This is a genomic window from Lentzea sp. CC55 (genome assembly GCF_021056325.1).
In the GTDB taxonomy this organism is placed as follows: Bacteria; Actinomycetota; Actinomycetes; order Mycobacteriales; family Pseudonocardiaceae; genus Lentzea; species Lentzea jiangxiensis.
In genome coordinates this window covers 454,798-570,140 of sequence record NZ_JAJCXE010000056.1, presented here as the reverse complement: position 1 = coordinate 570,140, position 115,343 = coordinate 454,798, and the positions used below count along the sequence as shown (strand labels likewise).

The window sequence follows — 115,343 nt, the reverse complement described above, 5'->3', positions numbered from 1 at the left end:
CCAGGGCCCCAAGGGCGGTGGCCTGTCCCGCACCGCGATCCTCACCCAGCTCGACGAGAGCCTGCGCCGCCTCGGCACCGACCACGTCGACCTCTACCAGGTGCACCGGTTCGACCCGGACGTCACCGTCGAGGAGACGATGTCCGCGCTGCACGACGTGGTGCGCGCCGGCAAAGCCCGCTACATCGGCGCCTGCTCCATGTCCGCGTGGCAGTTCGCCGAGATGCAACACGCGGCGGACCTCCACGGCTGGACGAGGTTCGTGTCCATGCAGAACCAGTACAACCTCCTGCAACGCGAGGAGGAACGGGAGATGCTGCCCTTCTGCCGCCACCAGGGCGTCGGTGTCATCCCCTGGAGCCCACTCGCCCGGGGACGGCTCGCGCGGGCCTCCGACACCGAGACGACGCGCAGCCGTGTCGACGAGTCCGCCCGGCGCCTCTACGACGCGACGGCGACGGCCGACGAGGCCATCATCGACGCCGTCGCCGCGGTCGCGGAGTCCCGCGGGGTCGCTCGCGCCCAGGTGGCCCTGGCGTGGGTGGCGCGGCAGCCCGGTATCACCGCGCCGATCCTGGGGGTGACGAAGCCGCACCACCTCACCGACGCCGTCGCCGCCCTCGACCTCGAACTGACCCCCGCGGAACAGGTCCAGCTCACCGAGCACTACACCCCGCGCCTCCCCACCGGTATCAACCGTTCGCGCACGGGCGCGGCGCCCGCGACACCTTCCTGAGTCCGGCACGGCGCCGATTCTCGGCGAGGTACCCGGCCGATGAGCCGGAGCGGACCAGGCGACCCCGGCAAGGGAAGGGACGCCTGGACCGCGGTTCCCCTCGATCAGGGGCCGGTGCGCTGAACCGGCCTGCTCGCCCGGCGACCACCTCGCGCCGCGGCGCTAAGCCGGTCCCAGGCTCCTGACGTGACCGGCAGGATCGTCCCCGGTCGGGACCAGGGCGATGATCGGTGTCGACAGGCCGTTGTCCACATAGGACTGGATCCGATCGCGGCAGACCTCCGGCGCTCCGTGCACGACGAGGTCGTCGACCACCTCGTCGGGGATCAGCTCCAGCGCCTCGCGCCTGTCACCGCGGCTCCAGGCGTCGTGCATCGGCCTGAGCGCCTCACCGCGGCCGAGCCAGTCCTGGAACGCGGCATAGGCCGGAACGGTCAGGTAGCTCGCGACGAGCCGTCGGCCGAGCCGGCGCGCCAGCGCCCTGTCAGCGGTGGGACAGACGAAGATTCGTGCGGACAGCTCGACTCCGTGACCGATCTCCTCCCGTATCCGGCGCACGTCACCGGGAGCGAGCCAGTTGGTTATCGCACCGTCGGCCTCCTTCGCGGCCAACCGCAGCATTTCCGGCCGCAGGGCGGCCAACGCGATCGGCGGCACCGGGTCGACCGGGTTCTCCAGGCGGAAACCGGTGACCGAGAACGTCTCGTACGTCTCGGTCACCTTCTCGCCGCCCAACGCGGACCGCAGGAACAGCAGCGTGTCCCGGACCCTGCGGAGAGGGGTGGTGAACTCCGCGGCGTTCCACTCCTGCACGATCACCTTCGACGACGCGCCGATGCCCAGGACGAAACGGCCGGGGGCCAGCCCCGCGACGGTGGCCGCGTTCATCGCCAGGAGCGCCGGGCCGCGGGTGTACACGGACGCCACCGCGGTGCCCAGCCGCAGCTGCTCAGCCCATTGCGAAGCCAGCACCAGCGGCGTGAAGGCGTCGGTGCCCGCCTTCTCGGAGGTCCACACATCGGTGTACCCGAGGTCCGGGAGTTCCTCGACGATCCTCCGGTGCAGTGCGAGAGGCATCCCGGGCAAAGGAATGGTGACACCCCACCGGCTCATGTGCTCACCTCGGATTCCGCCGCCGGCCCGTCCGAACGCCCGGCGTCCTCAGGACCCCGCGGCGCGTTCACTCGCCCGCGGCCGCCAGATCGGGTACAGCGACGGACCGCCCTGCAAGGTGATCGCCTCACCCAGCCGCACCTGCCCGAGCCGCTCGTACAGCGCCAGGTTGCGAAGGCAGCTGGCTTCGCCGTACACGCCGGCGTCCGCACCGTCGGCGAGGGCGAACTGGGCCTTCTTCAGCTTGGTCCCGAGCCCCTGCCCCTGCCGCTCCGGAACTGTGGAGAGAAACGTGCCGTAGAGGTGCGGCGGTGCGTTTCGCGGGTGGTTGTCGTTGAGCAGGTTCATGAACGCCACCGCCCGCTCGGCCTGGTCGCCCAGCAGTTCCTCCAGCCGGCCGATGAGTTCGGCGTGCTCCTCCGCGCTGGGCAGGACGGACGGCGGGTAGAACAGCGAGACGGCGCCGAAGTCCTCGACCTGCAGGGCGAGGCCGCCACCGGCGAACGTCGACTCCACGACCACCGTGAAGAACCGCCTGTTGCACTCCGCGCGTCGTTCGGGGTCGGGGAAGATCCAGGAGAACACGGGGTCGTCGTGGAAGGCCCGGGTGTAGACGTCGACCAGGCGGGCGGTCCCGTCCTCGTGAACCTCTTCGATCATCGGCACGGTGCTCGGTCCTCTCGGTTCGGGACAAGGGGTCGGGATGGCCATCACTTCACCGGAGGTGTCCGGTGCGCCGCCGCGTGTCGTGCGATCTCGGCGTGGGTGGCCCACCAGACCCCGGTGTGGGCGGCGATGTGCGCCAGCAACTCGTCGAGCACCTTGACGCGTGACCGGTGCCCGATGATGTGCGGGTGGAGCGCGAGGGTGAACAGGCCACCTTCGGCGTGGGCCGCGTCGAACTCGTCCTGCCAGACGCGCAGCACCTCACGCGGCGCCAGGACCTGCTTTCCCAGGGCGTCGTCGGGGAAGTAGGGGGCGTCGTCCCGGATCCAGGACACCGGGACCTCGGTCACCCCGGTCCCCTCACCCCGGTGCACGAGCTCGTAGGGCTGGTCGTCGGCCATCAGGGACGAGTCGTACTCGAGCCCGAGCTCCCTGATGATCGGCAGCGTGTGCACCGTGAAGTCCCAGTACGGAGTGCGCAGACCCACCGGCCGGACACCGGTCGCGGCCTCCAGCGCGTCCGCGCTGCGCAGAGCGAGCTCCCGCTCCTCGCTCGCGGTCAGCTCACCGCACTTCTCGTGGATCCAGCCGTGCAACCCGATCTCGTGCCCGTCAGCTCGTACCGCGGCGAGCCCCGCGGGGTCGAGCATGGTGGAGACGACGGGGTAGAAGAACGTCGCGGGTGCGGAATGCCGGCGAAGTGTCTCCAGAACGCGCGGCAGGCCGACACGCGCACCGTACTGGCCTTGCGACAGGAGCCCGGGCCCCGTCTCGCCACGGGAGAGGGGCAGCGTCTCGTTGTCGACGTCGACCGAGATCGCGACGGCCACTCTCGCGTTCTGCGGCCAGTTCTCCGGGGTCAGCCGGACACCGGCCTCCACCTCACCGACCGCGGATCGCCATTGCCACTCCGACCACTCCCAAGGTGAAGAACTCGCATTCGGCAAGTTTCAGAACCCTTCTCGCTCGAGCGGCACGGTGTCGGTGACGGAAACCTCACCGCCGGCAGGCGCCGGCCGCTCCTGGATCGGTGCGATGACCTTCCGACCGGATGCAAACGACGCTATCCAGCTGTGCGGCAGCCGGGCTGTGGAAGCCCACAGTCCTGTCGCCGGGCCAGGGCGCACGCGGTCACCGCCACCAGGAAGATCCACGTCCACCCGCGGTTGCGGCATCAAAGGTCCCGTACCGGAACTGGAGGGACGGCCCACCCGCCGCGGGAGAACAGAGCAGATCGCCATGCCGGACACTGCGGTTGTCCACAGCACGGATCCGCCGCTGTTGTGATCACATCGGCCGGCCGTCCGGCGCGTCATTCCACTTCGGACGCTTGAGGCCGCACCACCTCAGGCCGGGGTCAGCGGTTCCACCGCACCCGGCGAAGTGCGGAGCCACTCGAGAACCGGCCGGAATGCCGATGTCGCGAGTGGACTTTCGGCTGCTGATCACACCTGAACGGCCTGCAAGGCTTCGAATTCCGGTGGGCAGCTCGCTTCGGCTCCGGCTGAAGACCCGGTCACCGGGCCTGCGGCACGACCACTCCGTCGTGCCGCAGGCGACTTCCCTCACTGCCGGACGTGGTCCACCCGGGTCCCGTCCGACGCCACCGACTTGATCATTCCCTCGCGGTCACGAGCTCAACGCGCCGCTGCCGTGGCGAGGTAGCTGCTCAGAGCCGCCGGTGTGGGGTGGGTCCAGAGGATGCCCGCGGGCAGCTCGACCCCGGTGCCCTGCTGCAGCTTGCCCCGGATGGCGATGCCCATGACCGAGTCCAGGCCGATGTCCGAGAACGGCCGTTCGGGTTCGATCCGGTTCTCCGCCACACCGGTCTCGGCCGCCACCACGCTCCGGATCACGGCCATCGCCGCGTCGAGCACCTCGTCCGCGGGCAGATCGCGCAGGAGGGTGATCGACTCCGCCGCCGAGCCCTCACGCGATCCGCCGTTCTGGGGATCGCGGACGTGTTCGAACAGCGCGCGACGTCCTCCCGGCGGCGGCGTGGTCGGCCTGACCACCAGCGCGTAGCCGTCATCCGTGGTGTGCAGGCAGTTCCAGACCCGCAGCGCCTCGGACGGGGTGATGTCACCGAAGCCCTGGGCCTCCATGCTCTGCATTCCGTCGGCGCTGAGCTTGCCCATGCCGGTGTCGCGCCAGACCGTCCAGGCGATCGAGGTGGTGTTGCCGCCTCGGTGCCGGCGGTGTGCCGCCAGGCCGTCCAGGAACGAGTTGGCCGCGGCGTAGGCGGTGCAACCGGGCAGCACGACCAGCGGTGCGGTGGAGGAGAACAGCACCATCTCGTCGATGCTTCCCGGCGGGAAGAGCTCGTGCAGCACCAACGCGCCCAGCACCTTGGCGTGCAGCGTTTCCCGGATCGACTCCTCGTCCAGGTCGTCCACCAGGCGGCCGTGCACGGCTCCGGCCGTGTGGACCACGCCTCGGATGGGCGGCATGCGCAGGAAGTCGGGTGTCAGCATCGCTCGTGCGGCGTCGGCGTCGGTCACGTCGAGGGCGAGCGGGAGAACGTTCACCCCCTGGCTCTCGAGCTCCTCGACGACGCCGATGGCGCGCCGGGTCGCGTCGTCGTGCTGCTCGGTCCAGGTGGACCGCGGCGGCAGTCCCCGTCGGCTCGTCAGGACCAGCCGGCGGGCGCCCCGTGAGGAGAGGTGCCGCGCCGCCTCCAGCCCGAGTGCTCCCAGACCGCCGGTGACCACGTAGGTGGCGTCGGGTCGCAGGGGCACCGGCGGGGTCTGGCCGCGGTCCGGGCGGGGGACGACGCGACCGGCGAGCAGTGCACCGTTCCGGACGACCAGCCAGTCCTCGGCGGGGGGATCGTTCAGGACTCGCGCCACCAGCTCGAACGCGGCGTCGTCGTCACCTTCCTCCAGGTCGAGCACGCCACCGCGCAGCTCCGGGTGTTCGGAGGCGATCACCCGTGCGGCTCCCCACAGGGGCCGGTGCGTGAGACCGGAGGGGGTGTCGCAGGCCAGGGCTTCCTGGGTGAGGACCCACAACCTCGTCCCCGGCCGGTCAGCCGCGGCAGCGGCCTGGGTCACGTCGGCGAGATCGGTCAGGTGGCGGACGGTGGCGTCGTACTCGTGTCCCGGTCCGGAGTACGGGGCCAGGTACACGACGTGATGCGGCCGGTCGCCCACGGGCAGGGAGATGTCCTGTGCGGCTTTGACGAGCGTGCACGGCAGGCCGGCCCGCACGAGGTGCTCCGCGAGCCGTTCCGCGGTGACCGAGGGTTCGGGCGAGACCAGGGTGACCGCGGCCGCGGGTGCCTCGACGGCCGGGACCTCCAGCGGCTGCCAGGAAAGCCCGTGCAGGAACGTCCTCGGGTCGGCGATCAACGTCTGGTCCGCGTCGAGAACGCCGAACCGGAGGCCGGTGACCCTGGCGGAGGACTGCCCGTCGGTCCCCTGCAGGTCCAGGTCGATGGTGTCGGTGGTGCCGCCGCGCAGACGTGCGACCAGGTGGACCGAGGACGGAGCGGGACCGGTCCACTCGACCGACTCGATGGAAGCGGGCATGCGGTAGATGCCCTGCCGGGCCAGCGGAAGCGAGGACAGCGTGGTGGCGGCGTCGAGGACCACCGCCCAGTGGGACGCACGGCCGGGCGTCGACACGGTCGCGTGCACCACGTCGTCGTCGTGCCGCAGGTGGTCCACCTGCCAGTCGAAGGCCAGTCCCGACACCCCCAGCGGCCGGAGCAGCTCGAGCACCTCGTCGGCGCCGGCGGGGAGCATCGGCAGCACCGGGTCTCCGACCACCTCGGCCGAGTCCGCGTGTGCCGTGCCCTCACCGCCGCCGCGAGCGGAGGTGTGCGTGGTCCAGGACGTCTCTTCGGACGCCTCCTGCAGGCGGGAGGAGAGCACCGCCCTGCCGTCCTGGCGGACGACCTGGACGGCGCGGTTCTGCTCGGCAGGCAGAGGTGTGCGCAGGACGATGTCGCGGAGGTGACGCGGCTTGTCCGCGTCACCGGTGATCGCGTCGGCGAGCGTGCACAACAGCACGGCGGCGGGAACGATGTCCACGCCGTGCACGGTGTGCGGGGCGTCGTACGGCCTGTTCTCGGGCGACAGGGTCGTCTGCCACACGGCCGATGGCGGCACGGTGGCAGTCGTCAGCCGGGAACCGAGCAGGGAGAAGGACTCCGGGTCGTGACCTCCCGTCCCCCGGTCCACGGGAGCCTCGGGAAGCCAGTACCGGCTGTGCTGCCACGCCGTGCGCGGCAGCGCGACCGCTGCCGACCGGGGCCAGTGGGCTCGCCAGTCGACGCGGACTCCGGCGCTGTGCAGCCTGCCCAGCTGTTCGGTGAGCTCCGGGAGCGCCGGTCGCGCGCGACGCAGCGAATGCGCCGCGGTGACCGCCGGGACCGACAGCGACTCCGCGATCTGGGCGATGTTGTGGACGACGACGGGGTGCGGTGCGATCTCCAGGAAGTGGCGGTGTCCATCGTGGACCGCGGCTTCCACGCCCGCCGCGAACCGCACGGGGCGCCTGAGGTTCTGCTGCCAGTAGGCGGCATCCCGTGGCGCGTCGGACCGCGGGTCGTCCAGGATCGTGCCGTACAGCCGCAACGACGCCGGGCCGATCGACAGCCCGTGCACGGCGGCGCCGAGGTCGTCGACGAGCTCGTCCATGTGCGAGCTGTGGAAAGCGACGTCGGAGGCCACGCGGCGCACCACGCGGCCCTCGCCGGCCAGCACGGTCGCGTACTCCTCCACCGCGGCCACGTCGCCCGCCAGCACGGACCAGCCGCGGGCCGGTTCGATCGCCGCCGTCAGGCCGGACTTGCCCGCGAGACGTTCCTCCAGCTCGTCGAACGGCACGTCGAGCAGGACCATGGCACCGCGTCCCGCCACGGTGTCGAGCAGCGCCGCGCGGCGGCAGGCGAACCGGGCGGCGTCTTCCGCGCTCCACACGCCCGCGGTCACCGCCGCGGCGATCTCGCCCATCGAGTGACCGAGTGCCGCCACCGGTTCGACGCCCCAGGACCGCCACACCTCGGCGAGGCCCAGGTGCATGGCGAAGAGCGTCGCCTGGATGCGGTCCGTGCGCGTGCAGTCCCCTTCGTCGATCTCGGTGATCAGCGAGTACCCGGCCTCCTCGCGGAAGACCGGGTCGAGCCGCTCGCACAGGGCCGCGAACGGCTTGCTCGAGCGGAGCAACTCGTGTCCCATGCCCGCCCACTGGGAACCGTGCCCGGAGAAGACGAACACCGGTCCGGCGGCCTCCTCGGTCGCCCGGCCGTGCACCACCCCCGGCACCTTCTCCGTCGCGGACCACGCCCGGAGGCGGTCGACCGCCTCGGCGCGATCGGTGGCGACCACGGCGGTCCGCCACGGCAGGTGCGACCTGTGCAGCGCCAGCGTGGCCGCCACCGCGTCGACGTCCTGCTCCCCCGTCTCCAGCGCGTCCGCGAGCCTGGACGCCGTCGGCGCGAGCGCCTCCTGGGTGGCGGCGGACAGGACGAGCAGGGACGGGGCGTCGGTGGCGTCCCGCTCCTCGTGCGGTTCCAGCGGGTCGCCCTCTGCCAGGCAGACGTGCGCGATGGTGCCCCCGTAGCCGAAGCTGGACACCCCGGCGATCTTCGGCTTTCCGGCGACCTCTGGCCAGGCGGTCGGCTCGGCCACCACCTTGACCGACCGCTCCGCCTCGACCGCGGGATTGACACCGTCCCGCGCGCCCACCGTGGGCGGCAGGACACCGGCACGCATGGCCAGCACCGTCTTGATGATGCCGACCACCCCGGCGCCCGCCTCGAGGTGCCCCACGTTGCCCTTCACCGACCCGATGAGCAGGGGCGAGTCCGGCGCCCGGCCGGCACCGAGGACGGAGGCGGCCGCGGCCACCTCCGTCGGATCACCGAGAGGGGTACCGGTGCCGTGCGCTTCCAGGTAGTCCACAGCGGACGGATCGATGCCGGCCCCGGCGTACATGGATCGGAGCATTTCCTGCTGTGCGACGCCGTTGGGCGCCATGATCCCGTTGGTGCGGCCGTCCTGCCGGACCGCGCTCGCGCGAACGACGGCCAGGACGTTGTTGCCGTCGCGCCGGGCGTGGTCCAGCCTCTTGAGCACCACGACGCCGGCGCCCTCGCCTCGCCCGTACCCGTTGGCCGAGGCCGCGAACGGCTTGCTCCTGCCGTCGGCCGACAACGCTCCCGACGCCCCCAGTGACAGGGTCTGCGCGGGTGCGGCGATCAGGTTCACCCCGCCCGCGATCACGACGTCGCACTCCCCGGACAGCAGCGCCTGCCGTCCGAAGTGGATCGCCGCGAGCGAGGACGAGCACGCGGAGTCCAGCGCCAGGCTGGGACCGCGCAGGTCGAGGAAGTACGAAACCCGGTTCGCGACGGCGCAGTAGGCGCCGCCGATGCTGCTCCACGGACCGATCCGCTCGGGGTCGTTCAGCAGCATCTGCCCGTACTCACCACCGCCGACGCCGATCAGCACGGCGGAGTTGCTGCCGGCGAGCGACAGAGGCGGGATCCCGGCGTGTTCGAGCGCTTCCCACACCACTTCCAGCACCAGGCGCTGTTGCGGGTCCATCAGAACCGCTTCTCTGGGTGTGACCCCGAAGAACTCGGCATCGAAGCTCGCCGCGTCCTCCAAGTAGGCGGCACGGCTGACGGCTCGGTTCACCGCGGCGGCGGCCGCGGGACCGTGTGCCGGGTACGACGACCACCGATCGCGGGGAAGGTCCCCGACCTCACTGCGTGCCGCGATCAAACCGGCCCAGAAGTCCGCCGGTTCGCAGATGCCACCGGCCAGCCTCATGCCCAGACCCACGACGGCGACATCGTTGCCGGGGTTGCCAACGTTCAAACGCGTCATTTCTACCTCACAGATTTCGGTCAGGCCGCCTGCATGTCACAAGATCTCCCAGCCAGCTCCAGGAGCCGGCCGCAGCGGATGCGGCCGGGCGGTGATGACGAGCGCGGAGCCCACCGGCGCGACGACATCAGTCGCCGGGCCGGTGGGAGCCGTGCACCCGGTTCGGGCCGGGTGCCGTGGCGGCCCCGATCGCGGTGATCGGGGCCGTCACCGCTCAGCTGGTGTCGCCGACGTCGAACGTCTCGCAGCCGGAGATCCGGATGAGGACCCGGCCGTCCGCGTTCACCGCCTCTTCGACGTTCGCGTCGTCGACGTGGATGAGCAGGATGCCGTCCGGGTGGGACTTGCTCACCGCCGCGTCGCTGCCCGTCGTGAAGAACTCGATGCGGTCGATGAAGCGGGGCACCGCGACCAGGTGGACGCCGTTGCCGTCGGTGCGCAGCAACCGGGTCCGGGCCAGTGCGTCCAGCATCACCGTGGGAACCGGTGGGTTCTCCAGGAGCGCGTGGTCGGCTTCGGTCGTGGGCGGCACCAGCACCCAGCGGGAGCTGGTGCCGTCCGGACCTTCCCTGCCGTCGGTGCTCGCCTGGTAGACCCCGCGCAGGACGACGGCGCTGTCATCGCGGTAGTACGGGTCCTCCGACGGCCGGTCGGTGACGACGTTCCTGGCGAGCGGGGGAACCGGAAGGGCACCCAGCACCACGTCGCACGCGAAGTGCTGGCGGTCCGCGCGCAGCACCCGGCCACGCCGGTCCACCACGTCGCTGGTGATCCGGACGTGCACGCGGTCGGGGCCGTCCGGCCGCGCCGTCACCCGGTACGGGTTGCCCGGCCCGGCTTTCGGCGCGACGAACGCCGAGAACCGCAGGTTCTCCAGGGTGCGGACGGGCAGGCCGGGCACCACCGCGGTCGCCGCTTCGGCCGCGATGGTGGCCAGACCGGTGCCGTGCATGGTCGGTTTGCCGTTCACCGTGTGGTCGACCAGGAAACCCGCGGTGCGCTCGCCGAGGTCCAGCAGCCACTGGGTGGTGCCGCGCGTGATGCGGTGCGGCGTGCCGAGCATCCACCGGGTGCGTTCCGGCACCGGGTGCACGAAACCGGGGAACTGCTCGCCGAACGTCGCGCGTTCCTTCGCGTTGAGGAACGCCACCAGCGGCTGCGCCACCGACGGCGTGCTCAGCTCGGCGGCCAGGTGCCGGACGCCCTCGGACGGGGCGAGCGGAGCCATGATCCCGGCTCGTTCGTTGTTGCCCTGCATGAGTTCCGACCCGCCCATGCCGATCTCCGCCCAGATGGGCCAGATCAGCGTGCGCTCGTCCGCACCGCGCACCAGTGCCGCCTGGCGGGCCGCGCCGTGGAGGAAGTCGTTGCCGGGCGCGTAGTCGGTCTCGCCGGGCAGGCCCACGAGTCCGGCCACCGAGCCGAAGTTGCACCACTGGGCGGGCTGGGCGGTGCCGAACGCCGCCTTGAGGTTGCGGTACCCGTCGACCTTGACCCCGCGGATGTTCCGCAGCCCGTCGACCGTCAGCCGGGAGATGTCGCCGCCGTTGTGCAGCCCGGCCCCGTGCACGAGCAGGTCGACGTTCGGGGTGACCTGCCGGATCGTCTCGACGGCCGAGCGGACGGCCTCGGCGTCGGTGAGGTCGCAGCTCAGGTAGTCGACCGCGTCCTCGCCGCAGAGCGCGCGCAGTTCCCGCAGGTTCCGCTGCGATTCACGGGCGTTGAGCAGGCGGTCGAACCGGGCCATGACCTCTCGCACCGAGGCACCGGGGGTGCGGGCGCGTTCGGCCTTGAGGAACTCCGCCCGCAGACCCGGGAGCTGCTCGTCACCCGCGTGCAGCAGGTCCTCCGGCACGTCCTGCAGTCGCGAGGAGCCCAGCAGCCACAACCGCAACGGCGTCCGGGAGGCGAGCTCCTTGGCGCAGGCCGCCGTGATCCCCCGCGCGCCGCCGGTGACCACGACCACCGATCCCGGCCGCAGCGGCGACACGTTCGAGGTCAGGTCGAGCGGTGCGGGCACCAGCTTGGTGCGCAGCCGCACACCGTCGTGGTGGATCACCGCCGGGTAGCCGCGGTAGCCGGCCAGTTCCCGGTTCAGGGTGTCCCAGCCGCCGGTCTCCGAGCTGATCACCACGGCCAGCCGCGCCCCGCGGAGGTCCCAGGCGAGGCTGCTGACGATGCCGGTGAACAGCCCGGCGGAGGCGTGCGGGACACCGCTGCGCAGCTCGTCGACGAGGTGCACGCCGAGCGAGCCACCGGCGTCGATCCGGTCGCGGCAGGACTTCGCCGCGAGGAACAGCGCTTCGTGCGCGCGGAGGGTCCCCTCCGGAACGGCCTCGCCGGGCGCCGACCCGCCGGTGGAGGCGAAGAGGCGGACGTGGCTGAACCGGCCCGCGCCCGTCGCGGCGTCGGGGAACTGGGCTTCGACCGGTGCGGTCTCGTCCAGCACGTGGACGTGGGCACCGGACTCGCGCACCTGTGCGGGCACCGACTCCTCGCAGCCGGGCTGCACGACGACGAGCCAGTCCGGACCGGGAGCGGTGGTCCACTCGGCGTCGGAAGCGGGTTCCTCGACGTAGGTGCAGACGTAGCGCTCGTTGCGCGGCGCCGACCGGGTGGGCCGGTGTGGTGTCAGCACGATCCCGGGTGCCGAAGTGCCGGCAGCGATCACGTGGGGCTTCTCCCCCAGCCGGGCGAGCTCGCCGATGAGGTCGCACGCGCCGTTGGCGCCGAGGTAGTCCAGCGGCCGTGGGGCTCGGGCTCCGGCGCCGCCGGTGGCGACCGAGACCTGGCAGAGCACGGGCCACCCGGCCGCCGCCGCGGTGCTCTCCCGTGCCAAGGCGAACAGGAAGGCGCCTTCGCCGAGAGGGCCGCGACCGAGCAGGGTGCGCAGTTCGTCGGTGCTGTTGCCGTTCAGGCTGAGCACGAGCGCCAGGTCCAGCGCTCCGCCGCGGAGGTGCCGCACCGCCGTCTGCACCGCGTGCGCGGTGGCGTCCGGTCCGGCGTCGGCGAGCTGCACCGCGCCGTTGAGGTTGTAGCGGTTGGCGATGCGCGAAGCGATGACGTTGCCCATCAGACCGGGCTGGGTGTCCGGGGTGGACTCGGGGGCTCCTGCCCTCACCACGCGACCGGCGGCTTGCGCGGCCTGTGTGAACTCGCCCGCGTCGAGCTCACCCGGCGCCACGGCGAGCAGGTCGTCGGCGTAGCAGCGCAGCGCCGACTGGTACCAGGACAGGGTCGGTCCGTAGTGCGCGGCGATGACGCCGGTGGTCTCCTCGCGACCCTCCCACAGCTGCCCGTGTTCGGCCAGGAAGCGCTCGGCCACGTCCAGCGCCATCAGCTGGGTGCGGTCGATGGCGTCCGACACCGCGGCGGGCAGCCTGCTCACCTTCCACTCCGGCGCCGGGTAGGGCATCGGGAAACCGGCGTTGTCAGCGGGCGCACGCCCCTCGCTCAGGCGCGCCGCGACGTCGGCCGAGGCCGGTGCGCCCGGCAGGTGGGCGCTCCACGCGACCAGGACGATGCGCTCGTCCTTCGCCGCCGGCCGCGCGGCAGGGGCGGACTCGCCCGGACCGGGCTCGTCAGCCAGCAGCAGGTGCCCGTTGGTCCCGCCGAACCCGAACCCGGAGACGCCGACCAGGCGCGGTCCGGCGGGCAGCGGCGTGTCCCGCGTGGGGACGGTGACGTGTTCCGCGGTCGCCGCCGCGCCGGGTTGTGGCCGCTGCGCGGGGATCACACCGTGGCGCAGGGCGAGCAGCGCGTGGATCACCGACACCGCGCCCGCGGCCCACCCCGTGTGCCCGATCAAGGACTTGTTGCTGGTGCACAACACCTCCCGGCCGTCCGCCGACCGGTTCAGCGCGGTCAGCTCGACCTCGTCGCCCGCCCTGGTGCCCGTACCGTGCCCGACCACCCAGACCGGTGCGCGCTCCTGCCCGTACCCGGCGCGTGCGATCGCCAGTTCCTGCCCGCGGCGGTTGGGGGCGGCGATGGCCTTGCCCCGGCCGTCGGCCGCGGCACCGAACCCCGCCAGCACACCGAGCACCTGCTGGCCGTCGCGCCGGGCGTCACCCAGCCGTCGCAGTGCCACGACCGCCGCACCGTCGGAGAAGAGCGTGCCGTCCGCGGAACCGTCGAACGCGTTGACCGCTCCCCGGCGGCTGAGGCCGCCGAGCTTGCTGAACAGCACGTTGAACCGCGGGGTGACCATGAAGTAGCCCCCGCACAGCGCCAGGTCGGTGCTGCCCTCCTGGAGAGCGGCCACGCCCAGGTCGATGGCGTAGAGCGACGAGGAGCACGCGGTGTCCACGATCGTCACGGGCGTGGTGTCCGGCAGCAGGCCTCGCACCGCGTTGCGGACGACCCCGTCCGGCAGGTGGTTCTCGGGGCTGCCCGCGGCCAGCCGGTACCGCTCCCGCAGCAGGGAGCGCAGCCGTTCCGCGTCCGGGCCCGCGGGCGTCGGCCAGGCCTCGGCGAGCATGCGGGCGTACCCCTCGACCACCATCGCCTGCTCGAAGTGCTGATCGCCGTCGGAGCAGGCACCGATGAACAGCGAGGAGCGGGACGACGAACCGTCCGGCAACGCCTGCCCGAGGGCGTGGCGCAGCCAGGACGACGAGAGGCTGGCGTCGGGAGCGACGTCCTCGTGCCGTCCCATCCGGACGAATCCCGCGGTGCGCGCATAGGTGCGGTCGCGGTCGCCCGGATCGGCGGCCCAGAAGGTGTCGAGCGGGTAGCGGTCCCCCGGTTCGCTGAACGCGGGCTCGCCGGCGCGCAGCAGTTCCCAGAACTGCTCGGGCGACTCCGCGCCGGGAACGACCAGTCCCATCCCGACCACGGCGATGGCACCGTCGTCCTCCGCAGGCCCCGAAGTGGGTTCCGCCGCCCGGTCGGAGGTGCGGGCGGGCGCGCTGTCCGAGGTGCGGGCGGGCGCGCTGTCCGAGGTGCGGGCGGGCGCGCTGTCCGAGGTGTGGGCGGGTGCGCGGTGAACCGGCGCGTCCGACGTGCCGGGCTCGACGACGTCCGCGACGGGCCGCGGGGCGTCGCCCCACGTGCCGCCGGCGCGGATCAGCGCACCGCCCAGCCGGATCCCGCCGTCGTTGACGACGTTCTCCCCCGTGATCCACGACGCTTCCGGCGAGGCGAGGAAGGCGACGAGCTTCGCGTGTTCCTCGACCGTGCCCAGGCGGCCGAGCGGGGTGCCCGCGACCGTTGCCTCCAGGACCTCTTCGCTGCGGGGGAACAACTCCACGGTCTTGCTGACGAGCATTCCCGCAGACGCCATGTTCACCCGGATGCCGTGCGGCCCGAACTCCACGGCCAGGTACTTCGTCAGCTGCTCGAGGGCGCCCTTGCACACCGCCACGCAGCTGTAGTTGTCGATGACGACGCTGGTGCCGATCGAACCGAGGTTCACGATCGCGCCGCCGCGGTCCTTCATGAGCGGGAAGGCGGCACGGCAACACCGGCGCGGGCCGTGCACGTTGGTGTCGATCGCCCTTTCCCAGTCGCGGTCGGTCAGCACGTGACCGGGCTCGAACACCCCGCGCGCGGCGTTGTTGACGAGCACGTCGAGCCGCCCGTGCCGACGCGCGACGTCGGCGAACATCTCCTCGACCGCGTCCTGCTTGGCCACGCTCGCCCGCAGGTGCTCCGCGGAACCGCCTTCCGCGAGGATGTCCGCCACGGTCTGCCGCGCGGCGTCGATGTCGTGGAACCAGTTCACGATCACATGGCCGCCACCTCGGGCCAGCTCGCGCGCGATGGCCCGGCCCTGCCCCTTGGATCCTCCCGTCACCAGGCAGATCCGGTCGGCGAAAGCACCGGTACGGGGACTGTTCACGCCTTCACCCGGCCAGCCCCGAGCTGGGTGAGCAGCTCGGCGATCGACTCCAGGGTGGTGTAGTCGGTGATCCGGATGTCGGCCTCGGGGAGGTCGTACTTCTGGCGGGCCCGCTGGAGCAGCTCGGTCTGCCGGATGGAGTCGATGCCCAGGTCCGCCTCGAGTTCGATCTCGGCCTCGAACACTTCCTCCGGATAGCCGACGGCGGAGGCGTAGAGGGTGCGCAGCTCGTCCACCAAGCCCGGCACGTCCGCGCCTCCGGACGGCGCGGGTTCAGCGGGCGCGGGTTCAGCGGGCGCGGGTTCAGCGGGCGCGGGTGCTGTCGCGGGGACGGCAGCGGCGGGCACGGCGACCTGCTGCGTGCCCGATCGGGCAGGTTCGACCGGCGCCGCGTCCGTTCGGGCGCTCGCGACCGGCGACCCGTTCGACCCGGCGCTCGCGACCGGAGACGCGCCCGACCCGGCCTGCGTCACCGGCGATCCGTTCGAGCCGGCCTGCGTCGCCGGCGAACCGGCCTCGGGGCTGGAGGACACGGCGAATGCGCCGCGCAGTTCGTCGAGGGTCCGGCGCTGCCGCAACGGTGCCGCGGTCTGCACGCCGGGCAGGCACGCGCTCACGAGGTCGGTCAGGGCGGCACGCGCACCGCACTCGAGGAAGTGGGTGTACCCGTCACCCCGCACCGACACCAGAGCCGGCAGGAAGCCGACCTCCCGTTCGAGGTGGCTGGTCAGGATCTCGCGGCTGTCCTGCTCGGTCTCGACGTAACGGCCCAGCACCGGCGAGTACATCGGCACCCGCGGGGCCCGCACCCGGACCTCGGCCACCTCCGCCTCGAACAACCGGTTCGCCGCCGCCAGCAGCCGGTTGTGGAACGGGTACGGGACGCGCAGGCGCGTCGCCTCGATCCCGAGCACGCCGGCCAGGGCGGTCAGCCGGTCCAGCGACTCGTGCGGACCGGAGACCACGACCTGGTCGTACCCGTTGTGGGCCGCGACGGCCAGGCCGCGGTCAGCCAGTGAGCCGACGACGGCGTTCGCCCGCTGACGTCCGACGCGCAGCGCGACCATTCCGCCCTCGGCGTCGGGCGAAGCGCGCAGCGCGCGGTCACGCGCGATCACGAGCCGGACCCCGTCCGCCAGGCTGAGCGCTCCCGCGGCGGTCAGCGCGGCGAACTCGCCGAAGCTGTGGCCGATCACGAGACCCGGTGTGACGCCGGCGAGCTCGCGGGCCAGGTCCAGGACCGCCAGTTCGGTGGCGAAGATGGCCAGGCTCAGCGCGGGGACGTCACTGGCCAGCAGCACGTCCAGGGTCGGCGCGTCCGCGCTCTCCAGCAGCGTGGAGATCGTGGGGCCGCCGTACCGCAGCGAGATCGCGTCCACCTGACCGGCGACAGCCGGCAGTGGACGGTCGGCGCACACACGCGAAAGGCCACCGGGCAGGTACCCGCCCTGTCCGGGGAACAGGAAGACCGGCTCGGAAGACGACGAAGAAGGCACGATGAGATCCCTTTTGGTGGAGCGGAGAACGGATTTCGGAGCACCGCGGAGGGGACGGGGCCGGCTTCGGGCGAGGCCGGAGGACCGCTCGGCCGACAGAATGTCAGCGGTGCGCGTGCCGCCACGAGCACGCGTTCCGGCTGGCGGATCGGTCCACTTCTCGCCGTCTGCGCCGAGTACTCTCACCGCAGGCTGCCGCCGGTTCAGGCGAGAACACCGGCGGAAGTCCCGACGACCGGAACGCACCTGCCGGAAAAACAGTGATCACTGTCCGTCATCGCCAATCTGTTCTCGTCGTCTCCGACCTCCGCATGCCACCGTTCACGGCGCCGGAGGATTCGGCCTGCCCTGCCGATCCACCTCGATGTTCGTTGCACAGGAGGAACTCTTCAGGTCGTTTCGATGAATTTCTCCGCATCGACCAGCCCGATCCAGAGGCCGCACGTCGCCGAAATCCTCGACGACCTCAGGCTCCCGCCTCCGCGCGACCGTGCTGCGGCGTCATCGCCGCGAACGACATTTCATCCGGTGCGACGAAATGGTGAGGACGGAGCGACCTGCGACCTTCCACCGCACCCACTGGACGACACCGACCGCACCACCCGGCGGAACAGCCGAGGACACCGCGAGTCGTCCGCCGGCGGATCTTCAAAGGTCCGATCACCCTCCGGCTGGGAACGCAAACGAGGCTAGACAGCTCGCCGTCGAGCGGACTGCGGAAGTCCGCAGTCCGCTCGACGGACTCCACTGTCGCGACGATCACTCCCCGGCTGTGGAATGCTCACCAGCGACAACGCCATCGCGCCGCCCTCGCCGGAAGGCGAACCGCCAGCTCACCCACCACGGAGGAGTGACGTAGATCGCCGATCGTCGAACAAGACACTACGGTTGTCCGCAGCGCAGACCCGCCACTTGGGTGATCCCACTCCCCGATCGCCTGATGCCGCGACCGATCAGCCGACCCTGCTGACGATGCGCACCGTCGTTCATGGATCAGAAATCGGAGCATCGTTTGTACGGCCCCATTCAATCCTGTTTGCGCGGACCCGTGCGGCGACGTTTGTACGGGCCCGTGCGACATAGTTGGTATGGACCCGTGCGACTCCATGCCCGGTTTTTGCCCGGTCGAGATATTTTGCGGCGTGGTGTGACAAATCTCGACGTCACTCGCGCCCGGGTACGACGTTGTCGACGCCCCGAGCGAACACGAACGGTTCTCACCTGCGGATTCATCGACAACAAGTCTTTTGCCGCAACTGGGTGAACAACTTGACCGGACGGGTATCCGTAACGTGGAATCAATAGGAGCCCAATAAGCCGAGTTGAGACACAACCACCCGAATGGCTTAGTTACAACTACGGAGCGCACAAATGGTCGCCCACGCATACCAACATCCGGGCAGCAGTGCCGATCTCGTTGGTCGCGGTGCGGAGTTGCAACGGATCGTCGATGCTCTCGAATCAGCGAAGGGCGCGATACCCGTCACGATCCTGGTGGAGGGCACGCCCGGCGTCGGCAAAACCGCCCTCCTGGACGCGGCGTGCGATCTGGCCCACGAGCGCGGGTTCGTGGTGTGCCGGGCGAAACCATCACCGATGGAGGGGGAAACGCCCTTCGCGGTCGTCCAGCAGCTCTTCGGCCACCTGCGCGAGGAAGCGACTCCCTGCGGGCACGCCGAAGCCGCACCGCACGGGTACGACCTGATCGCCGGGCACCTCACCGCCGAGGTGGACGACCTGGAGGAGTCGCAGGTCAACCGGGCGGTCCAGGACATCTACCGCTTCGTGGCCGAGTTCGCACAGTGCGCACCGCTCTGCCTGATCATCGACGACGTGCAGTGGACGGACGTGCAGTCGTTGCGCTGGCTGAACTACCTCGTCCACCGCGTCGTCCGGCTCCCGATCGCGATCCTGCTGACCCGCACGCCCGGTCTCCGGCCGACCGATCCACTGCTGATCGCGGAGCTGGAGCTCTACACCGAACGCATGAGGGTCGAGGTTTTCACCGCCCAGCAGCTCACGCAGCTCACCGAGCAGGTGCTCGGCCGCACACCGGACGAGAAGTTCACCCAGTCCTTCCTCGACGCCACCGGCGGCTGCCCCACGGTGACGCGGCACATCCTGGGTCTGATGCGGGAAAAATCGGTACCGCCGGACGAGGACGCCGTGAGCAACCTGCTCCGCCCCGAATCCGAGAAGCTCGGCCACTCGATGCTCGCGCGGCTCAACCGCCAGGCACCCGACCTCGTCGAGATCGCCAAGGTGATCGCGGTCGTGGAGCCCGACGACCTGGACCTGCTGAACGCTGTCATGGGCGTCGGCACCGAGGAGGTCGCCGATCGGGTGCGGCAGCTGGAAGGGATGGGGGTGCTCACCCCGGAGGGCAAGCTGACGTTCACGCACTCGGTGATCAGGAACACGATCGACAGCGCGGTCGGCTACTGGGAGCGCGAGGAGATGCACGCCAAGGCCGCGCGGTTCCTGCACCACACGCGAGCCCCCGCTCTCCTGCTGGCACGCCACGTCCTGCAAACGCCCACCCGGTTGGGCGTCTGGGCGGTGGAAGCGCTGCGCGCCGCCGCCAACACCGTGATCGCCGAGGGCGATGCCCGCTTCGGCGCGAAGCTCCTCACCAGGGCCCTCGCCGAGAACCTCTCCACCGCCGAGAGGAGGAGTCTGCTGCTGCAGCTCGGTCTCGCCGAGGTCTACTTCGACCCGCGGATGGCCGTGGTGCACATCCAGGAGGGGATGACAGGGCTGGACGACCCGGAGACGGTGCTGACGGTCGCCTGCCGACTCTCCCAGATCTTCTACTTCGACGGCGCGTACGACGACGCGAGCGAGGTGCTGCGCCGGACCATCGCCGAGATCGGCCCGGAAATCCCGGCGGCCGTCGACATGTTGCGGCTGCTGGAGAGGGTCACCGTGCCGTCCCGGGACCCGGAAGCCTGGCAGGTGGACTTCCGCCAGTTCGACGAGCAGGAGTGGCGCCGCGGTGACGCGCGCGGCCGCGCGCTCGCGGGTCTGGTCGCCGAAGACTCGAGCAGCCGGGGCGTCGACCTGCCCACGTGCCGGAAGGCGGCGCTCGCGGCGCTGTCCGGTGGTGCGACCTCCATCCTGCAACAGCCGCAGCTGATGGTCGGAGTGCTGAACTCCCTGCTGCGCGCCGACGAGGTGGACCTCGTGATGCGGTACTGCGACGAGATCCTGGACGAGGCCCGCCGGGAGGGGCTGACGCTGATCACGCTGCTCGGCCACGTCCTCCGGTCGCGGGCGCACCACCACCGCGGGTCCTTCGCGGAGGCGGTCGCGGACGCGGAGCTCGCGTTGTCCGCAGCGAAAACGGCGAAGCTGCCCGAGGACCACTTCGGACAGGTCTACGCCATCGACGCCCAGGTCCGCACTCTGCTGGCGCTGGGCGACGTCAGCGCGGCGGAGAACGCGCTCATGCCGTTCCACAGGACCAGGGAGCTGCCGCACACCTGGCACCACACCGTGCTCCTGCACGCCAGGGGCGCGGTGCGCATGGAGCTCGGCGACAACGGAGGAGCGCTCGCCGACCAGCTCGAGTGCGGCGAGCGGTTCCAGGCGTGGGGCCGGCCCAGCCCGACGCTGCGCCCCTGGCGGTCCTACGCGGCGCTGGCGCACCTCCGGCTCGGACAACCGAAGCCCGCTCTCGACCTGGCGCTGGAGGAGCTGAAACTGGCACGGGAGTGGGGTGCGCCGAGCGTGATCGGCCGTGCGCTGCTGACCGTGGGCATCGTGACCGGCGGCGCCGCCACCACCCCGTGGCTGACGGAGGCCGACTCGGTGCTGCGCCGGTCTCCCGCGCGGATGCTGCACGCACAGGTACTGCTGGAGCTCGCCGCGGCCCGGTGGGAGAAGGGACAGCACGACGCCGCCCGGCAACACCTGGAGGAAGCGAGGAAGATCGGCGAGGAGTGCGGCGTCGTCGTGGAGCCCGGAGAACGGCTCGCCGGCCTGACCTCCGCAGGCACACCGCGCACACCGGTCCCGCACTCCTCCGAACCGACGAACGTCCCGCCACCCGTCTCCCGGCTCAGCGTGCTCGCGCTGACGCCGCACGAGTACCGCGTCGCCACCTTGGTGGTCGAAGGGGACTCGAACGACGAGATCGCGCACAAGCTGAGCGTCTCGCGCCGCACCGTCGAGTTCCACCTCACGAACATCTACCGCAAGCTCGGCGTGCGCCGCCGGACCCAGCTGTCCTCCGCGCTGGCGGGCTTCGTCCCGCGGAGGTGACGCCTCCGCGGGACGGCACATCGGGCACTGCGCTCCCCCGTGGTGCCCGAGACGTGCCACGACGAACCCGACCTGTGCGTCACACCGTCCACGCAGGTCCTGTCCCTTGTGGACAGCAGCACACCGGTCAGGCTCCTGCGGCTGCGTCTTCGCCGCAGAGTTCGCGCCGCACGAGGTCCGCGATGGTCCTCCAGTGGTCCACCGGGAAGAAGTGGCCCCCGGGAAGCTTCTCCACGGCGAAAGACCCGGTGGTGTGCCGCGCCCATCCGCTCGCGTCCGGCAGTGGCACGATCGGGTCGTCGGTGCCGGCCAGAACGGTGATCGGCGCGGTGATCGACGCGGAAGGGTCGCACGTGTAGGTCTCGATCGCCCGGTAGTCGTTGCGCACGACGGGAAGCACCATCGCGCGGAGTTCGGCGTTGCTCAGCACGCCCGGTTCGACGCCACCCAGCGACTCGATCACCCTGACCATGTCGTCGTCGGACATGAGGTGCACCCCCGCGTTGCGCTGCAGGTGCGGCGCCGCCCGGCCGGACGCGAAGAAGTGTGAGACGGGGACGGAGGCGGCCTGCAGCCGTCGCGCGACCTCGAACGCCACCACGGCGCCCATGCTGTGCCCGAAGAGCGCCAGCGGCCGGTCCTTGTCCAGCACCGCGAACACCTCGTCCGCCAGCACGTGCAGGTCGTCGATCGGCTGGTCGCGGAGGCGGTCCAGCCGGCCCGGGTACTGGACCGCGGACAGCTGGACCTCGCCGGCGAGGTCCATGCGGAGCCTGGTGAACCACCCGGCGGAGCCGCCCGCGTACGGGAAGCACACCAGTTGCGGAGCTTCTTCGGACGTGGCGCGGAACTTCCTCACCCAGCGGCCGCCTTGGGCGACGTTCGCCATGATCTCCCTCTTCCGATCTTTGTTGCCGTGAAGCCGAACCGTCGTCGGCGCCGAGCCGGTTGAGCTCGGGGAGGGGCCCGGACCGCGCGGTGGCGCGGTCCGGGCACCCGATCAGCCGCCGAGCAGGCGGCCCAGGTCGTCCTCCGGGGTCAGGTAGCTGCCGGACAACGCGTCCGCCTCACCGGCCACCAGCCGCACGAGCATCTCCGAGGAGTCCTCGGGCGTGGTGAACCGGCCGCTGTCGCGCTGGTCGGCCATCCACGCACCGACGTCGTCGACGTGGCGGTCGCCGGTCTTCCCGGCCTCCAGCTGCCTGCGGGTCAGGCCGAGGTCGATCAGGCCGGGGTGGTAGTTGAGCACCGACACCCCGGTGCCCGCCAGCTCCGGCGCGAGGTTCTCACCGAGCTTGATGGCGGCGGCCTTGGACACCGAGTAGCCGGAGACGTTGGGCCAGCGGTGCTTTCCGGCCGAGCTCACGATGTTGATCACTCGTCCGCGTCCGCGCTCCACCATGCCCGGCAACGCCGCCCGGCAGGCGCGCATGGTTCCGCGCACGTTCACCTCCATCGCCTGCCACCAGTGGTCCTCGTCGACCTCCCACAGGGGCCCGGCCGGACCGCCGACACCGGCGTTGTTGATCAGCACGTCGACCGAGCCGAACTCCTGCTCCGCCCGCTCGACGGCGCGGGTCAGCGCCGTGCCGTCGGTGACGTCGGCCACCAGCGCCAGAGAAGGTGCGCCGATGGAGCCCGCCAGCTCGTCGAGCGCGGCTTGGTCGCGTCCGGTCAGGACCAGGTTCGCCCCGGCCTCGGCGAGCTCCCTGGCGAAGAGCCGCCCGAGACCGCCCGTCGCACCGGTCAGCAGCACCGTCGTCCCGGCCAGCGAAGGCCTCCCCACCTCGTGCGGTCGCTCCGCCTCCTGTGCGCCGCCGAGGTGGATCCGCAGGTACTTCGCGAGGGCACCCGGCGTGGAGTGGTCGAAGATCGCCGTGGGCGGCACCGACTGCCCCGTGGCTTTCTCGATGCTGTTGCGCAGCTCCAGCACCGTGAGCGAGTCGAACCCGATTTCGAAGAAGCCGCGGTCGGCCTCCACCTCGCCCGCGCTCGCGAAGCCGAGCACCTGGGACACCAGCCCGCAGACCAGGTCGCGCAGGAAGGCCTCCTGGGCACCTTCGTCCTTGCCCGCCAGTTCGCCCCTGATGGACGGCACGGGCGCCGATTCCACCGCCGGACGCGACTTCACGTGCTCGCGCAGCAGCGGGGTCAGCGGCGCCGACTCGCTGTCGACGAGCTGACGGGTGTCCAGCCCGATCGGGGCGAGCATCGGCTCCTTCGAGCGCAACGCGACGTCGAACGTGGCCAGCGCGTCCTCCGTGGACAGGGGCTTGAGCCCGAGCCGGGCGAGCCGGCGCAGGTCCGCCTCGTCGAGGTGACCGGACAACTCGCTGCGCTCGGCCCACAGTCCCCACGCCAGCGACAGCGCGTGCTGCCCGGCGTTGTGCCTGCGCCGTGCGATGGCGTCGATGCAGGCGTTGGCGGCGGCGTAGTTGGCCTGACCGGCCGTGCCCCACCAGGCGGCAGCGGAGGAGCAGACGACGAACCAGGTGAGGTCCGCGTCCCTCGTGAGCTCGTCGAGGTGCGTCACGGCGTCCACCTTGGCCGGCAGAACGGCCTCCAGCGCCTCCGCGGTGAGCGACTGAACCGTCGCGTCCCGCGAGGTTCCGGCGGCGTGGATCACGCCGGCCAGCGGCCGGTCCGACGGGATCCGCGCGAGGACCCCGGCCAGTTGCTCGCGATCTGCCGCGTCACAGGCCTCCACGGTGACGGAGGCGCCGAGCTCACGCAGTTCCGCGGACAGCCGGGCCATGCCGGGTGCGTCTGCTCCTCGGCGGCTCAGCAGGACCACGTCCCGAACCCCGTGCTCGCGCACGGCGTGCCGGGTCAGCGCGGAGCCGACGACTCCGCCCGCACCGGTCACGAGCAACGAACCACCACGCCACTCGGGGGTGGACGCCCCGGCGGGTCCGGCACCGGCGAGCCTCGGCACGCGGACCTGCCCGCCGCGCACAGCGAGCTGCGGCTCGTCCGCGCCGACCAGGTCCCGCCAGGCCTTGTCCGACGCGGCGCTGCCGTCGAGGTCGATCAGCTGCAGCGTGCCGGGGTGCTCGGTCTGCGCGGAGCGCACCAGACCCCACACCGCCGCCGCGACCGGGTCGCCGTCCACCGCACCCTGGGTGAGCACGGCCAGCCGGGCACCGGGCTCGTGGTCCCGCTCCAGCCAGCCGCGCACGGAAGCCAGTGCCGCGTCCAGCGCGGTCCGGACGCGCCGCGGCAGTGGCACCGCGGGGTCACCGTTGCCGACGGTCAGCGTGAGGTGCCCGGTTCCTCGTGGCCCGGACAGCTTCTCCGGCGCCTTCCAGTCGATGCGGAACAGGGTCTCCTGCGCCTGTGCGGCACCGATCACCTGCAACTGCTCACGTACCACCGGCCGCGCGACGAGTTCGTCGGCGGAGAGGACCGGCATGCCCACGTTGTCCCAGGCGGTGATGCCGAACGAGTCCTGCCCCACGCTCCGCAGGCGAACCCGCAGCGACGAGGCACCGGGTCCGTGCACCTCCACCCCCGCCCAGGAGAACGGCAGGCGCAGCGCGTCCGCCGCCAGCGGGTGCAACGCCGAGTCCAGCAGCGCGGGGTGGACCAGGTAGTCGCCGGCTTCGTCCCGCACCGCCGCGGGCAGGGTCACCTCGGCGAAGACGTCGTCGCCGCGACGCCAGGCCCTGCGGACGCCCTGGAAGTCGGGTCCGTAGTCCAGACCGTCCTCGGCGAGGCGGGAGTAGAGCCCGTCGAGGTCGACCGGCTCCGCGTTCGCGGGCGGCCATTCGGTCAGGTTCTCCCCCGAACCGGGCACGCCCGGAACGAGGCGACCGGTGGCGTGCGCGGTCCACGGCGCGTCGGCCGAGGTCCGCGAGTGCAGTGCGAGGGCACGGCTGCCGTCACCCTGCGGCGCGGACACCTCCACCTGGACGTCCAGGGTGCCTTCAGCCGAGAGCACCACCGCGGACCGGAAGAGCAGTTCCGCCACCCGCGGGCAGCCGACCTGCTCACCGGCCTTGGCGGCCATCTCCAGCAGGGCCGTGCCGGGCACCACCGCGGCACCACCGACGCGGTGGCCACCGGCCCAGGCGGGACGCGCGGTGGACAGCTGTCCGATGAGGACGGTGGTGTCGCTGCCGGCCAGGGACATCGAGGCGGTCAGCAACGGGTGCCCGACCGCGTCGAGGCCGGTACCCGTGACGCCTCGGGTGGCACGCGGGGTGTCGAGCCAGAAGCGCTGCCGCTGGAAGGCGTAGGTGGGCAACTCGACGTGCGGCAGCGTGACCTCGCCCAGGACCGCCGGCCAGTCGACGGAGGTGCCGCGGACGAACAGCTTCGCGACGGTGTCCAGCAGTGCTCGTGTCTCCACGCGGTCCTTGCGCAGCAGCGGCAGCGTCACGGCCGACGAGGACAGGCTCGCCGACGCCGACGCCGAGAGCACGCTGTCGGGGCCCAGCTCCACGAAGGTCTTGACGCCACCGGCTTCGAGCACGCGCACGGCGTCCTCGAACCTCACCGACTCGCGCACGTGGCGGACCCAGTACTCCGCGGTGGTGAAGTCGCCCGCGCCGGCGGCCTGGCCGGTCAGCGTCGACACCATCGGGATGCTCGGCGCCGAGAACTCGATGCGGGACACGACGTCGCGGAACCGCTTCAGCATCGGCCCCATCAGCGGCGAGTGGAACGCGTGGCTGACCCGCAGGGCCTTCGTGCGGTGGCCGCGTGACCGCAGCCGCTCGGCGATCGCCTGCACTCCGGCGGCGGCGCCGGACAGGACCACGGCCCTGGGACCGTTGACCGCGGCGATCCCGACTTCGTGCTCACGACCGACGAGCAGGTCGGTCACCTCGGCGGCGGCAGCCTCCACGGCGACCATGACCCCGCCTTCCGGCAGTGCGCCCATCAGCCTGCCGCGAGCGGCGACGAGCGTCGCGGCGTCGCGCAACGACATGACGCCGGCCACGTGGGCCGCGGCGATCTCGCCGATGGAGTGCCCGGCCACGCGGTCCGGTCGCACTCCCCACGCCTCCAGCAGGCGGAACAGCGAGACCTCGAGCGCGAACAGCGCGGGCTGCGCGTGCTCGGTCCGGTCCAGGCTGTCACCGGTGAAGACCAGGTCGCGCAGGCTGACGCCGAGCAGCGGGTCGAGCACCTCGGCCGCTTCGTCGAACGCGGCCGCGAAGGGCGGGTACGCCTCGTACAGCTCCCGTCCCATGCCGGCGCGCTGGCTGCCCTGACCGGCGAACAGGAAGGCGGTCCCGCCCGCGTGCTTCTCGGCCGCGACCACCAGGTTCGGCGCGTCGTCGCCGTGTGCGGCGGCGGTGAGGCCCGCCAGCAGCGAGTCACGATCGCCACCGAGGACGACGGCACGCTGGTCGAAGCGCGACCGCCTCATGAGGGCCGCCGCGACCGCGCGGTCGTCGTGGCCGGGCTCCCGGTCGAGGAAGTCCGCCAGCTTGGCCGCCTGCGCCCGCAGCGCCGCCGGGGTCCTGGCGCTGAGCACCCACGGCGTGATCGCCCCTGCCCGCGGCTCAGCCGCCGGGACGGCCGCTTCCGCCGGGCTTTCGAGGATGACGTGCGCGTTCGTGCCACTGATGCCGAACGACGACACCGCGGCTCGACGGGTTCCTTCCGGCCACGGCCGCGCCTCGGTCAGCAGCTCGACCGATCCGGCGGTCCAGTCCGCGTGCGGCGAGGGCTTGCTCACGTGGAGGGTCTTCGGCAGGACACCGTGCCGCATCGCCATGATCATTTTGATGATCCCGCCGACGCCCGCGGCGGCCTGGGTGTGGCCGGTGTTCGACTTCAGCGAACCAAGCCACAGCGGCCGGTCGCGGTTCTGGCCGTAGGTGCGGAGCACGGCCTGTGCCTCGATCGGGTCGCCCAGGGGCGTTCCTGTGCCGTGCGCCTCGACGACGTCGACGTCGGACGCGGTCAGCCGCGCGTCGGCCAGGGCTTGCTCGATGAGCCGGCGCTGAGCGGAGCCGCTCGGCGCGGTGAGGCCGTTGGAGGCGCCGTCGGAGTTGACCGCGCTGCCGCGGACCACCGCGAGCACCCGGTGCCCGTTGCGCCGTGCGTCGGAGAGCCGCTCCACCACGAGCATGCCCGCGCCTTCGGCCCAGCTGGTCCCGCTCGCGTCCGCGGAGAACGACCGGCAGCGCCCGTCTGCGGCGAGTGCGCGCTGGCGGCTGAACTCGACGAAGGTGACCGGGGTGGACATCACCGCCACACCGCCGACCAGCGCCATGGAGCACTCGCCGGTGCGCAGCGCCTGCGTGGCCAGGTGCAGGGCCACCAGGGAGGACGAACACGCGGTGTCGACCGACATCGTGGGCCCCTGCAGGCCGAAGACGTAGGAGATGCGGCCGGACGCGACGCTGCCGTGGCTGCCGACGGTCAGCATCCCCTCCATGCCGTCCGGGATGTCGCGGACGTCGCCGACGCGGGTGGAGTAGTCGTGGAACATCACGCCGGCGTAGACGCCGGTGCGGGATCCCTTCAGCGACAGCGGATCGATGCCGGCGTTCTCCAGCGCCTCCCACGAGGTCTCCAGCAGCAGCCGCTGCTGCGGGTCGGTGGCCAGCGCCTCGCGGGGCGCGATGCCGAAGAACGAGGCGTCGAAGTCGGCGGCGTCGTGCAGGAAACCACCTTCACGGGCGTAGCTGGTGCCGCGGTGGGCGGGATCGTCGTGGAAGAGGGTGTCGAGGTCCCAGCCGCGGTTGTCCGGGAACGCCGTGATCGCGTCGGTACCGGTGGCGACCAGGTCCCACAGCTCCTGCGGTGAGCTGACCCCGCCGGGGAAGCGGGCCGCCATGCCGACGATCACGACCGGGTCGTCCCCGGCCGCTCCGGGTTCCGGGTCGGGTTCGGCCGGCTGGATCACGTGGGTCACAGTGGTGTCCTTCTCGATCGAAAGTTCTTCCACGAGGTGGTCAATCACTTCCAGTGGGCTGGGCCGGTCGAACAGCAGGGTCGGCGACAGGCGCAGACCGGTCGCCTCGCGGAGGCGGTTGCGCAGTTCCAGTGCGGTCAGCGAGTCCATTCCCAGCGCGGAGAACGGCTGTCCGACCTGGTCGTCGCGCAGCCGGGCGTGGCCCAGCGCGGCCGCGGCGCTGGTGAGCACCAGCCGGGTCAGCTCTGCCCGCAGCTCGTCGCCGGTCAGTTCACCGAGGTCCGCGGAGGGCTCCGGTTCCGCCGCGGCGGGCTCGGTCACGACCGGCGTGCGGACGAGGTCGGCCAGCAGCGGCACGGGCTGTCCGGTGACGGACCGGAGGTCCAGGCGGACGGGCGCCAGCACCGGCTCGGTCGAGCGCAACGCACCGCCGAACGCCGCGACGGCGTCCGCTGTGGACAGTGGTGCGATTCCCACCCTGGCCATCCGCTGGAGGTCGGCGTCACCGAGGTGCCCGGAGAGGTCGCTGCGCTCCTCCCACAGCCCCCACGCCAGTGCCAGTGCCGGAAGCCCCGCGGCGGCACGCTCGCGGACCATCGCGTCGACGCACGCGTTCGCGGCGGCGTAGTTGGCCTGCCCCGCGGTGCCCCACCACCCGGCGATCGAGGAGCAGACGACGAACCAGTCCAGGTCCAGTCCCCTGGTCAGCTCGTCCAGGTGGCTGACGGCGTCCACCTTGGACGCCAGGACGGCCTCGACGCCTTCGGTGGTGAGCTTTTCGACGACCGTGTCGGCCACCGCTCCCGCCGCGTGGACGATGCCGCGCAGGTTCGGAACTCGCGCCAGCAGCTCGGCCACCTGCGTGCGTTCACCCACGTCACAAGCCTCGACCGTGACAGCGACACCCATTGCGCGCAACCGCTCGGCCAGCTGCGCGACACCGGCGGCCCGCTCGCCGCGACGGCTCACCAGGACCACCTCGCCGACCCCGTGGGTGGTCACGGCGTGCATCGTCAGGGCGGAACCGACGACGCCGCCGGCACCGGTGACGAGCAGCGATCCCCCGTTCCACCTGACGTCGGAGGCGGCGTGGGCGACGGTGTGGCGTGCGAGGCGTGGCACCAGCACGGCGCCGTCCCGCACGGCGATCCGCGGTTCCGCCGCACCGGCCAGGGAGGGCACCAGTGCGTTGGAGGCGGCACTGCCGTCGACCTCGATCAGCTGGAAGCGGCCGGGGTGCTCTGCCTGTGCGGAGCGCACAAGTCCTTGCACCGCAGCGCCGACCGGGTCGGAACCGGTGACGATGCTGAGGCAACCGCTCTGCTCGCCGGACAGCCAGTCCTGCACGGTGGTCAGCGCCCAGGCCAGGCCCTCGCGCACCCGGCGCGGCAGCGGACCTGCGGGCTGGACCGGCAGCCGCCGCGTGGTGCCCCGCGTGGAAGACACGACGGTCGTGGGACGCCATTCGACGCGGTACAACGAGTCCGCTGCCACGGCGTCGCGCAGCTGGGCGTCGGACACCGGCCGCAGCACCACCGAGTCGGCGTCGACGACGGGCGTGCCGTCGGCGTCCCAGGCGGACAGTCGCACGGTGTCGGGCCCGAGCCCGGTCAGCCGGGCCCGCAACACCGACGCGCCGGCCGTGCGGAGGTGAACACCTGTCCAGGAGAACGGCAGCCTGGCCGTTCCCCCGTCGGGCAACAGCTCGCCGGCGGCCAGCGGCTGCAGGACCGCGTCCAGGAGCGCCGGGTGCAGCAGGTGGCCGTCGCTCTTCGTCCCGGGCAGCTGCACCTCGGCGAAGAGTTCGCCGTCGCCGCGCCACAGGCGCCGCACGCCCTGGAAGGCAGGGCCGTACCGCAGGTTCCGCTCGGCCAGCCCGGAGTAGAACGCGTCCAGCTCCACCGGTTCGCAGCCGACCGGCGGCCACTGCACCGCGGCGGCCGCGGGACCGGTCGCACCGTCGACCTGACCGGTGACGTGGGTGGTCCACTCCCCCTGGCCCGCGGCGCGCGACACGACCTTCAGAGCACCGTTCGCCGACACGTGGACCTGGACGTCCAGGGCGTCGCCGGTGGGGACGACCATCGGCGCGGTCAGCAGCAGCTCGGTGACGGCGGGCCGGCCGGTCTGCTCACCGGCGCGGACGGCGAGCTCGAGCAGCGCCGTCCCGGGAACGACCACGGCGCCGCCGACCCGGTGGTCGGCGAGCCACGGCAGCCCTGCTTCGTCGAGCCGGCCGGTCAGCACCGTGGTGCCGTCGACGGACAGCGCCGCCTTCAGCACCGGGTGCGCGACCGCGTCGAGTCCGGCGGAGGCGAGGTCCGCGGTCTTCGCGACCGGGTCGAGCCAGAACCGCTCGTGCTGGAACGGGTAGGTGGGCAGCTCCGCGCGGCGGGCGCCGGTGCCCGCGAAGAACGCGGGCCAGTCGACGGCGACGCCGGCGGTGTGCAGCCGGGCCAGCGCGAGCACCAGTGCGTCGTTCTCCGGCTCGCCCTCGCGCAGGGCGGACAGGACGAGCTGGTCGGTGCCGGGCAGGCAGTCCCGCGCCACCGCCGCGAGCACGCCGTCCGGGCCGAGCTCGACCAGGCGGGTCACGCCCTGCTCACGCAGGTACCGCACACCGTCGTGGAACAGCACCGCGTCGTGGACGTGCCGGACCCAGTGCTCGGGCGAGCGGAGCTGCTCGGCCGTCGCGAGGGTGCCGGTCAGGGTGGACACCAGCGGGATCACCGGTGCCGCGTAGGTGATCCGCTCCGCGACGCGGCGGAACTCCACCGGTCCCGTGCCGCAGGCCGACCGGCCGCGCGCGGCGATGAGCTCCGCCGCTCCGGCCAGGGTCAGCACACCGGCGACGTGCGCGGCCGTGATCTCACCGACCGAGTGGCCGGTGACGTAGTCCGGCTCGACGCCCCACGACCGCACGAGGCGGTACAACGCGACCTCGAGGGCGAACAGCGCGGGCTCGGCGTACTCGGTCCGGTCCAGCACAGCGGCGTCCTCGCCCCACACGACCTCGCGCAGTGGCTTGGCCAGGTGCCGGTCGAACTCGTCGGCCACCTCGTCCAGGGCAGCGGCGAAGACCGGGTAGGTGGTGTAGAGCTCGCGCCCCATGCCCGGGCGCTGGGCGCCCGCGCCGGTGAACAGGAAGGCCACCGGCTCACCGGTCCGGGCGAGGTCACGGGCACCGCGACCGTCGCACAGCTCGCGCAGCCCGGCCGCGTCGGTGGCGAGGACCGCGGCGCGGTGGTCGAAGCCGCTGCGACCGGTGGCCAGGGAGAAGGCGACGTCGGCCGGGTCGAGCTCGGGGTGCTCGGCGAGGTGGTCCCGCAGCCTCCTGGCCTGCGCGGTCAACGCCTGCGGCGTCTTGGCGCCCAGCAGGAACGGGACCTGCCGCTGGTGCCGCTCCGGTTCGTCCGGTCGTGGCAGGTGCTCGAGGACGACGTGCGCGTTGGTGCCGCTGATGCCGAACGACGAGACCGCCGCCCGGCGGGGGCCTTCCGGCCACGGCCGCGCTCCGGTCAGCAGCTCGACGGCCCCGGCAGCCCAGTCGACGTGCGGCGAGGGTTCGTCGACGTGCAGGGTCTTCGGCAGGACGCCGTGCCGCATCGCCATGACCATCTTGATCACGCCCGCGACGCCGGCCGCGGCCTGGGTGTGGCCGAGGTTGGACTTGAGCGAGCCGAGCCACAGCGGGCGGTCGCGGTCCTGGCCGTAGGTCGCGATGATCGCCTCGGCCTCGATCGGGTCGCCGAGAGAAGTCCCCGTGCCGTGCGCCTCGACCACGTCCACATCGGACACCGACAGACCGGCGTCGGTCAGGGCCCTGCGGATGACCCGCTGCTGCGAGGGTCCGTTCGGCGCGGACAGGCCGTTGGAGGCGCCGTCCTGGTTGACCGCGGTTCCCCGGATGACGGCCTGAACGGTGTGGCCGAGGCGCACCGCGTCGGACAGCCGCTCCACCACGAGCACACCGACGCCCTCCGACCAGCCCGTGCCGTCCGCGTCGGCGGAGAACGCCTTGCAGCGGCCGTCCCGCGCGAGGCCGCGCTGGCGGCTGAACTCGGCGAACATGCCGGGTGTGCTCATCACGGTCACGCCACCGGCGAGGGCGAGGGAGCACTCCCCGCGCCGCAGCGCCTCGACGGCGAGGTTCAGCGCGACCAGCGACGAGGAACAGGCCGTGTCGATCGACAGGGCGGGGCCTTCGAGGCCGAGGACGTAGGCGATCCGGCCGGAGACGACGCTTCCGGCGACACCGGTGAGGAGGTGTCCGGCCACGGCGTCCGGGCTTTCGTGCAGCCTGGTGCCGTAGTCACCGGCCATGGCTCCGACGAAGACCCCGGAGTCGGTGCCGCGCAGGAGCTCCGGGTCGATCCCCGCCTGTTCGAGCGCCTCCCAGGAGACTTCGAGCAGCAGTCGCTGCTGCGGGTCCATGGCGAGCGCTTCCCGCGGTGAGACACCGAAGAACTCGGCGTCGAAGTCCGGGGCGTCGTGCAGGAATCCACCCGTGCGGGCGACCTCGGTGCTTCCCGCGAACAGGTCGCGAACGTCCCAGCCGCGGTCGGACGGGTACGGCCCGATGGCGTCGGCCTCCGCGGCCACGAACCGCCAGAGGTCCTCCGGTGAACGGATGTCGCCGGGGAACCGGCAACCCATGCCCACGATGACGATCGGGTCGTCTTCGGGCTCCTGCCCGGTCTCGGTGACCTGTTCCCCGGTGGCGACGACGGCGGGAGCCTGCCGGGCGCCGGTGGGGAGGAGCCGGTCGATCTCCGCCGCGAGGGCCTTCGGGGTCGGGAAGTCGAACGCGACACCGGCGGGCAGGCGCAGCGACGCGGCCGCGTTGATCCGGTTGCGCAGCTCGACGGCCATGACGGAGTCGAAACCCAGTCCCTTGAACGACTGCCGGACGCCGACCTCGTCCGGAGCGGTGCGCAGCACGGCGGCGGCATGGGCTCGGACGAGGTCGATCCCGCGCAGCACCGGTCCCGTTCCGACCGCTGCCTCGTTCGTGTCGCCGATCCAGAACCGCTGCCGCTGGAAGGGGTAGGTCGGCAGGTCGGCGGCACGAACCCGCGTGCGCGTCGAGGGGACCACAACCGACCAGTCGACGTCCATCCCGCCTGTGAACGCCTCCGCGGCCGAAGTGAGGAAGCGGCGGAAGTCGCCCTCGTTGCGGCGCAGCGAGCCGACGACGACCGCGTCGTCGACGTCCGCGGCGGTCACCGTGTCCTCGACGGCGCCGACGAGCACGGGGTGCGAGCTGACTTCGACGAAGTGGCGGAAGCCCTCGGCCAGCAGCGCTTCGGTGGCCTCACCGAAGCGGACGGGCGCTCGCAGGTTGTGCGCCCAGTACGCGGCGTCCAGGCGGTCCGTCCAGGCGCGGTCCGCGGTGGAGAAGAACGGGGTGCTGCCCTGGCGCGGGCGGATCCCCGCGAGAGCCTCGACGATCCGTTCGCGGACGGAGTCGACGTGCGGGCTGTGCGAGGCGTAGTCCACGGCGATCAGCCGCGCCCGCGCGCCTTCCCGCTTCCACTGCTCCACCAGGGCGTCGACCGTGTCCTGGTCTCCGGAGACGACGGTCGAGCGCACGCTGTTGACCACCGCGACCTCGACGCCGGGATGGCCGGCCAGGCGCGAGCGGACCTCGTCGGCGGGCATGTCCACCGACGCCATCGCGCCGTGGCCGGCCAGCTCGGCGGCGATGATCTTGCTGCGCAGGGCGACAACGGTCGCGGCGTCGTCGAGGTCGAGCTTCCCGGAGACCACCGCGGCGGCGATCTCGCCCTGGGAGTGCCCCAGCACGGCGGCGGGCCGGACGCCCGCCGACGCCCACAGCCGGGCCAGCGACACCATCACGGCCCAGGACGCGGGCTGCACCACGTCGACGCGGTTGAGGCCGTCGCCGGTGCGCAGGACCTCCGTCAGGGACCAGTCCACGTGCGGTGCCAGCGCCTCCTCGCAGGCGGCGACGGAGTCCGCGAACACCTCGGAGACGTCGAGGAGGTCACGGCCCATCCCCGCCCACTGCGCCCCCTGTCCGGGGAAGACGAAAACGGGACCGGCGTCGGACTTCTCGCTGCGGCCCAGGACGACGCCCGCGCCGGGAACACCCTGTTCGATCCCGGCGAGACCGGAGTCGAGCTCATCGGCGGTGGCGGCGAGCACGACGGCGCGGTGGTCGAAGAGCGTGCGCCGGGTGAGCAGCGCCTGGGCGAGACCTGCGCGGTCGAGGTCCCGGCCGCGCAGGTTCCGGGCCTGGGTGCGCAGCGCATCGGGCGTCTTCGCGCTCAGCACGAACGGCAGGGTCGCCTCGGTGTGGTCCGAGGTGGCCTCCCCGTCCTTTTCGGACCTGGGCGGTCCGGAGAGGACGACGTGGCAGTTCGCCCCGCCCATGCCGAAGGAGCTGACGCCGGCCAGTCGTGGCTCGGCGTTCCAGTCCTCGGTCTCGGTCTGGACCCTGATGCCCAGCTCGTCGAAGGCGATGCCCGGGTTCGGCTCGGTGAAGTTGAGGCTGGGCGGGAGCTGTCCCCTGCTGATCGAGAGCACCGTCTTGAGCAGGCCCGCGATACCGGCCGCCCCTTCGAGGTGGCCGATGTTGGTCTTGACCGAGCCCACGCGCAGCGCGTCGGCCGGAGCGCGGCCGGCGCCGAGCACCCGGCCCAGCGCCGAGGCCTCGACCGGGTCGCCCACCCTGGTGCCGGTGCCGTGCAGCTCCACGTACCGCACCTGTTTCGGGTCGACGTCCGCGGCGCGGTAGGCCGCGCGGAGGACCTCCGCCTGCGCGGTGGCGTCCGGGGTGGTGAGACCGTCGCTCGCGCCGTCGTTGTTGACCGCGCTTCCGCGGATCACGCAGAGGACTTCGTCCTGGTCGGCCAGCGCCTTCGCGAGCGGCTTCAGCACGACCAGGCCGCCGCCCTCACCGCGCACGTACCCGTTCGCCCTGGCGTCGAAGGTGTGGCAGTACCCGTCCGGGGAGAGGCCGCCGAACTTGGCCGCGCCGACGGTGCTCTCCGGTGCGAGGTTCAGGTGCACGCCACCGGCCAGCGCGACCTCGCACTCACCGGTGCGGATGCTCTGGGCGGCGAGGTGCACCGCGACGAGCGCGGACGACTGGGCGGAGTCGACCGTGAAGCTGGGGCCCCGCAGCCCGAGGGTGTAGGAGATGCGGTTGGCGATGAGGGCGCGGCTGAGACCGGTGACCGTGTGGTGACCGATTTCCTCGATCCCCTCCCGCTGCGCGAGCGTGGCGTAGTCGGATCCGAACGCGCCCATGAACACACCGACGGCGTGCTCGCGCAGGGCAGCCGGGACCACGCCGGCGTTCTCCAGCGCTTCCCACGCCAGCTCCAGCGCGAGCCGCTGCTGCGGGTCCATGTCCGCGGCTTCGCGCGGGGAGATGCCGAAGAACGCCGCGTCGAACCGGTCGACCTCGTCGAGGTAGCCGCCCCAGCGCGAGTTCGCCCGGCCGGGCCGCGACAGGTCGGCGTCGTACAGGGCGTTCGCGTCCCACCGCGTGGCGGGGGTCTCGGTGACGGCGCTCGCACCCGTGACGAGCAGTTCCCAGAAGGCGTCCGGGCTCGCCGCCCGGGGAAGGCGGCAGGACAGGCCGATGACGGCGATTTCATCCCGCGCGGTGGCGGCGGCGTGCTCGGGCGCGTTCATGTGACTGAGTTCCTTCGATTGGCGGCGACGGCGCGCGGAGGGGCGATTCCTCGCGCTATCAGGGGTTCACCGTTGAACGCCACAGAGGTCGGATCAGGATTCGGGGTAGCGGGACCGCAGGTGCTCCAGGTAGGCGGTGGCGTCGCGGTGCTGGTGGTCCTGGGCACCGCGGCGGTGCAGGTCGAGTCCCCCGCCGGGGTGCAGGCGCAGCGTCGTGGTGGCTCGCCGGACCGGCTCCGCCCGGCTGCTGTCCGCGAGGTCCAGCACGGGCGTGCCGGGCGGGAACATCGCGAGGGCGTCGGCGGTCGAGGCCACCGGCGGGTGACCGGTGCGGTTCGCGCTGCTCACGTAGAGCAGGGGGAACGGGTCCAGCACCGGGCGCACCGGCGTCCAGCGAGCGCCGAACAGCAGCGTCCAGGCGTCCCTGGTGGCGGGCGCCAGCCAGCCGGGAACGCCGGGCGACGTCGGTACGAGCAGGGTGACGTGCTCGTCGCCGAGCAGCCGGTGGGCCAGGGCGGCCGCGGCCGGCTCGAGCGTCGTCGCCGAGATGATCTCGGCGAGGACGTCGGGGCTGTGCGCCCACACCGCGACGGCCTGGTCGACCGGTCGGCCCTTGGCGGCGTTGACCGCGGCCGGGGTGGTGGCGGTGACGACGTGCGTCAGCGGGGCGGGGTTCGGCAGCACCACCGCCTCTCCTCTGCCCAGCGCGTCTCGCACGTCTTCGAGGTCGACGATCACCGCTGTTGTCCCGCTCCGGCGCGCATCCCGTCGAGGTAGTGGGCGAACGCCTGGTCGTCCACCACGGCGTGGCCCTGCTGGTAGGCGCGGGACTTGACCCAGGCCATCGCCATGCGCGCGCCGGTGGCGTCGAGCTCGTGACCGAGGCGGCCGGCGACAGCGGTGACGACACGGGCACTGGCCAGGTGGGTGAGCACGACGCTCGGGGTGATGCCCAGCTGCTCCGGGGCGAAGGGCTGGAACAGCTCCGGGTGCACGAACGGGGTGCCGGTGGAGATCGTGCCGACACCGGTGCCCACCACCGGGGTGGTCACCCCCAGCGGGACACCGATCTCCTCGGCCACGGCCTGGGCCAGGCCGGGCAGCCGGGTCAGGTCCGGGGGCGTGCTCCACGCGTCGGCGTCCTCGCCGAGCAGCACCTTCGTCCGGTCGGCGCGGTAGGCCAGCAGGAACAGCACCTGCTCGGTCGCCACCAGACCGGAGCGCTCGGCAACGCCCAGCCACGAGGAGGACACCACCCGCGCACCGCTGCTCACGGCTTCGAGCGTGTTGGCCAGCCCCAGGCCGAGGTCGTTGTGCGCGTGCGAAGCGAGCACCACGCCTTCGGAGCGCGCGGCCGCGAACATCGCGCCCGACTCGGCGGGCAACTGGTCCCCCACGGTGTCCGCGAGGAACACCACCCCCGCTCCCGCGGCCGTCAGCTCACGGGCGGCGTCCGCGAGCAGACCGTGATCGGCACGAGACGCGTCGGCCAGGCACACGTCCACCGCGACCCCGGCACCCAGCGAGTCGCTCACGAGGGCGGCACCGGCGCGCACGGCCTCGGCTGCCCGCCGGTGCGTCATGACTTCCGCCATGGCCTCCGACGCCGGGACCACGAGCATGACCCGCGCATGCGCGATGCCGTGCACGGAAGCGATCGCCTGTCGTACGTCCGCGGCCGTCCCCCGGCAGACCGCCGCGGGACTCACCGTTCCCTCGGCCTCCACCGCGACCCGGCGCACGGCCTCGAACTCCTCCTTGCACACCGCGGGGAAACCGGCGGCGAACACGACGTGCCGAGGACCGTCCTCACCGAACATCGCCCCCTGCTCGCGCGCCAGCCACACCCGGAATTCGGGGCTCATCAAGGTCTTGCCCTGCGCCCCGTCCCGCGCCGACTCCTCCCAGAGCACGACCTTGCCGGCCAACGCCGATTCCCGCACCACATCCGGCTCAGCGATCATTGTGCACCGTTGCCAATCTGTTCTCGTCGACTCTGACGCCTGCACGCCACCGTTCCGTGGTGTTCCCCCGGCAAACTCGGTCCGTCTCCTGGTGAAGCCGATTCTGCGTGGACGTCCGCTGCGCAGAAGGAGCTGTTCACCTGGATGCGATGAATTCTCTTTGCGCCGACATCTCGATCCTGGAGCAGATCGACCGCCCGCACATCACGGAAAACCGCAACGACAAAAACATACATCGCGACCGATCTTCGGCATCATCGACGCGTACAGCGTTTCACCTGGTAGGTGACAGAACGGGCTGAGATCATCACGTACGAGCCGTCCGCCCCCTGCAGTTGCTCGGACGTGCGTTACCTTCGGCTGGCGCAGATCCAGGCTAACCAGTTCCGCATCGGCCCCACTGCGGAAGTCCGCAGTGCTGGCGGAGGTGACGCCGAGTTTTCTCACCGGAAGGTGAATGGACGTCCTCACGCCAGTCACGTGAGCGTGACGCAGAGCGCAGACCAGTTGGGTGCCGGGCCGCTCGGCCGGCACCAGCGCGCGGTCGCGGTGGCGAGGAATGCCAGCGGTGCGGATCCGCTCACGAGTGGCCGTGCACAAGGTCACGTTCTGCTGGGCGGAACCGGCGGCGGATCGGTGTTCAGCCCTGCGGAACGACGGACGACGTGCTCAACGCGCTGTCGTAGCCTCGCCCTGTGAACTGGACCGTGGACGTGCCGGTGGACGCGTTGCCAGAACTTCCACCGCTGCCTGGGCCACTGCTGCGGAAGCTGACGGACGCCCTGTCGCGTCCGGCTGCCCAGCAGCCCGAATGGCCTGACGCCGAACAGGTGCGTCGTGTGCGGACCGTGCTCGAGAGCGTGCCGCCGATCACCGTGCCCGCCGAGATCGACCGGCTGCACACGCAACTGGCGCAGGTCGCGAACGGTGAGGCGTTTCTGCTGCAGGGCGGTGACTGCGCGGAGACGTTCGCCGACAACACCGAGCCGCACATCCGCGCGAACATCCGGACCCTGCTGCAGATGGCCGTGGTGCTGACCTACGGTGCGAGCCTGCCCGTGGTGAAGGTCGGCCGCATCGCCGGCCAGTACGCCAAGCCGCGTTCGTCCAACATCGACGCGCTGGGTCTGCCGTCCTACCGCGGCGACATCATCAACTCCCTGGTCGCCACGCCCGAGGCCCGTGTTCCCGACCCGGGTCGCATGATCCGCGCCTACGCCAACGCGGGCGCGGCCATGAACCTGCTGCGGGCGCTGACCGGCGCGGGTCTGGCGGACCTGCACCGGGTGCACGACTGGAACCGCGACTTCGTGCGCACCTCACCCGCCGGCGAGCGCTACGAGGCCCTGGCCGGCGAAATCGACCGCGGCCTGAGATTCATGGCCGCCTGTGACGTGTACGACCAATCACTGCACGGCACGGAGATCTTCGCCTCGCACGAAGCGCTGCTCCTCGACTACGAACGCGCACTCTTGCGCCTCGACACCACCGGCGACGAGCCCCGCCTCTACGACCTGTCGTCCCATTTCCTGTGGATCGGTGAGCGCACCCGTCAACTCGACGGCGCGCACATCGCTTTCGCCGAGATGCTGGCGAACCCGATCGGCCTGAAGATCGGGCCGTCGACGTCGCCGGAGATGGCCGTCGAGTACGTCGAGCGCCTCGACCCGCGCAACGAACCGGGTCGTCTGACGCTCATCTCGCGCATGGGCAACCAGAAGGTGCGCGACGTGCTGCCCGCGATCGTGGAGAAGGTCGAGGCCAGCGGCCACAAGGTCATCTGGCAGTGCGACCCGATGCACGGCAACACCCACGAGTCGTCCACCGGCTACAAGACCCGGCACTTCGACCGCATCGTCGACGAGGTCCAGGGCTTCTTCGAGGTGCACCGCCGCCTCGGCACGCACCCCGGCGGCATCCACATCGAGCTCACCGGTGAGGACGTCACCGAGTGCCTCGGCGGCGCCCAGGAGATCTCCGACGACGACCTCGCCGGCCGCTACGAGACGGCGTGCGACCCGCGCCTGAACACCCAGCAGTCGCTCGAGCTCGCGTTCCTCGTCGCCGAGATGCTGCGGACCGAATCCCGTCCCCGGTACGAAGCCCTCACCGCCTGATCGCTCCGCGGCGTCCGGCGCAGGCGCGAAGTCCCCCGGAAATCGGCCGAAATGCCGATGTCGTGATTGGACGGTCGCGGGAACTCTGGACCGCATGATCTTCAGTTTTCCCGCCGGGCTGCTGCTCGGCGTGCTGACCAACCTCGGACAAGGCGTTCTCCCCGGCGGCTTCAACTCCCTCGCCAACTCTGGCGCCATCTGGGTCGTCGCGGCGTTCGTCGCCGGCGCCCGGTCCCGGCGCCCGATCCTCGCCGGCACGCTGACGCAGGTCGGCGCCGTTGCCGGCTACTACGGGTACGCCGAACTCTTCCGCGACGGCATGGGCGACCTCCACGCCCCGTCGGTGTGGCTGGCACTGGCTTTCGTCGCGGGACCTCTCTTCGGGACAGCCGGCAGCCGGTGGCGGCAAGACCGGGGTTGGCGGCACTGGACGGGCGCGGGAGTCCTGGGCGCGGTGTTCGGGATGGAAGGCCTGTGGCACCTTTTCGTGCTCGGCTACCGCGACACCGGGATCACCGCCTGCGCACTCGCGGTGGTGTTGCCCTTGCTGATCTCGCGCAACCGTTGGCAGGCCCTCGCGGTCTCGGCGGCGCTCTCGTTCGTCGCCCTGGGGTGCCTGCTGCTGATCTCACACGTGACCGGCCTGTGAGAGATCAGTTCAGCACGAACGTCCTGATGCTGCGAGCCGGCAGCTGAGCGTTGAACGTCCCGCCGGACATCGTGAAGTTGTTGTAGTGGGCGAGGTTCGCGCTCGCGCTCGTCAACCAGGTCGAGATCGTCGCCGAACCGGTGTCGCGGATGGTGAACACGTGGTCCACCGGCGACGTGTTCTTGTTGATGGCCACGATCACGATCCTGGACCCGCTCTTGAACGCCGAGATGTAGACGTTCGCCTGCGGGTTCGCGGTCGCGGTGATCCGCGAGTAGCCGGGGCGGACCCATTTCGCGAAATGCGCCATGTTGGCTCCGCGCTTGCTGATCTGCCCGTCCTCGCGCATGGGGCCGTAGGAGCGGCGGATGTACCACCACACGTAGGTCTGGAACCGGCCGTCCACCAACGCCCGGTGGATGTGCTCGCCCACGTCGAGGGCCTGCGGCCACAGATCGGCGGAGTCGCTGCTGTTGGGGTGGTAGACCTCCGTCATCCACAGCTCCTTGCCGGCGCCCTTCTGCCGGAAGAGCGGGTAGGGGAAGTCCGCGGGCTGGGTGCCGTAGAGGTGCGCGCCGATGATGTCCACGTTCGCCAGCGCGGCGGGATCGTTGAGGATGGGGTCGGAGAGGTTCTTGCGGTACTGGAACGACTCGGGGGCGATGACCCTGGTGTTGATCGCCCCCGCGTTCTCGTGCAGGAACCGCACGATCTCGCTGGACGTCCACGCCGTCCACTCGTGCGCGTAGTCCGGCTCGTTCTGGACCGAGATGCCGTACAGGTTCACCCCGTTGCCCGCCATGAAGGCGACGAAGTCGTTCAGGTGCTGCGCATAGGCGCCGTACGAGGCGTAACGCAGCCTCTTTCCACCGGAGAAGGTCTCGGTCATCGAGGCCGGCGGGTTCCACGGCGAGGCGATGACCTTGGCCCCGAGCTCGACCGCACGCCGCGCCGTGGCCACCTCGCGACTCCAGTTGGCCCGGTCCTCGTGCACGGGGATGCGCAGCACGGTGAAGCCGAGCTGCCCCGCGCCGTTGCCGAAGGCGGTGTCGCGCTGGGCGGCGGTCAGGTCGTTGATCCAGACGGTGTGGTTCATCCCGCCGAAGCCGAGGATCGTCTGCTGCACGTTCGACGGTTCGACGACCACCGATGTCGCCGCGGAAGCCGGTGTCGCCGTCGCGAGCACCGGTAGTGCGGCGCCCGCGGCCAGCAGCGTGCGCCGGTGCACGAGCGGCGACTTGTTCTCCGAATGGTCTCGACCTGCCGTCATCACGTCTCCAGGGAGTTCATCTCATTCAAGACCCAAACAACTCGGATTACGCGACTCAGTCGTAACAGCGCCCGCAACCGCGGTCAAGGCGTTCGACAGTCGAACAAGTCGAATACCGGAAATGCGCAGCGGTAATGTGCTTTGCGCTTTTCGACGCGACCTTGGGGCGAAGTCGCTCAGTGCGACGGCACCGGCCACCACGAGCCGACTGCGCGGTCGTCTACGGCATCCGAAACCGGGGTGGTTCCTGCCACGGTCGCTGAACCCGGCTCAGCGCCGGGCAGCTCTGTTCACCCGGTCGAGCGACGACCACGGGGTTCCGGTGTGGACCGTTCGGCGACGGTCACCACCTGCGCCGTTCCGGCGGCGGTTCGCGCTGGTACACCGGGGTACTTGGAGAGCATGACCGCAACTCCCGCTCATTCGGATCCCAACCGCAACGCCGGGCTGAAGGGTGGCGGTGCTCCCCGGGACACGCCGCCCGACCCGGATCCCGCCCTCACCCCGGGCCTGGAACGAGGTGGCGGCGTCGCACCGGGCGACACCCCGCCCGACTCCGGGCAGACCTCCGGCCTGTCCCATCCGCAACCGATGCCGTCGCGCAAGGCTCCGATCGTGACGCTGGTGGCGATCGTGATCGTGACCCTGCTGACGCTCGCGTTCATGGTCGCGTCCGTGATGGGCTGGTTCAACGCGTTCTGAGTGCGACCGGCCGTCGGCGGCGGGGAAGGTCCGGTGACATGACGCCGCGCCGAGGGGAAATCGGCATCACGGGCCGGGCCGCAGCGGCTGCGGCCGATGCCGCCCGCACCGGCACCGCGTCGGCGGCCAATCACCGCGCCGCGAAGTCGATTTCCTCACATTCGACGGAATTCCTGCGCCCATAATTCGCGCGGGCCGCAAAATCGCAATCCGCTTCTTTTCCCCACGCAATTTCGTCTTCGCCATCTCAGCGGAGCAACAACACAGACCACCACATCATGGTGCGGTCACGACGATAACGGCGTTCGGGTCCGAGGCGCGGCGGGACAACACGCCCATCCTCGCGAATCCCGTGATCATCGTTCGACCGGGTGCGGCCTCCGCGCCTCCGGTGATCACCACGTCGCAGCGTCGCCACTCCCCAGCGTTGCCGAGCACCATCCCAGGTGGACTGGTCGAGACCCGAGTCGTGCAGCGCCCCCAGCGCGGCATCCGGGTCGCCACGAGGACTCGACACCGATGCCCACCGGCGTCACCAGGCCGAGTCCCGTCACCGCCGCGGCGAAACCCGCACCCGGCCACGACATCAGGCGGCGACCGTCCTCGCGTCGATCAGCTCCGCGACGTCCTGGACGGACTGGTCGGGAGTGATCTCCTGCTCGTCCACCTCGACACCGAACTCCTTCTGCGCCACCATCGCCAGCTCCACCAGCGCGAGCGAGTCGAAGTCCAGCTCCTCGAAGGTCGCCGTGCCGCTGACCCGCTGCTCGGACGCGCCGAAGTGCGAGACGAGCAGCGTGGTCAACCGGTTCAACGTGTCGTTGTTGCTCATGATGTGGTCCTCCGGGTTGTGAGTGGGATGAGTTCGCGGCCGGTCAGCCGAGGTCGACGGGCGGCCAGGTGATCACGGTGGAGTCCCAGCCGAGATCCGCGCCGAGGATGTCGCTGCCGCGGCCGCGTCGGTGAGGACGAGAGGGATGGAGGCGGCGACGGTGTTGCCCACGCGGTCGACGTTCATGACGACACGTTCTTCGGACACCTCAAGAGTGCGTGCCACCGCCACGAGAATCCGCGCGTTCGCCTGGCGGCAGGCGAACCGGTCCACGGCCTCGATCGCCAGTCGTTGCGGAAGACCGGCGGACCGTCCATTCGGAAGTGAGCGTCCTGGGGGTCGAGGGGCTGCCCGAGCCCAGGTCGAACGTGCCGAGCGCACCCGGCGTTCAGGCCGGAAGCCGGCACCGCGGTCGGTCCGAGGCGGCTCGCGACCTCGGGGGTGGTCGACGGGCACGAGTGTTCCGGAGTCGACGTGCCCGGCTCGATCACACGGTGCTCCCGGATCCCCGTCCGGGACCGGGTCCGCACTGCGGCACGGCGGTGATCCGCTGTCATGCGTTCTCCCGTTGCTCGACTGCACCAGCGCCTCGACTGATGCGCAGGGCGGTGCACGACGGCACCGGCACCCTCACGTCGGCGGGACTTCACGAGACTAGGTCAGAGCTGAGCCGAGCCGGACTGCGGAAACCCGCAACTCCCGCTTGCGAAGCAAGTCGTTCATGCCTCACCAGCCAAGTCAGCTCTCGTTGGAAATCAAACGACACAACAAAGTCCTAAATGGACCCTCAGCTGAACCGCTCTCGTTGGACCGAAAGGATGAACCCTTTCCGCAACCTTGCTTCCCGGCACCGGTTCTGCTCCTCCGGTTCGCCGGCAGAGGACTGCGGTTCTCCACAGTGCCGAATCGCTTCCTCCACCGCACTGTCGTTCTTGCTCCTGTCGTTCAGCGCACCGTGATCCCACCGCGGCGGCGGGAGAAGACCTGACGGAACGCCACACCGCTGACCGGCTCCCCCGATTTCCCGCGATGTCGCAAGCGTTCCGTTCGTCATCGGACTGCGCACAGCCTGTCCGATCCGCCGCCGGTCCGACCTCGAGAGCTGACAGGAACAGGAATTCCTTGACAACGACGACGAACACGACCGACGTGGTGACGCCGGTCAAGCTCGGTGCCCGCGACGCGCTGGGCGCGCTCGTGGACCCGGGCAGTCTGCTGGAGTTCGGCGCCGAGGCGACCCACCAGTGCACCGCCTTCGGCATGCAGGCCAAGCGGCCCGCCGGTGACGCCGTGATCACCGGCACCGCCGAGATCGACGCGCGGCCCGCGGCCGTGTTCGCCCAGGACGTCTCCGTGCTCGGGGGCACTCTCGGGGCCACGCACGCGCAGAAGATCGCCCAAGTGCTCGACCAGGCGCAACGGGCCCGGTGTCCCGTGGTGGGCGTGCTCGACTCCGGCGGTGCGCGCATCCAGGAGGGCGTCTCCGCTCTGGACGGGTACGCGTCGATCTTCCGCCGCAACGTGGCCCTGTCCGGCCGCGTTCCCCAGATCAGCGTGATCCTCGGCGCCTGTGCCGGTGGTGCGGCCTACTCCCCCGCGCTGACCGACCTGATCGTGATGGACCGCCGGGCCTACATGTTCCTCACCGGCCCGAAAGTGGTGCGCAGCGTGACGAGTGAGGAGGTCACCGCCGAGGAGCTCGGCGGCGCCCACGTCCACTCGGCGATGTCAGGTCTCGCGCACCTCGTGACCGAACGTCCCGAGGACGCGCTCCCGTTGGTCCGCAGGGTGCTGTCCTACCTGCCCAGCTCGTGCTGGGACGAACTGCCGCTGCACCTGGCACGCGACCCGGAGCTGGTTCCCGAGGTTCCCGCCGAGCAGCGCAAGACCTACGACGTGCGGCAGGTCGTCCGCGGGCTGGTCGACGCGGACAGCTTCCTCGAACTGCAGCCGCACTACGCCCCGAACATCGTCATCGGTTTCGCGTGCCTCGACGGAATGCCCGTGGGCGTGGTGGCCAACCAGCCGAACACGTTGGCGGGCACGCTCAACACGCAGGCGGCGGAGAAGGGCGCGCGGTTCGTGCGGATGTGCGACGCGTTCGGCCTCCCGCTGGTCACCCTGGTCGACACACCGGGGTTCATGCCGGGGCGGTCGCAGGAAACCGACGGCGTCATCCGCCGCGGAGCCAAGTTGCTGTACGCCTTCTCGGAGGCCACGGTGCCTCGCGTCACCGTGATCCTCCGCAAGGCGTACGGCGGGGCGTACATCGTGATGAACTCCAAGCAGCTCGGCGCCGACCGCGTCTTCGCCTGGCCGACGGCGGAAATCGGGGTGATGGGCGCGGAGGGCGCGGTGGAGATCGTGTTCCGCCGCGAGCTCGCGGCGGATCCGGGCAGGCGTCAGGAACTGCTCGACAACTACCGCGCGGAGGCGCTCTCACCGGCACTGGCGACCTCCCGCCAGGCCGTCGACGCCATGATCACCCCCGCGGAGACCCGCGACGCGATCATCAAGGTCATCCGTCCGCTGATGCGCGCCCGGCAACCTCGTCACAGTCACGACAACATGCCGCAGTGACGACACCCGGAGCCTCGGAGACCACCGAGGACGGCTGTTCGCCAATCCCGGACCTGAGATTTCACCCGCATCGCCTCTTCGCCGTGCCCGGCGCAGCGGTGAAGCCGGTTCGATCGACTCGCCGAGCGCCCGGCAACGGGCGCCACCTGGAGGGACCATGCTTTCGCAGCAGGACGCGGACCTTTCCGCGAGAGCGTTTTCGTGCTGCGCCGAATGTGCTGCCGGAGCCCCGGACTTCGGTTCCGCCGAACTCTTCTCGAACGGACAGCCGCACGCCGTGCTGACCCGGTTCCGCGAAGCCGCGGCTGTGCACAGGCTCGCGTCCGCGGCCGTCGGCGACGAGTTCTGGGGTGTCTTCCGCGCCGAGGAGGCGAAGGTCGTCCTGGGAGACGACGACGTCTTCCTCTCCGGTCAGGGTGTCTTCCCGTGGAACGGGCCCGCCAACCCGGACCCGTTGCGCGGCAGCATCCTGATCGCCACGGATGGCGACCATCGAAGCGTCGTGCGTTCCGCCATGAAGGACCTGTTCACCAAACGGCGCGTCGAAACCCGAACGACGGCTCTGACCGAAGCGCTCGAACGCCTGGTGCGGCCCCGGATCGACGCTGCGGCGTTCGACTTCAACGCCGAGATCGCCTGGCCGCTCGCGCTGGCGTCCATGGCCGATCTCCTGGGGCTGGACGAGCCGCAGATGTCCGAGATCGGCGATCAGGTAGCGGGCATCCTCGGTGACACCGGCTCGGAGGCCTTCACCGGGACCGACCGGGAGTCGGCACGCCAGGCCCTGGCCAAGGCGGCGGGCCTCTTCAGCGATCTGATGGTGGGACAGCGCAACGCCGGGCAGAACAACCTGATCGGTCACCTGCACCGCGCCGAGCGCGCCGGCCGGATCTCGCGCAAGGACGTGCTCTCCAACCTGATCGGTGTCGTCGTCGGGGGCACTGTCGCACCTCGTCTGGCCTTCACGGGGCTGGCCGTGCTGCTCGCCCGGGAGCCCTCCTGGCTCTCCCGCCTCGCGGCCGCGCCGGAGCTCGTGTCCGGCTTCGTCGACGAGGCGCTGCGCTGGACGGCGCCGACCACCACGATCGGCAGGACCGCGGGTCGTGACGTGGAGCTGGGTGGACGGCTCATCCGCCGCGGCGACACCGTGCGGGTGGTGCTCGGCGCGGTCCTGCGCGATCCGCGCTGCTACCGCGATCCGGACGCGTTCGACCCGCTGCGCAGGGAAGGCACGAGCATGGCCTTCGGTTTCGGCCCGCACCACTGCCTGGGCGCCGTCGTCGCCAAGTCGCAGCTGACCGCGCTGCTGGAGTTCTTCGTGGAGAACCGGCTTCGCGTCGTCCTCTCCGGACAACCGACCACGACCAGGTCCAACACCTTCACCGGCTATCGGTCCGTACCTGTGCGACTGCTGCGGGACGGACCGGGGCCGGCTTCCCGCTGACCGACAACACCGAAGAAAAGTGGAGATCGACATGAGCGACCGCCTTGCCGAGACGAACACCGAAACCGAGAACGTGATCATCGACGTGCTCGCCGAGCTGCTGATGCTCTCGCCCGGGGACATCGCGCTGGACCAGTCGTTCGCCGACGTCGGCGTGGACTCGATCCTCGCCGTCGAGTTCGTCAGCATGTTGCGCACCAAGTTCGACAGCGTCATCACGGTCGACACCATCTACGACAACGACAGCGTGCGCCGGCTCGCGGCTGCGCTCAAGCCCGTCGTCACGGGGTGACCGGGTGGGTAACCGAACCGGTCGCGAGGACGTCTTCGCCGTGCTGAAGGAACAGCTGCTCACGGTGCTGCCGGACCTCGACCCCGCCGCGGTCGTCCCGAGCGCCAGCATGAGGTCGCTCGGCGCCGACTCGATGGATCGGATGGACGTCGTGGTCGGCACCGTCGAAGCGTTGGGCATCGACGCGGCACTGCACCGGTTCGGTGACGCCGCGAACCTCGGCGAGCTGGCCGAGCTGATCCTCGAGGCGGTGCCGGCATGACCGCGGTCGGCATCGAGGACATCGGCGCCTACTTCGGCACGGCCCACGTCGAGGTCGACGAGCTGTTCCAGGCTCGCGGCCTGGAACAGGCGAGGCTCGCGAACCTGTTGATGCGACGCAAGAGCGTTGCGCTGCCGTGCGAGGACATCGTCACGATGGCGGTCAATGCCGCTCGGCCGGTGCTCGACCGCCTCGGTGAGGAGGGCAGGGCGACCATCGAGACGGTGGTCGTGGCGACGGAGAGCGGTGTGGACCTCGCGAAGTCCGCCGCGGCGTTCGCCCTTGCTTTCCTCGACCTGCCGAAGACGTGCCGGGTGTTCGAGGTCAAGCAGGCCTGTCACGGCGGTGCCGCCGCTTTCCAGATGGCGGCCGCTTCCCTCGCCGTCTCGCCGCGCCGTGGCAGGGCGCTGGTCATCGCCGGTGACGCGCCGATTCCCGTCCAGGGCAGCTACGCGGAACCCAGCCAGGGCGCCGGGGCGGTCGCGGTCCTGCTCGGCGAACCACGCCTCGCCCGGTGGCACGCGGACCGCTACGGCCTTTGGAGCTTCGACAACACCGACTTCCGGCGGCCGGCGGTCGACGTCGACGTGATCAACGTCGACCTGTCCATCATGTCGTACATCGACTGCCTCATCGGCTCGTACAAGAACTACGCCGAGCACACCGCGTCCGACTTCGGCGCGTCGTTCGACGCGCTGGCGATGCACACCCCGTTCCCGGGAATGGTGCGCGGAGCGCATCGCACCGCGGCACGGCGACTGTCCGGGATGGACGCCGCCGAGATCGACCTGGACTTCAAGAAGCGGGTCAGCTCCTCGCTGGAAGTCCCGGCCGAGGTCGGCAACATCTACTCCGGCTGCACCCTGATGGCCCTGGCGAGCTCGTTGCGCCACCATTCGACGACGACCGGCCACGAGCTCGGTGTCTACTCCTACGGAGGCGGGTGTTCGTCCGAGTTCATCGGTCTCACCGCTTCCGCGGACACCGGACGCGCGCCGGCGGCGGCACAGCTCGACGCCGCGCTGTCCGCGCGCACGAAGATCAGCGTCGAACGCTACGACGCCGTGCTCGACGTCGCTCGCCGCACCCTGCCGGGCACACCGGACGCCGATGACTGCCTTCGCGGCGTCGGTGACCTCGTCACCACGGCCGCGCACACCACAGGGCCGTTGCTGATGCTCGGTTCGATCAAGGATCACCACCGGGAGTACCTGTGGTGCGACAAGGACATGACATGACATCCGACGGTTTGCGAGTGGTCCCCAAGCCGGGTCACCTCGTGCTGGAGCTCGACGACGTCGAGTCCCGCAACGCGCTCACGCCGGCGTTGATCGCCCAACTGCACGCCGCGCTCGACCAGGCCGAGGCCGACCCGGGGTGCCGCGCCGTCGTGCTCCTCGCCGACGGCCCGGTCTTCTCGGCGGGTGCGCACATCACCGAACTCGGCGAGGCCGAGTTCAAGGGGTTGACCACCGGTCTGTGGCACCTGCTCACCCGGATGAGCTCGGGGCCGCTGCCCACCGTCGCCGTCATGCAGGGCTGGGCCAGCGGCGGTGGAGTCGGTCTGGCCGCGGCCTGCGACGTCGTGATCGCCTCGCCCGAAGTGACCCTTCAGCTCACGGAGGTCTTCTTCGGCATGCTGCCCACCATCATCATGCCGTGGATCGCCCGGCGCGTGGGAGAGCACCGGTCGCTCCGGCTGGCGATGCTCGCGGATCAGCTCACCGCCGCCGAGTCCGAGCGCATCGGGCTCGTCGACGTCGTGAGCGACGACCCGCGGGCGGCGATGCGCAAAGTGCTGCTCTCGTTGCGCCGCTCGGATCGTGACACCCTCGCGGACCTCAAGCAGGCGCATCAGGCCCTTTTCCCGGCTGACAACCAGTACGGGTTGATGGCGGAACGGGTGTTCGGCGCACGCCTGAACGACCCGAAGGTCTCCCAGAGGATCAAGGCATTGGTGACGGAGGGGTTGTTGTGAGCAACGGCAGCGCGGTTCCCGGGCAGGTGTTCGGACCGATCTCCGTGGAGTTCGAGGCGCCGATCGCCACGGTGCGCTTCGCCGACGCCGAAAACGGCAACACGTTCCGCAGAGAGTGGCTGGACCACCTCTTCCAAGCGGTGGAAGCGGCGACCGGCCACCCGGACACCCGTGTGGTCGTCGCGGCCGGCATGCCTTCCGTGTTCTGCGCGGGAGCGACCAGGGAGACGCTGGTCGGCATCGCCGACGGTCTGCCGCTGCCGGAGTACCGGCGGTTCGCCAGGGTCTTCGCGACGTGTCCGCTACCGGTGGTCGCCGAGATGCAGGGCCACGCGCTGGGCGGCGGGCTCGTGCTCGGGCTCTACGCCGACGTCGCCGTGCTGAGCGAACGGTCGTACTACGCGGCCAACTTCATGCAGTACGGCGTCGCACCGTACGTCGGAGCGACCTACGTCGTCCCCGCCAAGATCGGGGAGGCGCTGGGCACCGAGATGTTGCTGACCGCACGCGGTTACCGCGGCATCGAGCTCAAGCAGCGCGGCTGCGGCGTGCAGGTGGTCGCGCACGACGAGGTGCCGGCCACGGCCAGGAACCTGGCCCTGATGATCGCGCGTTCGCCGCGTGCCAGCCTCGAACTGCTCAAACTCGAGCTGATGGGCAAGTGCCTCGCGGGATCGGACGCGGCGATGGAAAGGGAGCTGGAGCCGCACATGACCTCCCGCGAACTGCCCGATGTCGTCTCACTGACCGAAGAGGGTTACGGCTTGCTGCGGACCACGACGTCATGACCGCGCCCGCGGCCCGGGCTGCGGTCGCGGTGCGGGCCGCCACCGTGCTCACCCCTTCGCTCAGCAGCCTCGACCGGCTCGCGGACGTGCTGCTGTCCGACGGCGAACCACCGCCGGTGCAGCGGGATTGGGGGGGTCTTCTCGACGATCCGGAGGTCCACCACCTGGATGCGCAGGACGCGGCGCGGGTGCGCCGCGCCGCGAGGAGCAGCGCCGATCCGGCCAAGACGGCGGCTGTGGTCGCCGTGCGCTGTGCCCGCGAGGCCGGGCTGGCGGCGTCCGAACTCGCCGGGTGCGCGCTGGTCGTGGCGGGCAACAACCTGGCCATGGACTACCAGGCGCGCACGGTGCTGGACGAGGTGCAAGGCACCCGGCGGGTGCGTCCCACCCACGCCGTGGCCTACCAGGACACCGACGCCGTCGGTGTGGTGAGCGAACTGCTCGGCCTGCGTGCCGAGGGGTGGACCGTGGGCGCCGCGTCGGCCAGCGGAGCGGTGGCGGTCATCCAGGCGATGCGCCTGCTGCGCGCGGGCGATGCGCAGCGGTGCATGGTGGTCGCCCCCGCAGCGGAGCTGTCGTCGATCGAAACGCGCGCGCTGAGCACGAGCGGCGCACTCCACCCCGGCCCCGAGCCGGTGTGCCGGCCGTTCGACGACCACCGGGAGGGTTTCGTCCCGGGACCGGCTGCGGCGGCGGTCGTTCTGGAACTCGCCGGACAGACGGCACGGGAACCACTGGCGGTGCTGCTGGGTGCCGGGCAGCGGCTCGACGCCCGGCACGGCGCTGCCCCCGACTCGGCCGGGCAGGCCGAAGCCATGCGTGCCGCGATGCTCGCCGCCGGGATCGAACCCGCCGATGTCGGTTACCTCAGCGCGCACGCCACCGGTTCACGGGTCGGAGACGAGTGCGAGGCCCGCGCCATCGCGCAGGTCTTCGGCGTCGGCGCGGGGCCACTCGTCAACTCCACCAAGGCTTTCCTCGGCCACGCACTCACCGCGGCGGGCTTGGTCGAGCTCATCGCCGCCGTGGTGCAGCTGCGTCACGGCCGGGTGCACGGCAACCCGAACACCAGCAGTCCCATGCCCGACGTGGGTGGGCGGTTGGCGGGGCGCACCTCCAGCCGGCTCGACCGGCCTGTGGCGCTCACCAACAGCTTCGGTTTCAGCGGCATCAACACCTCCATCGCACTCACCACCGAGACCATCCAGACGAGGGACACTCGATGACTGTTGTTTTCCTGTTCCCAGGACAGGGTGTGCAGCGTCAGAACATGGGGGTCGAGCTCTTCGCACGATTCCCCGCCTTGACCGAAGCCGCCTCGGCGGCCCTCGGCTACGACCTGCGTGAGCTCTGCGCCGACGAGGAGCGGCTCGCCCAGACCCGCTACACCCAGCCCGCCACCTACGTGGTCAGCGCCCTGGCCCTGCGAGCCGCCCGCGAGGACGGGCTGAGCCCCGACGTCGCGCTGGGCCACAGCCTCGGTGAGTACAACGCCCTGGAAGCAGCGGGGGTGTTCGGCTTCCTCGAAGGACTCGAGCTGGTCCGGCTGCGCGCCGACATCACTTCCCAGGCCGCTGTCGGCGCGATGACGGCCGTGCAGGGGCTGGCCGAGGAGACCGTCTGCGAAGCGCTGGGCGATCCGCGGGTGCGGGGCGTCGAGGCCGTCAACTTCAACTCGCCGACGCAGACGGTCCTGGCGGGTCCTGAGAGCGCTCTCGCTTCGGCGGAACAGCTGATGCGCGATCTCGGTGCCGCGGATGTGCGGCGACTGGCGATCACCGGCGCGTTCCACAGCAGCCACATGCGGGAGGCCGCGGCTGACTTCGGGGCGCGGCTGGAGCGGTTCTCCTTCGAGGAGCCCGCCATCCCGGTCGTGTCCAACCTGACCGCGCGTCCGCACAGTGCGGCGGACATCGCCGGTGCCCTGGTCCGGCACGTGCACAGCCCTGTGCGCTGGCACCAGTCCGTGACGTGGGTGGTCGAGAACTTCCAGGACGTGTCCTTCCACCAGCCGGGCGTCAGCCAGGTGCTGGTGCGGATGTTGCGGCAGATCCCCGCCGCGGCGAACCTGCTCTCCGCCGCCGCGGGAGGTGCGCGGTGAGCGCCGGAAAGGCGGCGCCCGTCGCCATCATCGGCATGGCCGCGCGGGTGCCCGGTGCGGAGGACGCGGACGCGTTCTGGCGGCTGCTCGCCGAGGGCAGGTGCACCTCGTCCCCCGCGATTCCCGGCCGGTTGCACGACTACCGCGCCGACCTGGGCGGCACGCCGGACCCGGTCGTGTCCCTGCTGCCGGACGTGGGCGACTTCGAGCCGGGACTGTTCCAGATCACGCCGCGGATGGCCGTCTGGATGGACCCCCAGCAGCGCTTGATGCTCGAAGCCACCTGGCACGCCCTGGAGAGCGCCGGCCTGGCACCCGACTCGCTCGCCGGGCGCGACGTCGGGGTGTTCGTCTCCACCACGAGCTCCGACATGCGCGACCGCGCCGCGGACCTGCACCTCGTCGACCGGTACAGCGCGATCGGGCTCCTGCTGACCTTCGCCTCGGCGCGGATCTCGCACCAGTTCGACCTGCGCGGTCCCAGCATCACGCTGGACACCGCCTGCGCGGGCGGTCTGACGGCGGTGGCCCAAGCGGTGTCGGGTCTTCGCGCGGGGGAACTCGACATGGCGATCGCCGGGAGCCCGAACATCTACCTGCACGGCCACATGCAGGCCGTGATGCACCGGTTCGGCGCTCTCTCGCCGACAGGACAGGCCCGTTGCTTCAGCGCGGACGCCGACGGCTACATCCGCGGTGAAGGGGTGTTCTGCTTCGTCCTCAAACGCCTGGAGGACGCGGTGGCCGACGGCGACCCGGTGCTCGCGGTCATCAGGGGAAGCGCGCTGAACCACGACGGCCGGCGTGGCACGCTGACCCGCTCCGACGCCGAGTCCCAGGTGGAGCTGATGAGCCGCGCACTGGCGCAGGCCGGTCTCCCTCCTTCCGCGCTGGGGTACATGGAGTCGCACGCCGCAGGCACCGGCAAGGGCGATCCCATCGAGGTGCAGGCCGTGGTCGAGCTGCTGCGGTCGCAAGGGGGACGACCGACGGCCGCAGGGCCCGACGGCAAGCTGTGGATGGGTTCGGTGAAGGGCAACATCGGTCACCTCGAAGGTGCGGCGGGGGCGGCGAGCCTGGCCAAGGCGGTGCAGGTGCTGCGGTACCGCACGATTCCCCTCACCGCCGGTTTCACCGCGCCGCACCCCGACATCCCCGCGGACCGCGGTCCGGTGGACATCGCGGCACGAGCGGTTGCCTGGCCCGGGGGCCCGGTCCGCAGGGTCGGCATCACCGCACTGGGAGTCGGTGGGGCCAACGCCCACATCGTGCTCGAGGAAGCGCCCGAGCTCGACAGCTCCGGCTGGCAGCGGTCCGGCCGCTGGCCGGTGCCGGTGAGCGCGCGCACCGAGCGCAGTCTGCACCGTTTGGTGACCGAGCTGGCCGACCTGCTCCCCCACGGCAGGCAGGACCCGTCGGGAGGACCGGGGCTCGCGCCGCCGGACTTCACCGCCGCCGTGTGGACCCTCCAAACGGGTCGTGCTCAGCTGGCACAGCGAGTCGTCATCCTCGCCGCGGATGCGGGTGAGTTCGCGGTCGCGGCTCGCGCGTTCGTGCGCGGCGAGTCGCACCCGTTGGTGCTGCACACCACGTTCGACCCCGCGGACCCGGCCACCGCTGACCGCCACGTGCCGGAGCCGGACCTCCAGGTCGCTGCTCGCTGGCTCGCCGGCGAGCGCGTCGAGTGGGCCGGCCTGTGGCCGGAAGCGCAGCGCCCGCGGCGTGTTCCGTTGTCCGCCTACCCGTTCGACCGGACCACTTTCTGGCACGAGTCCTTCGGCCCGCTCGCCACTGCCGGCGCCGACGCGACGTAGCGGGCGCGGAACGGTACGGGGTGCTTCGACGAGTGCGCGACCCGCGGCTGGGCCGGGGTCGCGCCACGTCGTCCGCGCTGCCGGCACTAGTGACCGGTCGAACGCCCGCTTCCGCTTTCCACCAACGACTGGAGGTCGGCGACGAACGTCTCGAGTGGCGGCAGGGCGAGCAGGTCGCGGCGGATCCGCCTGGCGTTGTTCCGGTAGCGCGGGTCGTCCAGGACTTTCCGGCAGGCGGCCAGAACGTCGTCGGCCGTCATGGTTTCCGTGTGCAGCTGCTCGCCGACACCGGCTTCCGCGCACCTGCGCGCGTTGTACGGCTGTTCCGAGAACAGGGGCGTGCAGACGAGCGGGACGCCACCCCGCATCGCTTCACGGACGCTGTTGTGACCGGCGTGGGTGATGAAGAGATCGCAGCACTCCAGCAGAAGCGGCTGGGGAACCGACTCCACCAGGACCACGGTGGACGGCAGATCGCCGAACGCCTCGTGTGCGACGCCGCGTCCTGTGCTGATCACCGCGACGCAGTCCAGCTGCGTCACGGCCGTGACGACGGATTGGAGCAGCGAGGGGCCGTCCGACGCGAACGCGGCCAGCGTGCCCAAGCTCGCGAACACCCACGGCTTGTCGGTGGGCAACCCCGCCAGGACAGGCGGTAGGGCGTCGCCCTGCCTGCCGGGGTTCTCGTGCCGGTAGAACCTGGAGCGGGGCACGGCGGCCTCTGCCGGGTCGTAGGTCTCGGGCATCAGGCAAGCGTGCAGGTGGCGGAAGCTCGCCTCCCCGGCGGGATCCGGCGGCAGACCGAACGAGGCCCGCAGCGGGGCCATCAGCGGCGCGAGCGTGGAAGGTGGGGAGATCACGTTGACCGCGCCACCGATCGCGACGGAGGCGTGCGGCACGCCGAGCACCTCCGCGGCGAGCACGCCGCCGAACTCGAGCGTGCTGCGGACGATGACGTCGGGGTTCCACCCCGAGCCGATGACGTCCTCGGCCATCGCCTCGGCCGGAGGGCCGATGAAGAAGTCCACCGTCCTCTCCATCGCCGAGAGGTGCGCGAACGTCGTGCCGGTTTCCTCCAGCGTCCGCGCCACGAGCTCCAGGATGTCGAGACCCGCCGGCAGGTGGTCGATCCCGTAGGCGGCGATGTCCTCGGCGGAGGTCGCGGCGGTGGCGATCGCGACCGTGTGCCCCGCGGCCTCGGCGGCTCTGATGACGGGCACCAGCGCCCGGATGTGGGACGGCGAGTTCGCGACGGTGAAGAGAATCCGCAAGGACGTGCTCCGATCGTGATGGCCACCCGCTGCGGCGGAACCCGGTGACTGACGAGGGTCACCGGGTGCGGTGGGCGCTTTTGTCGTAGGTCGTGAACCGGATCAGCAGCGCTCGACGACGAGCGCGGTCGCGGTGAAGCCCGCGCCGAGACCGACGAGCAGCGCGCAGCCGCCCGTGGTCAGCCTGTCGAGGCGCAGGAGGTCGTCGAGGTTGGCGATCGTGTCACCCGCACCGAGGTGCCCTGTGGTGTCTCCGAACACCACGAGGCGGTCGCGCGCGGCTTCGGGCAGCGCGGGGAGCACGGTGTACCTGACGGTTTCCGGGCGCAGTCGCGCGGTGCAGACGACCTGGATGCGATCGGCGTCGTGCAGGTCCGCGTCGGACAGCGCCTGCTGCACCGCCGTGGCGACGGTGGCGCGGATTTCCTGGGCGGTCGTGCGGAATTCGAGCAGGGCGGCGCTGTTGTCGAGCGCGGGTGGGAGCGGCCGGAAGGGGTGGAAGCGGGGGAAGGCGTTCTCCAGCCGGGGGTTGCCGGCCCGGCCGGTGGCCAGCACGGCCAGCGGTCCCCGGTCGCGGTGCAGGAGCGCGGCGGTGCCCCCGTCGCCCAGGACGCCCTCGGGCGCGGTGCGCCAGCGGTCGTAGGGCAGGTCGCGGGTGTTGATGCCGGTGCACGCGAGAGCGTGGTGGGTGCCGGGTTCGGTGAGCAGGGTGGTGATGGCGGCGTGCAGCGCCGCGTCGCCGCCGCTCGACATCTGGCTCAGGCCGACGGCGACGGCGTGCGTGGTCCCCAGCTCGGCGGCGAGCCGGTGTGCCGGGGACGCGGGATCCTCGTCGGTCGCGGACATGCCCGCGTAGGCGAGGAACCCGATCTCCTCCGGCGTGATCCCGGTCGTGGAGAGCACGTCGCGGCAGGCGGTCAGGCCGAGTTGCCACGCCTGCTGCCCGTCGGCGACCGCGACCTCGTGGCAGACGGCCGACCGGGCGTCGATGTCGCTGAGCGCGCCCGCCGCGACCGCGTCGGCGGCACGGGACCGTCCCGCGGGCAGCCACGTCCCGGCGGCGGAGACGCGCACCCGTCCGGAAACCCTCATGCGGGCGCACCGCCGAGGTTGACGGGCATCGACTCCAGCCTGCGGTCGAACACCATGTCGCTCCAGCACAGCTCGCCCGGGTCGACGGTGAGCCGCAGCCGCGGGAAGCGGAGGAACAGCGAGCGGACCGCGACGGTGATCTCCATGCGGGCCAGCGGCGCGCCGATGCAGCGGTGCACGCCGCTGCCGAACGACAGGTGGCTGGGCTCACCGTCGCGGTGGGAACGGACGTCGTCGGGATCGTCGTAGGCACGCGGGTCGCGGTTGGCGGCGGCGAGTGACAGCAGCACGGTCGCGTCCTTGGGGATGACGACGTCGCCGACGTGGATGTCGGCGGTGGCGAACCGCCAGATCGCGAACTGGAACGGCGGGTGGTGGCGCAGCAGCTCCTCCACGATCCGCGCGGTGGCCGCCTCGCTGCCCAGGGCTTCCGCGCGCAGGTCCGGCCTCGCGCCGAGCGTGGCGGCGCCGTGGCCGATGGCGGTCGCGGTGGTGGGTGGCCCTCCCACGAACAGCGCCATGACCGTGCTGAGCAGGTCGCGCACGCCGACGGACTCCGACCGGGCGAGCAGCAGGGAGATCAGGTCCTCGCCGGGTTCGCTCCTGCGGTGTTCGATCGTGGCGAGGACGAGGTCGACGAGCTCGTGGTAGTAGCCGATCATCTCGGGGCTGTCGGTGGGCTTGCTGGACAGCAGTTCCCGCAGCAGCGCGGCGGCCACCGGCGTGTCCGCGGGGCGCAGGCCGAGCACGGTGCTGATCACCGTGACGGGGACCTGGTTGGCGAAGGCGGTCATCAGGTTGACCGGGCCGCCCCCCGCCTCGGCGCCTTCGCGCTCGAGGTGGTCGAGCTGCTCGTGCACGATGCGGTCGACGGTCGCGCGCCAGCGACCCACGGCACCGCTGGAGAGCTCGGCGTTGACCAACGACCGCAGCCGGCGGTGCTCGGCCCCGTCGGTGTTGAGCATGTGCCGCCCCGTGGAGCTGAGGGTGTCCTCGGGAACGCGCCGTCCGCCGAACTTGTGCTCGGGGGAGCTCAGCAGCCGGGGGTCGACGGCGAGCCGCTCGTCGCGCAGGCAGGTCCGCACGTCGTCGTACCTGGTGACGAGCCAGATCGGGAACCCGTTGGGCAGCTGCACCTGCTGCACGGACGCGGCTTCACGCAGTCGCGCGTAGTAGGCGGTGTTGGTGTCGTCGTCGGGCAACGAGACCAGGGTGGGCAGGCTCATGACCGGTCCCTCTCCGCATCGGTGGTCTTGGCGGCCTCGACCAGTTCCGCGAGCTGCGCCACTGTGCGCGCGGTCACGAGGTCGTCCTCGCTGAGCTTGACGCGGCTCATGTTCTCCACGGCGGTGATCGCGTCGAGCAGCCGCAGCGAGTCGACGTTGGGCAGGTAGGCGAGCCGGTCGTCCGGCGACAGCTGGTCGGCGGGGATCTCCAGCACCCTGGCGAGCTGCTGGACCACCACGGTCAGCGCCGGAGCCTCGTTGTCGTGCACTGATTCGGTCATGCCGCGTTCTCCTCTCCGAACAGCCGACGGCGGAGCTCGTCGCGCTTCCACTTGCCGCTGGTGGTGCGGGGCAGCCAGCGGCGGTCGACGGTGCGCACGTCGGCGTCGGTGATGCCGAGGCGTTCGCCGACGGCCCGCCGCACGCCCTCGGCCACCGCCGCCCGGTCGGTTTCGACGGTTTCCACGACCACGACCACCCGCTCCCTCTCCGGGTCGGCCACCGCGACGCAGTGGCGCTGGTAGACGCCCGGCACGTGCCGGGCGACGTGTTCGACCTCCTCGGCGTGGACGTTGCGCCCCCGCACGATGATCATGTTCTTGTGCCTGCCCGCGACGTGCACCTCCCCGCGCAGCAGGAAGCCCCGGTCGCCGGTGCGCAGCCAGCCGTCGTCCAGGACGCTGGAGACTGCCGCGGAGTCCTCGGCGAGGTAGGCGTCCATGAGGCTGGGGCCGCGCACCTGGAGCTCACCGACACCGGCCTCGGGCAGGACGGCGCCCTCGGCGTCGACGACCCTCACCTCGGTGCCGGGCAACGGGGGCCCCTGCGACACGATCGTCCAGCCGGAATCGCCGGTGACGGGGACGACCCGGCCGTCCGTGGCCGCGGCCCGGTCGAGCGTGACGGTGCGAGGTGCCAGACCCGGCAGGTCGATGGTGATGCCGGCGCAGTACTCGGCCATGCCGTAGGCCGGGGTCATCGCGCCGACCGGCAGGCCGTGGCGGCCGAGGACCTCGGTGACGGCGCGGACCGTGGCCGGGGAGACCGGTTCACCGCCGTTGAGCGCCAGGCGCCAGCGTCCGAGGTCGAGTCCGTCGAGGTCCGCGGTGCGGGCGGCTTCGGCCAGCCGGTCGTAGGCGAAGTTCGGTCCTGTGCAGATCGTGACGCCGTGCTCGCCGAGGTAGCGCAACGCGTCCACCGGGCGCCGGATGAACGCCGCCGGTGAGACGAGGTGGGTGTCGAACCCGGCGCACAGCGAGATCAGCAGACCGATCATGCCGAAGTCGTGGAACAGCGGCAGCCACTGGTAGCCGACGTCGGCGGGGGTGAGTTCGCAGCGTGCGACCGGGGCGAGGACGCCGTTGACGACGGCGCGGTGGGACAGCACGACGCCCTGCGGCCGGCCGGTGGTGCCGGAGGTGAACTGCACAACGGCGCGATCGTCCGGGCCGGGGGTGTGCGTGGTCGGGACGCGGGTGGCCGGCGCGCACCGGTCGGCGTTGACGACGCGCAGTCCAGGGCAACGGCGCTGCAGCGGCTCGAGCGCGGCGGCGAAGAGGTCACCGGTCACGAGGTGCCGGATGCCGACGGTCCGGATGAACGCGGCGAGGTCGTCGGCGACGCTGTCGACGTCGTGGGCGACGGCGGGCAGTGGCAGCACGCTGACGGCGGCGCCGATCGTGAGCACGCCGAGCAGAGCCGGCGGGAAGGAAGGTGTGGCGGGAAGCAGCACGCCGACCACCTCACCGGGTTCGGCGCCGGCGGCGAGCAGCGCGGCGGCGACGCCGTTGGCTCGGGGACCCAGTTCGGCACGGGTCAGGACGGTCGCGGACTCCGGGAAGATCATCCGGCCGCGATCGCCCGGCGCGCAGGTGATCGCGTCCACGAGCGTGCCGGAAATGTCGATCGTCATGCGTTGTCCCTGTCGTCGCGGTGTGGTGGGCTGTGCGGCGGGAACTCCGCCCCGTCGCTTCGATCCGGGTCTTCGCGACCTGGAAGGGCGGTCGTGCCACCGGGAACGCAACCTCGGCCTGTCCGCGCACCAATCATCGCCGCCAGTATGCGGCGGTGAAGACGTCGCACGATCAAGCGTTCCCCCTGTCGGAACGGTGGCGGCGGCCTGTGGCCGGTCGGCACCCGCAACCGACGAGCGGCGTCCGCACCACGGGCGCAAGCGCGCTGCCCGCCAACGGTTTCCAGGGTCAGCCGGGTGAGTGGCGAGCCACCTCCGCTTGGTGATCACCGTTCCGCCGCTGTCGCAACCCCTTGGTACAGCATCAGCACGTCCACCGTGTACGCCGGTCTCGGTTTGCCCTCGACGTCGACCCTCACGGACAGAACGGTCTCGGTGAAGTTCCGCGGCCGCGACCGTGCCGAGGCCAGCACGGCCGTGGCGCGGATTCGTGCGCCCGCGGGAACCGGCGTGGTGAAGCGCAGCCTGTCGACGCCTTTGTTGACCACCGCGGACACCCCGTCCACGCGGAAGATCCCGTCGAGCATGGGGATGAGCAACGACAGCGTGAGAAAGCCGTGCGCGACAGGCCCTCCGAAGGGACCGGCGTCGGCTGCCGGGCCTGCCTGGTGGATCCACTGGTGGTCGTGGGTCACCTGAGCGAATCCATCCACAGTGGACTGTGCGACGAGGTGCCACTCGCTGGTGCCGAGCGTTTCCCCGGCGAGGTCGAGCAGGACCGCCGGGGAGGAGAACACGCGTGCGGTCATGCCGGCGTGACCACCAGAACGGCGTTCTGGCCACCGAAGCCGAACGAGTTGCTGACAGCGGCGCGGAACGTTCCGCTCCTCGGAGCCTTGGCCACGACGTCGACCTCGACCTCCGGGTCGAGCGAGTCGAGGTTCGCGGTCGGTGGGACGACGCCGTCGCGCAACGCCAGAACCGAGCACACGGCTTCGATCGCGCCCGCGGCGCCCAGCGCATGCCCCAGGACGCCCTTGGTCGAGGTGACGGCGACGTGGTCGTCGAAGACCCGCCGGATCACCCGGCTCTCGGTGACGTCGTTGACCTTGGTGGAGGTGCCGTGGGCGTTGACGTGGTCGACGTCCGCCGCGGACAGGCCGGCGTCCTGCAGTGCCGACCGCACAGCCCGCTCCACGGCGGCACCGGACGGATCCGGCGACGTCGCGTGATGTGCGTCCGCGGACGCACCGTACCCGCTGATCATCCCGTGCACCCGGGCGCCGCGGGCGCGGGCGTCGGTGTCCCGCTCCAGCACCAGGACCGCGGCTCCCTCCGCCGCGACGAAGCCGTCGCGGTCCACGTCGAACGGCCGCGAGGCCGCCCTCGGGTTCCCGGTGCGGCGGGACAACGCGCCCATCCTGTCGAAGCCGGCGATCATCGTGCGGCCGAGGGGCGCCTCCGTTCCACCGGTGATCACCACATCGCACCGGTCGCCGCGCAGCAGTTCGCGCGCGGTGCCGATCGCCGTGGTGCCGGAAGCGCAGGCGGTGGCGGTGACGAGGTTCGGGCCACCGGCACCGCACTCCATGGCGAGGTGGCCCGCCGTCATGTTGGGCGCGCACATCGGCACCAGCAACGGTGAAACGGCACCGGCACCGGCGGAGTCGAACTCCCTTTGCTGCAACTCGTAGGTCTGCACGCCGCCGAGCGCGTTGCCCAGCACCACCGCCACCCGTGCCCCGTCCCACTCGGACGGGTCGAGACCGGAGTCGTGCAACGCCTCGCGCAGTGCGACGATCGCGAGCTGCGTGGACCGGTCCAGTCGCCAGGCCGTCCGCCTGCCGAGCTGTTCGTCGGCGTCGAAACCCGGCACCCGGCAGGAGAAGCCGACACGCATGCCCTCCAGCGCCGGATCAGCGGCCGCGGCCGGCTCCGCCGCGAGGACGGTGCGCCAAGCGTGCTCGACGCCGATTCCGGCGGGGGTGACCAGCCCCAGGCCGGTCACCGCCGCGTGGAACTCCGTGCTCGACCGCGACATCAGGCGGCGACCGTCCTCGCGTCGATCAGCTCCGCGACGTCCTGGACGGACTGGTCGGGAGTGATCTCCTGCTCGTCCACCTCGACACCGAACTCCTTCTGCGCCACCATCGCGAGCTCGACCAGCGCGAGCGAGTCGAAGTCCAGCTCCTCGAAGGTCGCCGTGCCGCTCACGCGTTGCGCGGAGGTGCCGAAGTGCGTCACGAGCAGCGTCGTCAGCCGGTCCAGCGTGTTGTCGGCGTTCATGGGTGTACTCCTGTTCGTCGTGAAAGCGTTGCCGTGCGCGGGAACCGTGCTCGACGAGGTCAGCCGAGCTCCAGTTCCGGCCAGATCAGCACGGTGGAGCCCCAGCCGAGGCCCGCACCGAAGGACGTGACGAGGACGCGGTGGCCGGGGACGATGTCACCGGCCGCGGCAGCGTCGGCGAGCACCAGCGGGATGGAGGCGGCCACGGTGTTGCCGACCCGGTCGACGTTCACGACCAGGCGGTCCTCGTCCACCTCGAGGTTGCGGGCGACGGCCGAGAGGATGCGCGCGTTCGCTTGATGACAGGCGAACCTGTCCACGTCCTCGATGCGCCAGCCCGCCCGCTGGAGGACCTTGCCGGCCGACTCGCTCATCCTCGTGACGGCGTTGCGGAACACCGGCTGGCCGTCCATCTGGAAGTGGACGTCGGCGGGGTCGAGGGGCAACCCGGAACCGCGCTGTTGCGAGCCGCCCGCCGGCACGATCAGCAGGTCCGAGTGGGAACCGTCCGAGCCCAGGTCGAACGGGCCGAGCGCACCCGGCTCGTCAGCCGTCCCCGCGCGGAGGACCACCGCACCCGCACCGTCGCCGAAGATCGCGACAGTGGTGCGGTCCTCCGGGTTCAGCACCGTGGTGAACGTGTCCGCGCCGATCACCAGGACGCGGGTGGCGCTCCCGGCGGCGATGTGCCCGGCGGCGGATGCGAGCGCGTACACGAAACCCGCGCACACGGCGTTCAGGTCGAACGCCGGCACTCCGGTCAGCCCGAGTCGGTGGGCGACCTCGGGTGCCGTGGACGGGCAGGGGTGGTCCGGGGTCGTCGTGGCGACGATGACGAGGTCCACGTCCGTCGACCCGGAGGACTTGAGCGCACGGGCTCCGGCCTCCACCGCGAGCGTCGAGGTGGACATGCCGGGATCGATCACGCGGCGTTCCCTGATCCCGGTCCTGGTCCGGATCCACTCGTCGGTCGTCTCGAGCCGTTGGGCGAGATCGTCGTTGGTCACCACCCTCGGCGGCAACCACGTGCCGATCCCGCACAGCACCGCGGCAAGGCCGTGATCCGCTGGCATACCCGCTCCTGTCATCCGCACACGCGGCGTCGACGACTTCGCACCGCTCGAGGCCCGGCACCGGGCCGGCCTCCACCGGTAGGACTTCGGCGACGGTAGGCACCTCGAGGCGAAAAATTGCTGTGGAACTCCGCAGAACTCCCGACGCGACCGCAGTCCGTCATCGACGCGAATTCCTGGTGACCCGCTCTTGCCGACACGGATCGACCTCGTCGGCACCGCTGCGGAGCGCGTCCAGGTGCTGCGGTTCTCCGCAGCCTGCGTGAGCCTGTCGTGACGCACGGTGGTCGCGAACATCCCATCCCCCGATGTGCAACCCCCCGACGGCCAGCAGAGGAACCGCCTTGTCCACCGTGTACGACACCCTCGTCGAGATCCTCACCACCAAGTTCGCCGTTCCGGCGGACGTGATCAACGAAGACACCGCGCTCGAAGAGGTGTTGACCGACTCCCTCGACGTGGTCGAGTTCGGCGTCGTCGTCGGCGAGCGCTACGACACCCACCTCTCCGACGAAGAACTCTCGTCGGTGACCACGATCGCCGATGTCGCCGCGCTGATGAACACCAAGGTGGCGGCATGACCGCACGTCCCGATGTGGTGATCACCGGGCGGGGCGTGGTGACCTCGGCCGGCACCGGCGTCGACGACAACTGGAAGCGCGTCAGCGCGGGCGAGCCCACCGCGGTGCTCGGTCCCGACCTCGGCGTGCTCGGCACCCAGGTCATCTGTCCCGTGCGGGACTTCGACGCGCCGGCGCTGCTCGGTCACGACGCCCGGCGCCTCGACCGCTACAGCCAGCTCGGTCTCGTCGCCGCGACCGAGGCGGTCGGCGACGCGGGTCTGCGGAGCGACGAGTGGGACGGCAGCCGCGTGGCCATCGTCATGGGCGTGTCGGTCGGTGGCGTGGAAACCCTGACCGCGCAACACGTCGCGCTCCTGCAGCGGGGTCCTGCCGCGACCTCACCGCTGACCATGCCGATGTCCCTGGTGAACATGATCAGCGGGCAGCTCGCCATCCACCTGCGGGCGACCGGCCCCAACCTGACCGTGTCGACCGCCTGTGCCTCCGGGGCCACCGCGATCGGGACGGCCCGGCAGCTGCTGCAGGCCGACGCGTGCGACATCGCGATCGCCGGCGCGGCCGACGCTTCGCTCGTACCACTCATCTTGGCGGCCTTCGCCAGGATGGGCGCGCTGACCAAACGCTCGGCGGACCCCCTGCGCGCGTCTCGCCCGTTCGACCGCGACCGCGACGGGTTCGCCGCGGCCGAGGGTGCGGCGGTCGTGGTGCTGGAACGGGAAAACGACGCCCGTGCCCGGCGTGCGTCCATCCGCGGCCGCGTGCTCGGCTACGGCGCTTCCGCCGACGCCCACCACGTCACGAGCCCGCACCCGGACGGGGTGGGCGCACAGGCGGCGATCCGGGCGGCACTCGCCGACGCGGGTCTCACCGGCGCCGATGTGGACCACCTCAACGCGCACGGCACGTCGACGAAGCTGAACGACCAGGCGGAGGCGAAGGCGGTGCGCTCGGTGCTCGGCGACGAGGTCTCCGTCTGCTCCACCAAGGGCGTGACCGGCCACCTGCTGGCGGCCGCCGGCGCGGCCGAGGCCATCTACGCCTCGCTCAGCATCGAGCACGGGCTCGTCCCTCCCACGGCCAACCTCGAGCACGTCGACCCGGAGATCGACCTGGACCTCGCCCCGGTGCCGCGGCAGCAGTCGATCGACGTCGCCATGAGCACCTCGTTCGGGTTCGGTGGCCAGAACGCCGCGCTGGTGATCGGCGCACCCTGATGTCCGACCACGCACACCGAGGAGCAGACGGAGTGGTCCTGCACGAAACCCTGTCCGAGGCGCCCGCGCGGCTCGCCGCCGACCAGGCCGCCGAACTGCGCGACCTGCTGCGGTACGGCGCGGCCGACGACCACGACAGGTTCGCCGAGCTGTTCTCCGCCGGGCTTTTCGACCACGTCGAGGGCCGGTCCCCCGCCGAGAACGCCGCGCTGGTCTACCGGCGGCTGCGGCACGTCAACGCCGAGCTGGGGCCGGCTCGCGAGTTCGTCACCGGGGACCTGGACCGCTTCCTCGTGCTGCACGAGTGGGCAGGCGTGCTGGACCCGACGCTGGTGTCGGTGCTCACCATCCACTACAACCTCTGCCTCGGCGCCGTCCTGGAACTCGGCGACGACCGTCCCGAACTCGCCGCGGTGGCCGACGAGCTGGCGCGGATGGACTCGGTCGGCGTCTTCCTGGCGACCGAGCTGGGTTACGGCAACAACGTCGCCGAGATGCGCACGCGTGCGGTGTACGACCGTTCCACCGACGAGTTCGTGCTCACCACACCGAGCCACGAGGCACGCAAGTTCATGCCCAACACCGGTTTGGACGGCGTGCCGAAGATCGCCGTCGTGCTGGCGCGGCTGGAGATCGACGGCACGGACGAGGGCGTTTTTCCCTTCGTGGCGCGCATCCGGGACGAGAACGGGCCCTGTCCCGGTGTTGACGTCCAGCCGCTGGGCGACAAGCCCGGTCTGGCACTCGACAACGCCGTCACCACGTTCCGCGGTCTGCGCGTTCCCCGCGCATTGCTGCTCGACGGCGCGGACCCGGTGATCGGACCGGACGGAAGCCGCACGGCTGCGGCGAAGTCCCTGCGCCGTAGGTTCACCCGGTCGATGACCCGTGTCCAGACGGGCAAGCTCTGCCTGTCGTCCGCCACCGCGGCGGCCGCCCGCGCGAGCCTGTTCATCGCGGTGCGGCACGGCAACAGCCGGCACGTGACCGTGTCCGGGGGCCGCTCCGTGCCGGTGACGGCCTTCCGCACGCACCAGGCCCAGCTGCTCGACGCGCTGGCCAGGACCTGTGCCGTCACCGTGCTGCTGAACGACACCCGCAGGCGCGTGCGGGACACCTCGCTCGACTCGGTCGAGACGAAGCGGGCGCTGGCGATCACCAAGGCGCTCGTCACCTGGACGGCGCAGGACGTGGTGACGACCTGCATCGAGCGGTGCGGCTCACGGGGGATGTTCACGCACAACCGGATCTCGTCCTACGTGTCGCTGATACAGGGTTCGGTCACCGCCGAAGGCGACAACCAGGTCGTCGTGCTGGACGCAGCGAACGAGATGCTGCTCGGCCGCGGCTACACCCCGCCCGGCGACCGGCCCGGCACGGGGTCGCTCGACGACCCGCGGTTCCTGCTGCGGTTGTTCCGGCACCGCGAACGCGTGGTGCACGAGCAGGCCCGTGCGGCTCGCAGGGACGGTGACGACCCGTTCGACCGGGCCAACCGCGCCGGGCTGCTCGCCGCCGAACTGGGCAGGCTGCACGGCGTCCGGCGGGCTCTCGAGGAGTTCGACGCCGTGGTCCGGCGGGCGAGCCTGCCGCGGAGCGCAGCGGTGCTCACGTCGCTGTTCCTGCGGTTCGCCGTGTCCGAGCTGGACAGGGACGCGGCCTGGCACCTGTGCGACGGCACCCTGATCCCCTCCCAGGTGCGGGAGATCCCGTCGCTCATCGCACGGCTCGACGAGCACCTCCTGCCGCATGCCGAGGACGTCGTCGAGGCGTTCGGCATCACCAACGACGTCCTGCGCGTCCCGATCGCGGCCGAGGACTACGTCGAGGCCTACGCGCGGCTGTTGCCGGTGTCCGGCCTGCCGCTGACCTGAGCGCGCGAGATCGAAGCGGAGCCGCTGGAGCGCTCTCACATCAAGGGGTCGACGCGGTGACCACTCCCGAGGAGCCCCGCACCATGCCGCGGTGACGGCGGGGTCGTGCACGACCCCGCCGCGACCGCGGTACCGGCGGACCGCTCACCAGGGCGGCCGTCGGCCTCCACCGCCATCCGGCGAACACCGCGTGCCGAGAGCCGTCCGCGCCGGCACGTCAGCTCACCAGCGCCTCGCACAAGACCGGTGCGGTGAATCTTCCACGTCAGCGGCATCAATGTGCGCACAGCGTTTCCGCCGCCGCGAAGATCGTCCAACGGCGTGATTTCACTCACTCGAAGATCGTCAAAGCCCCGGAAGTGAGCACACCGCGTTTCCGGCAGGACCGGAACTTCAAGTTGAACATGTGACAAATCTCGGCGTAACGCATGTCCAGCCACGGCGTTGTCGGGTCCCTGCACACGTCTGCACCCTCGTGAACTGCGGATTCATCCTCAGAAAGTCCTACCCCCACGAGAGGTCATCGACTTGACCAAACGGGTACTCCCACCGTGGAATCAACAGGACGCCCTATATGACCAAGGTGTGAGTCACGTAATACCCGAATGGCCTAGCCGACAACTACGGAGCGCGCAGAATGGTCCCCGACTCGCAACACCACCGGAATACCGGCAGCCGGACCACTCTCGTCGGCAGAGGTTCGGAGTTGAAACGGATTGTCGAGGCTCTCGAGGCGACGAAGCACGCGACACCCGCCACGCTCCTGTTCGAAGGCGCGACCGGCATCGGCAAGACGATGTTGCTGGACGCGGCGTGCGACCTCGCCCAGGCGCGCGGGTTCGTGGTCTGCCGGGCGAAGGCCTCGCCCATGGAGCGGGAGATGCCCTTCGCCGTGGTCCAGCAACTCTTCGAGCATCTGCGCGAGGAACTGTCCGCGGGCCAGGACGGTGAGGGGGCGCCGCACGGGCACGGCGCCATCGCCGGGCACTTCACCGCCGAAGTGCACGACCTGGAGGAGGTCCACGTCCTGCGGGCGATCCGGGGCGTCTACCGCTTCGCGGCCCGTCTCGCACAACGCGCACCTCTCTGCCTGGTCGTCGACGACGTGCAGTGGGCTGACGTGCCGTCGTTGCGCTGGCTGAACTACCTGCTCCACCGCGTCGCCAGGCTCCCGGTCGTGATCCTGCTGACCCGCACACCCGGGATCCGTCCGGCCGATCCCCTGCTGATCGCGGAGCTGGAGCTCTACTCCCGGACCATGAGGCTCGCGGTCTTCACGGCTCAGGACGTCGTGCAGCTCACCGAGCGGATGCTCGGACGCACACCGGACAGGAGTTTCGCCGAAGCCGTCCTCCAGGCCACCAGCGGCTGTCCCATGGTGACGAGTCACATCCTGCGTCAGATGCGGGAACGATCGACCCTTCCGGACGAAGAGGCAGCGGGTGCCCTGCCCGGCCTCGACCCCGAGGAAATCGGCCGATCGATGCTCGCACGGCTCAACCGCCAGTCACGCCAACTCGTCGAGGTCGCCAAGACGATCGCGGTCGTGGAGCCGGGCGATCTGGACCTCCTGGCCGCTGTCATGGGCGTGAGCAACGGCGCGGCCGCCGATCTGGTGCGGCAGCTGGAGGGGATGGGGCTGCTCGCACCGGCCGACGAACTCGCGTTCTCCCACCCGGTGATCAAGAGGGCGATCGACAGCGCGGTCTCCTACCAGGAACGCGAGGAGTTGCACGCCAAAGCCGCGCGGCACCTGCACCACACGCGGGCGCCCGCTCCTGTCGTGGCACACCACGTCCTGCGAACGTTCTCCCGGTTGGGCGCCTGGGCGGTGGCAGCCCTGCGCACCGCGGCCGACACCGCGACGGTCGCGGGCGATCCCCGCACCGGTGCGAAGCTCCTCAGCAGAGCTCTCGACGAGGAACTGTCCCCCTCGCAGAGGAAGGACCTGCTGGTGCGGCTCGGCCTCGCCGAGGTCTACTTCGACCCGCGGATGGCCGTCGTGCACCTGGAGGAGGGGATGACCGGGCTGGACGATCCGGAGGAGGTCCTCGCGGTCGCCTGCCGCCTCGCCCAGGTCCTCTACTTCGACGGCGCCTACGACAGTGCGAGCGAGGTGCTGCGCCGGACCGAGGCCGAGATCGGGTCGAAGATCCCCGCGGTCGTCGACATGCTGCGCCTGCTGGAGCGGATCACCGTGCCGTCCAGGGCCCCGACAACCGGTCAGGTGGACTTCCGCCGGTTCGACGAGCAGGAGTGGCGCCGCGGTGACGAGCACGGCCGCAGGCTGGCGGGACTGATCGCCGAGGACGCCAGCAACCGCGGCATCGACCTGCCGCTGTGCCGGAAGGCGGCGCTCGTGGCGCTGTCCGGCGGAGCGCCCGCCATCCTGCACTACCCGCAACGAATGGTCGGGGTGCTCAACTCCCTGCTGCGCGCCGACGAGGCGGAGCTGGTGATGCGGTACTGCGACGAGATCCTGCTCGAGGCCCACCGGGAAGGGCTGTCGCTGATCGTCCTGCTCGGCCACACCCTCCGGTCGCGGGCGCACTACCACCGCGGGTCCTTCGCGGAGGCGGTCGTGGACGCGGAGCTCGCGTTGTCCGCGGCGCGGACAGCGGCACTCCCCCCGGACCACTTCGGACAGGTCTACGCCGTCGACGCCCAGGTTCGCGCCCAGCTGGCCCTCGGCGACGTCAAGGCGGCGGAGGACGCGCTCCGGCCGTTCGGCGGGTTCAGGGCATTGCCGTCCACCTGGCACCACACCGCGCTGCTGCACTCCAGGGGCGCGTTGCGCATGGAGCTCGGCGACACCGAGGGGGCTCTCGCCGACCAGCTCGAGTGCGGCGAGCGGTTCGAGGCGTGGGGCCGGCCCAGCCCGGCGCTGCGCCCCTGGCGTTCGTACGCGGCGCTGGCGCACCTCAAGCTCGGGCAGCAGGATCCCGCCCTCAACCTGGCTTTGCGGGAGGTGGAACTGGCGCGGAAGTGGGGTGCGCCGAGCGTGATCGGCCGTGCGCTGCTGACGATGGGCATCGTGACCGGCGGCGCCGCCGGTGCTCCGTGGCTCACCGAGGCGGAGTCGGTGCTGCGGCCGTCGTCCGCGCGGATGCTGCACGCACAGGTGCTGCTGGAGCTCGCCGGCGCGCTGAGGGAGAAAGGACAGCACAACACCGCCCGGCAACACCTCGCGGAGGCGAAGAAGCTCGGCGAGCAGTGCGGCGTCACCGTGGCAACGGGAGAAGAGCCCGCCGCCCCGGCCTCCCCCCGCACGGCACGCGCCCGGATCCCGCAGCCGGCCGAACCGACGAAGGTCGTGCCGCCCAGTCCTCGAGCCAACGCGCTCGCGCTGACACCGCACGAGCACCGGGTGGCCGGGCTGGTGCTCGAAGGGAACTCGAACGACGAGATCGCGCGCAAGCTGAGCGTCTCCCGGCGCACGGTCGAGTTCCACCTCACGAGCATCTACCGCAAGCTCGGCGTGCGCCGCCGGACCCAGCTGCCCTCCGCACTCGCGGGATTCGTCTCGCGGAGGTGACATCTCCGGCGAGCAGGCGTTCGGGGCACTCCCACCGTGCCCCACCGCACATCGGGTTGCGGCGAGCCCGCGTTCGGCGCCGCTTTCCTGCGGTGCCAAGGTGGGACGGGGAGAACCAGGACTGCGGCGACACACGTTCCCACGCCCTCACCGTGATCTCGCGATCGCACGGTCGCCGCAGTCCGAGCCCTCCGGCAGCCGTGCGTGGCGTCAGCCGGAACCTCACGGCCGGCCGGCGGTCAGGATTTGCGGGAACGTGCTGCCACAACGCCAGCACTTCGTTCCGGACACCTCGATGGGACCTACTCAGTCGTGGCACATTCCGGCTCTGCACCGGCTGACGTGAAGTGGGCCGGGAGACGCCGAATCGCGCCCTGGGCTTTCCGCTCCGCCAAAGCCGGTGGTGCCGCGGGGAAGACCTGCTCCCGAACAGCCGCCGCCGACCAGCACCCGCTTGGCGCGCCGGAATGCCTGCTGGATCATGAGGTATTCCATTCGTGAAATCTGTCCGTCATGCCTTCGGAGTAGCTGTCGATGAGAATTCTCGACATGACCGTCGGCACCATCGGAAGTTCTCGATGACAGCAGAACCGTCTGCGGTGCCTGCACGGCGCCGGTCGGCGGAACGAGTATGGGACAGTCGCCATCGACCACCCCACAAACCGTCCCAACGCTCGGGACCAACCCCATCCGGTCTGCGAAGCCGGGTTCGTTCCCGCGAATGGGGTGGAGGGTGGCCCGATGCGGGCCCTGTCCGCCTCTTCCACCGGCAATGCGCGCAAGGTGGCCGCTTCCTCATCGCCGTCGACGATGCGATGGCGACTCCCCCTCGCACGTGAACTTCACCTTCTCCCCCAACCCGAACACGACACACCCGGTGGCCGGCGACACGCATGACGACTTCGTGCGGTGGCAACCGACGGACCTGCTGCTCGGGTGCTCTTCGCCATTACCGCACCCTTTGTCCTCCGCACACGGTTGAGAGCTGGAATACGCGCGCCGCGCGAGCGACGCAGAGGCGGAGAACTTGCTCGCCTCGCCCGCCGGTGAGCCCGTTCCGTTTCCGAAGTCCCACCGATGTGGATTCCGCCGCCCAAACCAACGGTTGGGACGTGAGCTTCTGGCCTTCGCCACCACGTCACTAGCGTGGCCGCCAATCCTGCTCCGCCCGATCAAGGGCGCGTCGAAACGGAGTCCCCCGTGCTCGCAGTGCATGTAGTTCCAGAAGAACTCGGCGAATTCGCTGAATCGTGCGGCGACCTCAATCCGTTGCACCTGGTTCGCGACTACGCGTCCAGGAGCGGATTCGGCGCGGAAGTGGTGCAGGGCGCACTCACCGTCCTCCACGCGTTGACCGGCCTGTCCGCGGAGGACGCTGCGGCGGTGCGGCGTGTCCGAGCACGCTTCCACACCGCGGCCTACTCGGCGCAGCCGTACTCGCTGGAGGTGGGACGCGCCGAGAACGGCGGTGTCCGGATCGAACTGTCGGACGGCGGCCAGCCCGTCGCGACCGTCGACGTCGAACTGGGTGGCACGGCCGGCGCCGGGGTCGGCGCTGTGCGTGTGGGATCCGGAGAGCGCAGGCCGCAGGCCGCTGACCGCCTGCCGGCGGAACTCCGGGCAGGACAGCGCATTCCGGTGTCCTACCGCAGCGATCCCGGTGACTTCGCGAGCCTGCTCGGCCGTATCGGCAGCGGTGTGCGCGAAGAGGTCGCCCGGTTGCTCGGCTGGGCGAGTTACCTGGCGGGCATGGAGGTTCCCGGACGGCAATCGCTCATCTCCTCCCTGGTCGTCGAGTTCGACCCGTCCACGACCGGCGACGGCTCGATCCACGTCACGGCCGTGGACACGCGACGCGACATGGTGCGCTTCAGCGGTGCTCTTCCCGGTCTGGGGCACGCCGAGCTGGCCGTCGTCGCCAGGGCCGTCCCGGCCGAACCGGACGCGCACGTCCTGGCCGCCGCCCTCGCCGGCCAAGACGTCCAGCTGGAGGGCAAGGTCGCCGTCGTCACCGGTGGCAGTCGCGGCTTCGGTGCCGCGTTCGCTGCCGCCCTGGCGCTTCGCGGTGCGCACGTGTACGTCACGCACCGCCGGGACCCGGGTTTTCCGCCGGACCTGCTGGCCGGTCTCGGAACGGCGGGCGAACGCGTGCACGCGGTGCGTTCCGACGCGGCCGATCCGGCAGGGTGCGCGCGGCTGCGCGAGCACGTCCTCGCCCAGGAGGGCAGGCTGGACCTGTTGGTGCTCAACGCGTTCCCGAGCTTCCAGCCGCTGGTGCCGGGTCCGGACACGGCCGATCGCGCCGCCGCGTACGTCACCTCGGCCGTCGACGCGGTGTCCGCACCGCTGTCCGCCTTGGCCGAGTCGCTGTCGGTGGCCGGTGGCCGGGTCGTGCTCGTGTCCAGTGACGTGGTCGCCGGTGCCGCGCCGACCTGGCAGCACTACGTCGACGCGAAACGCCGCTGCGAGGAGCTTTTGAGCGCGACGATCAGCGGACACCCCGGCCTCGGCGGGCTCGTCCTGCGGCCTCCGAGGATGGACACGGGGTTCTCCCCGACGGTCCGCGGAGTCGTCGACGGGCTCGCCGTCGAGGGGGTCGTCGCGGCCGCGATGGCCGGACTCGGCCGGGTGAGCGCCGGCCGGGTCGAGGTGCTGGAGTCCTTCGAGCCCGAACCCGAGCTGCCGACGACGCCCCCCGAAGCGCCGGCCGACGTCGCCGTGCTCGCCATCGCCGCGACCTTCACCACCGATCCGCTGGCGGAACCTCTCACCGCGTGGTGCCGCGACCTCGGTCTTGGCCTGCGTCCGGTGCTCGCGCCGTTCGGCCAGGTGTTCCAGGAGCTGCTCGACCCCGCCAGTACCTTCGGATCCGCGCGTTCGGGATGCGCGGTGGTGCTGGTGCGCTTCGACGACTGGCCGGCCGAGGAGACCGAGCGCACCCTGCGCGAGCTCGCCGAGGCCGTGCGGTCGTTCGCCGCTCGGGCACGCGTCCCGCTGCTGCTCCGAGTGTGTCCCAGCCCGTCGGTCACCGGCGTGGACTCGCGCGGACAACGCCTCTTCGACGATCTGGGCGACGTCTCCGGTGTGCACCTTCTCGGCGTCGAGGACTGGCACGGTGGCAACGATCCCGGCGACGTGCACGACGAGGCCCGCTACCGCATGGCGCACCTCGCCTACACGCCGGCGGGCTACGACGCCCTGGCCACGGGCATCGCCCGCTCGGTGCACGCCCTGCTCGCCCGGCCGTTCAAAGTGCTCGTCCTCGACTGCGACAACACGCTCTGGGCCGGTGTGGCCGGCGAGGACGGTCCTGAAGGGGTCCGCCTGACCGACGGCCACCGGCGCGTGCAGGAGTGGGCCGTCGCCCTGCGCGAGCAGGGTGTGCTGCTCGCTCTCGCCAGCAAGAACGACCCGGAGACGGTCGCTGAGGTCTTCCGCGTTCGTCCCGACTTCCCGTTGCGGTCCGACCACGTCGCGGCGCGGGCGATCGGGTGGGATCCCAAGCCCACCGGACTGACGCGGCTGGCGGCGGAGCTGAACCTCGGTCTCGACAGCTTCGTCTTCCTCGACGACAACCCGGTCGAGGTCGCCCAGGTCCGTGCCGGGTGCCCCGGTGTGCTGGCCCTCACCGTGCCCGCCGAACAGGAGGCCATCAAGGCGTTCCTGGACCGCGTGTGGGCCTTCGACCGCCTGGTGGTGACGGAGGAGGACCGCGGTCGCGCGGCCGCCTACGACGCCAACCGGGACCGCGGTGAGCTCCGGCGCTCCTCGCTCACCTTCGCCGACTTCATCGCCGGCCTCAACCTGGTCGTGGACATCACGCCTGCGGCGGAGGCGGATCTGCGGCGCGTCGCGCAGATGACCCAGCGCACCAACCAGTTCAACCTCAGCACCGTGCGGCGGCAGGAGAACGAGCTTCGCGGCTTGCTCGCGGAACCGGGTGTGCGTTGCGACGTCGTGCGCGCCACGGACCGCTTCGGTGACCACGGCGTGGTCGGAGCGGTGATCAGCAGGCAGGACACCGACGAACTGGTCGTGGACACGTTCCTGCTCAGCTGCCGGGTGCTCGGTAGGGGCGTGGAGCACCGGATCCTAGCGGCCCTCGGATCGGGCACCTCCACCAGGATCCGTCTGCCCTACCTGCCCACGGCCAAGAACGAACCCGCTCGGCGCTTCCTCGACGGTGTCGCCGACGGAGTGCCGGTGGCCGGTGGCACGGACTACTCGCTGACGGCGGAACGGGCCTCCGAGATCCGCTTCGACCCGGAAGCGGCCGTCGTGACCGGCGACGCTCCGGCGACCGCCGCGGCCGCGGTGGTCGAGGCCGGGCCGCGCCTGAGCACCCTCGTCGCGCTGGCCGAGAACTCGACGGACACGGTCGAACTCGGCGAGGTCGCGAGTGCCGACCAGCGCGGTGCTGTCGAAGTCCTGGTCGACGTGCTGACCGACGTGCTCGCGCTGCCGCAGGGGGCGTTGACGGCGGACAGCGCGCTGGCCGGTCTCGGTGCCTCGTCACTCGCGCTGGTCGAGGCCGCGGTCGCGTTGCAGGCGCATTTCGGCGTCCTGGAACTGGAGGTGTTCTACGAGCACCGCACGGTCGGCGATCTCGCCGCCGCTCTCGGTCCGGTCGTCCATCGACCGCTGCCCTCCGCCTCCGCGCAGGAGGAGGACGTGGAACCCCTCGTGGACGGTTTGGTCCGCGGTGCGCGGCAGGCGCTGGAGGCGTTCCACGCGCTCGGGCAGGAGCAGATCGACCACATCGTGGCGAAGGCGGCGCGTGCGGCCGCGGCCAGCCACCTGGACCTCGCCGTGATGGCCGTCGCCGAGACCGAACGCGGGGTCGTCGAAGACAAGGCGGTGAAGAACCTCTTCGCCGCGGAGCACGTCACCAACAGCATGACCGGCCTTCGGACCGTGGGCGAGGTCCGTCGCGACGAGCTGACCGGTCTGGTCGAGATCGCCGAACCCGTTGGTGTGGTGTGTGCGATCACGCCCGTCACCAATCCCACCTCGACCGTCGTGTTCAAGGCCCTGATCGCGCTCAAGACCAGGAACCCGATCATCTTCGCCTTCCACCACCTGGCCCCCGGCTGCGGTGCCGAGGCCGCCCGGATCGTGCGCGATGCCGCGGTCGCGGCCGGTGCGCCCGAGCACTGCGTGCAGTGGGTGGACACGCCCAGGCGTGCGGTCACCCAGGCGCTGATGAACCACGACGGCGTCTCGCTCGTGCTGGCGACCGGTGGCAATGACGTCGTGCGTGCCGCGCACTCGGCCGGCAAGCCGGCGATCGGCGTGGGAGCGGGCAACGTGCCCGCCTTCATCGCCGCCGACGCCGACCTGGCTCGCGCCGCACACGACATCGTCCTGTCGAAGAGCTTCGACAACGGCATGACGTGCGCCGCCGAGCAGACTCTGCTGATCGACACCCAGGTGTGGGACCAGGCCGTGGACAGCCTGCGGACCCGGCACGCGTACGTGGTGTCTGCGCGGGAGAAGCACGCACTGGAGAACTTCCTGTTCGGTCCTGACGCGCGCAGGGACGGCAAGGTGCCGGTCAACCCGGCCGCCTCCGGCCGCTCCGCGCACTGGATCGCCGGACGCGCCGGGTTCACCGTCCCCGAGCACACCACGCTCCTGCTCGCCGAAGTCGGGGGCATCGGTCCGGACGAACCGCTGACCAGGGAGAAGCCGTGCCCGGTCTTGGCGGTGCTGCGCGTGACCGACGCCGCGGAAGGCATCGAACGGGCCTCGGACGTCGTCGAGTTCCACGGCAAGGGTCACACGGCGGTCGTGCACACCGCCGACGAACGCCTGGCGGAGCGGTTCGGCAATGGCGTCAAGGCCGTGCGGGTGGTGTGGAACTCCCCGGCGGCGCAGGGCGGTATCGGTGACCTCTACAACGCCTTCCTGCCCTCCATGACGCTCGGTTGTGGCAGCTACGGCGGCAACTCGGTCTCCGGGAACGTGACCGCGGCGAACCTGCTCAACATCCGCCGCATCGCCCGCCGCAACAACAACATCCAGTGGTTCAAGGTCCCACCCAAGATCTACTTCGAGCCCGGCTCGATCCGCTACCTCGGCGAGATGGCCGGGGTGCACCGGGTGAGCATCGTGACCGGTCGCACGGTGGCGAAGCTCGGGTACGCCGACAAGGTGCGGTCCGTGCTGGCCGGCCGCTCCGAACCGGTGGCGGTGCAGCTGATCGATTTCGTCGAGCCCGAACCGTCACTGCAAACGGTGCAGCGCGGCGCGGAGATGATGCGCGAGTTCCAGCCGGACACCATCGTGGCCATCGGTGGCGGGTCCTCTTTGGACGCCGGGAAGCTCATGTGGCTGTGGTACGAGCACCCCGAGGTCGACTTCGCCGAGGCGAGGGGGCGGTTCGCCGACATCCGCAAGCGCCTCTACCGCTTCCCCGAACCGGAGCGCGCCAAGCTCGTGTGCGTGCCGACGACCTCGGGCAGCGGATCGGAGGTCACGCCGTTCGCGGTGGTCACCGACAGGGAGACCGGCCGCAAGTACCCGCTGGCCGACTACGCGCTGACCCCGAGCGTGGCCATCGTCGACCCGGTGCTGGTGCGCTCGCTTCCCGCCGGACTCGCCGCGGACTCCGGGTTCGACGCCCTCACCCACGCCACCGAGGCCTACGTATCGGTCTACAGCAACGACTTCACCGACGGGCTGTGCCTGCAGGCGATCAAACTGATCTTCGAGAACCTCGAGGACTCCGTGCTGCTCGGAACGGAGAAGGCACAGGAGGCGATGCACAACGCCGCCACGATCGCCGGCATGGCCTTCGGCAGTGCCTTCCTGGGCATCGTGCACGCCATGTCACACACGCTCGGCGCGACCTTCGGCCTGGCCCACGGACGGACGAACGCACTGCTGCTGCCGCACGTGATCCGCTACAACGGCCAGCCCCCGTCCAAGCTCACCGGCTGGCCGAAGTACGAGAACTACCAGGCACCGCAACGTTTCCAGCACATCGCCCGGACTCTGGGGCTGCCCGCCGCCACGCCCGGGGAAGGAGTGGGCTCCTACGCCGCCGCGATCGAACGGCTGCGCTCGGCCGTCGGGCTGCCCACCTCGTTCGCGGACGCCGGCGTGCCCGAGGTGGCATTCATGAACTCGCTGCCGCAGCAAGCGCTCAACGCGTTCGACGACCAGTGCGCTCCGGCCAACCCCAGGCAGCCGGTGCTGAGTGACATGGAGGAGCTGATGCGCTCGGCCTACGCCAACGGCGCAGCAGACCTCGACACCGTGCGGGCCTCGGCCCGCAGCAGCAGTTGAACGCATCCGGATGACCACGCCCGCAGGACGTCCTCGGCAGCGGGGCGTTCCGGAGTGAGCCGATGAGCTCCGGCGATCCTGGACGCACAGCGCGTTCGGTTCAGCGATCCTCCCGGCGAACCGAACGCACTGTGCGCGGAGGGTGTGCCTCCTCCAGGGCCGGACGCCTGAAGCCGCCTGCACCGACGCTTCCGATGCCGGCCGGAGTCACCGCCTCCTGGCCCGGCTTGCGGGAAGGAGGCGTGCTCTTGCGGCAGCGACCTGCCGGTCGCCAGGTGGTGGGTCCGCAGAGGTCAACTTCCAGGACGCACTGCCGGACCTCTCAACCGGGTCCTGCGCGGTGTCTGCTCGCCGCGATCCATGCGGACGTCACCCGACGCTGCTGGACGTGCGGTGGCCTCGAGCCGAGGAACGTCCAGTCACGCAGGCCGTGCCGGAAGCCGGACACGGCCTCGTGGCGGTCGAGGTCACCGGGCAGCAGGCTCGCCCGGCACCCGGTGACCGGGGGAATGGAGTTCTCGGGTCGCGATCTCGGCGGCGTGGTGAACGCGGCGAGCGATCGCGTCCGGGGTGAGGCGGTGCACAGGGCCGATCACGGAGATCGTGCCGATGAGGGTCGGGCCAGGTCCCCAAACCGGTGCCGCGACACCGGTGAAGCCCGGGAGCCATTCGCTGCGGTCGAAAGCGATGCCGTACCTGCGAATGCCGGTCAGTGCGGACTGGAGCCCGTCCGCGGTGGTGATGGAGGCCGGCGTGAGGGCCCTGAGCCCTTCGGCGCACAGGACGGGGAACAACTCCGGATCGCTGGCCAGCAGGACCTTCCCCGGTGCGGTGCAGTGCAGGGGAAGAGGGCCGCGCAGACGCGCCGCGAGGTCGTTCGACCGCCTGCCGTGCAAACGTTCGACCACGCGAGCCCTGGTGCCGCACCGGATGGAGAACTGGACGGCCTCCCGAGTGGTCTCGTACAGATCCGCGAGGACGGGGAGCAGTCGTTCGCGGGTGCGGTCGGAGATCTCCAGGGGGACGGCACTGGACAACTCGGTGATCTTGGAAGTGAGGAGGAACCTGTTCTCGGTCATTTCGACGAGGCCCTCGGACCGCAGAAAACCGATCATGCGGTGCACCGTGGACTTGGGGAGGCCGGCATGCCGGGTGAGTTCGGCGAGTGACGCCGCCCCCTCGCACAAGCCGAAAGCCTGGAGCACGGACAAGACCTTCACAGCCGCGGTGCGCGGTGGTGTCCGGGCCTCTTGCGGAGGCGGCACCGCCATCGCTGTGCCGGGGGGCGCCAAGGCGGTCGGCTGCTTGATGATCACGACAGATCCCTTCGCCTGTGGGTTCGCCTCACCGTATGAAGGGCGCTCCAGCGTGGGACTACGGAGATCCGCAACAGTGCCTGGAAGCGGAAAAGCGCAGATCAAGGCCTTCCTCTCCCGACTGGGGACCACAGCGGCACCGCCACGCCGCACCGGAAGATGCAGACCTCCTGCAAACGAGGGCTTGACACGCCGGAGATGCCACCGACCGGCACGGGCGGTTGACCGGCGAACCCGAAGTGATCAAGGTGATCCGAAGCGTTCGCCGCCTCCTTCCCCGAGGCAGGACATCGCCCGGCGACCCTCGTGGAGCCGCAGCTCGTCTGGACGTTGCTTTCCCGGCGCCGAGCAAGTCGGTGCGTCGTCGCGGGCGGAAGCCCCTCCCGATCGCCGAAACCGACTGATCGTCGTTCGCACGCTCATCGAGGAGCTGGTGATGGCCGTTCACACGGACCCCTCCCCCAGGTCGTCCGCGGAGTTCGCCGCTTCGCTGATCCGCACCGGCTTCTTCGACGAGTACTTCGTCTACGAGCACGGCAACGTCTGGACGGTCGCCCGGGGAGTGCACGGGGAGATCGCGGTGCACGCGACCCGCGTGCGGGTGGATCGCGTTCGAAGCGGTTCACGTTCTGAACGGTCGCCCGGAGTTCGCAGGGAACTCGGAGGTCGTACACCCGGTGGTGCCCGAGGTGGAGGTGCGCGTCGAGCGGGGAAGGGTCAGCGTTGTCCGAGGCAGCGACCCGCGGCTCGGCGCGTTGCCGGAGCACCTCGTCATGTCCTCGCACCTGATGGCAGGTCCGGGGTGACAAGCGGGGTTCTCATCCGCCGTTGCCGGACGAACGCAGCACCGCGGCCAACTGCGTCCGTCGTCGGATTCCGAGCTTGCGGTAGATGTTCGTGAGGTGGAACTCGACCGCCCGTCGCGACGCGGACAACTTGCGAGCAACCTCCTCGTTCGAATTCCCCTCGGCGACCAGGCTCGCCACTCGACGCTCGTGCGGTGTCAGCTGGGAGCCCAGAGGACCGGGGAGAGCCGGCGAGGAGCCCGGTCGTCCGACCGCCTCCGGCGGCAGTTCGGCGAGCTTGGCGAGCAAGGGCAGTGATCCGCACCGCTGGGCAGCGGCCTTCGCCCGAGCCAGCTCTTCCCGTGCGAGATCCTGCCGGCCGTGGTGCCACCTCGTCGTCCCGAGTTCGACGAGGACTTCCGCGCGCAGCAACAGCGCCGGTGCGTTGCTCAGCACGTCGTCGGCTTCCACGAGCCAGGGCAACGCCGCGGCACCACCGGTCGCCATCCCGACGCCGAGCAACGCGCGGCCCACGGTCGACGCCGAGGTCCACTTCCTCGCCAGTTCGAGATCTTCGAGAGCGAGGTTCAGCGCCTCCTGTGACTGACCGAGGCGGAGGTGCGCAACGACCGCGTAGAACCGCCACGGCAGGAACGCGGGGCTGGGAGCACTCCACGACGTCAGCCGTCGCCCGCATTCCAGCTGGTCTGCCAGCGCACCGGCGGCGTCACCCAGCTCCAGGCGCAGGTGACCACGTCTGTGCAAGAGGCTGGTGTCGTGGAAGGTGACCGGCAGCGGACTGGTGAGGCCAATGGGTTCGACTAGCTCACGTGCCGCTTCCACGTCGCCCAGGTGGAGCAGAGCGGGCAGGAGCGCGTCCAGCGGCCAGGCGTAACCGGGGTGGCTGTGGTGCAGGTTCATCCGCTGGGCCTCAGCCAGCGCGAGTCTGCCTTCGTCGACCGATCGCTCCAACGCCCCGCAGCAGAGGTGTGCTCGCGACCGCATCGTGTGTCCCAGAAGGGAGATCAAGTCCAGTTTCCGGCGACGAGCTTCTTGGATCGCCTCGGTGGAGTACCACAGGGCCAGGTCGAACTCGTCGGTCTGGACCAACGCGTTGATCGCCGCCATCATCCGCGGGTCCTGCATGAACGACACCGCCCCCGCGGACAGCGCGACCAAAGCAGCCTCGCGACACGTCGCGAGGTCTTCACCACGGTGGCCCAGGTCCTGTGCGACTAACGCCGCCAGCTTGCGGCCACGAGCGTCACCGCGTCGCCAGTCACCGGAGAAGTCCTCCGCGGCGATGTCGGACTCATCGGGCTCGTCGGTCGGCACAGTGACGCGCAGCACGAGGCGCAGCTGGGCGGAGAGCTTCGGCGCCGAGGCGCAGATCCTGTCGATCAGCTCGCTCAGCGCACTGCGCACGTCCTCTTCCTGCCCTTCGGCGTACAGCAGATCGGACAGCACCGAGACCACGTCGAAGAGGAGCTCTGGCTCCTCGATGTTCTCCAGGGCCTGCTCGAAGTGCACGGCCGCCTGGCGGGTGTCGAAGTAGGTTTCGGCGCGTCCGAGCTTGATGAGCAGGTTCGTCCTGAGGTCAGGCTGCAGATCTTCCTGCAACGCCCTGGCGAGGAAACTCGCCGCGGTGATCACGTCACCGTCCTTCAGCAACTCCTCCGCTGTCCCGCACAGCGCGTGGACGGCCCATCCGCCGAGTTTCGCGGTGGTGCACTGAACGTGCCGTGCCACGAACGCGATGCGCGCCTGGGACTCGTGAAGGCGTACGGCGGCCCGCGCGTGGAGATCGTCCCTGACCGCATGGGTGATCGAGTTCGCGATCGCGTTCTTGATCACGGCGTGGACGAACTGCGGCTTCTCCGCGTCGAGCATCAACCCCATCCGCACCAACTGCCGCACGCCGTCGGCAGCGGCGGGCAGAGGCATGTCCGCCACCTCGGCCGCCAGCTTGAGATCCCCCGGTTCCACCACCGCGATCGTCCTGGCGAGCTGGACCAGCTGGCCGGACTCGCGGTTGAGCCGGGCGAGCACCGACTCACCCAGCTCCTGCGGTCCGTACGAGACCAGCTCCTTCAGTGCGTCAGCGTCGGGCTCGCAGGGACCCTCCTCCATCGCGGACAGCAGGTATCGGAGTACGAGCGGATTGCCCCCGGTCGCCACCCGGCAGGCTTCGACGAGCTCGGGCTCGGGCCGGCGGCCGAGCATCAGCTCGATGAACTCGGACAGCTCATCCGCCTTGAAACCGCCGATCTTCACCCGGGTCGCGTAAAGCTGCATCTCCGCGATCTGGAGCGGATCCGCGGGGTACACCCCCGTGGTACAGGTCAGCAGAACGGCCAGCGGCAGCCTGGTCGCCCGGCGCACGAGGTAGTTGAGCCAACGCAGTGACGACACGTCGGCCCACTGCAGGTCGTCGACGATCAAGCAGACCGGTCCGCGTTCCGCGACGCCGCTCATGAGTTGGTACAGCTCGAAACAGGTCTGGTGAACCGACAGCTCGTCGAAGCCACCCGCGGCGGCCCCACCCACTCCGGACCTGGCGGCCCCGTCACGACCCGCGCCGACGACCGCCTCCAGCGCCTCCGCCTCCGTGGTGAGGCCCTCGAACAGCTGCCGCACCACCGAGAACGACATGAACTTGTCGAGGTTGGACGTCACGGCACCGGCCACTTGGAACCCACGCGCCCGTGCGAGGCCGGCCACTTCGCCCAGCAGTGTCGTCTTGCCGATCCCGGTAACGCCCTCCAACAGCACCACTGTCGGCGTACTCGTCTCCGCCGCGTCGAGCGCGCTGGTCAATCGACTCAGCTCACTGCTCCGATGTGCGAGCTTTGCCACGTCGGAGAACCTCCCGCGTGCCGCGTCGTGCTGCTGAGCCATCCGTGGAGCTCCGTCGCCGGTCCGTCACATCGCCGATGTCCGCAGCTCCGTGACCTGTCCATTCCTTGATCGCGTCCGAGAGAATACGCAACTCCGCGCATCAGAACAGACACAAGACGAAGTTCCGCGACAGCCGCGCGTGAACACGATCGGCCTAGAACCGCGGCCGGGGTTAGCCTGGCTTTGCGAGCAGCTTGCCGAGACATCCGATCTCAGATCGTTATTCCCCGCGACTCGGCAAGGTCGGATGGAGTCGCGCGGCACAACTGCTCCGATGAATCGACCGCATGACGATCGCCACATGACGAACACACTGTTCTCCGAACGTGTTCCCATCAATCGATAATCGGCCGAACGGGTGACGCCATGAGAATTGAGACGAAGCCGAGGTGACGCAAAGTGGCTGATATTTTCGACACAGGACCACCTCGGACGTTCGTGCCCGAATAATTTGCCGAGTCATCCTCTTGTTTGAGCCCGGGGACTTTCCGGTGATTCGGATTCGAGGATTGCCTGCCACCCGAACCGGAGTTTCCCAGCCGCGCCGGATTGGCGGCAGGTTCGCCAATCCGGCGCTCTCCGGCCGGCAGGGGCGAGACCGTCAGAACAGCCCGTTGGAGTGCGGCAGCGCGGCGGGGACAGGCGTGATGACGTCCCAGTGCTCGACGATCTTGCCGTCCTGCACGCGGAACAGGTCCCAGTAGGCGACCGGCTCGCCGAACTCGCCCTCCGACTGCAACAGCACGAGATCGCCCTCGGCGACGACGCGGTGGACGGTCTTGTAGACGAGGTTCCTGCCCTGCTCGGCCCACCTCGCCGCGGCGGCGCCGAACCCGTCGAGCCCGTCGGCGGCCTCGGGGTTGTGCTGCAGGTAGGTCTCGGTCGAGATGTAGTCGGTCAGCACCGAGTAGTCGGCGTCCTGGAGGATCCGCTGCGCGAACTCCTCCACCAGGGCGCGGCTGCGTTCGGTGTCCGCACCGGTGGGCCGTGCGGGACCGTCCGTCTGGGACCGTCCGCTCGCGGTCTCCTCGGCGACGGGCGTGAGCGCGTCCCAGTGTTCGACGAGCTTGCCGTCCTGCACGCGGAACAGGTCGAACGCGACCAGCGGCTGCGGCCCGAAGCCGTGGTAGACGCCGTGCAGCGCCACGAGGTCGCCGTCCGCCACCACGCGCGCCAGGTCGTAGCGGAAGCCTTCCGGCAGGGTCGACACGAGGCCCCGCAACGCCTCCGGCCCGTCCGCGACGAGCGAGCTGTGCTGGCGGTAGTCCGGGGACACCCAGCGGTCCACCGCAGACGGGTCCCTGTCGCCGAAGAGTTCGCCGGTGGCCTTGAGGACGAGTTCCTTGTTGTTCATGGCTCCACAGTGGCCCAGCGGCCCCTCCGCAACGAGGTAGGATCACGCCTCATCATGGTCAAAAGTGGACAGGTCGCGCAGTTCGGCTTCAGCAACCCCGACCGCGGAAAGCTGGGCCTCGAAGCGCTCGACCTGGCCGCGCTCCGCCGCAGGCTCACCGCCGACACCCTGACCAAGGTGCACCGCACCGACTTCCACCAGCTGTTCCTGATCACGTCGGGCACCGGCGTCACCATGGTCGATTTCGTGGACCACCCCTGCTCCCCCGGCACGCTGCTGCACGTCAGCCCCGGCCGCGTGCTGCGCCTGCCCAGCGGTGAGCTGGAGGCGTCCGTGGTGCTCTTCACCCCCGCGTTCCCGGCGTCGGCACCCGCCGCCTTCGGCCCGGTGCGGCGTTCGGTGCCGCGGGCGGAGATGGCCGTCTTCACCCGTGCCGCGCAGGACCTCCGCCAGGAGTACCGCCGCAACCTGCTGACCAACGAGCCGGTGGACCTCCTCCGCGCGCTGCTCGGCGCCTTCCTGCTCCGCGTCGCCCGGCTGCCGACCGACGACGACCCCGCGCGGCTGGACCCTCGGTTCGAACGCTTCCAGCACGAACTGGAACGCTCGTTCGCCACGACCCGCAACGCCGCCGAGTACGCGGCGCGGATCGGCTACTCGCCGCGCAGCCTCAACCGCATCTGCCTCGCCGCGACCGGGCGGTCGGCGAAGGCGTTGATCGACGCGCGGGTGGCGCTGGAGGCCAAGCGGCTGCTGGTGCACACCGGCCTGTCCTCGGCCGCGATCGGGCACCGGCTGGGGTTCAGCGAGGCCACGAACTTCACGAAGTTCTTCCTCCGGGAGACGGGGACGTCACCGGGGGCGTTCCGCCAGTAGCCGGCCGAGGGCGTGAGGTCGCCCGCGTCGCCTGTGGAGATGTCGTGGCGGCCCCCGGTAGGTGGTCCACGGCTCGTCGCCGGTGCCGATCGTGGAGATGTCGCCGGCCAGCCACCGCACCACCGACCACCGGTACGGGTGGTCGTCGGTGGCCTCGCCCAGTTCCAGCGGTTCGGGCAGGGTGACCGGGAGGTGCGGTGCGAGGTTCGGCACCACCCCGAGGGCGAGCCCCTTCCAGCGGGGGAACCGGGACCCGACCATTCCGTCCACAACGGACAGGTCGATCCGCGTCAGTCGTCCCAGCCGGGGCAGAGCTGGTCGAGGGTGCGGCTCGCGATGCCCGCCAGGAACCTGTTGGTCTCGCGGTAGTACGGCAGCGCGAGCACGGCGAGGTGCAACGCCCACCCCCGCGCCCGCGCCCAGTCCGCGTCGTCGAAGTCGGCGAGTTCGCGCTGGAAGAGCTCGCGCCCGCGGGAGTCGAGGTAGAGCCAGGCCGTCATGAGGTCGGCCGCCGGGTCACCGACTCCCGCGCTCCCCCAGTCGATCACACCGGTCAGCGCGCCTCCGGTGAACAGCAGGTTGCCCTCGTGCAGGTCGGCGTGCAGCCACCGGCCCGGCCGCTCCCACCGGGGCGCGGTCAGCGACTCCTCCCAGATCGCCGTGAGCCGCGGGTTCCCGCCGAGCTCGGCGATGCACGAGCGGACGGCCGCGTCGTCCTCGATCCCGCTCACCCGGCCGCGGCTGGTCTTCCACGGCCTGCCACCGGCGTCGACCGACTGCAGCGCGCGGACCAGCTCGGCCAGCCGGACCGGGACGTCCTCATCGACCGTCTCGGCGGGAGCCGTCACGCCGTCGACCCACCGCACCACGGACCACTGGTGGGGGTAGGACTCCGTCGGCGAGCCCAGCTCCAGCGGCTCCGGGACCGCGACCGGCAGGGAAGGCGCGACCACGGGCACGACCGAAGCTTCGCGGGCGGCGTCGCCGGACGACCACTCGCGGCGGGGCAGCCGCACCGCGAGCTCGTCACCCAGCCGGTAGAGCGCGTTGCTGGTGCCGCCGTGCACGACCTCCCGGACCGGCAACCCCTGCCAGCGCGGGAACTGCGTGCGGACCAGTTCCCGCACGAGAGCCACATCGGTGGCGATCTCGGGCATCGATCAACTCCCCCGGAGGTCAGCTACGCATGCAACACCGTCCCCACCGCCTCGGCAACTCGTTTCTCGAACGGCAGCGGCCCGGCCGGCGGGACCGTCACGTCGAACAACGGCGTGTAGCCCGCCGCCAGGTACAACCCGCGCGCCTCCGGCTGACGCGGACCGGTCGTCAGGTACAGGCGCCGGTGGCCGAGCCGGGACGCCTCGGCCTCGAGCAGGAGGAGCACCCGTCGTGCGAGGCCCCGACGGCGGTGGGACGAGTGCGTCCAGATGCGCTTCAGCTCCGCGGTCTCGGCGTCGTGGCGCCGGAACGCGCCCCCTGTCACGGCGCACCCGACCTGAAGACCCGATCTTCCTGTCAGTCAAGGGCACCTTCCGATGCCCCAACTCTACGCAGGCGGTCGTCGACAAACTCCGCAAGCGCATCGGCTCCCTGAGTTCACCACTCACTACGGCCGACGCTCGCACACCACCGCTCTCGACGCCGCCGGCCAGACCGGACGCCAGGTGGCCAGCGCTCTCCACAAGGTATCGGTTGCGGACACGCATGCCTCCTACTTGGTGCGCGGCATCGCGATCCCTGCGGCACCAGCCGCGATCGACGGTACTTCGGCAGCAGCGGGTGATCCACTGTCCTGTTTTCGCCCTATCGGGCGACGGGTTCGACTCGAGTACACGAAGGACCGGGCTGCGGTTGGTGGTCGCTGTTCACATACTCGCCCGTATCCACGGCATCACCGAGGTGAGTTCGGGCCTCAGCCTGCAGTAGTGCGCTCGCAGTCGCCTCCAGGCGGCCGATCGTTACGGCAATTCGACAGGTTGCTCTGATCGAGTGACACCGGTAACGCCGTGACTGTCGGTCACGACAGGCGGGTCATCAGGTCGCGTTGCTCGGCCATCGAGTTACCCGTCGGGAGTCCTTTCACCATGTCGTACCCTCAGCCGCCGCAGGGTCCCCAGCAGCAGTTTCAGCAGCCCATGCCGCCTGGGCAGCAGCCCCCGTTCGCGCCTCAGCCGGTCAAGAAGAAGTCGAAGAAGTGGCCGTGGGTAGTCGGCGCGATCGTGCTGCTGATCGTGATCGGCTCCGTCGCGAACGGCGGCAAGCCCGCCGACACCAACACCGCGAACACCGGCACCACCGCGACCCAGCAGCCCGCCGCTCAGCCCCCGGCTCCCGCCAAGGAACCCGCACCGGCTGCGAAGCGCACTGTGGTCTACGAGGTCACCGGCGCCGGCGCCGCGAACTCGATCACCTACGTCACCGACGGCATGACGTCGACTCAGCAGGAAGGCAACGTCAAGCTCCCGTGGTCGAAGACGTTCGAGCTGCCCGCGGGTGAGGCCCTGCAGATGGTGTCCATCTTCGCCCAGGCTGGCAACGGCACCCCGGAGATAACCGCCAAGATCACCGTGGACGGCAAGGTCGTCAAGGAGGGCAAGTCCTCCGGCCAGTTCGCCGTGGTCAACATCAACGACAACATCGGCTCGCTCGGCAAGTAGCGGTCCCGGCAACGACGCGACGGTCCCCGCGCACCCGGGATGGGTGCGCGGGGACCGTCGCGTGTAGACGTTGAGCTGCGGGTCAGATTCCGTCGCAGGCGCCGAGCAGCGCGGTCTGCACACTGACGTCGATCGCGGTGTGCCCGTTGTCACCGGGGCGGATGCGGTCCAGCAGCAGCGCGGCCGACCGCGGGTCGGTCAGCGGGAAGAACGGCCGCAGGTCCAGCCACGACGCCTCGGCCTCGAGCAGGAGGAGCACCCGCCGTGCGAGGCCCCGACGGCGCTGCGACGAGTGCGTCCAGATGCGCTTCAGCTCCGCGGTCTCGGCGTCGTGGCGCCGGAACGCGCCTCCTGCCACGGCGATCCCGTCCCGCAGCAGCACCACGAGCCGTCCGTGGGGCGGTGTCAGCGACTCGTCGGGGAACCGTTCCATCCGCTCCCGGGCCGCCGGGCCGTACCTGCTCACGTACTCGTGCAGCAGCTCGGCCATCATCCCGGCGACCTCGGGAGCGTCCGGGCGGGTCCAGCGGACCTCGTCGGTCATCCGGCGCGCCGGTCCGCCAGCCGCACCACGTTCGGGGAGCGTTCCACCTTGACGCGGGCGCTGGACGCGACCAGGTAGCCGACGCCGCGCACCGTCTGGATGACGTCCGCCGCCGCGCCGAGCTTCTGGCGCACCCGGCGGACGTGCACGTCGACCGTGCGGGCGCCCCTGTGGTCGTCGTTGACGCCCCAGACGGCCGCCAGCAGCTCACGGCGGCGGTGCACCCGGTCGGTGTGCTCGCACAGGTGCTGGAGCAGCTCGAACTCGAGGCGCGTCAGCTCGACGGGCCGCTCGTGGAGCAGCACCTGGCGGGTGTCCGGGAGGATGCGGACGTCGACCTCCTCGACCACCGCCTCGGCCGCGGGCGCCAGGCCCGCTTCCTCGAGCGCGCCGAGCAGGCGCAGCGCGGTGCCCTCGTCCTCGGTGTCGATGGTGATGCTGAACCTCATGACGCACCTCCTCAGCTCTTGGGCAGACCCTGCGGGTTGATCTCGGACGTCGGCACGGCCTCGTCGGACAGGCCCCAGCGCTTCAGGACCTCGGCGTACTTGCCGTTGGCGATCAGCTGGTTCAGCGCCTCCTGGACGGGGACGACGAGTCCGCTGCCCTTCCTGGTGGTCGCGGCGATCTTGCCCTGGACGGTGGCGCCGCCGGAGAAGGTGCCGATCACCTCGGTCTGCCCGGACGTCGCCGCGTGGTAGGCGGAGGTGGGGTTCGGGCCGAGGTAGGCGTCGATGCGGCCGGACTGCAGCGCGAGGTAGTAGTCCGAGGAGTTCTGGAAGTACTTGATGTCGGTGGCTTTCAGGCCCGCGGCGACGTTCTCGGCGCTCCAGTCGACGAGGATCTTCTCCTGGTTGGTGCCGGAGGTGACGGCGATGACCTTGCCCGCGACGTCCTTCGGCTCCCTCACCTTCCAGGTGCCGCCCTTCTTCGCCTCGAACGCCAGCGTGTCGAGGCGGTAGGTGGCGAAGTCGTACTTCTCCTTGCGCGCCTCGGTGACGGTGATGTTCGACAGGCCGAGGTCGTAGGCGCCGCTGTCGAGGCCCACGAACAGGTTCTCCCACGACGAGACCTCGAGCTTCGGCTCGAGCCCGAGCACGTCGGCGACGAGGGACGCGATGTCGGTCTCGACGCCGATCACGGTCTTGTCGTCGGTGGCGTAGAACCGCAGCGGCGGTGCTGTGCCGGCGGATCCGCCGATTGTCAGCTCCCCCTTGGCTCTGAACTTCTCCGGCACCTTCGCGGCGATCTTGTCGTCCTTGGCGGCGGTGATCCGCTTCTGGTCGGGGCCGAGGTTCACGCTGAGGCCGGCGACCTCGACGGGCTCCTCCCCGCCGGCGGTGCCGCAGGCGGCCAGTCCGAACGCGAGGACGACGAGAAGTAGTTTGCGCACAACGAACTCCTTCTAGAGAACCTTGGACAGGAAAGCGCGGGTCCGGTCGTGGACCGGGCGGTCGATCACCTCGTCCGGTGCCCCCTGCTCGACGATCACGCCGCCGTCGATGAACACGATGCGGTCGGCGACCTCGCGGGCGAAGCCGATCTCGTGGGTGACGACGACCATCGTCGTGCCGGTGCGGGCGAGGTCGCGCATCACGTCCAGCACCTCGCCGACCAGCTCGGGGTCGAGGGCGGACGTGGGTTCGTCGAACAGCACGACCTTCGGCCGCGTGGCCAGGGCCCGTGCGATCGCGACCCGTTGCTGCTGGCCGCCGGAGAGCTGCCGCGGGTAGGCGGACGCCTTGTCCTCCAGGCCGACCCGCTGCAGGAAGTGCCGCGCGGCGGCGAGGTCGGCGACCTCCGCGACGTTCTCCAGCGCGGTCAGGTGCGGGAAGAGGTTGAAGTTCTGGAAGACGAACCCGATGTCCCTGCGCTGCTTGAGGATGTCGCGTTCCTTGAGCTCGTGGAGCTTGCCGGCGCGGCGGCGGTAGCCGATCAGGTCGCCGTCGACGGTGACGAACCCGCGGTCGGCCTTCTCCAGGTGGTTGATCGTGCGCAGCAGCGTCGACTTGCCGGAACCCGACGGCCCGAGCACCACCACGACCTCACCGGCGGCGACGGTCAGCGACACCCCGCGCAGCACCTCCAGCGAGCCGAAGCTCTTGTGCACGCCCAAGACCTCGATCACCGGCGGTCTCCTCGCGCGAAGTAGCGCTCGACGTGGTGCTGGCCGATCGAGAGCAGGGTGGTCAGGATGATGTACCAGACGGTCGCGACCATCAGCAGCGCCACGACCCGCGCGTTGCGGCCGTAGATCACCTGCACCTGGTAGAAGAGCTCGCCGATGGCCATCACGGAGACGACGGACGTGCCCTTGAAGAGGCTGATCACCTCGTTGGCCGCGTTGGGCAGGATCGAGCGCATCGCCTGCGGCAGGACGATCCTGCGGAACTGGCGGAACCTCGGGATGCCGAGCGCGGCCGCCGCCTCGAGCTGCCCCCGGTCGACCGAGATGACGCCGGACCGCACGATCTCCGCCGCGTACGCCGCCTGGTGCAGCGCGAGCCCCAGCACCGCCGCGCCCATCGGGCTGATCAGCTCGATGGTCTCGAAACTCACGAGCTCCGGCCCGAACGGGATGCCGAGGCTCAGCCTGCTGTAGAGGTAGGAGATGTTGAACCAGAACAACAGCTGCACGATCAGCGGGATCGAGCGGAACGCCCAGATGTAGGTCCAGCCGACCGCGGAGAGGAACGGGCTCTTCGACATCCGCAGCACGGCGACGACGATGCCGAGCGCGAACCCCAGCACCGTGCCGAGCACGGTCAGCACGATGGTCGTGCCGACGGCCGTCAGGATCGAGCCGGCGGTGAAGTAGCGGGCGAACGTCGGCCAGTCCCACGCGGGGTTGGTGACCAGGCCGTGCACGAACTGCGCGGCGAGCACCAGCACGAAGGCGACGCCGACCCAGCGCCAGGGGTGGCGGGTCGGCACCACCGGCAGGGAGGCTAGATCATCATCCTTTGTGGACACAGGCGTCAGCGTGCCGGAAGACGTCATGGCGGGGTCCTTGCTGCGGCGGGGAACGTGAGACGAGCGAGGAGGAGGTCAGCTCGTGCAGTCGATGTGGCAGCGGGAGGACAGGACCAACGCGGCGTTCATCCTGTCCTCCCTTCCCTGCGCTCTTGAGGAGAGCACTCACTCAACGGCGTTCACGTTAGGTACCGCCCGACGGCTCGGGCAAGGACGTCCACGTGGTGAACAACTATCGGATACCGAGATGATCCCTCAACGCCGGACCTGAGTACTCGGTGCGGAAGACGCCGCGTTCCTGCAGCAGCGGCACGACGGTGTCGGCGAACTCGTCGAGCCCGCCGGGCGTCACGTGCGGCACGAGGACGAAGCCGTCCGCCGCGTCCTGCTGCACCAGGTGGTCGATCTGCGTCGCGACGCTGTCCGCCGACCCGATGAACGTCTGCCGCGCGCTCACGTCGATCACGAGGTCGCGGATGGACAGGTTCTTGGCCGCCGCCTTCTCCCGCCACTCCTTCACCGTGGCCACGGGGTCCTTGAACATCCGCACGCTCGCGCGTCCCCGTGCGACGGTGTTCTCCCCCGCCAGCGGCTCGACGTCGGGCAGCGGTCCGTCCGGGTCGTAGCCGCCGAGGTCCCGGTTGTCCTCGCATTCTGTGCGCGGCCGAGGGGGTGGCGCCGGGACGGCCACAGGGTGGGAAAGCTCGGCGGTTCGGGAATTTCTCGCGCAGGCGCCGAAAACGAGGGGTGGGCTTTACGGGCTTGCCGGATCCCACCACCACCTGTCACGATCTTCCCCATGTCGACTCGAAAGGGCGTGCGCGCCCTCGCGCTGTGAGCGCACCGAGCGGGCTCGAGGCCCGCTCCTCGCAAAGTTCCCCGCTCCGCGAAGACTGGCTCGCCCACGCGCTGAGCACCGCTCCCGCCGACCGTCCGGCCGCCGAAGACGCCGTGGCAAGGCTCTACGCGGCCATCGGCAGGCCACCGCCGGAGTTCGCGTGGGTCCGTTCCCCCGCGGAAGCCACGACGGTGCTGCCCGCCGCGGGTCCCTTCCGCTTCCCCGGCGACTGGCAGACCACCGAGGCCAAGATCGCCGCGCTCCTCTCCGGCCTGCGCCGCCCGCTGTGGCGCAGGGGTGAGTGGAAGGGCGAGTGGCGGGCCACGGGGGAAGAACTCCGCCGGATCGTCCGCGAATCCCTTGTGCCGGCGGTGAACTCGACGATGCCGTGGTCGCCGGGCATCGGCTGGTCCGGCCAGCACGACGCCGACTGGCTCGCGGAGTTCGACGCGCGCCGGCAGCTGAAAGGCCCGCTCCTCGACGCCTGGGCGACCATCGGGAGGTCCACCGGCTGGTGGTGGCCCCGGGAAGGCCTGTGCGTGATGTCAGACCGGCCGACCGGCGTGCACACCGACGCGAACTCGTTGTTGCACAACAAGAACGGACCGGCCATCACGTTCGCGGACGGCACCGGCGCCTACGCGTGGCACGGCAGAACCGTGCCGCGCTGGGTGGTCGAGGAACCGGACGTGGTCCGCATCCTGACCGAGCCCGACGCCGACCTGCGGATGGCCGCGGCCGACAGCCTCGGCTGGGAGCGCTACATCGCCGAAGCGGACCCACCACTGGCCGCCAGAGCACCGGACCCGGGCAACCCGGGCTTCGACCTGGAGCTCTACGACCTGTGGCCCCGCACCAGGATCTTGCTCGTCGTCAACGGCTCCGTCGAGCGCGACGGCACCCGGCGGCGCTACGGACTCCAAGTGGGCCCGTGGGTGCGCGATCCGGTCCAGGCCGCGGCCGAGACCTACGGCCTGCGCAAAGACCAGTACCTCCAACTCCTACGACGCACGTAGAACACACCATGAACCTCGCTGAACTCGTCGACCGCACCAGCGTCGACACGCTCGACCACCTCGAGCGGCAGACCACCGTCCCCGTCGTCGACGGCCTGCAGGCCCAGGGCGACCTGATCGTCATCCCCTTCTCCGCACTCGACACCCCACCCCACGACAACGCCGGACGGTGGGTGCCCGCCGAAGGCCTCCACCTCATCTCAGGCACCGGCGGGCGCAACCCGCACGTCCTGGTCGCCGACCCGGACACCTGCCGGTGGTGGCCCACCGGCACCGAACTTGCTGCCTTCCGCAACACCGCGCCCGTCTACCTGCTGCACCCCGAGCACGGCGGCACCGGCATCGCGCCGGGTCACTGGGTCGTCCGGCGGCAGCGGGTCACGGACCTGTCCGCGGACTGAAACGGTTGCCTTGACGTGAGCGTCAAGGTTTAGCGTTCGGTCCATGAGGATCGGCGAACTGGCCAAGCGAGCCGGCACCACCACCCGTGCGCTGCGCTTCTACGAGTCCCAGGGGCTCCTCGAGGCGCGGCGCACGTCCAACGGCTACCGCGAGTACGGCGAGCACGACCTGCGGCTGGTGCGGGAGATCCAGTCGTTGCAGGCGGTCGGGATGTCCCTGGAGGACACGCGACCGTTCGTGGCGTGCCTGAGGGCCGGGCACGAGTCCGGTGACTCGTGCCCGGACTCGCGGGAGGTCTACCGGCGCAAGCTCGCCGAGGTGGACGCCTGCCTGGAGCGGCTCACGGCCGTCCGGGAGTTCCTGCTGGCCGGTCTCGCCTTCCAGGACCCGTGCCTCGTGCCCGAACCTGAGGAGTTCCAGTGCAGCTGACCGACGCCACGTTCGCGGAGAAGACGCGGACCGGCACCGTGCTCGTCGAGTTCTGGGCGCAGTGGTGCGGGCCGTGCCACATGCTCTCCCCCGTGCTCGACGAGATCGACCGCGAGCGCGACGACCTGACCGTGCTCAAGATCAACGCCGACGAGAACACCGCCAGCGCCCGCGACCACCAGGTCATGTCGCTGCCGACGATGCTGCTGTTCCGCGACGGCGTGCCGATCCGCCAGATCGTGGGAGCGCGACCCAAGGCGCGCCTGCTGGCCGAACTGGATGACGCGCTGCGCGCGTGAGCCGCCCATCTTCCAGCGCATGCCCGGTCTCGAACTCGTAGTGGTGCTGGGCGTGTGCATCCTGGCGAGCAGCGTCGTGTCGGGACGGGTGCGCCTCGGTCGTGGTGGGCAACGCGGACGTGGCGAACCCGGTGCTAGTCGAACTTCCTGCGCGCGAAGCCTGACCTGCCGCGGCCCACCCAGTTGAGGGTGAAGATCGTGAACGCACCCTCTCCCCGGTCCGACCACGCCTGGACCAGGCCGACGTTGTGCACGAGGCTCGTCAGCTTCCGGACCGTCACCTGGTCCGAGTGGAACTGCGGTGACGGGCTGACGGTGTGGGCCGCGCGCAACGTCTCGGCGTGGTCCGCCAGCCTCCGGCGGGCCGCCTCCCGGTCGTCCTGGTAGAGGTCTTCGAGCGCGTGGAACACGACCTCGCTGGTGTGCAGGCCCACCGCGTGCGCGAAGACCGTCTCCGGGGCGATGGCCCCGGCGGTGAGCTCGAGCTCGTGGCGGCGGGTGTCGCGGGCGACCACGTCGACGTACTGCACGGTCGCCCGGCCGAAGTCCGTCGTGCCCGCCGGGGCCTCGACCTCGAGGACCACCCAGTACGTCTCGCCTTCCGCGAGGTCGGGCGCGAAGATCCGGATGCCCTCGTCGCCGGTGACGAGGTCGGGCAGCGACTCGACGCCGAAGTCGTCCTTCGCGCGGTGTTTCGCGGCGGCCACCTCCCGTTCGACGCGGGCGCGGGTGGACGGGTCGGTGACCAGGTCGTGCCCGTAGAGGTGCCACGCGGTCACGGACTCGTCGAGCCGCAGCCGCAGCTGCACGTTGATGGCGGCCAGGTGTTCGCGCCGGGTCAGGTCCTCGGTGAGGTGCAGGCGCACGTCGTCGGGGTCGGTCACCAGCGTGCAGAAGCCGCCGGTGACGCCCGCCAGCGCTTCCAGCTCGCGCAGGCGGGCGTCCTCGCCGAACCCGAAGCAGGACAGGGTGATGTCGCCGCGGACCCGGTCGGCGACCGTGCGGCGGATGCTGATCCAGTCGCGTTCACCGGAGGTCGGGTCGCCGTCGGAGAACAGGTACAGGCAGTTGACGAGGTCCGGGCGGCCGCCGGAGTGCCGGGCGATCTCGTCGACGCCGAAGAGCACGCCCATGTTGATGTCCGTGCCGCCGTCGGCCTCCAGTCCCGTGACGACGTCTTCGAGCAGGCCCGGAGGGATCTCCGCTTTCGGGGTGGCCTTCAGCGCCGTGCGGACCCGCGTGTCGAACGTGACGATTCCCAGGACGTCGGTTTCGCGGAGTTGAGCGTAAAGCTCGCGAATCGCTGTTTTCACCGTGCGGAGCTTCGAGCCTTCCATGGAAGCGCTCGTGTCGACGACGAACACGAAGTTCACCGGCACGCTTTCTCGCGGCGCTCGGCGCGGAATGTCACCGGCGCGCAGCGCGAGCTCGACGAAGTGCGTCGTGTCCGGCTTCGCGCGGAAGTCCTCTTCCGCCACCGCGACCCCGTGACTCACGGCCAGCGCCTCCCCCGGCGGCGGTGACGGGATCCCGGAGGGGTTCGAGGCGACGAAATCGTCGAACCGGACCTGGGTCTGGTCGATCAGCACCCCCTGGTCGACCAGGTCGGCGATGCCGGCGGTCGCCTTCGTGCCGAACGCGTTGTTGCGGCGGACGAACAGGCCGCTGCGCGGGAGCGGGTCGCGGTCGTCGCCGAACGGCACCACGAACCTCGGCCAGCCGGGCGCCTCGGCGGAGATCGGGCGGATGACCTGGGCAGCGGGCTCGAGGCCGCGCGCCGGCGGCACGTCGCATTCATCCGGCTCGTAGCCCGGATCGGCGCCCTCTGCGCTGGCCGTCACGGGCTGCCCGGTGAGCGGCTCGCCGACGTGGACCGGGCTCGGCGGTGCGCCCTGGTCGTAGCCGGGAAGGTTCCCGTACCCCACGACCGGCGGCAGTTCGAGCGTCGGGACATCGTCCTCCGCCGGAGCGCTCACCTCTCCGGCGTCGCTCTTCCCGGCATCGGCCGCCGGCCGGCCGGAATCCCACCAGTCCCCCTCGCGGCGCGCGCTCCTACCGCGGAGCAGCACGACGACAACGACAACCGCCAGTGCGACAGCAATGGACACGAGGAGCCAGGCGAGATTCATCAACTCTGTCCCTGCGGGGAATCACGACGAGGTCACAAAGTAACCGAAAGCCACCCGCCGCGCACGATCTTTCCCGCCGGGCTGGAATTGTCCGCGAAATGGCACCGAATCGTCTACGACACCAGGGAAAGGCCGCGGCGAACGGGCTCGGCACCCGTAGCCGGTGCCGCCGTCTCGGCCGAGGGCACCTCGACCTCCTCGCCGCCGATCTCGCGGGTGATCCACGCGCCGGACTCCACCATGACCTTCAACGTCCGCGTGTCGAGCGCGTTCACCCGCCCGTAGTACCACTCGTCGGTCGCCAGCGGGCCCATCCGGTCACCGAGGCGCTTCTTGATGTCCAGCACCCGCTCGTACATCGTCCGCACCAGGGCCGCGCGGTCGTACGGGCCCTGCAGGCCCTCGCGGATGCGGTCCTCGATGCCGCGCGGGGTGCCCTCGGAGTCGGGCATGAGCATGGTGGTCCAGGCGCGCGACTTCTCGCGGTACTGCAGCTGCTGCATGACGCCCTCGTGCTGCGCGAAGTCGGCGGCGCGGAAGGCCTTGCCGCGCCAGCGCTTCTGCAGGTTCACGGCCAGCGACAGTGCGCTCTTCAGGCCCGTGTTCAGGCCGCGGCCGGGCCAGAAGTGCAGCGAGTTCGCGGCGTCGCCGAGCAGGAAGCCGAAGGTGGACGGGGCCAGCTGGGCGGTGAACTTGGACATCTGCTGCATGCCGAGCGTGAACGACGTGATGCCCACGACGTCCGCCGCGCCGACGCCGAAGAAGCGCAGGCCGTCGAGGATCCGCGGCCACAGGTAGGAGAGCTTGTCGACGGACGGCTTGAAGACCGCGCGGTGGCGGTCGCAGACGAAGCGGCCGTTCGCGGAGGGACGCATGGTGCAGCCGAACTTGCCGATGCACGGGACGGGGCCGCTCTCGCCGAGCGCGACGATCTCGGACGCCTCCTCGGCGGTCAGGCGCATGTTGATGAAGCCGCCGCCGAGCGAGTTGAACAGGAACCTGTTCTGCGCCACGGTGAGCGGGACGGTGTGCTCGTCGGGCGACTTGGCGGTGACGCGGATGCCGAGGACGCGCTCGTCGAGCGGGGAACCGTCCACTGAGAACAGTTCGCGGCTCGGGGTGCCGAACTGCGCCGAGAACGCGTCGCGGGTCGCGGAACGCGCGCCGTCGGCGATGGCGAGGACGTGCAGGCCGTCGAACTTCGCCGGCGCGGTGTAGGCTTCGGGGACGACCTCGATGCCGTAGACGTCCTGCGCCATGTCGAGCAGGCAGTCCTCGATCCAGCGGATCTTGATGTTGCGGGGACGCCCCTTGGACGCCGGGGAGTCCGGGCCGAGCGGCCACATCTCCGAGAACTTGCCGGGCGCGAACAGGCGTTGCCGCACGGCCTGCGGGAGGGCGGCCCAGACGTTGCTCTGCAACGTCACGACCTGCTCGCGGCGGTTGTTGCCCTCGGCAGCGCCCTTCCACACCACGCGGTCGCCCCGGCGCGTCCAGCGGCGGTCGTGGACGCGGATCGAGACGCCGTCGCCCAGCAGCGACTTCACGGTGCAGGCGAACGCGAGCCCCACCGGGCCACCGCCCGCCACGTCCACGCGCAGCGGCGCCGCCTGGCGCAGCGGCACGACCCGGCTGCCCTGCTTGGGCAGCTTCACCGTCGGGCCGCAGCGGCCGATCAACACCGTCTTCTCGTCAGCCATGGCCCTGTCCCCTCGATCCCGTTCGACGGCGGGAACACGTAAGGGGACGGGCCGCGGTTCACCGAGTTTCGAGGAAATTTTTCCAGGCGGCGAAACTGAAGGTCAGGACGCCTCCGGAGGGGTTCTTCGAGTCGCGGACGAGAGCGTCACCGGACAGCGACACCTCTATGCAGTTGTCGTCTTCGGTGCCACCGCTGTAGCTGCTCTTACGCCATGAGCTGTCCTGGGTCATGGAAATCCTCTCGCGGTCGGCCGACGTACTCCGCCAGCTTGCTCCGCGATTGTTCCGCATCCAAGGCGATCTCGGCCAAACGGTCGAACAGCAACCGGGTGCGCGCGATCACGCCCGGATCCTGCACGAACACCTTGGCGAGGTCGGTCGAGGTGAACGCCACCGGCATCGCCTTCTCGTACTCCCACAGCACGCAGCTCGTCCAGGCCAAGGGGACGTCCGCGGGCACGATCCGGACCACGTGCGAGCTGAAAAGCAGCTTGGCGTACTGGTCCTCCATGATCGCGTGGTCGCCGACCTTCATCCGCAACGCCTGCTCGTGCACGTAGAATAGGCACTTCGGCCGATCATGCCGCCTCAGGATCGCTTGGCGGTCCATCCGGAACTGCACGACGGTCGGGATCCGCTCCTCGGGCACGAACCCGGTCAGCCGGTAGAGCCCGTCGGCGTACTCCGGTGTCTGCACGAGACCCGGTACGGCGTTCGGGTCGTAGCTGGTGATCGTCGTGGCCGTCGACTCGGCCATCGCGAGCGTCCGCAGGTTGTCCGGCACCTGGACGATGTACTCCTCGAACGCGTACCGGTAGCGGCGCTTGAAGTCCTCGAAGAAGTCGATGTCCTTGCCCAGCATCGACAGGTACTGCACCAGGTCGATCTCGCTGGGGCGGTACTTGCCGTTCTCCAGCGTCGAGACCTTGCTGGGGTCCCAGCCCAGGCGGACGGCGAGGGCCGCGCCCGTCAGACCGGTGCTGGTTTCGCGCACCTTGCGCAGTTCGTCGCCTAGGTCCCTGCTGTACGCAGTGGACGGTGTGCTCGTGGCCATGGCTCGACGTTAGGGCTTGCTCGAAGAGCAACAAGGGGCTCGATGGGGTGAAATCGGCACCGGTCGGAGCTTGCCGCTAGTTGCGCGCCTTGATGGCGGCGAGCCTCGTGGCCCACTCGCGTTCGGCGATCTCCAGGCTCCGCCGCAGCGTCTCGACGAAGGCCGTCCGGCTCAGGTCCACGGCCACCCGCGGCCCGTCGTGCACCCGGCAGTCGAGGTGGACCCGGTCGCCGGTGGCCTCGGCGAACACCAGCACCTCGTCGGTGCACTCGCCCCACTCCAGGAACTGGTAGCCGGTTGCCCCGTCCGCGAGGCGGCCGAGCTCGTCCTTGATCTTCTTGACCAGCAACGGCGGGTAGAACGCGTTGTCCCACGAGTTCACGTGCAGGCCGCCGACGAAGATGTCGACGCACAGCAGACCCGGGTCCCGTTCGACGTGGAACTCCAGGGCGAACTCGGCCCGCGACCCGAACATCACCCGCCGGATCCTAGGGGGACCTCCGCCTCGCCGCCCACACAGTGCGTTCGGTGCGCAGGGCGAGGTCGTCGCGGCGCAGGGCCTTGTCGACCTCTTCCGGCGGCAGTTGCCTGCCGAGGACGATCCGCGCGTAGCGCTCCACCTCCGGCGACCGTTCGACGTGGACGGTGATGGTGCGTTCGCCTTCCCGCACGAATCCGGCCTCGGTGAGCATCGGGCCCCAGTCGGCGCCGCGGTGGGGCAGGCGTGCGTCGGGGCCGTCCGGGGCCTGCTCGGGGAAGAACCGCGGCATGCCGGCCAGTTCGACGACGGCGAGCAGACCGCCGGCCGCCAGCGCGTCGTGGAGCCGGCGGAGGGTGTGTGCCGGGTCCTTCAGGTGGTGCAGGGAGGCGGAGGCCCAGATGAGGTCCGGGGCGCCGAGGTCCGGCACGTCGGTGTCCAGGTCGGCCAGGACGGTGTGGATCCGGTCGGCCAGACCTCGCTCGCCCGCCTTGACGCGGAGCCGCTGGAGGTGTTCCAGCGAGGAGTCGACGGCGGTGACGTGGGCCTCCGGGAAGCGGGCGAGCAGGGCGAAGGTGCCCGCGCCCGTGCCGGCGCCCAGGTCGGCCACGTGACGCGGCGAGGGGGTGGGGAGCCAGTCGATGATGTCGGCGGTGTGGGTGGCGAGCAGTTCGGCGTCGAGGTCGAGGATTTCGGCCTGGTCGATGATGTCGGCGTGGCTGTGCCCGTGGCCATGTCCGTGGCCGTGGCCGTGTCCGTGGTCGTTCATGCCCTCAACGTAGGTCGGCCATGCGTCAGGTGCACGACTACTTGCGCATCCGGCAAGAAGGTCACCCGGCCCGCTGCCCCGCGCGCAAGATCGACCACCCCTGGCCACCTCGTCGGCCTCCCGATCAGCCCTTCCGATCCGCGTTGTGCCCCCGCCGAGCCTCCCGGTCGAAGATCCCGAGGATCTCGCAGGGCCTCCCGGCCGTCCCGATCGCGTGCGGCAGCATCGTGGGGAACTCGGCCGCCTGGTTGGTCTCCACCCGGATCCGCCGGTTCCCGAGCAGCAACACCGCCACCCCGGACAGCACCACCAGCCACTCCCGCCCGGAGTGGGCGCGCAGCGAGGCGGGGTTGTCCGGTGGCGGCGAGGTCATGCGCTGGCGCATCACCGTCATCCCCGGCTCGGCCTTGATCGGCCACCGCATCGTGCCGTGCGCGCCGTCGAGCACCGGGCTGACGATCACGTCGTCGGTGTCGGTCTCGACCAGCTGGTCCAGCGAGGTGTCCAGGGCACGCGCCAGGACCACCAGCTGGTCCAGGGCGAGGCGGCGCTGGCCGTTCTCGATGCGGCTGAGCGACGACGGGCTCAGCCGGGCCCTGCCGGCCAGCTCGTCGAGGGACCAGCCCTGCGCCACCCGCAGGGCGCGGATGCGTTTGCGCACGAGGCCGTCCAGATCGCCATCTTCTTGCGTCATGCGCATGAGCGTATGCCTCATGCGCAAGCAGTGCTTGGCGTCGGAGCCACGGGTCTGTTCAGAGGAGAGCCGGCGGACCGCCACGTGGACCGGCGTGGCGGTCCTGTTCGCCCCTGGTGGTCAGGCGTCGAGGAGCAGGTCGAGGAGCTTCTGCGGCGGCTCGTCGCCGAACAGGCTCTGGACCATCTCCTCGGAGTCCGCGGTGGTCTCGGCGGCGCGCACGAACATCGTCTCCTCGTACGACGACAGCGCGGCCTCGACGTCGCCGGGGTGCTCGGCGAGCGCGAGAGCGAGGTCGGCGCCGTCGAGCAGGGCGAGGTTGGCGCCTTCGCCGTTCGGGGGCTGCAGGTGCGCGGCGTCGCCGAGGAGGGTCACGCCCGGCACGCGGTCCCAGCGGTGTCCGGTCGGCAGGGCGTGGTGCGGGCGGAACACCGGCTCGGTGTCGGACTCGGTGATCAGCGCGGTCAGCTCGGGTGCCCAGCCCTCGAACTCGGCGGCGATCCCGCCGAGGTCGTCGAACCACTCCAGCGGCCTCGTGAACTCCACGTAGGCGTGCAGGGTGCCGCCGCTCTCGCGGTGCGCGAAGATGCCCTTGCCCTGCGAGGGCACGATCATCATGCCGCCGCCGACCGCCTTCGCCACCTCCGGGTGCCGGGTGTCGGCGTCGTGGAGGTACGTCTCGATGAACGACACGCCGGTGTACTCCGGCTTGGCGTCGGTCAGGACGGACCGGACGCGCGACCACGCGCCGTCCGCGCCGACCAGCAGCTCCGCCTCGACGGTGGTGCCGTCCGCGAAGGTCACCGTCCTGCCCTGGACGCCGACCACCTTGCGGCCCCAGCGGACGGTGCCCGCGGGCAGCGAGTCGAGGAGCATCCGGCGCAGGTCGGCGCGCTGCACCTCGGGACGTCCGCCGGTGCCGTCGTCGCCCTTCTCGAAGAGCACCGAGCCGTCGGTGTCGAGCACGCGCAGGGCCTGGCGGCCCTCCAGGACCAGCGCGCGGAACTCGTCCACCAGACCGGCGGCCTCGACGGCCTTCTGGCCGTTGTAGTCGTGGATGTCGAGCATCCCGCCCTGCGACCGCGCCGTCGGCGACTCGTCCGCCTCGTAGACGGCGGACGGGGTGCCGTGGACGTGCAGCACGCGGGCGAGCATGAGGCCGCCGAGACCGGCGCCGATGATCGTGACCTGCATGGGGTGAACTCTCCTGGTGGGTCGTGCCGCCCGGTGGTGGGCCGGCACGACCTACCCTCCGCCCGGCCGCTGGCACCGGGCGCACACCTCGCTGGCACCGGCTGACAGCCGCTGACATGGCACCGACCAGGTGCAATAACGTGACGGGCGTGAGCTACCGCTACGAGATCGCCCGGGCAGTCGTGCGGCAGGGCGTCATCGCGATCATCCGCACCGCCGACACCGCCTCCGCCGTCCAGGCGGCCACTCCCCTGCTGGAGGCCGGCCTGACGTCCCTCGAGCTCCCGCTGACGAACCCCGGTGCCCTGGAGGCGATCCGGGTGCTGCGGGCGGACCACCCCTCTGCTGTCATCGGGGCGGGCTCGGTGCTGGACGAGGCTTCCGCGGTGGCCGCCGTTCGAGCCGGGGCGCAGTTCCTGGTCGCCCCGAACCTGGACGCGTCGGTGATCCGGGCAGGACACCGGTACGGGGCGGCGGTGCTGCCCGGAGCCGGGTCGGTGTCCGAGGTCGTCCAGGCGCTGGAGGCCGGGGCGGACGCGGTGAAGGTGTTCCCGGCGCCGACGCCGCGGTGGGTCGAGGACGTGCTGGCCGTGCTGCCCTACGCGCCGTTGGTGCCCACGGGCGGGGTGGCACCGGCGGATGTCCCCGCCTGGCTGGAGGCGGGCGCGGTGGCCTGCGGGGTCGGGTCCGCCCTCGCGCGCACGCCGATCGAGGAGCTCAAGACACTGCTGGCCACGACACGCTGACCGGAAGCGGTGCCGAGCGTTCACGGCCAGACCGCCGAGGCACCGGAAGCCGACCTGCGCTGGCGAGATCAGTGGGAAGGACATCGCGAACCGCGCTCATGTGACCTCCTTCGACCAAGCCGGGCAAGTGCACCAGCAACAACCGAGGAGTCATCAGGCAGAAGATCGAAGACTTTCGCCTGAGCCCGTAGGCAACGATGCCGGACGTTCATCCGCGCTTGATCGATACGACACCCCCGGCCGGTTGTGAAAGAGTTTCACGTCCTCCACCATCGGGCCTCATGCGCCTGATCACGCTCGCCGCCGCCGTCGTGCTCACGATCTCCGCCGCCCCCGCGGTCGCGGCCCCGGCCGCCCCGAGGATCGCCACCTACAACGTGTTCATGCTGTCGCGGAACCTCTACCCGAACTGGGGCCAGGTCCAGCGGGCCGACCTCGTCGACAGCACCGGCGTGCTGGACGGCCAGGACGTCGTGGTGCTCAACGAGGTCTTCGACAACACCGCGTCCGACCGGCTCCTCGCGAACCTGCGCGACACCTACCCCCACCAGACGCCGGTGCTCGGCCGCGGCCGCGCCGGGTGGGACGTCACGAGCGGCCGGTACAGCGACGCGACGCCGGAGGACGGCGGGGTCGCCGTGCTGAGCCGGTGGCCGATCAGCACGCGGATCCAGCACGTCTACCGCGACGGCTGCGGTGCGGACTGGTTGTCCGCCAAGGGGTTCGCGTACGTGCGGGTCGAGGCGCCGTCCGGGCCGCTGCACGTGATCGGCACGCACATGCAGGCCGAGGACTCGGCGTGCACGAGTGCGCCGGGTGGCTACCGGGCGAAGCAGCGCGCCGAGATCAGGGCGTTCCTCACGGCGCGCAACATCCCCGCGTCCGAGCCCGTCTACGTGGCCGGCGACCTGAACGTGGCCGGGGCGAGCGCCGAGTTCCCGCGCATGGTCGCGGACCTGGGCGCGCGGACCCCCGAGATGGGCGGGCACCCGTTCTCGTGGGACTGCGCGGACAACAGCGTCTGCCGCGACCAGTACGGGCCGGAGTACGCGTCCGAGCAGCTCGACTACGTGCTGACGGTGCAGGGTCCCTTGCTGCGCAACGAGACCCGGCGCGTGAAGAGTCCTGAGTGGTCGATCTGGTCGTGGGGGCGCAAGTACACCTACAACGACCTGTCCGACCACTACCCGGTCTTCGCTAGCTGAGCGCGGCGGCCAGCCTCCTCGCCTGCACGACGGTCTTGCTGGTCCCCCCGCGCGCGGCCACGTCCGCGAGTCCGTCGACGTCGCCGCCGGGGCGGAGCCGCTGGGCCAGCTCCACCGCGAGCTCGACGACGTCGGCGGCCCTGCCGTGCGTCCACAGGCGCGGCAGCAGTGCGGTCAGGGCGTCCCAGATCTGCTGTGCCGCACCGGAACGGGCGGCGTCGCGCAGGCCGGGCACGACCCGGTTCAGCACGACGTCACCGCGGCCGAGCACCCGGCCGAGCAGGTCGCCGAGCACCCCGCCGTCGAGCTGCCCGCGCGCCGCGAGCACCAGGAGCACGTCCACGGCGCAGGCGCGGTTGACGGTCAGTTCGGCGCCGAGGCCGTAGACCAGGGCGAGGTGCAGGGCGGGACCGGCCGGGCCGTGGGCCTCGGCGAGCATCGGCAGCAGTGGGCCGTCGCCGCCCTTGGACGCCGTGCGCGCCCTCAGGTGCGGGACGAGGTGCGCGGCGACGACCTCGCGCCGGGTGGGTAGCAGGGACGGCCACCACTCGATCATCCAGCGCCACTCGCCGTGGTGGCGCAGAACGTTTTCCGGCTCTTCCAGGCCGGGGACCACCACGGCGTACAGACCGGTGTCCTCGGGCGGGGTGCGCCAGCTGCCGGAGTACGTGAAGGTCCGCTCGGCGAGGGCGATCTCGGGGTCGGTCCTCGACGCGAGCCAGCCGCGGACCTGGACGGCCGGCCTGCCGGTCAGCGCCGAGAACGGCTCGGGGCCGGTGTCGCGGGGCAGGCGCGCGACGGCCTGCCGCAGGTCGCGCTGCCACGGTTCCCAGCCCTGCGCCTCCGCGCGCGCCAGGCGCTCGGCGAGCACGGCGGGATCGATGAGCCCGGACATCTCGGTGGGAGTGGAGACCAGGGCGGGCTTCGGCAGGTGGACGAGACCCTTCGCGATCTCGTGCAGCCGCTTCGCGAGCCCGTCCGCCACCGTCCCGCCGCCGGGCTCGGCCGTCCGGTTGCGGGCGAAGTCCACCTCGGAGCTCACCTGCTGCTCGAGCGGCTTCGGCTTGCGGCGGGCGGCGATGATGACGTTGACGAACTCCGACCACGGGTCGTGGTCGGAGTCGGGGTGCTTGTCGCGGTAGTCGAACCACGGGTTCTTGTCGCACAACGGCTGGATCGCCGCGGAGAGCGCCTCCCTGTCCTGCCAGGCGAACCGGACGAGCGCCTCGATGATCCGTTCCGCCGCGGACGGTGCGAGGTGCTGCGCGGTGCGGCCGAACGCGGCCATCAGCTCGCCGGTCAGCTCGTCGAGCGTGGCGATCGGCTCGGGGAACGGGGCCGGCACGAACGGCACGAGCTCCACGGCCTCCTCCTGCGCGGTGGTGCCGCCGAGCTGTGCCGCGAGGTCTCCCGGCAGCTGCTCGGCCAGGGCCCTGACCTCGGCGCGGGTGGCCTCGCTGACGGAGTCCAGGTGCTTCACGACCAGCTTGACGGCCTGGCCGCTCAGGTCGGTGGACTCGTGGCCGAACAGCTCCGCCGCGGTCAGCACCACCTCGTCCGGGTTCTTCCCCGCGTGCTTGCCGAGCCACGTGAGCTGGGAGCGGACCAGCTTCTTCTCGGTGCGGCCGAACACCCACCGGCTCGCCTCGCACAGCAGGCCGAAGTCGAGCCGCCCCGCGTCGTCCAGCCGCTTGAGCTGGTGCTGCGCGAGAGCGGCCGCGGTCGACCGCGAGTCCGGCAGCACGGCCACGTAGTCGCGCACGTGCGCCGCCACCTCGTCCACCGTGACGTCCAGGGCCTCGTGCAGGGCGAGGAACCCGTCCACCTCGCCAGGCGCCCCGCCCTGCTGCAACCGGGCCAGGCAGCCGTCGAGGAGCACCTCCCGGCCGGCGCGCCGCAGGAAGTGGGCCGTCCACGTCCGCCGCGCGCTGCCCAGGACCGCGCCGCTGCCGACCGCCGCCAGCATCTTCGGGATCAACGCGTCGAAGGCGGGGTTCCAGTGGTCGAGCGCGTCGGAGTCCATGAGGTGCAACAGGAACCCGTCGGTGTCCGGCGGGGTGTCGCCGCAGAACTCGACGATGATCGCCAGGAGGTCCCGGCGCCAGCGCTCGCGCGACGGCATCCTCGCGGCGAGCCTCGCCAGCAGGTCCGGCATCCACGGCGGGTTCCGGTGCCGGAGCACGTCGAGGAGCACCCGCATCCCGGGGTCCCCGCCGGGCCGGTGGTGCAGCCAGATCCGGTGGCGCACCAGCCACGGCGCGAGCGCCGACGCGCCGGGCAGCAGGCCCGCGCCCGCGATCGCGAGCGTCTCCGCGTCCTGCCAGCGCCGGTCTCCGGCGCGGTGGGCCCGCTCGTAGGGGACCAGCTCTTTCGCGTACGCCTTGCGTTCCTCGGGCGTGACGGCCTTGAGCAGCTCGCCGAGCGCGACCGCCCCGCCGGACTCGACGAGCGCCCGGATCCTGTCGAACGTCACGCCCGTCCCCTGACCACGTCCGCCGCCAGCACGTGCTTGCACTTGCCCCGGCCGCCGCGGTACTCCGCCCACCACCGGCAGGTGCACGCCTCGCCGTTGACGCGGTGCGAACCGACCACCGCGGTGTCGCCGTCCCAGCTGACCGCGTTCTGCGCGACGAGCGCCTTCGCGTTGCGCAGCCTCGGGTTCATGGCCTCGACGTCGATGCCGCCGTAGGGCAGCTCGCGGTGGAAGTACGACGCCTCGGCGAGGTCGTAGCCCACCCGCCCGGCGGTGCCGAGCTGCGCCAGCGCGTCCCCGACCCGGGCCGGGGTGAGCCCGGAGCGGTCGGCGAGGTCCGCGACGTCCACGCGGGGCTCGAAGTCGAGCAGCGCGCCGACGAGCTCGGCGTCGGTGTCGGCGTCCCCCGCCGCGAGTCCGTCGAGGACCGCGCCCTCACCGGACAGCCCGCGCGCCACCTCGGGCGAGAGGACGAGCGTCAGGCGTTGCGCGCCGAGGTCGACCTCCCAGCCGCTCGCGACGGGCAGGCCGGTGGCGGGCGGGCCGTAGAGGCGGACGGCTTTCGCGAAGCGCAGCAACGGGATCAGCGTCTCGAGGCGGTTCGGGCCCGCGAGGCACACGGCGCCGGCCGAGGCGGTTCCGCTGAGCCGGACCGACTTCCCGGACGGCACCGCCCACACGGCCGCCCGCCCCTTGGGCAGCGTCTTGAGGAACCGCTGGGCGTCCACCGGGGACAGTTCGGCCTTGAGGTCGAACTTCGACGTGAGCACCTGGGTTTCCGCGAAACCGCGCAGCCAGCGCGGCGGCAGCGGCACCTTCTTCTCCACGACGGCGCCGTCGAGCGTGCCGACCTCGACCTGATCAGGCCCGACCGTCAGGTGCAGCGGGTCGCCCTTGGTCACGCGGGCGAGGGCGCGCCGCAGCGGCTCGTTGACGTCGACGTTCGTGGTGCCGCGGTCGTGCACCTCGCCGTCGAGCGCGTCGTCGAGGACGTCCAAGCGCGCGTAGACACCGCAGCAGCCCGAGAACGACTCGAAGCGCAGCCGGTCGCCGTTGCACGTGACGACCGGGTCGCGCAGCCGTTCGCCGGTGGGCTGGAAGTAGCGGGTGCCCGCGATCTTCGCGATGGCGAGCAACGCCGTGGCGGCCTGCTGCGAGTCGGCGAGGAACCCGGTGAAGAAACGCGGGTTCGGCGCCCTGCCGCCGGAGGTCTGCAGTCCGAGGGCGCGCCGCGTCTCGTCGAGCCGCGAGTCGGCCACGTAGGCGTACGAGTGCATCGCGCCACTCTAGGGAACAGGCGTTCGACCGCACCGCTGATCGATCAAACGTACCGGCGCAGCAGGTCCTCCTCGGTCTCGCGGCGCACGACCGGCCGCGCCACCCCGCCCGCGACGGCGACGACCGGCGGACGGCACACCTGGTTGTAGTTCGAGGCCAGCGCGTGGTGGTAGGCGCCCGTGACGGGCACGGCCAGCAGGTCTCCGGCGTGGACGTCGCCGGGCAGCGGCACGTCCTCGGCGAGCACGTCGCCGGCCTCGCAGTGCCTGCCGACGACCGTCACGGGGCTCGGTTTCCCGCCCCGCCCGATCAGCCGGACGGCGTACTGGGCACCGTAGAGGGCGGGACGCGGGTTGTCGCTCATGCCTCCGTCCACGGCGACGAACGTGCGCGTGGCGCCGCGCTTGACGGCGCACACCCGGTAGAGCGTGACGCCGGCGTTCGCGACGATCGACCGTCCCGGCTCGACCAGCAGCCGGGGCACCGGGACGCGGTGCAGCGCGCACTCGTAGTTCAGGGTCCCGCGCACCCGCTGGGCGAAGCCGAAGAGGTCGAACGCCGGCTCCCCCGGCCGGTAGGGCGCGCAGAAGCCGCCGCCCAGGTCGAGCTGGGAGATCCTGGTGCCGCAGGAGGCGATCAGGCCGGCCATCCTGCGCACGGCCTCCTCGTAGCTCGCGACGTGCCGCACCTGCGACCCGATGTGGCAGTGCAGGCCCACGAGGTCCAGCGACGGCTGCTCGACGACCCGCAGCACCGCCTCCAGGGCGGCGCCGGACGCCAGGGAGAAGCCGAACTTCTGGTCCTCCACGCCGGTCGCGATCTTGGTGTGCGTGTGCGCGTCGACGCCGGGCGTCACACGAACCATGACCTTCTGGCCGTGTGTCGCCAACGCACCGAGCTGGGCGATCTCGTCGAACGAGTCGACGACGATCCGCGAAACGCCGTACCGCAGGGCGGCCTTGAGGTCCTCGGACGTCTTCACGTTGCCGTGCAGGACGATCCGCTCCGCCGGGAAGCCCGCCGCCCCGGCCAGGGCGAGCTCACCGGCGGAGGACACGTCGAGCGACAGGCCCTCGTCCGCCATCCACCGGTAGACCTCGGGGCAGGGCAACGACTTGCCCGCGAACACCACCTCCGCCCCGGGCAGGGTCTCGCGGAACGCCACGGCCCTGCTGCGGACCGTGCGTTCGTCGAGGACCTGGCACGGCGTGCCGAACCGCGCCGCGAGCCGCGTGACGGGCAGTCCACCGATGAGCAGGTCCCCGCCCGCGACCCTGGTGCCGTCCGGCCAGAGACCGTCCTCCAGGACCGGTTGGCTGGAACATCCGGTGCTGGGCAACAACTCCGCGAGTGTCATGCGTTCAGCACACGCCCGGTGGCCTGTCGCGGACAGGCCCCGGACGGGACCCTGACACGCGCGGGCTCCGCCTTGACGCGATCCTGACGACCGCGGTGGCGGGCGCCACATCAGTGCTCGCAGCAGCCCACAGGTGTCCGCGGAGCGTCGACGGGTTCCTGTGCCGCCGCTTCGATCTCGCGCAGCACCCGCGCCCTGTCGGCCGGTCCGAGGTAGCGGCCACGGGTGACGACGGCGTGGACGCGGCTTGTGTTCGTGATGTCCTGCAACGGGTTCGCGTCCAGCACGACCAGGTCGGCCTGCTTGCCGGGCGTCACGGTGCCGGTCTCGTGGCTCCGTCCGAGGCACCGGGCGGCCTCGCTGGTCGCCGCCCGGAGCGCCGCCATCGGCGACAGGCCCGCCTGGACGAGCAGCGCCAGTTCGTCGTGCAGAGAGAAGCCCGGGAAGACGTAGGCGAACCCCGCGTCGGTGCCCGCGACGACACCGACGCCTGCCTCGTGCATCTGCCCGAGCAGCCGCATCCGCGCGTCGCCGAACTTCCGCAGTTCGGCCACCTCCTCCGGGGTGCGGGGCGGGCGGCCGGACATGATCGCCTGCCACTGCGCGCGCAGGTCGGCCGGGATGTACCGCATCCGTTCCAGCGCCACCGGGTCGCCGGTGATGCTCTCGGGTGACCGGGACATGTTGCGTTCCACGAAGAGCGTCGGCGACTGCCACGTGCCCTGCCGGGCCATGGCGGCGAACAGCTCCCGGGCCCGCGCGGGCGAGTGCGTGGCGACGGCGGCGCGTTCCACGCGGCCCGCGTGACGGCCCCACCAGTTCGGGTCCGCCTGGTCGTCGGGCCTCGCGCGCAGCTCGGCGTACAGGGCGTCGGCGTTGTCCGAAGTGGACGTGAACAGGTTGTAGAGGTGTTCGTGCGTGTGCTGTGCCAAGGCGTCCTGCACCGGGACCCGTGCGGGAACGTGGCCCGCGAACGGGATCCGCACCCGGCGTGCCTCGTCGGCGATGGCGGCGTGGCACTCCGGGGACAGGAACGAGTAGACCTTCACGAAGTCCGCTCCCCCGTCCTTGGCGCGGCGCACGGCGGCGCGGGCCTCGTCCGGGGTGCGCACGACGTCCGAGCCGGGCCAGATGGAGCCGGGACCGTCGACGATCGCGCTGGCGACGACCATGCGCGGACCGAGGACCTCACCGGACTCGATGCGGCGCCGGGTGTCGTGCGTCTCCGGCAGGCCGAACATCTCGCGGACGCCCGTCACGCCTTGGACGACGTGCAACGGCGCGAGGGTGTTCTCGAAGTACGTCGCGTGCGTGTGCAGGTCCCACAAGCCCGGGATCACGTACTTCCCGGCGAGGTCGACCACCCGCGCGCCGCGCGGGACGTCGCGGTGCCGTCCGGCGGCCAGGATCCGGTCGCCGGCCAGCACGATGGTCGCGTCGCGCACGGGTGGCCGCCCGGTGCCGTCGACGAGCGTGGCCCCTCGCAGCACCGTGACGCCGCTCGACGCCTCCGCCGGGTGCCCCACCGCGCCCAGCACGGCGGCTCCGAGCGCGCCCTTTCCGATCCAGGACAACAGGTCCCGGCGTGCCACATCCCCCACTGCTCCACCTCTCCCCCGAAGTTCCTCCACGCTAACGACTCCGGGAAGGGCGGACAGTAGGGCTGGCCCCCGGATCCGCACCGCCGCGCGGCCGGCGAGCACCGGACGGCCCGGCGTCGCGCAGCGGGCCGGCCGGGCTCACAGCTCGAACCGGTAGCCCATCCCCGGCTCCGTGATCAGGTGCCGCGGGTGCGCCGGGTCGTCCTCGAGCTTGCGCCGCAGCTGGGCGAAGTAGACGCGCAGGTACTGCGACTCGTTGACGTGCATCGGCCCCCACACCTCCCGCAGCAACTGCTTCTGCGAGACGAGCCGGCCCGGGTTGCGCGCCAGGACCTCCACCAGGCCCCACTCGGTCGGCGTCAGGTGCACCTCGCGGCCCCCGCGGCGGACCTTCTTCACCGCGAGGTCCACGACGAACGACGACGTCTCGACGACCGGGTCCCCCGCCTCGCGGGCGAGGCCGCGGCGCACGGCGGCGCGCAGCCGTGCCAGCAGCTCGTCCATGCCGAACGGCTTGGTCACGTAGTCGTCGGCGCCCGCGTCCAGGGCCTCGACCTTCGCCGGCGAGTCGGTGCGCGCGGACAGCACGATGATCGGGGTCGTGGACCAGCCGCGCAGGCCCGCGATGACGTCCACGCCGTCGAGGTCGGGCAGGCCGAGGTCGAGCACGACCACGTCCGGTTTGCCCTCGACCGCCACGCCCAGCGCGGACTTGCCGTCGTAGGCCGTCATCACGTCGTAGCCCCGTGCGCTGAGGTTGATCCTCAACGCGCGGACGATCTGCGGTTCGTCGTCGACCACCAGCACGGACGTCATCGTTCCTCCTCGTGAGCGGGCAGTGGGACCACGACGGCGAGCCCGCCGCCCGGTGTGTCCTCAGCGGTGAAGCCTTCGCGGCGCTCAGCTCCGGACCGACGCCGGTGCAGCGGTCCCCGAGCCGCTGGAACGGCGCGAAGACCGACGATCCGCGGAGGCCGCGGTGCCGGGCACGGCGGAGGTTCTGCCGACGCCGGGACCACGACGGCAAAGCAGGTCATCAGCTCACCCCGGCGGCCGTCGACCTCCCTGTTCCGCGGTGGCGCTGTCGAGGGCGCGGTTCAGCGCCGTCACGTTGACGGTGGTGGTGAAGGTGCCGTGGGTGTGGGCAGCGACCAGCTCACGGACCTCCTCCACCGGCAGCCCGGACGCGCGCGCCACGCGGGGCACCTGCAACGCCGCGTACTCCGGGCTGATGTGCGGGTCGAGACCGGACGCGGAGGCCGTCACGGCGTCCTGCGGGACCTGGCTCTCCGGCACGCCTTCGCGGCGCGCGACCTGCGTCCTGCGCTCCGCGACGACCACCGTGTAGTCCTCGTTGATCTCGCTCTTGTTGGAGCCACCGGACGCGGGCGGCGTCGCGGCGGACGGCCTCGGCACGAAGTACCGGTCCCCTTCGCGCACCACGGCCACGAGGTCGGTGTTCTGCGCCTCGGCGTGGGAGTGCAGGCCGGGGAGCCGCGAGACGCCCCACACCGACAACGGGTAGAGCACGCCGAGGAGCACCGTGAGGGCGAGCAGGATCCGCAGGCCCGCCCACAACTGCTTGAGGAAGTTGTCCATCGGTTCAGCCGATCCCGGGGATGAGTCGCACGAACTGGTCGATCAGCCAGATCCCGGCGAACGGCGTCACGACGCCACCCAGGCCGTAGATCAGCAGGTTGCGCCGCAGCAGCGCGGAGGCGCTGGAAGGCCGGTACCGCACCCCTCGCAGCGCCAGCGGGATCAGCGCCACGATCACCAGCGCGTTGAAGATCACCGCCGACAGGATCGCGGACCGCGGCGTCGCGAGGTGCATGACGTCGAGCCGGCCGAGCGCCGGGTAGATCGCCGCGAACATGGCCGGCAGGATCGCGAAGTACTTCGCGAGGTCGTTGGCCACGGAGAACGTCGTCAGCGCGCCGCGGGTGATCAGCAGCTGCTTGCCGATCTCCACGATCTCGATGAGCTTGGTCGGGTCCGAGTCGAGGTCGACCATGTTGCCGGCCTCCTTCGCGGCGGACGTGCCGGTGTTCATCGCGACGCCGACGTCGGACTGGGCCAGCGCGGGCGCGTCGTTCGTGCCGTCACCGGTCATCGCGACGAGCCGCCCGCCCTCCTGCTCCTTGCGGATCAGGGCCATCTTGTCCTCGGGCTTGGCCTCCGCGAGGAAGTCGTCCACCCCCGCCTCCGCGGCGATGGCCTGAGCGGTCAACGGGTTGTCGCCGGTGACCATGACCGTGCGGATGCCCATCGCGCGCAGCTCGGCGAAGCGTTCCCTCATGCCGGGCTTCACCACGTCGGACAGCCGGATGACGCCGAGGACGCGACCGTTCTCCGCCACGACGAGCGGGGTGCCGCCCTGCGCGCTGATCCCGTCCACGACCTCGCGGGCCTGGTAGGTCAGCTCGAACGCGGACGCGGCGCCCTTGCGGACCACCCGGCCGTCGAGGTCGATGCCGGACATGCGGGTCTGCGCGGTGAACGGCACGAACTCGCCGGTCTTCTCGTGCTCGTCCGCGGGCTCACCGCCCGCGAGTTCGAGGATGCTGCGGCCCTCGGGGGTGTCGTCGGCGAGACTCGCGAGCCGTGCCGCCGCCACCAGCGTCTCGTGGGAGGTCGTGCCGAGCGGGATGAACTCGGTCGCGCGCCGGTTGCCCCACGTGATCGTTCCGGTCTTGTCGAGCAGCAGCGTGTCGACGTCGCCGGCAGCCTCGACGGCCTTGCCGGAGGTGGCGAGCACGTTGCGCTGCACCAGCCGGTCCATGCCGGCGATGCCGATCGCGGACAGCAGCGCGCCGATCGTCGTCGGGATGAGGCAGACCAGCAGCGCGGTGAGCACGACCACCGACTGCTCGCCGCCGGAGTAGACCGCGAACGGCTGCAGCGCCACCACGGCCAGCAGGAAGATGATCGTCAGCGTCGACAGCAGGATCGTCAGCGCGATCTCGTTCGGCGTCTTCTGCCGTTCGGCGCCTTCCACCAACGCGATCATCCGGTCCACGAAGGACTCGCCGGGTCTGGTCGTGATCTTCACGACGATCCGGTCGGACAGCACCGTCGTGCCACCCGTGACGGCGCACCGGTCGCCTCCGGACTCGCGGAGGACGGGCGCGGACTCGCCGGTGATCGCCGACTCGTCGACGGTCGCGATGCCCTCGACGACGTCGCCGTCACCGGGGATCACCTCGCCGGCCTCGACGACCACGAGGTCACCGACCTCCAGCTCGGTGCCGGGCACGACGTCGCCGCTGACGAGCCGGGCGACGGTGTCCTCCTTGGTCTTGCGCAACGAGTCCGCCTGCGCCTTGCCACGTCCCTCCGCGACGGCCTCGGCGAGGTTCGCGAACAGCACGGTGAACCACAGCCAGGCCGCGACGGCGATCGTGAACACGCCCGGCTTGGTCACCGCGAACACGGTGACCAGCGCCGATCCCGCCCAGACGACGAACATGACGGGGCTGCGCAGCTGGTGGCGCGGGTGGAGCTTGCGCACCGCCTCCGGGAGTGCGGCGGCGATGCCCGGCTTGGCAGGGAGCTCGTCCTGCCGCGGGGCCGGTTTCCGGAGCGTGGCGGTCACAGCAGTGCCTCCGCGATGGGGCCGAGGGCAAGAGCGGGAACGAACGTCAGCGCGGCCACCAGGACGATCGCGCCGGTCAGCAGCGTCGCGAAGAGCGGGCCGGTGGTGGGCAGCGTGCCCGCCGTGACCGGCACCTTCCTCTGCGCCGCGAGGGATCCGGCGAGCGCCAGCACCGCGATCATCGGGACGAAGCGGCCGAAGAGCATGCACAGGCCGAGCGAGGACTGGAACCAGTCGCTGGTCGCGGTGATGCCCCCGAACGCGCTTCCGTTGTTGTTGGAAGCCGACGCGTAGGCGTAGAGGATCTCCGACAGACCGTGCTCTCCCGGGTTGTTCAGCGCGGCCGGCGTGCTCGGCAGGACAGCGGCGATGCCGGCGCCGGCCAGCAGCACGGTCGGCATCGCGAGGATCGAGACCGCGGCGGCCGTGACCTCCCTGCGCCCCAGCTTCTTGCCGAGGTACTCGGGCGTGCGGCCGACCATCAGCCCGGCGAGGAACATCGCGATGACCGCCATGACGAGGATGCTGTAGAGACCTGTTCCGACACCGCCGGGCGTCATCTCGCCGAACAGCATGTTCAGCATCGCCGCACCGCCTCCGAGCCCGGTGTAGCTGTCGTGCAGCGAGTTGACCGCGCCGGTCGACGTGCCCGTGGTGGCGTCGGCGAAGATCGCGCTGCCGGGGATGCCGAACCGGAGCTCCTTGCCCTCCAGCGGCCTGACGCCGTTCGCCTCGGCGGCCCAGATCACCGCGAGCATCGCGGACCAGATGACGCCCATGACGCCGAGCAGGACGTGACCCTGCCTGGCGTTGCCGACGAGCCGGCCGAACGTGCGGGTGAGCGCGACCGGGATGACGAGGATCAGGAAGACCTCGACGAGGTTGGTCCACTCGTTCGGGTTCTCGAACGGGTGCGCCGAGTTGGCGTTGAGCACGCCGCCGCCGTTGGTGCCGAGCTCCTTGATGGCCTCCTGACTGGCGACCGGTGCGTTCGCCACCACCTGGCCGTCGACGTCCACTCCGGACTTGAGGCTCATC

The 115,343-nt window shown here is 71.0% G+C and carries 77 protein-coding genes and 1 pseudogene (2 of these 78 only partly in view); 28 read left to right on the top strand and 50 right to left on the bottom strand.

The window, feature by feature from the left end:
- Nucleotides 1-736, top strand: partial view of an aldo/keto reductase gene (locus L6E10_RS37450; protein ID WP_236225083.1) — the 3' portion only. The gene continues 266 nt to the left of window position 1, outside the view; 736 of the gene's 1,002 nt are visible here — the last part of the coding sequence; its start codon lies beyond the left edge, outside the window; it ends in the stop codon at nucleotides 734-736.
- A 162-nt stretch (nucleotides 737-898) separates the two neighbouring features.
- On the opposite strand, the gene L6E10_RS37445 is transcribed toward L6E10_RS37450, so the two are convergent.
- The 6 genes from L6E10_RS37445 to L6E10_RS37420 form a co-directional block, all read right to left on the bottom strand.
- Nucleotides 899-1,849, bottom strand: coding sequence for an LLM class F420-dependent oxidoreductase (locus L6E10_RS37445; protein WP_236224900.1), 951 nt, complete (start codon nucleotides 1,847-1,849; stop codon nucleotides 899-901).
- 48 nt (nucleotides 1,850-1,897) lie between these two features.
- A complete protein-coding gene (locus tag L6E10_RS37440) occupies nucleotides 1,898-2,509 on the bottom strand; it encodes a GNAT family N-acetyltransferase (protein ID WP_236224899.1) in 612 nt (203 codons plus the stop codon).
- Between the two features lie 50 nt (nucleotides 2,510-2,559).
- Nucleotides 2,560-3,396 carry a polysaccharide deacetylase family protein gene (locus tag L6E10_RS37435; RefSeq protein WP_236224898.1) on the bottom strand — a complete coding sequence of 279 codons (837 nt, stop codon included), beginning with the start codon at nucleotides 3,394-3,396 and terminating at the stop codon, nucleotides 2,560-2,562.
- A 756-nt stretch (nucleotides 3,397-4,152) separates the two neighbouring features.
- Nucleotides 4,153-9,354: a type I polyketide synthase gene (locus tag L6E10_RS37430; RefSeq protein ID WP_236224897.1), complete on the bottom strand. Its 5,202-nt coding sequence runs from the start codon at nucleotides 9,352-9,354 to the stop codon at nucleotides 4,153-4,155.
- Nucleotides 9,355-9,568: 214 nt separating this feature from the next.
- The gene (locus tag L6E10_RS37425) at nucleotides 9,569-15,196 is read right to left on the bottom strand and encodes an SDR family oxidoreductase (protein ID WP_236224896.1); all 5,628 of its coding nucleotides are present in this window, start codon (nucleotides 15,194-15,196) and stop codon (nucleotides 9,569-9,571) included.
- On the bottom strand, nucleotides 15,193-16,692 hold the full coding sequence (locus tag L6E10_RS37420) for an acyltransferase domain-containing protein (RefSeq protein WP_236224895.1): 1,500 nt from the start codon (nucleotides 16,690-16,692) through the stop codon (nucleotides 15,193-15,195). Before L6E10_RS37420 ends, L6E10_RS37425 begins: the two co-directional genes overlap by 4 nt.
- Before the next feature lie 1,371 nt (nucleotides 16,693-18,063).
- On the opposite strand from L6E10_RS37420, the gene L6E10_RS37415 reads away from it, so the two are divergent.
- Nucleotides 18,064-20,955: a LuxR family transcriptional regulator gene (locus L6E10_RS37415; RefSeq protein WP_275677291.1), complete on the top strand. Its 2,892-nt coding sequence runs from the start codon at nucleotides 18,064-18,066 to the stop codon at nucleotides 20,953-20,955.
- A gap of 127 nt (nucleotides 20,956-21,082) precedes the next feature.
- On the opposite strand, the gene L6E10_RS37410 is transcribed toward L6E10_RS37415, so the two are convergent.
- The 4 genes from L6E10_RS37410 to L6E10_RS37395 all read right to left on the bottom strand — a co-directional run bounded on the left by L6E10_RS37410 (nucleotide 21,083) and on the right by L6E10_RS37395 (nucleotide 37,458).
- Nucleotides 21,083-21,844, bottom strand: a complete 762-nt coding sequence (locus L6E10_RS37410) for a thioesterase II family protein (protein WP_236224893.1) — start codon at nucleotides 21,842-21,844, stop codon at nucleotides 21,083-21,085.
- Nucleotides 21,845-21,955: 111 nt separating this feature from the next.
- Nucleotides 21,956-35,494 (bottom strand): type I polyketide synthase, encoded by a 13,539-nt coding sequence (locus tag L6E10_RS37405; protein WP_236224892.1) that lies wholly within the window; start codon nucleotides 35,492-35,494, stop codon nucleotides 21,956-21,958.
- Nucleotides 35,495-35,587: 93 nt separating this feature from the next.
- Nucleotides 35,588-36,232 (bottom strand): hypothetical protein, encoded by a 645-nt coding sequence (locus L6E10_RS37400; protein ID WP_236224891.1) that lies wholly within the window; start codon nucleotides 36,230-36,232, stop codon nucleotides 35,588-35,590.
- Nucleotides 36,229-37,458: a 2-isopropylmalate synthase gene (locus L6E10_RS37395; protein WP_236224890.1), complete on the bottom strand. Its 1,230-nt coding sequence runs from the start codon at nucleotides 37,456-37,458 to the stop codon at nucleotides 36,229-36,231. Before L6E10_RS37395 ends, L6E10_RS37400 begins: the two co-directional genes overlap by 4 nt.
- 695 nt (nucleotides 37,459-38,153) lie before the next feature.
- Between L6E10_RS37395 and L6E10_RS37390 the strand changes: the two genes are divergently transcribed.
- On the top strand, nucleotides 38,154-39,575 hold the full coding sequence (locus L6E10_RS37390) for a class II 3-deoxy-7-phosphoheptulonate synthase (protein WP_236224889.1): 1,422 nt from the start codon (nucleotides 38,154-38,156) through the stop codon (nucleotides 39,573-39,575).
- 85 nt (nucleotides 39,576-39,660) lie between these two features.
- Nucleotides 39,661-40,224, top strand: a complete 564-nt coding sequence (locus L6E10_RS37385; RefSeq protein ID WP_275677327.1) for a DUF6518 family protein — start codon at nucleotides 39,661-39,663, stop codon at nucleotides 40,222-40,224.
- Nucleotides 40,225-40,228: 4 nt separating this feature from the next.
- Here the strand turns inward: L6E10_RS37385 and L6E10_RS37380 are convergent, their stop codons facing one another.
- Nucleotides 40,229-41,494, bottom strand: coding sequence for a glycoside hydrolase family 30 beta sandwich domain-containing protein (locus tag L6E10_RS37380; RefSeq protein ID WP_236224887.1), 1,266 nt, complete (start codon nucleotides 41,492-41,494; stop codon nucleotides 40,229-40,231).
- Nucleotides 41,495-41,896: 402 nt separating this feature from the next.
- Here L6E10_RS37380 and L6E10_RS37375 point away from each other — a divergent pair, with 402 nt between their 5' ends.
- Nucleotides 41,897-42,196 carry a DUF6480 family protein gene (locus L6E10_RS37375; RefSeq protein ID WP_236225082.1) on the top strand — a complete coding sequence of 100 codons (300 nt, stop codon included), beginning with the start codon at nucleotides 41,897-41,899 and terminating at the stop codon, nucleotides 42,194-42,196.
- Between the two features lie 586 nt (nucleotides 42,197-42,782).
- On the opposite strand, the gene L6E10_RS37370 is transcribed toward L6E10_RS37375, so the two are convergent.
- Nucleotides 42,783-43,028, bottom strand: a complete 246-nt coding sequence (locus L6E10_RS37370; RefSeq protein WP_090099158.1) for an acyl carrier protein — start codon at nucleotides 43,026-43,028, stop codon at nucleotides 42,783-42,785.
- A gap of 72 nt (nucleotides 43,029-43,100) precedes the next feature.
- The gene (locus tag L6E10_RS41340; RefSeq protein WP_374237601.1) at nucleotides 43,101-43,409 is read right to left on the bottom strand and encodes a 3-oxoacyl-[acyl-carrier-protein] synthase III C-terminal domain-containing protein; all 309 of its coding nucleotides are present in this window, start codon (nucleotides 43,407-43,409) and stop codon (nucleotides 43,101-43,103) included.
- 741 nt (nucleotides 43,410-44,150) lie between these two features.
- On the opposite strand from L6E10_RS41340, the gene L6E10_RS37360 reads away from it, so the two are divergent.
- The 10 genes from L6E10_RS37360 (at nucleotide 44,151) to L6E10_RS41080 (ending at nucleotide 54,287) form a co-directional block, all read left to right on the top strand.
- Complete coding sequence (locus tag L6E10_RS37360; RefSeq protein WP_236224886.1) at nucleotides 44,151-45,608, top strand: acyl-CoA carboxylase subunit beta; 1,458 nt, start codon at nucleotides 44,151-44,153, stop codon at nucleotides 45,606-45,608.
- Between the two features lie 157 nt (nucleotides 45,609-45,765).
- Entirely contained in the window at nucleotides 45,766-47,052 is a 1,287-nt protein-coding gene (locus tag L6E10_RS37355; RefSeq protein ID WP_236224885.1) for a cytochrome P450, read from the top strand.
- 31 nt (nucleotides 47,053-47,083) lie between these two features.
- Nucleotides 47,084-47,344, top strand: a complete 261-nt coding sequence (locus L6E10_RS37350; RefSeq protein WP_236224884.1) for an acyl carrier protein — start codon at nucleotides 47,084-47,086, stop codon at nucleotides 47,342-47,344.
- Nucleotides 47,345-47,348: 4 nt separating this feature from the next.
- Entirely contained in the window at nucleotides 47,349-47,606 is a 258-nt protein-coding gene (locus tag L6E10_RS40065) for a phosphopantetheine-binding protein (RefSeq protein ID WP_236224883.1), read from the top strand.
- Complete coding sequence (locus L6E10_RS37340; protein WP_236224882.1) at nucleotides 47,603-48,844, top strand: hydroxymethylglutaryl-CoA synthase family protein; 1,242 nt, start codon at nucleotides 47,603-47,605, stop codon at nucleotides 48,842-48,844. Before L6E10_RS40065 ends, L6E10_RS37340 begins: the two co-directional genes overlap by 4 nt.
- Nucleotides 48,841-49,584, top strand: coding sequence for an enoyl-CoA hydratase/isomerase family protein (locus L6E10_RS37335; protein WP_236224881.1), 744 nt, complete (start codon nucleotides 48,841-48,843; stop codon nucleotides 49,582-49,584). Before L6E10_RS37340 ends, L6E10_RS37335 begins: the two co-directional genes overlap by 4 nt.
- Entirely contained in the window at nucleotides 49,581-50,372 is a 792-nt protein-coding gene (locus L6E10_RS37330) for a polyketide synthase (RefSeq protein WP_236224880.1), read from the top strand. Before L6E10_RS37335 ends, L6E10_RS37330 begins: the two co-directional genes overlap by 4 nt.
- The gene (locus L6E10_RS37325) at nucleotides 50,369-51,598 is read left to right on the top strand and encodes a beta-ketoacyl synthase N-terminal-like domain-containing protein (protein ID WP_236224879.1); all 1,230 of its coding nucleotides are present in this window, start codon (nucleotides 50,369-50,371) and stop codon (nucleotides 51,596-51,598) included. Before L6E10_RS37330 ends, L6E10_RS37325 begins: the two co-directional genes overlap by 4 nt.
- On the top strand, nucleotides 51,595-52,473 hold the full coding sequence (locus L6E10_RS37320; protein ID WP_236224878.1) for an ACP S-malonyltransferase: 879 nt from the start codon (nucleotides 51,595-51,597) through the stop codon (nucleotides 52,471-52,473). Before L6E10_RS37325 ends, L6E10_RS37320 begins: the two co-directional genes overlap by 4 nt.
- Nucleotides 52,470-54,287 carry a polyketide synthase gene (locus tag L6E10_RS41080; protein ID WP_236224877.1) on the top strand — a complete coding sequence of 606 codons (1,818 nt, stop codon included), beginning with the start codon at nucleotides 52,470-52,472 and terminating at the stop codon, nucleotides 54,285-54,287. Before L6E10_RS37320 ends, L6E10_RS41080 begins: the two co-directional genes overlap by 4 nt.
- An 86-nt stretch (nucleotides 54,288-54,373) precedes the next feature.
- Here the strand turns inward: L6E10_RS41080 and L6E10_RS37310 are convergent, their stop codons facing one another.
- The 9 genes from L6E10_RS37310 to L6E10_RS37270 all read right to left on the bottom strand — a co-directional run bounded on the left by L6E10_RS37310 (nucleotide 54,374) and on the right by L6E10_RS37270 (nucleotide 63,147).
- A complete protein-coding gene (locus tag L6E10_RS37310) occupies nucleotides 54,374-55,558 on the bottom strand; it encodes a glycosyltransferase (protein ID WP_236224876.1) in 1,185 nt (394 codons plus the stop codon).
- A gap of 102 nt (nucleotides 55,559-55,660) precedes the next feature.
- The gene (locus L6E10_RS37305; protein ID WP_236224875.1) at nucleotides 55,661-56,650 is read right to left on the bottom strand and encodes a 3-oxoacyl-[acyl-carrier-protein] synthase III C-terminal domain-containing protein; all 990 of its coding nucleotides are present in this window, start codon (nucleotides 56,648-56,650) and stop codon (nucleotides 55,661-55,663) included.
- Nucleotides 56,647-57,876: a cytochrome P450 gene (locus tag L6E10_RS37300; protein WP_236224874.1), complete on the bottom strand. Its 1,230-nt coding sequence runs from the start codon at nucleotides 57,874-57,876 to the stop codon at nucleotides 56,647-56,649. Before L6E10_RS37300 ends, L6E10_RS37305 begins: the two co-directional genes overlap by 4 nt.
- Entirely contained in the window at nucleotides 57,873-58,157 is a 285-nt protein-coding gene (locus L6E10_RS37295; RefSeq protein ID WP_236224873.1) for an acyl carrier protein, read from the bottom strand. The genes L6E10_RS37300 and L6E10_RS37295 overlap by 4 nt, the downstream gene beginning before the upstream one ends.
- On the bottom strand, nucleotides 58,154-59,788 hold the full coding sequence (locus L6E10_RS37290; RefSeq protein WP_236224872.1) for an AMP-binding protein: 1,635 nt from the start codon (nucleotides 59,786-59,788) through the stop codon (nucleotides 58,154-58,156). Before L6E10_RS37290 ends, L6E10_RS37295 begins: the two co-directional genes overlap by 4 nt.
- A gap of 326 nt (nucleotides 59,789-60,114) precedes the next feature.
- Nucleotides 60,115-60,597 (bottom strand): MaoC family dehydratase, encoded by a 483-nt coding sequence (locus L6E10_RS37285; protein WP_236224871.1) that lies wholly within the window; start codon nucleotides 60,595-60,597, stop codon nucleotides 60,115-60,117.
- A complete protein-coding gene (locus tag L6E10_RS37280; RefSeq protein ID WP_236224870.1) occupies nucleotides 60,594-61,829 on the bottom strand; it encodes a beta-ketoacyl synthase in 1,236 nt (411 codons plus the stop codon). The genes L6E10_RS37285 and L6E10_RS37280 overlap by 4 nt, the downstream gene beginning before the upstream one ends.
- Nucleotides 61,829-62,074: an acyl carrier protein gene (locus tag L6E10_RS37275; RefSeq protein WP_236224869.1), complete on the bottom strand. Its 246-nt coding sequence runs from the start codon at nucleotides 62,072-62,074 to the stop codon at nucleotides 61,829-61,831. The genes L6E10_RS37280 and L6E10_RS37275 overlap by 1 nt, the downstream gene beginning before the upstream one ends.
- A gap of 59 nt (nucleotides 62,075-62,133) precedes the next feature.
- Nucleotides 62,134-63,147: a beta-ketoacyl-ACP synthase III gene (locus L6E10_RS37270; protein WP_236224868.1), complete on the bottom strand. Its 1,014-nt coding sequence runs from the start codon at nucleotides 63,145-63,147 to the stop codon at nucleotides 62,134-62,136.
- Between the two features lie 353 nt (nucleotides 63,148-63,500).
- On the opposite strand from L6E10_RS37270, the gene L6E10_RS37265 reads away from it, so the two are divergent.
- The 5 genes from L6E10_RS37265 to adhE all read left to right on the top strand — a co-directional run bounded on the left by L6E10_RS37265 (nucleotide 63,501) and on the right by adhE (nucleotide 77,644).
- Nucleotides 63,501-63,728 (top strand): phosphopantetheine-binding protein, encoded by a 228-nt coding sequence (locus tag L6E10_RS37265; protein WP_236225080.1) that lies wholly within the window; start codon nucleotides 63,501-63,503, stop codon nucleotides 63,726-63,728.
- Entirely contained in the window at nucleotides 63,725-64,945 is a 1,221-nt protein-coding gene (locus tag L6E10_RS37260) for a beta-ketoacyl synthase (RefSeq protein WP_236224867.1), read from the top strand. The genes L6E10_RS37265 and L6E10_RS37260 overlap by 4 nt, the downstream gene beginning before the upstream one ends.
- Before the next feature lie 32 nt (nucleotides 64,946-64,977).
- Nucleotides 64,978-66,819, top strand: coding sequence for an acyl-CoA dehydrogenase (locus L6E10_RS37255; protein WP_236224866.1), 1,842 nt, complete (start codon nucleotides 64,978-64,980; stop codon nucleotides 66,817-66,819).
- Nucleotides 66,820-67,456: 637 nt separating this feature from the next.
- A complete protein-coding gene (locus L6E10_RS37250) occupies nucleotides 67,457-70,354 on the top strand; it encodes a LuxR family transcriptional regulator (RefSeq protein WP_275677290.1) in 2,898 nt (965 codons plus the stop codon).
- A 1,269-nt stretch (nucleotides 70,355-71,623) separates the two neighbouring features.
- On the top strand, nucleotides 71,624-77,644 hold the full coding sequence (adhE, locus tag L6E10_RS37245; protein ID WP_308102960.1) for a bifunctional acetaldehyde-CoA/alcohol dehydrogenase: 6,021 nt from the start codon (nucleotides 71,624-71,626) through the stop codon (nucleotides 77,642-77,644).
- 467 nt (nucleotides 77,645-78,111) lie between these two features.
- Here the strand turns inward: adhE and L6E10_RS37240 are convergent, their stop codons facing one another.
- From L6E10_RS37240 to L6E10_RS37230, 3 genes are all read right to left on the bottom strand, one after another.
- Nucleotides 78,112-78,915: an IclR family transcriptional regulator gene (locus L6E10_RS37240; RefSeq protein ID WP_275677324.1), complete on the bottom strand. Its 804-nt coding sequence runs from the start codon at nucleotides 78,913-78,915 to the stop codon at nucleotides 78,112-78,114.
- A gap of 863 nt (nucleotides 78,916-79,778) precedes the next feature.
- Nucleotides 79,779-82,643 (bottom strand): AAA family ATPase, encoded by a 2,865-nt coding sequence (locus L6E10_RS37235; RefSeq protein ID WP_275677289.1) that lies wholly within the window; start codon nucleotides 82,641-82,643, stop codon nucleotides 79,779-79,781.
- A gap of 601 nt (nucleotides 82,644-83,244) precedes the next feature.
- Complete coding sequence (locus tag L6E10_RS37230) at nucleotides 83,245-83,997, bottom strand: nuclear transport factor 2 family protein (RefSeq protein WP_236224862.1); 753 nt, start codon at nucleotides 83,995-83,997, stop codon at nucleotides 83,245-83,247.
- Nucleotides 83,998-84,051: 54 nt separating this feature from the next.
- On the opposite strand from L6E10_RS37230, the gene L6E10_RS37225 reads away from it, so the two are divergent.
- Nucleotides 84,052-84,873 (top strand): AraC family transcriptional regulator, encoded by an 822-nt coding sequence (locus L6E10_RS37225; protein WP_236224861.1) that lies wholly within the window; start codon nucleotides 84,052-84,054, stop codon nucleotides 84,871-84,873.
- On the opposite strand, the gene L6E10_RS37220 is transcribed toward L6E10_RS37225, so the two are convergent.
- From L6E10_RS37220 to L6E10_RS37210, 3 genes are read right to left on the bottom strand one after another with little or no spacing between them, the layout of a single operon-like run.
- Nucleotides 84,850-85,134: a hypothetical protein gene (locus L6E10_RS37220; protein WP_236224860.1), complete on the bottom strand. Its 285-nt coding sequence runs from the start codon at nucleotides 85,132-85,134 to the stop codon at nucleotides 84,850-84,852. The two genes, L6E10_RS37225 and L6E10_RS37220, sit on opposite strands and share 24 nt — an antisense overlap.
- Nucleotides 85,135-85,163: 29 nt before the next feature.
- Nucleotides 85,164-86,030, bottom strand: a complete 867-nt coding sequence (locus L6E10_RS37215; RefSeq protein WP_236224859.1) for an aminoglycoside phosphotransferase family protein — start codon at nucleotides 86,028-86,030, stop codon at nucleotides 85,164-85,166.
- Between the two features lie 23 nt (nucleotides 86,031-86,053).
- A complete protein-coding gene (locus tag L6E10_RS37210; RefSeq protein WP_236224858.1) occupies nucleotides 86,054-86,356 on the bottom strand; it encodes a GNAT family N-acetyltransferase in 303 nt (100 codons plus the stop codon).
- 601 nt (nucleotides 86,357-86,957) lie between these two features.
- On the opposite strand from L6E10_RS37210, the gene L6E10_RS37205 reads away from it, so the two are divergent.
- The gene (locus tag L6E10_RS37205) at nucleotides 86,958-87,530 is read left to right on the top strand and encodes an MmpS family transport accessory protein (RefSeq protein ID WP_236224857.1); all 573 of its coding nucleotides are present in this window, start codon (nucleotides 86,958-86,960) and stop codon (nucleotides 87,528-87,530) included.
- Between the two features lie 82 nt (nucleotides 87,531-87,612).
- Here the strand turns inward: L6E10_RS37205 and L6E10_RS37200 are convergent, their stop codons facing one another.
- The 6 genes and pseudogenes from L6E10_RS37200 to L6E10_RS37175 all read right to left on the bottom strand — a co-directional run.
- Entirely contained in the window at nucleotides 87,613-88,074 is a 462-nt protein-coding gene (locus L6E10_RS37200) for a GNAT family N-acetyltransferase (protein WP_236224856.1), read from the bottom strand.
- Nucleotides 88,071-88,523: a winged helix-turn-helix domain-containing protein gene (locus L6E10_RS37195; RefSeq protein ID WP_236224855.1), complete on the bottom strand. Its 453-nt coding sequence runs from the start codon at nucleotides 88,521-88,523 to the stop codon at nucleotides 88,071-88,073. The genes L6E10_RS37200 and L6E10_RS37195 overlap by 4 nt, the downstream gene beginning before the upstream one ends.
- Before the next feature lie 11 nt (nucleotides 88,524-88,534).
- A complete protein-coding gene (locus tag L6E10_RS37190; protein ID WP_236224854.1) occupies nucleotides 88,535-89,467 on the bottom strand; it encodes an ABC transporter substrate-binding protein in 933 nt (310 codons plus the stop codon).
- 12 nt (nucleotides 89,468-89,479) lie between these two features.
- Complete coding sequence (locus L6E10_RS37185) at nucleotides 89,480-90,202, bottom strand: amino acid ABC transporter ATP-binding protein (RefSeq protein ID WP_236224853.1); 723 nt, start codon at nucleotides 90,200-90,202, stop codon at nucleotides 89,480-89,482.
- Complete coding sequence (locus L6E10_RS37180; protein ID WP_236224852.1) at nucleotides 90,199-91,011, bottom strand: amino acid ABC transporter permease; 813 nt, start codon at nucleotides 91,009-91,011, stop codon at nucleotides 90,199-90,201. Before L6E10_RS37180 ends, L6E10_RS37185 begins: the two co-directional genes overlap by 4 nt.
- A 268-nt stretch (nucleotides 91,012-91,279) precedes the next feature.
- A pseudogene (locus L6E10_RS37175) lies at nucleotides 91,280-91,690 on the bottom strand (F420-dependent methylene-tetrahydromethanopterin reductase); the annotation flags it as partial.
- A 191-nt stretch (nucleotides 91,691-91,881) separates the two neighbouring features.
- On the opposite strand from L6E10_RS37175, the gene L6E10_RS37170 reads away from it, so the two are divergent.
- Genes L6E10_RS37170 through trxA form a run of 4 tightly spaced genes read left to right on the top strand, consistent with a single transcriptional unit; the run spans nucleotide 91,882 to nucleotide 94,031 of the window.
- Nucleotides 91,882-92,901 (top strand): DUF6745 domain-containing protein, encoded by a 1,020-nt coding sequence (locus tag L6E10_RS37170; protein WP_236224851.1) that lies wholly within the window; start codon nucleotides 91,882-91,884, stop codon nucleotides 92,899-92,901.
- Between the two features lie 8 nt (nucleotides 92,902-92,909).
- Nucleotides 92,910-93,302 carry a hypothetical protein gene (locus L6E10_RS37165; protein WP_236224850.1) on the top strand — a complete coding sequence of 131 codons (393 nt, stop codon included), beginning with the start codon at nucleotides 92,910-92,912 and terminating at the stop codon, nucleotides 93,300-93,302.
- Between the two features lie 43 nt (nucleotides 93,303-93,345).
- Nucleotides 93,346-93,732 carry a MerR family transcriptional regulator gene (locus L6E10_RS37160; RefSeq protein WP_236224849.1) on the top strand — a complete coding sequence of 129 codons (387 nt, stop codon included), beginning with the start codon at nucleotides 93,346-93,348 and terminating at the stop codon, nucleotides 93,730-93,732.
- Nucleotides 93,723-94,031, top strand: a complete 309-nt coding sequence (gene trxA, locus L6E10_RS37155) for a thioredoxin (RefSeq protein WP_090099099.1) — start codon at nucleotides 93,723-93,725, stop codon at nucleotides 94,029-94,031. Before L6E10_RS37160 ends, trxA begins: the two co-directional genes overlap by 10 nt.
- A gap of 134 nt (nucleotides 94,032-94,165) precedes the next feature.
- Here trxA and L6E10_RS37150 read toward each other — a convergent pair whose 3' ends face one another.
- From L6E10_RS37150 to L6E10_RS37115, 8 genes are all read right to left on the bottom strand, one after another.
- On the bottom strand, nucleotides 94,166-96,160 hold the full coding sequence (locus L6E10_RS37150) for a VWA domain-containing protein (protein WP_236224848.1): 1,995 nt from the start codon (nucleotides 96,158-96,160) through the stop codon (nucleotides 94,166-94,168).
- Nucleotides 96,161-96,273: 113 nt separating this feature from the next.
- The gene (locus L6E10_RS37145; RefSeq protein ID WP_236224847.1) at nucleotides 96,274-97,860 is read right to left on the bottom strand and encodes a hypothetical protein; all 1,587 of its coding nucleotides are present in this window, start codon (nucleotides 97,858-97,860) and stop codon (nucleotides 96,274-96,276) included.
- Between the two features lie 58 nt (nucleotides 97,861-97,918).
- Nucleotides 97,919-98,092 (bottom strand): DUF397 domain-containing protein, encoded by a 174-nt coding sequence (locus L6E10_RS37140; protein WP_236224846.1) that lies wholly within the window; start codon nucleotides 98,090-98,092, stop codon nucleotides 97,919-97,921.
- The gene (locus L6E10_RS37135) at nucleotides 98,067-98,915 is read right to left on the bottom strand and encodes a helix-turn-helix transcriptional regulator (protein ID WP_236224845.1); all 849 of its coding nucleotides are present in this window, start codon (nucleotides 98,913-98,915) and stop codon (nucleotides 98,067-98,069) included. Before L6E10_RS37135 ends, L6E10_RS37140 begins: the two co-directional genes overlap by 26 nt.
- A gap of 76 nt (nucleotides 98,916-98,991) precedes the next feature.
- Nucleotides 98,992-99,390 (bottom strand): hypothetical protein, encoded by a 399-nt coding sequence (locus L6E10_RS37130; RefSeq protein WP_236225078.1) that lies wholly within the window; start codon nucleotides 99,388-99,390, stop codon nucleotides 98,992-98,994.
- 13 nt (nucleotides 99,391-99,403) lie between these two features.
- Nucleotides 99,404-100,162 carry a trans-aconitate 2-methyltransferase gene (locus L6E10_RS37125; RefSeq protein WP_236224844.1) on the bottom strand — a complete coding sequence of 253 codons (759 nt, stop codon included), beginning with the start codon at nucleotides 100,160-100,162 and terminating at the stop codon, nucleotides 99,404-99,406.
- 124 nt (nucleotides 100,163-100,286) lie between these two features.
- Nucleotides 100,287-100,856 carry a helix-turn-helix transcriptional regulator gene (locus L6E10_RS37120; RefSeq protein WP_236224843.1) on the bottom strand — a complete coding sequence of 190 codons (570 nt, stop codon included), beginning with the start codon at nucleotides 100,854-100,856 and terminating at the stop codon, nucleotides 100,287-100,289.
- 120 nt (nucleotides 100,857-100,976) lie between these two features.
- A complete protein-coding gene (locus tag L6E10_RS37115) occupies nucleotides 100,977-102,050 on the bottom strand; it encodes an NAD(P)/FAD-dependent oxidoreductase (protein WP_236224842.1) in 1,074 nt (357 codons plus the stop codon).
- Between the two features lie 149 nt (nucleotides 102,051-102,199).
- Here L6E10_RS37115 and L6E10_RS37110 point away from each other — a divergent pair, with 149 nt between their 5' ends.
- Both L6E10_RS37110 and sph read left to right on the top strand, forming a co-directional pair.
- Entirely contained in the window at nucleotides 102,200-102,796 is a 597-nt protein-coding gene (locus tag L6E10_RS37110; RefSeq protein WP_236224841.1) for a bifunctional 4-hydroxy-2-oxoglutarate aldolase/2-dehydro-3-deoxy-phosphogluconate aldolase, read from the top strand.
- Between the two features lie 281 nt (nucleotides 102,797-103,077).
- Complete coding sequence (sph, locus tag L6E10_RS37105) at nucleotides 103,078-104,001, top strand: sphingomyelin phosphodiesterase (protein WP_236224840.1); 924 nt, start codon at nucleotides 103,078-103,080, stop codon at nucleotides 103,999-104,001.
- Here the strand turns inward: sph and L6E10_RS37100 are convergent.
- The 8 genes from L6E10_RS37100 to kdpA all read right to left on the bottom strand — a co-directional run.
- Nucleotides 103,994-106,474 (bottom strand): DUF6493 family protein, encoded by a 2,481-nt coding sequence (locus tag L6E10_RS37100; RefSeq protein ID WP_236224839.1) that lies wholly within the window; start codon nucleotides 106,472-106,474, stop codon nucleotides 103,994-103,996. The two genes, sph and L6E10_RS37100, sit on opposite strands and share 8 nt — an antisense overlap.
- Nucleotides 106,471-107,751 carry an SWIM zinc finger family protein gene (locus L6E10_RS37095; RefSeq protein ID WP_236224838.1) on the bottom strand — a complete coding sequence of 427 codons (1,281 nt, stop codon included), beginning with the start codon at nucleotides 107,749-107,751 and terminating at the stop codon, nucleotides 106,471-106,473. The genes L6E10_RS37100 and L6E10_RS37095 overlap by 4 nt, the downstream gene beginning before the upstream one ends.
- Before the next feature lie 44 nt (nucleotides 107,752-107,795).
- A complete protein-coding gene (gene lysA / locus L6E10_RS37090; protein WP_236224837.1) occupies nucleotides 107,796-109,109 on the bottom strand; it encodes a diaminopimelate decarboxylase in 1,314 nt (437 codons plus the stop codon).
- Between the two features lie 110 nt (nucleotides 109,110-109,219).
- Nucleotides 109,220-110,710: an amidohydrolase family protein gene (locus tag L6E10_RS37085; RefSeq protein WP_236224836.1), complete on the bottom strand. Its 1,491-nt coding sequence runs from the start codon at nucleotides 110,708-110,710 to the stop codon at nucleotides 109,220-109,222.
- Nucleotides 110,711-110,848: 138 nt separating this feature from the next.
- Nucleotides 110,849-111,526, bottom strand: a complete 678-nt coding sequence (locus L6E10_RS37080; protein WP_236224835.1) for a response regulator — start codon at nucleotides 111,524-111,526, stop codon at nucleotides 110,849-110,851.
- Between the two features lie 225 nt (nucleotides 111,527-111,751).
- Entirely contained in the window at nucleotides 111,752-112,309 is a 558-nt protein-coding gene (locus tag L6E10_RS37075) for a potassium-transporting ATPase subunit C (RefSeq protein ID WP_236224834.1), read from the bottom strand.
- A 4-nt stretch (nucleotides 112,310-112,313) separates the two neighbouring features.
- Entirely contained in the window at nucleotides 112,314-114,305 is a 1,992-nt protein-coding gene (kdpB, locus tag L6E10_RS37070; RefSeq protein WP_374237600.1) for a potassium-transporting ATPase subunit KdpB, read from the bottom strand.
- Nucleotides 114,302-115,343: the 3' portion of a potassium-transporting ATPase subunit KdpA gene (gene kdpA, locus L6E10_RS37065; RefSeq protein WP_236224833.1), read on the bottom strand. 581 nt of this gene lie beyond the right edge of the window; the window shows 1,042 of its 1,623 coding nt (coding positions 582-1,623); its start codon lies off the right edge, out of view — the gene reads right to left on this strand; it ends in the stop codon at nucleotides 114,302-114,304. The genes kdpB and kdpA overlap by 4 nt, the downstream gene beginning before the upstream one ends.

Excerpts from the sequence above, each read along its gene's own strand:
- L6E10_RS37250 (WP_275677290.1), top strand. The coding sequence starts at position 67,457 with ATGGTCCCCGACTCGCAACACCACCGGAATACCGGCAGCCGGACCACT.
- L6E10_RS37355 (WP_236224885.1), top strand. The coding sequence starts at position 45,766 with ATGCTTTCGCAGCAGGACGCGGACCTTTCCGCGAGAGCGTTTTCGTGC.
- L6E10_RS37280 (WP_236224870.1), bottom strand. The coding sequence starts at position 61,829 with ATGTCGCGGTCGAGCACGGAGTTCCACGCGGCGGTGACCGGCCTGGGG.
- L6E10_RS37350 (WP_236224884.1), top strand. The coding sequence starts at position 47,084 with ATGAGCGACCGCCTTGCCGAGACGAACACCGAAACCGAGAACGTGATC.
- L6E10_RS37215 (WP_236224859.1), bottom strand. The coding sequence starts at position 86,030 with ATGCCCGAGATCGCCACCGATGTGGCTCTCGTGCGGGAACTGGTCCGC.
- L6E10_RS37120 (WP_236224843.1), bottom strand. The coding sequence starts at position 100,856 with ATGACGCAAGAAGATGGCGATCTGGACGGCCTCGTGCGCAAACGCATC.
- L6E10_RS37410 (WP_236224893.1), bottom strand. The coding sequence starts at position 21,844 with ATGGCGAACGTCGCCCAAGGCGGCCGCTGGGTGAGGAAGTTCCGCGCC.
- L6E10_RS37140 (WP_236224846.1), bottom strand. The coding sequence starts at position 98,092 with ATGACCCAGGACAGCTCATGGCGTAAGAGCAGCTACAGCGGTGGCACC.
- L6E10_RS37165 (WP_236224850.1), top strand. The coding sequence starts at position 92,910 with ATGAACCTCGCTGAACTCGTCGACCGCACCAGCGTCGACACGCTCGAC.
- L6E10_RS37275 (WP_236224869.1), bottom strand. The coding sequence starts at position 62,074 with ATGAACGCCGACAACACGCTGGACCGGCTGACGACGCTGCTCGTGACG.
- L6E10_RS37205 (WP_236224857.1), top strand. The coding sequence starts at position 86,958 with ATGTCGTACCCTCAGCCGCCGCAGGGTCCCCAGCAGCAGTTTCAGCAG.
- L6E10_RS37380 (WP_236224887.1), bottom strand. The coding sequence starts at position 41,494 with ATGACGGCAGGTCGAGACCATTCGGAGAACAAGTCGCCGCTCGTGCAC.
- L6E10_RS37080 (WP_236224835.1), bottom strand. The coding sequence starts at position 111,526 with ATGACGTCCGTGCTGGTGGTCGACGACGAACCGCAGATCGTCCGCGCG.
- L6E10_RS37325 (WP_236224879.1), top strand. The coding sequence starts at position 50,369 with ATGACCGCGCCCGCGGCCCGGGCTGCGGTCGCGGTGCGGGCCGCCACC.
- L6E10_RS37130 (WP_236225078.1), bottom strand. The coding sequence starts at position 99,390 with ATGTTCGGGTCGCGGGCCGAGTTCGCCCTGGAGTTCCACGTCGAACGG.
- L6E10_RS37340 (WP_236224882.1), top strand. The coding sequence starts at position 47,603 with ATGACCGCGGTCGGCATCGAGGACATCGGCGCCTACTTCGGCACGGCC.
- L6E10_RS37370 (WP_090099158.1), bottom strand. The coding sequence starts at position 43,028 with ATGAGCAACAACGACACGTTGAACCGGTTGACCACGCTGCTCGTCTCG.
- L6E10_RS37290 (WP_236224872.1), bottom strand. The coding sequence starts at position 59,788 with ATGACGATCGACATTTCCGGCACGCTCGTGGACGCGATCACCTGCGCG.
- L6E10_RS37415 (WP_275677291.1), top strand. The coding sequence starts at position 18,064 with ATGGTCGCCCACGCATACCAACATCCGGGCAGCAGTGCCGATCTCGTT.
- L6E10_RS37295 (WP_236224873.1), bottom strand. The coding sequence starts at position 58,157 with ATGACCGAATCAGTGCACGACAACGAGGCTCCGGCGCTGACCGTGGTG.
- L6E10_RS37240 (WP_275677324.1), bottom strand. The coding sequence starts at position 78,915 with ATGGCGGTGCCGCCTCCGCAAGAGGCCCGGACACCACCGCGCACCGCG.
- L6E10_RS37200 (WP_236224856.1), bottom strand. The coding sequence starts at position 88,074 with ATGACCGACGAGGTCCGCTGGACCCGCCCGGACGCTCCCGAGGTCGCC.
- L6E10_RS37285 (WP_236224871.1), bottom strand. The coding sequence starts at position 60,597 with ATGACCGCACGCGTGTTCTCCTCCCCGGCGGTCCTGCTCGACCTCGCC.
- L6E10_RS37095 (WP_236224838.1), bottom strand. The coding sequence starts at position 107,751 with ATGCACTCGTACGCCTACGTGGCCGACTCGCGGCTCGACGAGACGCGG.
- L6E10_RS37230 (WP_236224862.1), bottom strand. The coding sequence starts at position 83,997 with ATGAACAACAAGGAACTCGTCCTCAAGGCCACCGGCGAACTCTTCGGC.
- sph (WP_236224840.1), top strand. The coding sequence starts at position 103,078 with ATGCGCCTGATCACGCTCGCCGCCGCCGTCGTGCTCACGATCTCCGCC.
- L6E10_RS37375 (WP_236225082.1), top strand. The coding sequence starts at position 41,897 with ATGACCGCAACTCCCGCTCATTCGGATCCCAACCGCAACGCCGGGCTG.
- L6E10_RS37135 (WP_236224845.1), bottom strand. The coding sequence starts at position 98,915 with ATGGCCACGAGCACACCGTCCACTGCGTACAGCAGGGACCTAGGCGAC.
- L6E10_RS37440 (WP_236224899.1), bottom strand. The coding sequence starts at position 2,509 with ATGATCGAAGAGGTTCACGAGGACGGGACCGCCCGCCTGGTCGACGTC.
- L6E10_RS37225 (WP_236224861.1), top strand. The coding sequence starts at position 84,052 with ATGGTCAAAAGTGGACAGGTCGCGCAGTTCGGCTTCAGCAACCCCGAC.
- L6E10_RS37335 (WP_236224881.1), top strand. The coding sequence starts at position 48,841 with ATGACATCCGACGGTTTGCGAGTGGTCCCCAAGCCGGGTCACCTCGTG.
- L6E10_RS37305 (WP_236224875.1), bottom strand. The coding sequence starts at position 56,650 with ATGAGGGTTTCCGGACGGGTGCGCGTCTCCGCCGCCGGGACGTGGCTG.
- L6E10_RS37270 (WP_236224868.1), bottom strand. The coding sequence starts at position 63,147 with ATGCCAGCGGATCACGGCCTTGCCGCGGTGCTGTGCGGGATCGGCACG.
- L6E10_RS37150 (WP_236224848.1), bottom strand. The coding sequence starts at position 96,160 with ATGAATCTCGCCTGGCTCCTCGTGTCCATTGCTGTCGCACTGGCGGTT.
- L6E10_RS37300 (WP_236224874.1), bottom strand. The coding sequence starts at position 57,876 with ATGAGCCTGCCCACCCTGGTCTCGTTGCCCGACGACGACACCAACACC.
- L6E10_RS37115 (WP_236224842.1), bottom strand. The coding sequence starts at position 102,050 with ATGCAGGTCACGATCATCGGCGCCGGTCTCGGCGGCCTCATGCTCGCC.
- L6E10_RS37260 (WP_236224867.1), top strand. The coding sequence starts at position 63,725 with ATGACCGCACGTCCCGATGTGGTGATCACCGGGCGGGGCGTGGTGACC.
- L6E10_RS37235 (WP_275677289.1), bottom strand. The coding sequence starts at position 82,643 with ATGGCTCAGCAGCACGACGCGGCACGCGGGAGGTTCTCCGACGTGGCA.
- L6E10_RS37220 (WP_236224860.1), bottom strand. The coding sequence starts at position 85,134 with ATGGTCGGGTCCCGGTTCCCCCGCTGGAAGGGGCTCGCCCTCGGGGTG.
- L6E10_RS37145 (WP_236224847.1), bottom strand. The coding sequence starts at position 97,860 with ATGGCTGACGAGAAGACGGTGTTGATCGGCCGCTGCGGCCCGACGGTG.
- L6E10_RS37125 (WP_236224844.1), bottom strand. The coding sequence starts at position 100,162 with ATGAACGACCACGGACACGGCCACGGCCACGGACATGGCCACGGGCAC.
- lysA (WP_236224837.1), bottom strand. The coding sequence starts at position 109,109 with ATGACACTCGCGGAGTTGTTGCCCAGCACCGGATGTTCCAGCCAACCG.
- L6E10_RS37195 (WP_236224855.1), bottom strand. The coding sequence starts at position 88,523 with ATGAGGTTCAGCATCACCATCGACACCGAGGACGAGGGCACCGCGCTG.
- L6E10_RS37430 (WP_236224897.1), bottom strand. The coding sequence starts at position 9,354 with ATGACGCGTTTGAACGTTGGCAACCCCGGCAACGATGTCGCCGTCGTG.
- L6E10_RS37405 (WP_236224892.1), bottom strand. The coding sequence starts at position 35,494 with ATGAACGCGCCCGAGCACGCCGCCGCCACCGCGCGGGATGAAATCGCC.
- L6E10_RS37395 (WP_236224890.1), bottom strand. The coding sequence starts at position 37,458 with ATGATCGCTGAGCCGGATGTGGTGCGGGAATCGGCGTTGGCCGGCAAG.
- L6E10_RS37320 (WP_236224878.1), top strand. The coding sequence starts at position 51,595 with ATGACTGTTGTTTTCCTGTTCCCAGGACAGGGTGTGCAGCGTCAGAAC.
- L6E10_RS37075 (WP_236224834.1), bottom strand. The coding sequence starts at position 112,309 with ATGGACAACTTCCTCAAGCAGTTGTGGGCGGGCCTGCGGATCCTGCTC.
- L6E10_RS37160 (WP_236224849.1), top strand. The coding sequence starts at position 93,346 with ATGAGGATCGGCGAACTGGCCAAGCGAGCCGGCACCACCACCCGTGCG.
- L6E10_RS37445 (WP_236224900.1), bottom strand. The coding sequence starts at position 1,849 with ATGAGCCGGTGGGGTGTCACCATTCCTTTGCCCGGGATGCCTCTCGCA.